We start from the raw sequence: 114,410 nt of genomic DNA on the forward strand, positions 1-114,410 counted from the left end.
CGGTGCTTGAGGGCGCGATCAGCGGGGCGCCCTCCATCTGCGTGTTCTGCTCGGTCATTGCGGTCCTCGTGTCCGAATAGCTGAGAAATTATATAGGAAAAGTGACGGGCGCGGTAAAGGGCATGGAACCTCAATCCAACGAAAGATCGGCGAGCGTCTTCATCTTGTGACTAGCCGTCAAATCAGGCCGGAGGCGAAAATCCGCCGGTATGCCGATCTCCTGTCGCGGCCATATGATGAATTTTATATGCATCTTCCGTGACAAGTTAGAAAGTTCTAGTTATACAACTACAGGGTGTGCGCCTGTTTGGTGCGCGCATGGTGCGATTGCGCGGGAAACACTCGTCCGCTGCAATTCCGAACACGAACTTGGATTGGCTTGGACTGGTGAGAACAATCATCACAATCTCGAACTTGACGTCTATTCTGAGCATTGATCCGGACAGGGACCAGTTTCGGCAGGCCCAGAGAAAGACCGATCGAACCGACCGTCTGCAATGGTCACTGGGGTACGGTTGGTGGATTCTCCCGGGTGCCATGCTTGGGCTGGTCTTCTGGATCGTGATCATCAGGTGGATCGTGGGGTTCCTGTTTCCGAACTAACCGGAACCCCTTGCGGGGTCAGCTGTCCTCGGCCTTGCTGATGCGTTTGACCGGCGCGGGACGCACCTTGGATTCCAGGTGCTCATACAGCTTTTCGGCCACGTTCTTCTTGGTCGCCGTCTCGATCCCCTCAAGCCCGGGGCTGGAGTTGACCTCCAGCACCTTGGGGCCTGCCTCGGACCGCAGCAGGTCCACGCCCGCCAGGTTCAGGCGAAAGGCGCGGGCGGCGCGCAGGGCGGTTTCGCGCTCTTCCTTGGTGATTCGGACTACCGTCGCCTGACCGCCGCGATGCAGGTTCGAGCGGAAATCGCCCTCGGCCCCTGTGCGTTTCATCGCCGCCACCACCTTGCCGCCGACGACGAGACAGCGAATGTCCTCGCCCGCCGCCTCCTTGACGAAATCCTGCACCAGGAAATTCGCCTTGAGCCCACGGAAGGCGTCGATCACCGATTCCGCCGCCTTCTTGGTCTCGGCAAGGACGACGCCCTTGCCCTGTGTCGATTCCAGCAGCTTGACGATCAGGGGCGCGGTGCCCACCAACCGCATCAGGCTCTGCGTGTCCTTGGGCGAGGCGGCAAAGGCGGTGTTGGGCATGCCGATCTTGTGCCGCGCCATGAGCTGATGCGCATAAAGCTTGTCGCGCGAGGCGGTGATCCCTTCGGAGCCGTTCACGCAGAAAGTGCCGATGGTCTCGAACTGGCGGATCACGGCGGTGCCGTAGGAGGTCACGCTGGCGCCGATGCGCGGGATCACCGCGTCATAACGGGGCAAGCGTTTGCCGTCGTAATGCACCTCGGGTGAAAGCGCGTTGATCGCCATGTAACAGCGCGTCGTGTCGATCACCTCGACGGTATGGCCGCGCTTTTCGCCTTCTTCGACAAGCCGGCGGGTGGAATAATTGTCCTCGCGGCTCAGCACCGCGATCCGCAGCGCCCGGTTCGGCGCCGCCTGGCGGACGCGCGCGGTGGTATAGACGTCGTAGCTGAGCTTTGGCTGCTGGAAACGGTCGGTGGCCACGATGGTGATATGATCCTTGAGCGCCTCTCGGCCCAGCAACATGCGCGACGCCATCGTCGAGCGATCGGTCAGTGTCATCTCGATCCGCCAGCTTTCGTCGCCGACGCGGATGGTGGATGCGATGACATAGCGGGATTCGGATTCGCCGTTCGACGAGGTGACTGTGCGGCGGTCGATGATCCGGGCCGAACAGGGAATCACCAGGTCGTCACGTCCGGGCACGGGGTGCACCGTGAACCGCACCTTGGGCGCCGAGGCCGGGCCGAAGGTCTCGATGTCGAAGGCATGCAGGGCCGAGGTGCGGGCGCCGGTGTCGACCTTGGCGCGCAGGGCGGGCAAACCGAGATCGGGTAACGAGACCCACTCCTCCCAGCCAAAACGGATCATTCCGGGCAGTGGTTCAAGGCTGTCGTCCATGCGGCCCTCCCTTCAGAGCCATTACAGCCCTAGCAAGGCCCGCGCCTTACAGCAAGGCGCGGGCTGAGTGCGCGCAAGGACCCTGTCCCGGGCGCTGGTTGTGCAAAAATGCACATGCACGCCGGTTTGATCGGTGTATCGTTCGATGGTTCGAGGGCTATATTGCATTTTACCAGACAGGAGGACCCGAGATGAGCTGGAACCCCGCGCTTGATCCGCAATGTCCCACCGGCGATGCCGTGGACAGCATCGATACCGTCATCATCCCCCGTGCCCGCGATCTGGGCGGGTTCGAGGTGCGCCGTGCCTTGCCGGCGCCGCGTCGGCAGATGGTGGGGCCCTTCATCTTCTTCGACCAGATGGGTCCGGCAGAGTTCCTGCCGACCCGTGGATTGGATGTGCGCCCGCACCCCCATATCGGGCTGGCGACGATCAGTTACCTCTACCGGGGTCGGATGCATCACCGTGACTCTCTGGGTACGGACAAGTGGATCGAGCCGGGTGCCGTGAACTGGATGGTGGCAGGGCAGGGGATCACCCACTCGGAACGCACGGATGATGCCACCCAGGCCGAGCCGATGCCCTTTTTCGGAATCCAGACATGGGTCGCCCTGCCCAAGGACCAGGAGGACAGCGCGCCGGACTTCATCCATGCGCCGGCAGACGCGCTGCCCGTTCTGGACGGCGAGGGAAAGCAGGTGCGCCTGATCCTTGGAAACGCCTGGGGGGAACGCGCGCCGGTGCGGACCCCGTCAGAGATGTTCTATGCCGATGCGGTACTGCAGCCGGGGGCCTCTCTGCCGCTGCCCGATGAACATGAGGACCTGGGTGTCTATGTCGTCGAGGGTGCCATCGAGGTTGCCGGAACGCGCTACGAGGCGGGCCAGATGATGGTGTTTCGGCCCGGCGACCGCGTGTCTCTCCGGGCAGGGGGCGCCGGTGCCAGGCTCATGCTGCTGGGCGGTGCCACCCTGGAGGGGAGCCGATACATCTGGTGGAACTTCGTCGCCTCCTCGAAAGAGCGCATCGAAGAGGCGAAAGAGGCTTGGCGGCGCGGCGATTGGGAGCATGGCCGCTTTCAGTTGCCGCCGGGGGATGACGGCGAGTTCATTCCCTTGCCGGACTAGGGGCGGTCAGTGCGGCGCAACCATCAGGGTGAAAGAAAATGCGGCGTCGAAAAAATCTATTGTGGAGTCAACTTCTGAGGTCTGCACGCTGAACGCACCAGTAAGGGCACTTTCTTGCCTCCCGTGTTAACCAATGGGATTCCCGATGCCCCACTTGCAGCTGATTCCGACAGATGTGACCCCCGGACCGGGCGACTTCCGGCGGATGGTCGAGGAAACACGCAACGCGACAGAGGCGGTTGCCGTTCCCGAAATCCTGAAGACGGTGGCGGAACTCGTGGAGCATGCGGCCTACGTCATGACCCGCGACGGAGACGGCGCTCCCGTGACGCGCATGTTGCTGCTGGCTGCCGAGATCGAAGAGATCTCGGCGCGTCTTTCCGCGGGTGACTGACCGGCTCAGCCGGCCGAGGCGGTCTGGACGAAATTCCGGCTCTGCCAGAGCGGCCAGCCCATCATCTGGCTCATCGTCCCCAGCTTGATGCCACGCGCCGTCAGCCCGTCCAGGGTCCGCGGCATGGCGCGCACCGTGCCGTGCTGGATGTCGTGGGTCAGGATGATGGCGCCGGGACGCGAGTGCGACAGAATCCGACTGGCCACCACGCTGGCGCCGGGCCGGCGCCAGTCCTGCGGATCCACGGACCACAGGATCGTCGGCAGCTTGCGCGTGTTGTGCAGCATCACACGCTGGCGCTGGGTAAATGCGCCGTAGGGCGGGCGGAAGGTGACCGGCGGGCGGCCCGTCACCTTGAAGATCGCGTCCGAGGTCCGGTCGATCTGGCTGAGGACGCCCGCGTTCGAATAGCCCGCCAGGTTGGGGTGTGACCAGCTGTGGTTGCCGATCTCATGCCCCTCGTCTGCAATGCGCTTGACAATATCCGGCCATGTCACCACTCTTCGACCTATAAGGTAAAACGTGGCACGCAGACCACGGGCTTTGAGGATATCAAGAAGCAGTGGGGTCAGGGTCGGATGCGGCCCGTCATCGAACGTCATTGCAACAACTGGTGAGGATGTGTTCACGGCTGTGACCGTGACCGGGTCCGTTTTTGTCACGTCCGCTGGCAAGGCGATGTCGGGGGCCGCCCAGAGTGAATCGGGGCGCAGAAGGGCAACAGCAGCAGTGCCGGCGGACAGGAATGTCCGGCGAGAAAATTCAGACATGATACGACCTTGGCTAGGCTTGGGGCGTGCAGACCATACGAGAAAAGCCGGGCGATCGGTGGAATCGCAAGGTGAATTGACATTTGCGTGAAATACGGCCGCCAACCCGTGACCAATGCGCCACTTTAGATTCTCCGGGCTGGATGAAAAAATGCGCGAATTCGGGGGTCGAAACCGCTTGACGGGGCAGGGGGCTACGCATAGAAGGCCTCTCACGCCACGGCCAAGCGGTCACGGCGGCAGTCAAGCGGTTGTAGCTCAGTTGGTTAGAGTACCGGCCTGTCACGCCGGGGGTCGCGGGTTCGAGCCCCGTCAACCGCGCCAACACTGCCCCGAAACGCAACGGCCCGACGCGAAAGCGCGGTTGTAGCTCAGTTGGTTAGAGTACCGGCCTGTCACGCCGGGGGTCGCGGGTTCGAGCCCCGTCAACCGCGCCACTTCTTCCTCACCGGTGGAAGCATTTGGCGCCAGCGCCTCTTCTTAAAAAAAAATCTGGATGCGGTGGCGGAACCAACCGCGCCTTGGCGTGTTTCCTTCTCAGACAACGATATACGACCGGTTAACCGCGTAGGGAATTCCTGACTATCCCGTTCACGGTTTTCGAGGCAAAAAGACAAGGTGCCAAACAAAAGGCGCCCCGGTTGGGACGCCTGTAAGAGTGAACCAGAGACTGAAGAGGGGGGAGAAGAAAACTCAGCTGCCCCAGGAACGGACCGGACCGCAGTCCATGTGCACGAAGTTCGACCGGGTGTACCGGCCCACGCCGCCTGCATTACAGGCCTTGGCCGCCCGATACATCTGGCTGACAGAGCGCGACGCGAGCCGAAGGTCCGCTGCCTGACCGACCAGATGGCGCGAGTTCTTGGCCACGCCGGAAGAGCGTGCCCGCAACATCGCGTTCGTTTCCGGGCTGCGGTAGCCTGAAATCAGCATGTAAGGCTCAGACACATCCAGCAGGTTGTGCGAAGCGGCCATGATGTCGATCGTTCGTGTGTCGATCGACTTGATCTGGTTGTTGCGCCAATCGCGCATGAAATAATTGATCTCCTTGATCGCGTCGGCGAGGTAGTCGCCTTCGATCCAGTAGATCATGTCTACCCGTTCGCCCGTGCGACCGGAATACATCCGGATGCGCCGGACATCGCCTGCGCCGCGCAAGAAGCCTGCTGCGTTGGAGTAAGTCGGCGCCGCTGCGACGGCTGTCGCTGCGAACGCGCCAAGAAGTGCCCGGCGGGTGAAGCCGCCGCAAGTCGTCTCTGTCATGATGACCGCCTGTCCCGTGGTCGCCGTGTTACCTGATTCTGGGCGCATCGTTGTGCGCCGCCTGCCATCTATCCCCAGATGCCAAGAGCTATATGACACGAATCGTATGGCGCAAAAAGGGCGATTTGTGATGATTTGTAATGATCAAGGGGTAATTGGCGGGATTCTGCCCACAGCGGGCCAACTGTGGCGCGAATGCGCGGGTCTGCCTCTTTTCGGTCACAGCCTAGCTGCCCTGCCCTTTGGTCGACAACTTGGCAAAAATGTGAATAGACAGGCCTATGACCCTGTCGGCATTGTGTTTTCGGGGATCGCTGGTCGATGAAGGATTTGAGCATGAACAAGAGAGAAACCCGGGCCGTGTTCCAGGCGGCCCTCGCGGCAGGGGCCCTTTGGTTGGGAACTGGGCTGCCGGCTTTGGCCGAGGATGGGCTCACGCTCAAGGTGACGGCCTTCAAGCAGGCCGTGGCCGAGAACGTTGCCGACGATGACAGTATTGCCGCCTTCTACCGGGCACGGGATTTCGCCCCGATCTGGACCGGTGCCGGCGAGGGCGACCGCGCCCGCCGCCTGGCCTTGATGGAGGCGTTTTCGCTGGCGGATGACCACGGGCTGCCCGCCGGACGCTATGACCCCGACCGACTGTTGCGGCGGATGAGCCAGGCTACCGACGGCCGCTCGCGCGGGATGCTGGAAATCGAGCTGACCCGCACCTTCATCCAATTCGCCAACGACCTTCAGTCCGGCATCCTGGAACCGGGCAATGTCGTTGATGGGATCAAGCGCGAAGCGCCGCGCCGCGATCCGGAAATGCTGCTGACCCGGCTGACCCGGGAAGATCCGACCGCCGTCTTCCTGAGCCTGGTGCCCAACAGCCCCGAATATACGCGCCTGATGCGGGCCAAGCTGCGGCTGGAACACAAGATCCGCAACGGCGGCTGGGGTCAGACCGTTCCCGCCGGCAGCCTGCGCCCCGGCAACAGCGGAAACGCCGTGGTTGCGCTGCGCAATCGTCTGACTGCGATGGGCTACCTGTCGCCCTCGCTCAGCATGACCTATGACGCCGAGATGGAAGCCGCTGTCCGCGAGTTCCAGGAGGATCACGCCATCGAGGTCGACGGCGTCGCAGGTGGCAGCACCATGCGCGCCATCAACGTCTCGCCCGAGGAACGGCTTCAGTCGATCATGGTCTCGATGGAGCGTGAACGCTGGCTGAACCTGCCCGAGGGGCGTGGCAAGCGTCATATTCTCGTCAACCTGACGGATTTCCACGCCCAGATCATCGACGACGACAAGCTGACATTTGAAACGCGCTCGGTCATTGGTGCGCAGGGGCATGACCGCCGCACGCCCGAGTTCTCGGACGTGATGGAACTGCTGGTTATCAACCCCTATTGGTTCATTCCCCAATCGATCATTCGCGGCGAATACCTGCCGGCGATCCGGGCCAATCCCTATGCGGCAGGCCACCTGGAGATCGTCGACTATCGCGGGCGCCAGGTCAGCCGGGAAACCGCCTCGGCCTATGCGAATTCGGGCAATTTCCCCTTCACCATGCGCCAGCCCCCGGGGCCGAGCAATGCGCTGGGGTCGGTCAAGTTCCTGTTCCCGAACAAGTACAACATCTACCTGCACGACACCCCGTCGCAGCACCTGTTCAGACGCGAGGTCCGTACCTTCAGCCACGGCTGCATCCGCCTGGATGACCCGCATGAGTTCGCCTACGAGATCCTGAGCCGCCAGGTCGACGATCCCGTGTCCTACTTCAAGCGGATCCATGCCTCGGGTGAAAACACGCGCATTCCGCTGGAAACGCCGATCCCGGTGCACCTGATTTACCGCACCGCCTTTACCAAGGCGAAGGGCCAGATGAACTATCGCAACGACGTCTACGGGCGTGACGCGATGCTTTGGCGGGCGCTGACCAACGAAGGGGTGGCCCTGCGCGCGGGTCGCAGCTAAACCTCTCCCGGACCGCGCCCTGCAACGTCCGGAGACACCATGCCTTTCACCATCGAAGACCTCGCAATCGCCCTCGGCATGACTGCCGAGGGCGATTTGTCTCTGACCGTCTCCGGGCTGGCGGAGCCTGCGGACGCGGGGCCGGAGCAACTGGCGATGGCGGCCAGGCCCGAGTTCGTCGAGGCCCTGGGCCGGGGGCAGGCCCGCGCCGCGCTGCTGGCGGCGGGCACGGACTGGCAGGCGCTGGGGCTGCAGGCGGCACTGCTGTCGGATCGCCCGCGTTTTGCCATGTCGGGGCTGACCGGCATGATGGACCGGGGGCCGGGTTACGCGCCGGGCCTCCATCCGCAATCGGTGATCGACCCGACCGCCGAGCTGGGTGAGGGCGTGTCGGTGGGGCCATTTGCGGTGATCGAGGCCGGCGCCCGGATCGGCGCCGGTTCGGTGGTCGGTCCACAGTGTTATGTCGGGCGCAACGCGCGCATCGGCGCGGGGGCGCTGCTGCATGCCGGGGGCCGGATCATGTCGGAGGTGGTCATCGGCGACCGTTTCATCGCCCAGCCTGGCGCGATTATCGGGGGCGACGGGTTCTCCTTTGTCACGCCGGAACGCTCGGGCGTCGAAAAGGCGCGCGCCTCGCTGGGCGGCGAAGGCACGGATAGTGCTCAGTCCTGGGCACGGATCGCCAGCGTGGGTGCGGTGACAATCGGCGACGATGTCGAGGTCGGCGCCGGGTCGACCATCGACAAGGGGACGATCCGCGACACTCGCGTCGGCAACGGCACCAAGATCGACAACCTCGTGCAGATTGGCCACAACGTCGTGATCGGACGCGACTGCCTGCTTTGCGCGAATGTCGGCATCGCCGGGTCGACCGTGGTGGGAGACAACGTGGTGCTGGGCGGCAAGGTCGGGGTCTCGGACAACCTGCGCATCGGGGATCGCGCGATCCTGGGGGGCGCCACGGTGGTCCTGTCGAATGTACCGGCCGGGCGCGTCATGTTGGGCTATCCGGCGATGAAAATGGACACCCATGTCGAGGCCTACAAGGGCCTGCGCCGCCTGCCGCGTCTGTTCCGAGACGTCGCAGAGCTCAAGAAAGCAGTTTCAAAGCTGATGGGAAATGACTAAGTGTCCGGCAATTCTGGACAAGCGCGGGGCTGAGGTCATGGACGTCAAGGAACAGGTCATTCAGATCATCGCGGAGCAGGCGATGCTCGATGTCTCGGACGTTGCGATGGAAAGCACGCCCGAAGAACTGGGGATCGACTCTCTCGGGCTGGTGGAATCGATCTTCGCGATCGAGGAGCAGTTCGACATTTCGGTACCCTTCAATGCCAACGACCCATCGGAATCGGATTTCGACATCTCCTCGGTGGCGAAGATCGTCGAGGGGATCGAGAAACTGATCGCCGAGCAGAAGTCGTGAAGCGTGTCGTCATCACCGGGGCGGGAACGATCAACGCCCTGGGCCAGGATGTCCCCGCGACGCTGGAGGCGATGCGCGAGGGGCGCTGTGGCATCGGCGAGCTGGAGTTCCGCGACGTGGAGCGCCTGGCCATCCGCATTGGCGGACAGGTCAAGGGGTTCGAGCCCGAGACCGTGTTCAACCGCCAGCAGCTTGCGCTCTATGACCGTTTCACCCAATTTACCCTGTTAGCTGCCCGCCAGGCGGTGGCGCAGGCAGGGCTGGAATTCGTGGGCGACCTGGCCAACACCTCCGGCGTGGTGCTGGGCACCTCCGGCGGCGGGCTGAGCACGCAGGATGACAATTACCGCGCGGTTTACGAAGAGGGAAAGAACCGGGTTCACCCCTTCGTCGTGCCCAAGCTGATGAACAACGCGGCCACCAGCCACGTCAGCATGGAGTTCAACGTCAAGGGACCGAGTTTCACCGTCGCCACCGCCTGCGCCAGTTCCAACCACGCGATGGGACAGGCGTTCCAGATGATCCGCACGGGCATGTGCACGGCGATGATCACCGGCGGTTCCGAGTCGATGTTGTGTTTCGGCGGGGTGAAGGCCTGGGAAGGTCTGCGCGTCATGTCCAAGGACGCCTGCCGCCCCTTCAGTGCCACCCGTAACGGTATGGTGCAGGGCGAGGGCGCCGGCGTGTTCGTCTTCGAGGAATACGAACACGCGAAGGCCCGCGGCGCCGAGATCTTGGGCGAGGTGCTGGGCTTTGCCATGACCTCGGATGCGGCGGATATCGTCATGCCATCGAAGCATGGCGCGGCGCGGGCGATTTCAGGCGCGCTGCGCGATGCGCGGGTCAGCAGGGAACGGGTCAGCTACATCAACGCGCATGGCACCGGGACAGCGGCCAACGACAAGACCGAATGCGCCGCAGTGGCCGATGTCTTTGGCACCCATGCGGACAACCTCATGATCTCTTCCACCAAGTCGATGCACGGCCACCTGATCGGCGGCACCGGGGCGGTCGAATTGCTGGCCTGTCTCATGGCGCTGAAGGACGGGGTGATCGCGCCGACCATCGGCTACGAGGAGGCTGACCCGGAATGCGCGCTGGACGTGGTGCCGAACGTGGCGCGCGAGGCCGAGGTGGACGTGGTGCTGTCGAATGCCTTTGCCTTTGGCGGGCTGAACGCGGTGCTGGTGCTGGGGCGCGCCTGACAGGGGCGTGAACCAAAGGTGTGCCTTGCGGCGCGCAGGGTGTCTCGGCGCCGGCCTTCGGCCGGACACCTCGGGCCGGGGGCGCTGCCCCCGCACCCCCGGGAGTATTTCTGCCAAAAAGAAGCCCTGAGCGGGGGAAAGGCCGTCGCGGGGCCGGAGCCCATTGACGAATGGCGTGGGCGGGATTAGCGCTGCGCGCATGGCTCCTCCTCCCTTGCTTCAGCTCACCTCTGTCTCTCTCACCTTTGGCGGCGATCCCGTCTTTGACGACCTGTCGCTGACCGTCCACCAGGGTGATCGCGTGGCGCTTGTCGGGCGCAACGGCTCTGGCAAGTCGACGCTGATGAAGGTCATGGCCGGGCTTGTGGAACCGGATCGGGGTGAGCGCGTGGTGCCGGCAGGGATTTCCGTGGCCTACATGGAGCAGGACCCGGACTTGTCGGGCTATGCCACGCTGGGCGAGTTCGCTGCCTCGCAACTGGCGGCTTCCGAGATGTACCGGGTTGAACGCGCGTCCGAGGGCCTGAAATTCGATCCCGACCGTCCAGTCGAGACGGCCTCTGGCGGTGAGCGGCGCCGCGCCGCGCTGGCCAAGCTGATGGCCGAGGCGCCGGACCTGATGCTCTTGGACGAGCCGACCAACCACCTGGACATCGAGGCGATTTCCTGGCTCGAGGACGAGTTGAAGACGACGCGCAAGGGTTTTGTCCTGATCTCGCACGACCGTCGGTTCCTGAGCGAATTGACCCGCGCGACGCTTTGGATCGACCGGGGGCAGGTGGCGCGGCAGGAACGCGGTTTCGAGGCCTTCGAGGCCTGGCGCGACAAGGCCTGGGAAGAAGAGGACCAGCAGCGCCACAAGCTGGACCGCAAGATCAAGGCCGAGGCCCGCTGGGCCGTCGAGGGCATCAGTGCCCGGCGCAAGCGCAACCAGGGCCGGTTGCGGGCGCTGCAGGACATGCGCAAGGAACGCGCTTCGCAGATCCGCCGGCAGGGCGCGGCGGCGATGGAGATGGCCTCTGGTCCGAAATCGGGCAAGAAGGTCATCGAGGCGCAGGGGATCACCCATGCTTTCGACGACAAGCAGATCGTGCGCAAATTCGACCTGACGGTGCAGCGCGGCGACCGAGTCGCCTTTGTCGGACCGAACGGCGTGGGCAAGACGACGCTGATCAAGATCCTGACCGGTGAGATCACCCCCGACGCGGGCAGCGTGAAGCTGGGCACCAACCTTGTCCCGGCGATCTTTGACCAGAGCCGGGCGCAGCTGGACCCCGAGGCCTCGCTCTGGGACAGCCTGACCAATGACCGCGACATGCGGGTGTCCGGCCAGTCCGACCAGGTCATGGTGCGGGGACAGCCGAAACACGTCGTCGGCTATCTCAAGGAATTTCTCTTTGACGAACGGCAGGTGCGGGCACCGGTGCGGTCGCTTTCCGGGGGCGAGAAGGCGCGGCTCTTGCTGGCGAAATTGCTGGCGCGTGAATCGAACCTGCTGGTGCTGGACGAGCCGACCAACGATCTGGATGTCGAGACGCTGGACCTGTTGCAGGAACTGCTGGACGATTACGACGGCACCGTGATGCTGATCAGTCACGACCGGGATTTCCTGGACCGGGTCGCCACCACGACCGTCGCGATGGAAGGGGGCGGGCGCGCCACCGTCTATGCCGGGGGATGGTCGGATTACCAGTCCCAGAAGCGCGAGCAGGCCGGGCCTGCGAAAAAGGCAAAGCCTGCGGCCAAGGCCGGGACTGCGCCGAAGCCTGCTGCGGCGACGCCGGCAAAGCCGGTGCTCAGCTTTACCGAGAAGCACCGGCTGGAAGCGCTGCCGGGGGAGATCGACCGTCTGGGCGCGGAGATCGCCAAGCTGGAAGAATTCCTGGCCCAGCCCGATCTGTTCACGAAGGAACCTCTCAAGTTCCAGAAGGCCACCGATGCGCTGGTGGAGCGTCAGGAGGCGCTGAGCGCGGCCGAGGAGGAATGGCTTGACCTGATGGAAAAGGCCGAGGAGGCCTGACGGCGCTCAGCGCATACCGAGCAGGCGGGCGGCCACGCTCAGTTCCACCACGGTCATCAGGATGCGGGCGACGTGATGCAGGCTGACCAGCGCCGGGTTGGCGGCAAGGCTGAGCGCGACGATGGACATTTCCGCCACGCCGCCGGGGGAGAAACTGATCAAGAGGTGCAGCCATTCGATGCCGGTGATCTGCCAGAGCAGGGCGGACAGGACTCCCCCAAGCACCAGCATGTAGGCCACCGAGACCAGTGCCAGCCAGGCGCAGCGACGCAGGAGCGCCATGTTCACGCCCTTGAACCGCATTCCCAGGCTGACGCCGATCACCAGTTGCGCACTGGCGATCAGCCAGATCGGCAGGTGCAGGTCCAGCACCCCGGTCACCGTGGCCAGGGCCGCGAGGATCATCGGACCGCTCAACTGGGCGGCGGGCAGGCGGATGAGGCGGGCAAGGTACAACCCCAGCCCCGCCGCCAGCGCGATCGTCACCAGTGCCAGCGGCGTCACCCGGGATTGCCCCATCGCGGATTGCAGCCCCGCCGCGCTGCCCACCGGCGCCCCCATCCAGAGCGAGAGCCCCAACGGCAGGAGCGTGATCACCACGATGATGCGCAGGAATTGCTGGGCGGTCAGGATGCGGATGTCCGCGCCCGCGCCTTCACCCATGACGATGCTTTCCATCAACCCGCCCGGCGTGCCCGAGTAGAAGGCCGTGGCGCGGTCATATCCGCCAAGGCTGCGAAAGATCGCCATGTTTCCGAAATGGGCCAGCACCACGAAAAGGACCAGCCCGGCCATCGTCCAGGGCAGTTTGCCCGCCAGGGCCACCAGTTCCGCCGTGACCTGGGTGCCAATCATCACCCCGATCAGGGCAACGAATCCGGTCCGGAAGGGCATCGGGAAACTGTAGTCTGCGAGGATGGGCGGCGCCCAGAGCAGGATGACAAGGGCCGAGGCAAAAAGCCCGCCCAGCATCCAGGGCATGGGAAGGTGCACCAGGCTGGCAAGGCCCCCGCCAAGCGCGCCGAAACACAACATGAGGGCTGTCTGCCAGACCAGGCGGAAAGAAGGCACTTGTGACATGTCGGTTTGAATAGGCTGGTCCCGGGAAAGGTTCAATGCGGACCGGATTTCCTTTGGCGACAGAAGGCTCTAACTCTGCCCACATGTCCAGCCCCGTCTTCATAGGTTCGCGCATCTACCGCGGCTCGGTCTATGGCCCACGTCATCCGCTGTCGATCCAGCGGGTGCCGGCAGTGACCGATCTGGCGCGGGCGCTTGGCTGGGTGCCGGACAATCGTTATCGCACCTCGCCCCGCGCCAAGCCGGTGGCGCTGACAGGGTTTCACACGCCCGCCTATATCAATGCGTTGCAGGCCGCCGAGGCCGCGCAGCAGGTCAGTGACGAGGTGCGGGCACGTCATGGGCTGGGCACCCTGTCGAACCCGGTGTTCCCCGAGATGTTCCGCAGGCCCGCGACGGCGGTGGGCGGCGGGCTGCTGGCGGCGGAACTGGTCCGTGATGGCGGGATCGTGCACAACCCCGGCGGGGGACAGCATCACGGGTTGCCCGATGCCGCGGCGGGTTTCTGTTTCCTGAACGAGCCTGTTCTGACCATCCGCCGCTTGCTGGACATGGGGCTGCAGCGGGTGGCCTATGTCGACATCGACGCGCATCATTGCGACGGGGTCGCACTGGCCTTTGAGGGCAGCGAGCGGGTGCGCATGATCTCGATCCACGAAGCGCGGCGCTGGCCCTTTACCGGCGCGCTGGAGGACAGGGTCGGCGGTTCTGCCTTCAACCTGCCGGTGGCGCGCGGGTTCAACGACACGGAATTCAAGATGGTGCTGGAGGAGATGATCCTGCCGGCGGTCGAGGCATTCCGGCCCGAGGCGATCTTTCTGCAATGCGGGGCGGATGCTCTGGCCGAAGACCCATTGGCGCGGCTGAGCCTGTCCAATCGCAGTCATGTTACGACGGTCCGGGCGCTGCGCCCGCTGGCGCCGCGGATGATCGTCTCGGGCGGGGGCGGCTACAATCCCTGGACGGTGGCGCGTTGCTGGACGGCGGTCTGGGGCGAGATTGCCGGAAAGCAGGTCCCGGAGCGCCTGCCGCAAGAGGCTGAGGCCGTGCTGCGGGCGCTTGCCTGGCACCGCAAGGGGCAGCCGGAGGAGGCGCTGTTCACGACGCTTTTGGACAGCCCGCGCGAGGGCGCGATCTCTGGCGACGTCAGGGCTGACGTGGCCCGATTGCAGGCGCGGCTGGCGCCGGCCCTGTGACAGGTACACGATGAGGAGGATTGGAGCGGGTGAAGGGAATCGAACCCTCGTATGCAGCTTGGGAAGCTGCCGTTCTACCATTGAACTACACCCGCAGCGACGGATTGGATACCGCAGGACCCGAGGCGGTTCAAGATCAAACCGATCACACTCGGGATGGTTCCGTGCGGGCGGCATTTCCTCTAGACCCTTCGGCAAGAACAAAGATCCCGGGAGGACCGAACCATGACACTTGCATTGCCCCAGACAGGCACCTTTGTCGGCCGCGCCTGGCGGCCGGATCGCAACGGCCCCGCGCTGATCGCGCGGCGCGGCGCCGAGGCGGTGGACATCACCTGCCGCGAGGTGCCCACGATGCAGGCGCTGCTGGACCTGGACGACCCGGTGAGCTTTGCGCAGAACGCGCCCGGCGACAGCCTTGGCACACTCGAGGCGCTGGCGGAGGCATCCACCGAAGATCCGCAGGGGCCATACTTGCAGGCGCCCTGTGATCTGCAACCGGTCAAGGCTTGCGGCGTCACCTTTGTCTCGTCGATGCTGGAACGGGTGATCGAGGAACAGGCCAAGGGCGATCCGGCCCGGGCGCTGGCGATCCGCGAACGCTGTACCGCCATCCTCGGCGAAAGCCTGCGCGCGGTGGAACCGGGATCGGACAAGGCCGGGCAGCTCAAGGAGGTGCTGATCGCCGATGGCGTCTGGTCGCAATACCTGGAGGTGGGGATCGGCCCCTATGCCGAGGTCTTTTCCAAGGCCCAGCCCATGTCCGCCGTGGGCTTTGGCGCCAGTGTCGGGCTGCATCCCGTATCGACATGGAACAACCCCGAACCCGAGATCGTGCTGGCCTGCGACGGGCAGGGCCGTATCCGGGGCGCGACGCTGGGCAATGACGTCAACCTGCGGGACGTCGAGGGGCGGTCCGCGCTGCTGTTGGGCAAGGCCAAGGACAACAACGCCTCCTGCGCCGTGGGGCCGATGCTGCGGCTGTTTGATGACAGCTATGGGCTGAATGACGTGAGGCGGGCGGAACTGACGCTGACCGTGACCGGCACCGACGGGTTTGTCCTGAACGGACGCAGCAGCATGTCCGAGATCAGCCGCGATCCCGAGGACCTGGTGGCGCAGACCTGCGGCGCGCATCACCAGTATCCGGACGGGTTTTTCCTGATGCTGGGCACGCTCTTTGCCCCGACCGAGGATCGTGACATTCCCGGCGAAGGGTTTACGCACAAGCTGGGCGACGTGGTCGAGATTTCCGAGCCGCAGCTGGGCAGCCTGCAGAACACCGTGCGGCTTTCCACCGAATGCGCGCCCTGGACCTTTGGTACCTCGGCTCTGATGCGCAACCTCGCGGGGCGCGGCCTGTTGTAAGGGGGCTTTGCCCCCTCTGCGCCAAGGCGCATTCACCCCCAGGGTATTTGGACCAAGAAGAAGCACGAAGCGTGGCGTTCCGTGTTTCCCTGGGCCAAGAATGCCCATAGGGGGGAGCCGCGCGCGGTGTGGGCCAGGGCAGGCTCCGCTCCGTCGTGCCTATCCGCGCCGCCGCCTGCGGCGTCCGCCGCCGTCCTCGCCGCCGGTGTTGAAGCTGACCTGCGGGAGGGTGACGATCTTGTGCAATTCCGGGAAGGCGTCGGTGGCGTGCGGGATCGCGTTGGCGTTGACGAAATGCTCCTGGAACTTGGGCTCGATCGCGGTTTCCACCTTGGTGATCTCGCGCACCACGCGCTCGATCTCGCGCCGGGCGGCAAGGTTGCACAGCGCGATGCGCGCGCCGGTCCCGGCGGCATTGCCCGCGCTGGTCACCTTGTCCAGCGGCACATCCGGGATCATGCCCAGCACCATCGCGTGTCGGGGCGAGATATGCGCGCCGAAGGCCCCCGCCAGCACCACGCGGTCCACCTTGTCGACGCCGCGCGTGTCCATCAACAGGCGCGCGCCGGCATAAAGCGCGGATTTGGCCAGCTGGATGGCGCGAATGTCGCCCTGGGTGACGGTGATGCGCGGCCCGCCCTCGGCGGTGGCGTCATGGATCAGGTAGCTGTGGGTTCGGCCCTCGGGGAAACAGCGATCCGTACCGGTCTGGGCTGGCCCGCCGATCAGGCCCGAGGGGTCGAGCAGGCCGGCAGTGCGTAGTTCCGCCACCGCCTCGATGATGCCCGATCCGCAGATGCCGGTGATTCCGGTCGCGGCAGTTTCCTCCCAGAAGCCCTCTTCGTTCGACCACTTGTCACAGCCGATGACGCGGAAACGGGGCTCCTTGGTTTCGGGGTCGATGCGGATGGCCTCGATGGCACCGGGGGCTGCACGCTGCCCGGAACTGATCTGCGCGCCCTCGAAGGCGGGGCCGGTGGGCGAGGAACAGGCCAGCACGCGGGTCTTGTCGCCAAGCAGGATCTCGGCGTTGGTGCCGACGTCCACGACCAGGACCAGGTCTTCGGATTTGCCCGGTTCCTCTGACAGGGCGACGGCGGCGGCATCGGCGCCGACATGGCCCGCGATGCAGGGCAGGACGTAGACCTGCGCCGAGGCGGGCAGCGAGGCCAGGTCGAGGTCGCGCGCCGTCAGGGTCAGGGAATTGGATGTGGCGAGCGCAAAGGGCGCCTGTCCCAGTTCGACAGGGTCGATCCCCAGCAGCAGGTGATGCATCACCGGGTTGCAGACGAACACGGTCTCCAGGATCAGCGAGGGCGCAATCCCGGCCTCCTTGGCGATCTCCACCGCCAGCGTGTCGATGGCCTCGCGCACGGCGCGGGTCATCTCGGCATCGCCGCCGGGGTTCATCATCGCGTAGGACACCCGGCTCATCAGGTCTTCGCCAAAGCGGATCTGCGGGTTCATGATGCCGGAGGAGGCGACGACCTCGCCGGTGTCGAGGTTGGTCAGATGCGCCGCGATGGTGGTGGAGCCGAGGTCGATGGCCAGGCCGTAGATCCCGGCCTCGTGCAGGCCGGGCCAGGCGGCGATCAGGCGCGGCGTGGCCTCGGCCGAGGACTTGTGCAGGGCCACGGTGATCTTCCAGTCGCCCTTGCGCAGGATCGGCTGCAACTGACCCAGAAGAGAGAATTCCGCCGTGATCTCGGGGATGTCCCATTGCGCCCTGAGCGCACGGGCAAGGCGTTCCAGGTCGCCCGTGGGTTCGTGCATGTCGGGTTCTTCGACCTCGACGTAGAAGATCCGCGTGGCCGGGTCCATCTCGATCACGCGGGCGGTGGCGGCCTTGCGCACCACCTGGCGGTGCACCTGGCTTTCGGCGGGCACGTCGATCACCACGTCGCGCTGTACCGTGGCCTGGCAGCCAAGACGGCGCCCGGGTTTCAGCCCGCGTTTCTGGTCATAGCGTTCCTCGACCTTGTTCCATTCGGACAGGGCGTCCTGGGCGACATGCACCCCGTGTTTCGGGAAATCGCCGTAGGACGGCGTGATCTGGCATTTCGAACAGATGCCGCGTCCGCCGCAGACGGAATCGAGGTCGACGCCCAGCTGGCGGGCGGCGGTCAGGACGGGGGTGCCGACGGGAAAGCGGCCGCGCTTTCCGGACGGAGTGAAGACGACAAGCGGATCTTTGGTCATGAAGCGAACCTCCGGGTTGGGCGGACCATAGCGGCTGCACTGGCGAGGGAAAGACGCAAGGCGTCAGGATCAGGGCGGAAAACGGCACGGCGCGCCGGGCTGCGACCCGGTGCGGCACATGTCGGCGGGTCGGGGGTCAGCCCTGTTCCAGCCAGCGCAGGATTTCGCCCCGGTTGCCGTCGAGATCGGGCGCCGGGGCGCGCGACTTGGGGTCCGGCGCGTCGGTCATCTTGATCGGGTTTCCGGCGGCCTTGTAGGCCTGTCGCCCATTCTTGTCGAGCACGTCCACCACCATGTTCCGGGCCAGGATCTGAGGGTCCTTCAACACCTGTCCGACGTCCTGGATCGGCCCCGTGGGGATGCCTGCCGCGGTCAGCCGAGAGATCCAGTAGGCGCGGGTGTTCTCCAGCGTCACCGCTTCGATCAGGCGCTTCAACAGGCGGGCGTTGTCGCAGCGCGCCGGGTTGGTGGCAAAGCGCGGATCGTCCGAGATCGGCAGATCCAGTGCGATACAGAGTTTCTCGAACAGGCGGTCATTGCCGGCGGCGATCACGAACAGCCCGTCCGAGGCGTGGAAGGTCTCGAAGGGCGTGATCGAGGGATGCCGCGCGCCGGAGGGTCCCGGCGCCTTGCCGGTCACCGTGGTCAGCGCCACCGCGTGTTCCAGGATGGCCAGCTGGCTGTCCAGCATGGCGACGTCGATCTTGCGCCCCAGTCCGGACCGGTCGCGGTCCAGCAGCGCGGCAAGGATGCCCTGCGACAGGAACATGCCCGCCACGATGTCCCCGATCGAGGCGCCCACGCGCACCGGGTCGCGGTCCTTTTCGCCGGTGATCGACATCACGCCGCCGCGCGCCTGCACCACCATGTCATAGGCCGGGCGCCGTGCGTCCGGGCCGGTATGCCCGAAACCCGACACCGCGCCATAGACCAGCCGGGGAAAGGCGGCGTGCAGATCGTCCCAGCCATAGCCCAGACGTTCCATAACCCCGGGGCGGAAATTCTCGACGATGACGTCGGCCCGGGCCAGCAGGCGTTCGAAGATCAGCCTGTCCTCGTCGGCCTTGAGGTTGAGTGCGATGCTTTTCTTGCCGTGGTTGATGGCGGCGAAATAAGCTGATTTCCCGTCCTTGAACGGTGGAAAGGCACGGGTGTCGTCACCGCCTTTCGGGGTTTCGACCTTGATCACCTGTGCCCCCATGTCCGCCAGGGTCATCGTGCAGAAAGGGCCGGCAAGGACATGTGTCAGGTCAAGAATGACGTATCCGGCAAGTGGGGCGGTCATGGGCGGGTCCTGTTCTGGGTCGGGTGCTCTGCACCACACAAGCGCGACAAGGCGTTGACGGCAAGGCCTGTGATCGGCGCTGCGCGATCCTTTGCGGGGGCGCGGCGGATTTGATGCGGATTTCAGCCTAGGGTCGTGGCAGCCCGGCGTGAAAGACGAAGCCCAGCAGGTTCATCAGCAATTGCGCGGCCAGGATCGAGGTGCTGCCGGTCGGATCGTAGTCCGGGGCGACCTCGACAAGGTCAATGCCGACGACAGGGTGAGTGCGGACCGCCTGTTGCAGGATTTCCATCACCTCGTAGTAGAGGAATCCGCCGTGGCTGGGGGTGCCCGTGCCCGGCGCGATCGAGGGGCAGAAGGCGTCGATGTCGATGGTGATGTAGATCGGCACGCCTTCGGGCAGACGGGCGGCGGTGGCCTCGGGACCCAATTTGCGCACCTGCCGGACCGACAGGATGTCGGACCCACGCGTGCGGGCGTCCTCGTAGCCCTCGCGCGCAGTGGACGAGACGTTGCGGATACCCAACTGGGTCAGCCCGGTGACCCAGGGTTTTTCCGCCGCGCGCCGCATCGGATTGCCGTGCCCCCGCGTGACGCCATGCCGTTCGTCGACGAAATCCAGGTGCGCGTCGATCTGCAGGACATGGAAGGGCGCGCGTCCCTCGTAGGCCTCGATGCAGGGGATATTGATCGAATGGTCGCCGCCGATGGTGACGGGCAGGGCGCCCGCCGCCAGGGCGGCCTCGACGCCGCGGCGGATATTGGCGTGGCTGGTTACGGTGTCGGTGTGGACGATGTCGGCATCGCCCATGTCGACCAGCCGCACACCGTCCAGGTAGGTCACGTCGTCCTCGTGGTCATAGGCGCCCGCGTGGCCGAAGCTGAACAGGGTCGAGGCCTCTCGCACGCCGCGCGGGCCGAACCGTGCCCCGGCGCGCCATTGTGTGCCCGCGTCGAAAGGGGCGCCAAGGATTGCCGCATCGGCCTGCAGGCTGGACCAGTCGGGCTGGTAGGGGGCCCTGGCAAAGGTGCAGATGCCGGTGAACGGAAGGTTCAGCCGACCGGATTCGTAACCGTGACTCATGAGGCTCTCCTTGATTGGCGCCAGCCTAGTCGGAGGGGCGCGCGCAACAAGGGGCATTGCGCGTCGAGGGTCGAATAATCGTTAAGGTTGAAAAGTTCCTCTTGAGTACACGTTGCAATGCCTTACCCTGCGTAATGTGGATACAATCTTTGATTGCACTGGAGGGACTGAAATGAACTTGTTGAACAAGAGTCGGTCGTTGTTGGCCTTGGCGCTGGCAGGGCTGCCGCTGACGGCCCTGGCGCAGGACTATGGCGTCGACATGCCTGCGGAACCCGCGCCGGGTGTCCGCTTTCCGACGCCCGAGGCCGAGATCGACGCCTGGATCCGGGCGGAGCCGCAAAACAGTGACGCGATCCATGCCCACGCCTGGGGGATCTGGGCCGGACTGACGAAACCTGTCGAGGGGGAGGGCGCCTATGCCCGGCTGACCTATCAGACCTGGCTGACCAAGGCGGATGTGATCGACGTCTTCACCGGCGAGTCACCTGTAGATCAGTTCCGGCTGGGCGAATCGAACCAGATGTTCAAGCACGGGCTGGTGGACGGTTTCCTGGCCAACGCCGCGCAGGAAAAGAAGGACGGGACCGAGCCGGTGAAAAATGCCGCGGGGATCATTGTCAATACAGATGTGTTGGAAAACGTGGCCTACAGCCCGCCCTCGGCGCAATACCTGCTGGACACCGGCACGGGCAAGCCCGAGGTGCTGGACCGGCTGCTGGAACAGGGGGACAAGGTGCGCTTTCCCGATGCGGCGGTGAACGTCAAGCCGGTCTACAAGCTGATCACCGATGATCGCATCACCGAGTGGACCGGCGAGGATGGCCAGACCCGCAGGCTGTACGCCTTCACCGCCTGGCCCGGAGAGCCGGACCTGGCCAACTGGACCCCTGACATGAAGCAGGGCGGCTATCCAGAGACGCTCTGGCAGCAATGCGTCTATGTCGATCTCGACCTCGAGGGGCCGACGACCTCGACCGGGGTCGACGTGAACTGCAAGAGCCCGTCCGAGGGGAACATCTATTCCGTCGATGATTTTATCGCCGTGGACCTGAAAAAAGAGGATGCAGCCTTCGTCAACAAGTCGACGGGGGACAGCAGCGACCTGACCGACGGAGAGACCTCTATCGCCCTGCTGGTGGCCATGCATGTCACCTCTCGCGAGACGACGCAATGGACATGGCAGACCTTCTGGTGGGAGGCGGATGCCGCCCGGCCCAACACGCCCTCCAGCGCAGCGGTGGCATCGGCCCGGCCCGGTACGTTGACCACACAGGCGGCGCATTACGCGATGGCGCCGGCCTATTCGATGCTGGTGCCGGCCCAGCCGCTAGTCGGCGGCAAAAACGTCGGCGCGCTGGTGACGGCCTTCAATCCCTACCTGGAGGCCGGTTTCGGCACGCCGGTCATCGGGATCACCGAGACGGTGCAGATCCCGGACGGCGCGGGTGGCTGGACCACGACGACGACCGACATGGGGATCCAGACCAACTGCATGACCTGCCACGGCCTTGCGGCCTGGGGCGGACGTGGCACGGGCTATGCCGCGAATTTCTATGTCCCCCGCGACTACTGGGTGTTCGACACGGCGCTGGACGTGGATTTCGCCTGGTCGGTGCAGGCCATCGGCGAGGCGGTCGAGAAGGCGGAAAAGAAAAAGGCCGACGCGGCGTCGGAGTGATCGGGGCCTGATGACTGTCATGGATCGTTGCAGGCGCCCCTTTGGGCGCCTGTTTCGCGTTCCGGGGACAGAATCGGCGATTGCCCCGCCGGCCCGCCTGTCGCATTCTGCGACCGTCAGGTGCCCCGTGAGGGGAGAATCGGGAAGCCGGTGCAAGACCGGCGCGGGCCCGCCGCTGTAAGGGGGATGGAGCGGACAGATGCCACTGGGCGCAGCCCCGGGAAGGCGTCCGCCCCGGCAGACCCCAAGCCAGAAGACCGGCCTGACGGCATCGACCGGCGCCTTGGACAGCGTGCGGTCATTGTCATTTTGCGGAGCCGAAGAATGCCCGATTCCCCAGTTGCGCCCGAAAAAGCGCGTAAGTTTGCCGCCTGCGAGCGTCAGGCGCTCTATGATGTCATCAACGCGCGCCGGGACGTGCGCAACGAATTCCTGCCCGATCCGATCTGCCCTGCGATGCTGCGCCGCGTGCTGGAGGCCGCCCACGCGGCACCTTCGGTTGGCTTCATGCAGCCCTGGAACTTTCTCCTGATCCGCGATCCGGCCCGTCGGCGCGCGGTTCACGCCGCCTTCAAACAGGCCAATGCCGAGGCCGAGGCCATGTTCGATAGCGCGAAACGCAGCCAATATGCCGCGCTGAAACTCGAAGGCATCCTGAAGGCGCCACTGAACATCGCCGTGACCTGTGACCGGACACGCGGGGGCAAGGTGGTGCTGGGGCGCACGCACAACCGCGACATGGATCTGTATTCCACGGTTTGCGCGGTGCAGAACCTCTGGCTGGCGGCGCGGGCCGAGGGACTGGGCGTCGGCTGGGTCAGCATCTTTCGACAAGAGGACCTGCGGGCGCTGCTGGATTTGCCTGACCATGTCGAGGTCGTCGCCTATCTTTGCGTCGGTCATATCGAAGAATCCTTTGCCCAGCCGGAACTGCAGGCGCGGGGCTGGCGCCGTCGTCTGGATCTGGATGACTTGATCATGGAAGACCGGTGGCCGGGCACGCATGGGGCAGGGGGGTGAGACGCGGTGCCGCGCGCTCTTTCCTTTCCCCGCTGCCCGTGCGATAGGGACGCGCCAACCGATCCCTCCCAAGGAGTGCCCCAATGGAGATTCGCGAGGCCCTGACCTTCGATGACGTCCTGCTTGTTCCCGCGGCCTCGAGCGTGTTGCCGTCGACGGCAGACACACGGACGCAAGTGACCAAGTCGATTGCGTTGAACATCCCCCTTCTGAGTTCCGCGATGGACACCGTCACCGAAAGCCGGATGGCGATCACGATGGCGCAGGCCGGCGGCATCGGGGTGATCCACAAGAACCTCGGGATCGAGGAGCAGGCGCGCGAAGTGCGGCGGGTCAAGCGGTTCGAGAGCGGCATCGTCTACAACCCCGTCACCCTGCGCCCGGATCAGACCCTGGGCGACGCGCGGATGCTGACCGAGCGCTACGGCTTCACCGGGTTCCCGGTGATCGACGAGGCGCATCGCGTCGTCGGCATCGTGACCAACCGCGACATGCGCTTTGCCGAGAATGACGGCACGCCGGTCCACGCGATGATGACCCGTGACAACCTGGCGATCCTGACCGAACCGGCGGACCGCGAGGAAGCCATCAACCTGATGAAGGCGCGGCGGATCGAAAAGCTGCTGGTGACCGACAAGGACGGCAAGCTGACCGGGCTTCTGACCCTGAAGGACACGGAAAAGGCGGTGTTGAACCCCACCGCCTGCAAGGACGGCCTTGGCCGCCTGCGGGTCGCCGCGGCGACCGGCGTGGGCGATTCCGGCTATGAACGCTCACAGGCGCTGGTGGATGCGCAGGTCGACATCATCGTGGTCGACACGGCGCATGGCCATTCCGCCGGCGTTCTGGAGGCGGTCGAGCGGGCCAAGCTGTTGTCGAACGAGGTGCAGGTGATCGCGGGCAACGTCGCGACGGCGGATGCCGCGCGCGCCCTGATCGACGCGGGCGCGGATGCGGTCAAGGTGGGGATCGGACCGGGGTCGATCTGCACGACGCGGATGGTGGCCGGTGTTGGCGTGCCCCAGCTGACCGCGATCATGGAATGCGCGGCGGCGGCAGGCGACGTGCCGGTGATCGCCGATGGCGGCATCAAGTTCTCGGGCGATTTCGCCAAGGCAATCGCGGCGGGCGCCTCCTGCGCGATGGTCGGCTCCATGATCGCCGGAACGGATGAAAGCCCGGGCGAGGTGATCCTCTACCAGGGCCGGTCGTTCAAGGCTTATCGCGGCATGGGCAGCCTGGGCGCGATGGCGCGCGGCTCTGCCGACCGCTATTTCCAAAAGGACGCCGCCAGCGACAAGCTGGTCCCCGAGGGGATCGAGGGGCAGGTGCCCTACAAGGGCCCGGCGGGCGTGGTGCTGCACCAGCTGGTCGGCGGGTTGCGCGCGGCGATGGGCTATACCGGCTGTGCCACGGTCGAAGAGATGCGCCGCAACTGCACCTTCGTGAAGATCACCGGGGCGGGGCTGAAGGAAAGCCACGTCCACGACGTGCAGATCACCCGCGAAAGCCCGAACTACCGGATCGGGTGAGCGCCGCGCCGGGCTTTGCCCGGCAAACTCTCCAATGGAGAGTTCGAGGCGCGAATGGGTAGAGGCCCGGCGCGGAAGGCGCGCCGGGAACGGGTCTCGTCAAACCCGTGTCGCTGGGCTAGGCAGGGTCGATTGTCCCCGTTGGAGAACAGCCCATGACCCCCGCCGCCCGAGTTCAGGCCGCCATAGAATTGCTGGACCGGATCGCCGCCGGGCAAGCGGCGGAACAGGCCCTGACCAGCTGGGGACGTGCCGCGCGCTATGCCGGGTCAAAGGACCGGGCGGCGGTACGTGACCTTGTCTTCGACGCGCTGCGCTGCTGGCGGTCGACCGCGGCCCTGGGCGGCGGCGAAACCGGGCGGGCGCGCTTGTTGGGGCTGCTCCGTCTCAGGGAAGAAGATCCCGACACCATCTTTACGGGGCTGGGCCACGCACCGGCCCCGCTTGGTGCAGATGAACAGGCTGCCGGTCAGGCGCCGGAGGGGGCGGCGGCGCTGGACTTGCCGGACTGGCTGGCCGCCCGTTTTCGGGACAGTCTCGGGTCCGCGGCCGAGGCGACAGCGCTGGCCCTCCGCTCCCGGGCCGAGGTCTTTCTCCGTGTCAATCTGTTACGGGCGACGCCTGACACGGCACTCGCACGTCTGGCCGAGGATGGGGTCCTGGCGGAACCGCATGACCTCTCGGCCACTGCATTGCGGGTGACGGGGGGCGCCCGCGGGATCATGCGAAGCAGCACCTATCTCGACGGCCTTGTCGAACTGCAGGATGCCGCCAGCCAGGCGGTGGTCGACCTGCTGCCGCTGGAACCCGGTATGCGGGTGCTGGATTATTGCGCCGGGGGCGGCGGCAAGGCGCTGGCGATGGCGGCGCCGATGCGGGGCGGGCCGGTCGTGGCCCACGATGCTGCGCCGAAACGCATGGTCGATCTGCCGGCGCGGGCGGCCCGGGCCGGCGCGGATGTTCGCATCACCGCCACGCCCGAGGGGGATTTCGACCTTGTCCTTTGTGACGTGCCCTGTTCGGGCAGCGGGGCCTGGCGGCGGGCGCCCGAGGGCAAGTGGCGCCTGACGGAGGCGCGGCTTGCGGACCTCTGCACGATCCAGTCCGAAATCCTTGATCAAGCGGCCGGTTTCGTCGTCGAGGGTGGTGTGCTGGCCTATGCGACCTGTTCGGTGCTGGCCGAGGAAAACGCCGCGCAAGTCAGCGCCTTCCTGGACCGCAGATCTGGCTGGGCGGTCGAGGTGCAGCGGCAATTCCTTCCTGAATCGGGTGGAGACGGGTTCTTTGCCGCGGTTCTTCGGCGGACCGATACCTGAAAGACACAACTTTGACGCGAGCCTGGACGACAGTTAACGTCCCCTTAACGGTCTAGGCTGGCATTATGACAGAAAGCGAATCGTGATCCCGGGGGGCAAGGTGGAAGCTGCGATCGACATCGCGCAGAAACGACAGAACGGCATGACGCCCATCATCGGTGCAGCTGCACTGGTTGTATTGGCGACGCTTTCGCTGTTGATTTCCCAGGTGGCCACGGTGCGTTCGGTCCAGGTTGTGGCGCTGGCGGCCACAGGGGCGTTCGGGTGTCTCGCGGTGGTTTGGCTGCTGGTCGACCGGGTTTCCGGCGGGAGGCGAAAACGGCGGCTGGCCCTGCTTGCGGATTTCATCGAGACCGAACCGGCCTTCTGTTTCCTCACCGATGCCGAAGGCGCGGTCCTGACAAGCAACCGCACCGCGCGCGAACGCTTTGCCAGCGACGGGATCATCCAGCTGTCCACCATGCTGCGCGACGTCTTTGCCAGTTCCGAAGGGATCATCTACCGGTTGCAGCAGAAGGCGCTGACCGAGGGCGCGGCGGTCGAGGATGTCACCAGCCATTCCGAAGGGTACAGGATCTACGTCCGCGCCTTCCGGCCCGACATGATGTTGTGGCGGCTGGAGAATGAATCGCAACGTGCGGGCGGGCGGACACGGGCCGATCTCGCGGTAATCTCGCTGGGGCGCAACGGCGCGGTGCTCTACATGAACCCGGTTGCGCGTGACCTGGTCGGCCAGCGGGTCAAGCGCCTGGATGACATCTTTGCAGACCTGCCATTGCGCCCCGACGGGGTACATTGTCTCAAGGGTGCCCATGCCGGGCAAAGCGTGCTGGTCCATAGTGCCGACATTGGCGGCGGGCGGCAGGAACTGGTTCTGTCCCCCATCGCCGAGGATTCGGGGCGCCAGGACCTGATGGGCAGTTTCGATGGCCTGCCGGTGCCGCTGCTCAAGGTCGCGCCGGACGGGCGTGTCCTGCGGGCCAACCCCGAGGCCCGTCGCCTGCTGAACCTCGGCCAGGGCGATCCCGGTCACCTCGCCGAGCACATGGAGGGGTTGGGCCGCGCGATCAAGGACTGGCTGCAGGAGGCTGCCGATGGCCGTGGCCTGCACCGGTCCGAGTTCCTGCGCCTGACGCGCGCCGACCGCGAGGTCTTTGTACAGGTCACGCTGAACCGCGTGATCGAGGATGGCGAGACGGCGCTGATCGCCGTTCTCAACGACGCGACCGAGCTCAAGACGCTCGAGGCGCAATTCGTTCAGAGCCAGAAGATGCAGGCCATCGGCCAGCTTGCGGGCGGTGTCGCGCATGACTTCAACAACCTTCTGACGGCGATCTCGGGGCATTGCGACCTGTTGTTGCTGCGCCATGACCAGGGGGATCCGGATTACGGCGACCTGGTCCAGATCAACCAGAACGCCAACCGGGCGGCGGCGCTTGTCGGGCAGCTTCTGGCCTTTTCGCGCAAGCAGACCATGCAGCCCGAGGTCATGGACCTGCGCGACACGCTCTCCGATCTTGCGCATCTGCTGAACCGGCTGGTGGGCGAAAAGGTGCGGTTGACGCTGAAACACGATCCCGTCCTGCCGACGGTGCGCGGCGACCGCCGACAGCTGGAACAGGTGATGATGAACCTGGTGGTCAACGCCCGCGACGCCATGCCCGAGGGGGGCGAGATCGTGGTCGAGACGGAGCGCCGCGAACTGACGGAATCGATGACCCGCGACCGCGCGGTGGTGGCGCCCGGGCTTTATGTTTCCGTCCGGGTGACGGATGAGGGCATGGGCATCCCGCAGGACAAGTTGCAGAAGGTCTTTGAGCCCTTCTTCACCACCAAGCGCACGGGCGAGGGGACGGGGCTTGGTCTGTCCACTGTCTATGGCATCGTCAAGCAGACCGGCGGTTTCATCTTTGTCGACAGCGTGGTCGGGCAGGGCACCTGCTTCACTCTGCTGTTCCCGGCTTTTGAGGCGCCCCGCCAAGAGGCCGTGGCCATCGAGCAGAAGACCGAGCGGAAGCTGCCCGAGCAAGGGTCCGGCGTTGTTCTTCTGGTCGAGGACGAGGCCCCGGTCCGTGCCTTCGCGGCCCGCGCGCTACGCCTGCGCGGCTACACGGTGATCGAGGCGGAAACCGCCGAGGATGCGCTCAAGACGCTGGATGACGACGAACTGGCCGTGGACATCTTCGTCACCGACGTCGTGATGCCGGGGATGGACGGGCCGACCTGGGTGCGCAAGGCGCGGGAACGGCGTCCGGATACGCGGGTGGTCTTTGTTTCGGGTTACGCCGAGGACGCCTTTGGCGAAGGCAGCGAGGAGATCCCCAACTCCGTTTTCCTGCCCAAGCCCTTCTCGCTGTCGGACCTGACCGAGACGGTGCACCAGCAGCTCAACTGACGAAGCTGACCTAGGTCGCGCTTTCCCACGTTTCGAAATCCGCGGCACACTTGCGCCGCAACTTGGCGTCAATCTCCGGAGACAGAGACAGGTCGCGCCGGGGCGAGACGTTTTCGCGCGGAAGGTCGATATTCGTGCCCAGCCGCTCTTCTAGGAAGGCCAACAACCCGGCCTGGTTCTCGTAGCGGAAGAGGTGGTTGACCGAGACACCGTTGGGCCGCGGCTCGACGAACTTGGCCTGGCTGCCGACATTGGCGAAGGGGGGGCGATCACCCCGCGCATAAGCATCGCAGAACTGGTCAAAGCTGAGCCCCCGCGTCGAGGTCGGCTTGCCGTTCAGGAAATCACGCTGCCGGTACCTGTACCAGGATCCCAGCCAGTCCACCGGTTCACGGATCACCGCCAGAAGCTCCATCTCGCCGCCGACCTTCTCGAACATCGGGCGGAAGAAACGGTTGTATCGATAGACCGGCGCATGTTTCAACTCGGGCGGGTCCGAGACCGCCATCGACGCCAGGGGCGCCAGCGCCCGCGCATAGGCAGAGGTGCCGGTCTTTGGGACCGCCAGCATGACAAGGCGCGCTTTCCAGAACACGAGCATTCAATTTGTTCCCGTTTCGGTAACCTTGCCTTAACCCTCACGCGCCAAGCTGGAAAGAGAAAGAATTCACTTGAATTGTTCACGGTTTGATCCCATAGGTTTGGGAACAAGAGGTGAACGAAAGCAGCGATTGCCGCGCTCGCCGGCATATGGAATAAGGATCGAAACGCATGGCAACGGCAGATCTTCTGAGCATGGACAACAAGCGTAAGGCCGAGAAACAGAAGGCCCTGGACAGCGCACTCGCCCAGATCGAACGACAGTTCGGCAAGGGCTCGATCATGAAACTGGGTGGCGACAATCCGATCAAGGATATCGAGGCCACCTCGACCGGCTCGCTGGGGCTGGATATCGCCTTGGGAATCGGCGGGCTGCCCAAGGGCCGGATCATCGAGATCTACGGCCCCGAAAGTTCGGGCAAGACGACGCTGACGCTGCACTGCGTGGCCGAGGAACAGAAAAAAGGCGGCGTCTGCGCCTTTGTCGACGCCGAACACGCTCTGGACCCGCAATATGCCAAGAAGCTGGGCGTCGACCTGGACGAGCTGCTGATCTCGCAGCCCGACACCGGCGAACAGGCGCTGGAAATCACCGATACGCTGGTGCGCTCGGGCGCGGTCAGCATGGTGGTGGTCGACTCGGTCGCCGCCCTGACCCCGAAATCGGAACTTGAAGGCGACATGGGCGACTCGAATGTCGGCGTGCAGGCCCGCCTGATGAGCCAGGCGATGCGCAAGCTGACCGGCTCGATCAGCCGGTCCAACTGCATGGTGATCTTCATCAACCAGATCCGGATGAAGATCGGCGTCATGTTCGGGTCGCCCGAAACGACCACGGGCGGCAACGCGCTGAAATTCTACTCGTCCGTACGGCTCGACATCCGCCGTATCGGCTCGATCAAGGATCGTGACGAGGTCGTGGGCAACCAGACCCGCGTCAAGGTGGTCAAGAACAAGGTCGCACCGCCGTTCAAGCAGGTCGAATTCGACATCATGTATGGCGAAGGCATCTCGAAGATGGGCGAACTGCTGGATCTTGGCGTCAAGGCCGGCGTTGTCGACAAGTCGGGGTCGTGGTTCAGCTACGGCGACGAAAGGATCGGGCAGGGGCGCGAGAACGCCAAGACCTACCTACGGGAAAACCCGCGCGTCGCGCTGGAGATCGAGGACAAGATCCGCGCCGCGCACGGTCTGGATTTCGATATGCCCGAGAGCGATCCGGAACTGACCGAGGACTGATCCGGCGACAGGACGGATAGGCCAGGGGCGCTCTTCGGGGCGCCCCTTTTGGTGTCGGGTGCAACGGCGACAGGCGACTGTGGACACTTGCGGATGGCGCCGCTACATCTGCGCCGATCACTCGCCCGCAAAGAGGCCCGCAATGGCAAGCCTGAACGACATCCGCTCGACCTTTCTGAATTATTTCGAAAAGCAGGGACATGAGGTTGTGGCCTCCAGCCCGCTGGTGCCGCGCAACGACCCGACGCTGATGTTCGTCAACTCGGGCATGGTGCAGTTCAAGAACCTCTTCACCGGGGTGGAAAAGCGCGACTACAACCGCGCCACCACCTCGCAGAAATGCGTGCGTGCGGGCGGTAAGCACAATGACCTCGACAACGTCGGGTATACCGCGCGTCACCATACCTTTTTCGAGATGCTGGGAAATTTCTCCTTCGGCGACTATTTCAAGCCCGAGGCCATCCCCTTTGCCTGGGAGTTGGTGACCAAGGAATTCGGCATCGACCCCAAGCGACTGCTGACCACCGTCTATCATACCGATGACGAGGCTTTCGAGATCTGGAAGAAGGTCGGCGTTCCCGAGGACCGGATCATCCGGATCGATACATCGGACAACTTCTGGCAGATGGGACCGACCGGCCCTTGCGGCCCCTGCACAGAGATCTTCTACGACCACGGCGACCACATCTGGGGCGGCCCTCCGGGATCGCCCGAGGAAGACGGGGACCGTTTCATCGAGATCTGGAACGTCGTCTTCATGCAGAACGAGCAGTTCGAGGACGGCTCGATGAAGGCGCTCGACATGCAGTCGATCGACACCGGCATGGGGCTGGAACGGATCGGTGCGCTGTTGCAGGGCAAGCACGACAACTATGACACCGACCTGATGCGCAGCCTGATCGAGGCCAGCGCCGATGCGACCAGCGCCGACCCGGACGGGCCGGGCAAGATGCATCACCGGGTGATCGCCGACCATCTGCGCTCGACCTCTTTCCTGATCGCGGATGGGGTGATGCCCTCGAATGACGGCCGCGGCTACGTGCTGCGCCGGATCATGCGCCGCGCCATGCGCCATGCGCACCTTTTGGGTGCGCAAGATCCGCTGATGTACCGGCTGGTTCCGGCCCTGGTGCGCCAGATGGGGCAGGCCTATCCGGAACTGACCCGCGCACAGGCCCTGATTGAGGAAACGCTGAAAAGCGAGGAAACGCGCTTCAAGGCGACGCTGGATCGCGGGCTGAAACTGCTCGACGATGAGCTTGCCGGGCTCGACGGCGACGCGCCGCTGCCCGGGGCCGCGGCCTTCAAGCTCTATGACACCTACGGTTTTCCGCTGGACCTGACGCAGGACGCGCTGCGTGAGAAGAACCGCGAAGTGGACGTCGAAGGCTTTGACGCCGCGATGGCCGAACAGAAGGCGCGCGCCCGTGCGGCCTGGAGCGGGTCGGGCGAGGCAGCGGATGCGACCGTCTGGTTCGACATCGCCGACACGCACGGCGCCACCGATTTCCTGGGCTACGACACCGAAACCGCCGAGGGCCAGGTGCTGGCGCTGGTGGTGGACGGCAAGGCGGTTGACGGCCTGACCGAGGGGCAAAGCGGCTGGATCGTCCTGAACCAGACACCTTTCTATGGTGAAGCGGGCGGCCAGGTTGGCGATACCGGCTGGCTGCGCCGGCTTGAGAACGAGGACGACTGCGCCACTGTCAGCGACACGCAGAAGATGGCGGGAGGCAAGGTCTATGCCCATCACGTCACCGTGGATCGCGGGACTTTTGCCAAGGGCGACGCACTGCAGCTCGAGGTGGATCACGGGCGCCGCTCGGCGATCCGGGCCAACCACTCGGCCACGCACCTGCTACACGAGGCGCTGCGCGAACGGTTGGGCGATCATGTCGCGCAACGCGGCTCGCTGAACGCGCCGGAGCGCCTGCGGTTTGACTTCAGCCACGGACAGGCGCTGAGCCTGGAGGACCTGCAAAAGGTCGAACGCGACGTGAACGCCTTTATCCGGCAGAACGCGCCGGTGAGCACCCGCATCATGACCCCGGATGACGCGCGTGAAATCGGCGCGCAGGCACTGTTCGGCGAGAAATACGGCGAGGAAGTGCGCGTCGTCTCGATGGGCACGCAGGCGGGTTCTGGCAAGGGCACCGATGGGCAGACCTATTCCATCGAGCTTTGCGGCGGCACCCATGTGCGCCAGACCGGTGACATCGGCCTTTTCGTGACCCTGGGTGACAGCGCGTCCAGCGCGGGTGTGCGGCGGATCGAGGCACTGACCGGTGCGGCTGCCTTTGACTACCTCACGCAGCAGGATCACCGCCTGGCCGAGGTGGCGGGCGTTCTGAAGGCCAGCGCCGTTGATGTGCCGGGCCGGGTGAAGGCCCTTCTGGAAGATCGCAAGAAGCTGGAGTCCGAGGTGGCGCAGCTGCGCCGCGAGCTGGCGATGGCCGGTGGTGCGGGTCAGGGCGCGGGCTCGGAAGCGCGTGAAATCAACGGTGTCCAGTTCGTTGCTCAGGTGCTGAGCGGGGTGACGGGCAAGGACCTGCCGCCGCTGATCGACGAACACAAATCGCGCATCGGATCCGGCGCCGTGCTGTTGATCGCCGATGCGGGCGGAAAGGCGGCGGTGGCGGCTGGTGTCACCGATGACCTGAAAGGCACGCTGTCGGCGGTTGACATCGTCAAGGCGGCGGTGGCCGAACTGGGAGGCAAGGGCGGCGGTGGCCGTCCCGACATGGCCCAGGGCGGCGGTGCCAGCGCAGACAACGCCGAGGCAGCCATCAAGGCCGCCGAAGCCGTGATCGGAGGAAATTGAGATGCCCGCACTCTGGATTGCCCATGTCACCGTGAGTGACGCCGAGGCCTATGGGAAATACGCCGAACTGGCCGGACCGGCCATTGCCGCGCATGGTGGAACCTTCATCGCCCGGGGCGGCCGTTTCGTGCAGCTCGAAGGCAAGGAACGCCCGCGCAACGTGGTGGCCAGGTTCCCCTCGGTCGAGGCGGCGGTGGATTGCTACCACTCCGACGCCTACCAGGAGGCCCTGAACCACGCGCGCGGTGCCTCCGAGCGCGAGTTGCTGGTGGTCGAGACCAGCGAGTGACACCGCTTGCAGAGCTGCGTCGGTCCTTCGCGGGGCCGGGGCGGCTCGACTGGATTGGGCTGCGGCCCGCGCGCAAAGCGGTTTTGGTTCCGGTGGAACGGGCCCGGATTACAACCGACGGGCTGGACGGGGATCATGGCCGGCCCGGCAAGCGGGCCGTGACCTTGCTGCAGGCGGAACATCTGCCGGTCATTGCCGCCCTTGCGGGACGGAAGGACCTGCCGCCCGATCTGCTGCGGCGCAACCTTGTCATTTCCGGTATCAACCTGAGCGCGCTGAGGGAATTCGGATTGCGGATCGGCACGGTCCGACTGGCGGTCGAGGTGCCATGTGCACCGTGTTCCCGGATGGAGCAGGTTCTTGGTCCCGGGGGCTATTCGGCGCTGCGCGGGCATGGTGGCTGGTGTTGTTCGGTTCTGGAACCCGGAGAGATCAGCCTGGGCGACCCGGTCAGCCCTGATTTCTGACGCATATTCCCGATCTCTTCCGTATATAGGCGCCTTTTCGCCCGCGGTTCGGGCGGCTTGAGCGGCCTCCTGCCGTAGTCCGGCACCCGCCATTGGGAAGATGAGTGATTCGTGCGACATTCCGTCCAACCCCTTGTCGGAGGGGCAAAAATTTTCGATTCCGGTAATTGTTCCCGTATTGGAAAAATATCAGCCCGGTCCTGCAGGCTGGACCGTTGCAAAACTATGGCACCCCAACCACAGAATCTCTGAATTGGGCAGAAAATTGTGGTGTTTGCCCTTTTTTGCCACGCCAAGTCAGGAATTCCTGTCGCGCGGGCGCGATTTTCTTGGCTAGAGTTTGGATACCTTCAATTTCTTGGGAGAAAGTTCATGAAAAAAGTTCTTGCTGGCGCACTTCTCGCAGCCGCTTTCGCAGCCCCTGCGATGGCTTGGGAAGGCAAGGTCGTGGCCTGCTACGACAAGGTCTGGGTTCCGGCCAAATATGGCTACAAGCAGCATCTGATCATGGCCGCCCACACCGAGTGGGAATACAAGAACGGCCAGATGGTCAAGGTTCACTACCCGGCCGTCTACAAGGAGTCCAAGCACCTGGTGAAGGCGGGCTACTACGTGGCGAAGAAGGCTTCCTGCAAGTAATTAGCTGCAGGCAAATGTTACGGAAAGGCGCGGGGACTGCCACCCCGCGCCTTTTTCGATTTTACAGGGGCCGATATTCCCCTGTTTTTCAGCCTGTTGTCCGACGCTCTTGATGCGGAATCCGAGGTGGCCCCACCGCCAAGGGCGGCGGGGCCAAGGCAGGTTCAGGCGCCGCGCGCGGCGCGCTTGCGTTCGTGCGGGTCCAGATGGCGCTTGCGCAGCCGGATCGCGTTGGGCGTGACCTCGACCAACTCGTCGTCGTTGATATAGGCAATCGCCTCTTCCAGGCTCAGCGTGATCGGAGTGGTCAGGCGCACGGCCTCGTCGGTGCCGGAGGCCCGCACGTTGGTCAGCTTCTTGCCCTTGAGCGGGTTCACTTCGAGGTCGTTTTCACGGGAATGCTCGCCGATGATCATGCCGGTGTAGACCGGGGCCTGGGCGCCGATCATCATCTTGCCGCGCTCTTCGAGGTTCCACAGCGCGTAGGCCACCGCTTCGCCGTTTTCCATCGAGATCAGAACACCCGCGCGGCGGCCCGGGATCGGTCCCTTATGCGGGGCCCAGCCGTGGAAGACGCGGTTCAGGACGCCCGTGCCGCGCGTGTCGGTCAGGAACTCGCCGTGATAGCCGATCAGCCCGCGCGAGGGGACATGCGCGATGATCCGGGTCTTTCCGGCGCCGGCGGGCTTCATCTCGACCAGTTCACCCTTGCGGGCGCCGGTCAGTTTCTCGATCACCGCGCCGGTGTATTCGTCGTCGACGTCGATGGTGGCCTCTTCGACCGGTTCCATCGTCACGCCGTCTTCCTCGCGCATGATGACCTGCGGGCGCGAGATCGACAGTTCAAAGCCTTCGCGGCGCATGTTCTCGATCAGGACGCCCATCTGCAGTTCGCCGCGGCCGGAGACCTCGAAGGCTTCGCCGCCGGGCGTGTCCTTGATGCGGATCGCGACGTTGGTTTCCGCTTCCTTGTGCAGGCGCTCGCGGATGACACGGGACTGCACTTTCTTGCCGTCACGGCCAGCCAGCGGGCTGTCGTTGATGCCGAAGGTCACGGTGATGGTCGGCGGGTCGATCGGCTGCGCCTCGAGCGGTTCGTCCACGGCCAGGGCACAGATCGTATCGGCCACGGTGGTCTTGGTCATCCCCGCGATGGAGACGATGTCGCCGGCCTCGGCCTCTTCGATGTCCTGCTGTTGCAGACCACGGAAGGCTTGGATCTTGGTGACCCGGAACTGTTCGATCTTCTGACCGATGCGGCTGATCGACTGGACCGTCTGGCCAACCTTCAGCTTGCCGGATTCGACGCGGCCCGTCAGCATCCGGCCAACAAAGGGGTCGGAGCCCAGCGTCACGGCCAGCATGGTGAAGTCGTCGTCGCGCTTCTTGATCTGCTTGGGTTCCGGAACGTGGTTCACGATCAGGTTGAACAGCGCGTCCAGATTCTTGCGCGGGCCATCAAGCTCGGCGTCGCACCAGCCCGACCGGCCAGAGGCGTAGAGATGCGGAAAGTCCAGTTGGTCCTCGTCGGCATCAAGGGCAGAGAAGAGGTCGAAGACCTCGTCCAGGGCACGGTCCGGTTCCGCGTCCGGCTTGTCGACCTTGTTCAGCACCACGATGGGCCGCAGGCCCAGGGCCAGCGCCTTGGAGGTCACGAACTTGGTTTGCGGCATCGGGCCTTCGGCGGCATCGACCAACAGCACCACGCCATCGACCATCGACAGGATGCGTTCCACCTCGGCGCCGAAATCGGCGTGGCCGGGGGTGTCGACGATGTTGATCCGCGTGCCTTTCCACTCGACGCTGGTGGCCTTGGCAAGGATGGTGATTCCGCGTTCGCGTTCCAGGTCGTTCGAATCCATCGCCCGTTCGGCGACGGCCTGGTTGGCGCGGAAGGCGCCGGATTGTTTCAGCAGTTCGTCCACCAGCGTCGTCTTGCCGTGGTCAACGTGAGCAATGATCGCGACGTTGCGCAAATCCATGAGACGGTTCCTTTGTCCGGAGTTGGCGCGGGACTAGCCGGGTAGGGACAAAAAGACCAGTGCCGATTTGCCGCAAGCCCATTGCAAGGGTGTCACGGATCACACCTGCGAGACTGCCGCAGGGAACCGGCGGAGGTTTGCCGGGCTGCTGGTGAAACTCAGCGGGCTTTGGCCGGTGACGCTGGGGCAGGGCGCGCAACAGGGAACAACCGGGCCTCCGACCCGTTGAATGTACATCACGGGCCGTTACTTGCGGCTCAGCATGACGCGCTGTGCACTCGCAGCGTCAGGGAACCAGAAAAGGAGACAGTCATGAAATCGAGCATCTTTGCAGTGATCGCAGCGACCGCATCGCTTGGCGCCGCGCCCGTGCTGGCCGGCAGCATTGACCGCACGCCGGTCGAGGTCGAACCGGCGGCGCCCGTCGTGCCCGCAGCTCCCGTCGGCGTGGACTGGACCGGTCCCTACGTGGGCTTCAGCTTTGGCAACATGAATGCCCAGGGCGGCGGCACATCCGACAACGGTGGCGTCTACGGCGTCTATGGCGGTTACGACTATGACTTCGGCGATTATGTCGTCGGTGGTGAATTCGAATACCAGGATGGCAACGGTTTCAGCCTCGGCGGCGTCGACGTGGACAACGTGATGCGGCTCAAGGGCCGGGTCGGTGCCGACTTTGGCCGGACGCTGGTCTACGGGACCGCGGGCGTGGCGCGCATCGACAGCTCGCTGGGTGACGCAACCGGGCCGGTCGGCGGTGTCGGCCTCGACTACAAGGTGACCGACCGTTTCTCGATCGGTGGCGAGGCGCTGGCGCATAGCTTTGACGACGTCGGCGGTTCCGGCGCGGACGTGGACGCGCAGACCTACTCGCTGCGGGCAACCTTCCGCTTCTGATCGTCCCCCTCATGTGAGCGGAAGGCGCGGGCCCCCCGGAGTGATCTCCGGGGGGCTTTTTCGTTCAACCGTGCCTAGTGAGGCGAGGTATTGGAGAAGAGGTGGATGACGAGGATACCCGCAAGGATCATTCCCATTCCGAGGATCGCGGGCAGGTCCAGTTTCTGGCCAAAGACGGCCAGGCCGATCACGGCGATGAAAACGATGCCCAGCCCCGACCAGATTGCATAGGCAATGCCCACGGGAAAATACTTCAGCGCAATTCCAAGGAGGTAGAAGGCCGCGGCATAAGCCACAATGGTGATGGCCGTCGGCACCACGCGCGTGAACTGCTGGCTGGCCTGCAGGGCCGTGGTTCCGATGGTTTCGGCCAGCACGGCGAAGGCAAGAAAGACATAGGGCATGGCGGTCTCCGGAAATGCGCAGGCAAAGGGCTAGCGCGGGCGCGCCGCGGGCACAAGCCGCGGCAGGCCCCGGCCTTGCGTCCCGTTCAGGCGGGCAGGTGAATCGGGAACCGCGCGCGGATCGCCTTGTCCGTGGCGGGATCGAAACGGGCCGGGCTGCGCGTGGCCAGGATCTCCTGCTTGCGCGCCGTGGCCTTGGCCACCAGGTCCGGTTTGTCCATCTCTTCCCATTGGCGGGGCGAGGTGCGGTCGCCCAAGCGGGGATAAAGATGGTCGCGGTGCATCCTGTCCAGGGTTTCCGGCGTGCCCAGGTAGTGGCCCGGTCCCCCCATGCAGACGGCGCGCATCTGGTCCAGGGCCAGGGTCATGTCGTCGACCTCGATTCCGCGCACGCAGCGCAGCGCCTGGCCGATCAGGTCATCGCCGAGGATCAGGCTTTCATGGCAGAACCCCAGCAGCGAGGCATGCATCCCCGCCGCCTCGTAGACCATGTTCGCCCCGGCTACCCCGGCCAGCACGTTGGAACACATCTGTTCCCAGCCCGCCTGCATGTCCGGCAGCTTGGAGTCCGCGGCCCCGCCTGCCGTCCCCCCGGGCAGGCCGTAATGAGCGTGCATCTGGGCACAGCCCGCGCTGAGCAGCGCCTGTTCGCCCGATCCCAGGCACATGGCCCCGGTCCGCAAGTCCAGCCCGAAGGGCCAGGTGCCAAAGATCGCCGGGTGGCCCGGTGCGATGGCGTTGACGTAGACAAGCCCCGCCAGGCATTCCGCCACCGATTGCACGATCGCCCCCGCGATGGTCGAAGGGGCGGTGGCCCCGGACATGCCCGCCGACAGCAACAGCACGGGCATGCCGCCCCGGATGCAGGCCTCCATCGTCTCGCAGCTTTCCGAGGCGAATTTCATCGGCGGCACGACAAAACAGTTCGAATTCGACACGAAAGGTCGGGCGCGCCAGGCGGCCTCGCCCCCGGCGATCATGTGCAGCAGGTCCAGCGCGTCCGGCACGTTGGCGGGGTCCGAGAAGGAAGTGCCCACCTGCTTGGTTGTCCCGGAGCAGCAGGCGTAGAGCGTGTTCAGATCCAATTCCAGATTGTCCGTGAGGTCACGGGCGACCATCGGGCGCTGGAGAAAGTGGATATTGTCCAGCTGGTGCGCTATCCGCGCCGCGTCGTGCAGATCCTGCAGGGTGCTTTCGCGGTAGGTTTGGCCGTCGATCTCGACCAGGTGCACCGCCGCCCCGGCGGTGCCGTAGTGGACACGCTGGCCCGAAAGGTCGAGGTCAAACCGGGGGTCGCGGGCGGGCAGGGTGATGTCGCGCGCGGCCTTGGCCAGCATGTCCTCGACCAGCGCGGGCGGAAAGCGCAGGCGCCCGTCCTCGCCCAGCCGCGCGCCTGCGCCGGTCAGGATCTCGACCCCGGAGGCAGGCGCCCCGGACAGGCCGATCTCGTCCAGGGCAACCAGCGCGCTGGCATGGATGCGCGCCACCTCGGCCTCTGTGAGCGGACGGTAGTGTCCGCCGATGAGTCCGGGGCGGACCGGGCGCTGGTCTTCGGAAAGGGCGGTGGCGCGGGCGGCGACGCGGGCGGCTCGGCCGCCACCACGGCGGGAAAGAGGGGCTGTCATCTGTGGTGTCTCCGAAGGAAAGGGGCAGGGATCAGGGGGCCGATTGCCAGCCCGGACGTCCCCGTGCCGCGCGCCCGCGGCGCGCCCCGATCTGGCGCAGGATCAAAGAGATAGCCGCATCATGCATCTTCATGCAAAGCAGCCTGTCTTTGCGGTGCGGTCCTGTCTGCGCGGAAAGCGACGCCATGTCGCTTTTGACATGACAACCAAAATAGTTTCAATTTTACAGTCGGTTAAGTGCCCGTAAACCGGGGACTGCATAGTGTGCCGTCATCCTGAACTTACACCGGAGACTCATGGATGAAACGTGCACTGCTACTGTCCGCCGCGCTGTTCGCGGCGGCGCCTGCCGCCTTTGCGGCCGAACCTCAAGAGGCCATGCAGGCCTATGTCGACAGTGAAATCATGGCCTGGGCCCATGACACCGCGATCGTCGAGGCGATCGAGGCCCAGAATGCCCTGACCGGCGGCTATGACGCGACGCGGATCAGCCAGCTGGACGCAACCTGGCGGGCCGAGGTGGGGACAGGGTCCGACCTGGTCGATGGTGTCCTGATGAACGCGGCCGCGGATTTCCTCCGCGCGCGGATCGAAGCCAGCGGCGGGATGATCACCGAGGTGATCGTGATGGACGCAAAGGGGCTGAACGTGGCCGCCTCGGGCGCGACCTCGGACTATTGGCAGGGGGATGAGGCCAAGTACCAGGAAACCTATCCCAAGGGGGCGGGCGCCGTGCATTTCGGCGAGGTCGAATTCGACGAATCCAGCCAAAGCTACCAGGCACAGATCTCGATCACGATCACGGACCCCGACACGGGCAGGCCGATCGGCGCCATGACCGTCGGGGTCGATGCCGAAGTGCTGCTGTAAGGCCTCGGCGCAAAACCCCAACTTCAGGCAAGGGACAAGAACATGACACAGGACGGCGGCAAGACGAGGTCAGGGGCGGGCCTGCACTCGGTATTCATCAGGTGCGCGGGCATCATGGCTGTGACCACGATCGTGGTGGCGGGCGTGCTGTCGGTACAATCCCTGCGGCTGGTCGACGACCTCGCCGTCAAGGGCGTGGTCGACCAGGCCGCGCGGACGGTCGAACTCAGCGCAAGCGCGCTGAGCAAGCCGATCCGGTTCAAGGCCTTGCCGAAGGTGGAAGAAGAAGTCTCGGCCGCGATGACCGCGGCCGGGGCCAACGGGCGCGCGACGCTGGTGTTGGACGCCGAGGGCGAGCGCCTGGCCGTCGCCGGCGAGGACGCGGCGCTGCTGGACAGTGTCGCAGGCCTGGCGGCCAAGGCGCTGGCCGAGGGTACGCGGATCAGCACCGACGGGGGGCTCTTGGTGGCGGAACCCGTCCTGGCCGGGCCCGAAGGACCGGTGATCGGCGTGCTTGCGATGGCCTGGAACGCCGATTCGGCCCATGCCGCCGTGCGCTCCGAGAAGATGGGCATCCTGCTGACGGCTGCGGCGGTCTTCATCGTGCTGCTGGGGGCGACGCTGCTTTTGCTGCAGCGCAGCCTTGGACGTCCGCTGCGTGAGGTGACAGAGGCGGTAAAACGGATTTCCGACGGGGATTATGACACCGAGATCGGGATGAGCGGCCGTCGCGATGAATTCGGCAGCATCGCCGCCCATATGCAGGACATGACACAGGCCCTCAGCACCGCGCGCGACGCCGAGGAAGAGCGTGCCCGCGACATGGAGCGCCAGGTCGAGATGGTGACCCATCTGGGCAAGGCTCTGGACGTTCTGGCGGACGGCGTGCTCAACCGTGAGATCGTGGCCGAGTTCCCCGAGGAATATGCCGCGCTCCGGACCAACTACAACCGCGCCATCGCCAGCCTGCGCCGCGTGGTCGACGAGGTTTCGGCCAGCGCGGGCAGCCTGCTGGACAATGCCAACCAGATCGCCTCTGCCTCGGACGATCTGTCCCGACGGACAGAGACGCAGGCTGCCACGCTGGAGGAATCGGCGGCGGCCTTGGAGGAACTGCTGAGCAGCGTCAGTGCCGCAGCGGAAAACGCCCGAAGCGCCGACGACCAGGTGCGTCAGACCCGCGAGATCGCGGAACGTAACGGCGAGGTTATGCGCTCTGCCATCGAGGCGATGAGCGTGATCGAGAAGTCCTCGGAGCAGATCGGGGAAATCACCAGCGTCATCGACGACATCGCCTTCCAGACCAACCTTCTGGCCCTGAACGCCGGGGTCGAGGCGGCGCGCGCGGGCGAAAGCGGCAAGGGTTTTGCCGTTGTGGCGACAGAGGTGCGCGGCCTGGCGCAGCGCAGCGCGGCGGCGGCCCAGCAGATCAAGGAGCTGATCACCGGTGCGGGCGAACAGGTGGCCAGCGGTGTCAGGCTGGTCGAAGAGGCGGGCGGCGCGCTGGACGACGTGCTGACCCGCGTCGCCGAAGTGTCGGACATGATGACCGGCATCGCCAGCAGCGCCGGGGAACAGGCCCAGGGCCTGCAGGAGATCAATGTCGGGATCTCCAACCTCGACCGGGTCACCCAGCAGAACGCGGCGATGGTGGAGGAATCCACTGCCTCGGCGCATATGATGCGCACCGATGCCGGCGCGCTCAGCGAAACCGTCGGCCGTTTCGTCACCGGCTCCGATACCCGGTCACCGGGCGCCACACGGCCGGAGGCCGCAGGCGGGCGAACACGGGCCGCCTGACACGTCGAACATCGCGGGGCGGGCTGTCATGTCACGACGCCAAATGCGGCAAACGCAATCCGCCTCGCTGCAAACGGCCCAAGAAATGTGCAAATGCCGCACTCTGTCACCTGCTTGCGGCAAAGATCGGCGGATTGCGCCCTGTCGGCATCTGCGGGTTTACATCGTCTCCCTGGACGGCTTCTCTGGCTTGAGGACAATCAGACCTTGGGACAGACGGAAACATCATGGCGATCACCGCGAGCATCCGGCATCTTACGCACTACAAGTACGACCGCCCGGTGAACTTGTCACCGCAGATCATCCGGCTTCGACCTGCACCGCACAGCCGGACCCGGGTGATCAGCCATTCGCTGAAGGTCTCTCCCGAGGGGCACTTCGTGAACCACCAGCAAGACATCTATGGCAACTGGCTGGCCCGGTTCGTCTTTCCGGAGCCGGTGACGGAATTCCGGATCGAGGTCGACCTGGTGGCCGACATGACGGTCTACAACCCCTTCGATTTCTTCGTCGACGATGTCGCCCGCGAATGGCCCTTCGAGTACCCAGAGGAAATAGCTCCCGACCTGGCAGTCTATCGCAAGACCGAACCTCTGACGCCCTTGCTGAAGAAATGGGTCGAAAGCGTCCCGCGCAAGAAACAGGTCACCATCGACATGCTGGTGGAATTGAACCGCCAGCTGGAACAAGAGACAGAATACCTGATCCGGATGGAACCCGGTGTGCAGACGCCCGAGGAAACGCTGGAAAAGAAATCCGGCTCCTGCCGCGATACCAGTTGGCTGCTCATCAATATCCTGCGCCACCTGGGCTTTGCCACGCGGTTCGTCTCTGGTTACCTGATCCAGCTGAAACCGGACCTCGAGGCATTGGACGGGCCGTCGGGCACGGATCACGACTTCACCGACCTGCACGCCTGGTGCGAGGTATACCTGCCCGGTGCGGGCTGGGTGGGGCTGGACCCGACAAGTGGATTGCTGACTGGGGAAAGCCACATCCCGCTGGCGGCCACGCCGCATTACAGCAACGCCGCGCCCATCGTGGGCGGCTTCAGCGGCCATAAGGACACCAAGACCGATTTCGACTTCGAAATGGAGGTGCACCGCGTCGCCGAACATCCGCGTATCACCAAGCCTTTCTCGGAAGAAAGCTGGGAGGCGCTGGATGCGCTTGGGCAAAAGGTGGATGCCGAGATCGAAGCGCAGGACATGCGCCTGACGATGGGCGGTGAGCCGACCTTTGTCTCGATCGACGATTTCGAAAGCGCGGAGTGGAACACCGCCGCCGTCGGCCCGCAGAAACGCGCCTTGGCCGACGACCTGATCCGGCGTCTGCGTGATCGGTTCGCCCCCGGTGGTTTCCTGCATTTCGGGCAGGGCAAATGGTATCCGGGCGAAACCCTGCCGCGCTGGACATTCTCTTTGTATTGGCGGCGCGACGGCAAGCTGGTCTGGAAGAACCTCGACCTGGTGGCCAAGGAAACCGCCAGGGGCGCGACCGCCGCGGATGCCGAGGCCTTCATGACCGGCTTCGCCAAGGCGCTGGAGATCGGCACGGAATACGTCCAGCCGGCGTTCGAGGACCCGGCGGTCTGGATCCTGAAAGAGGCGGAACTGCCGGAAAACGTCACGCCCGAGGATTCGCGGCTCAAGGACCCCGAGGCACGCGCCCGCATCGCCCGTGTCTTTGAGCGTGGGCTGGACAAGCCGGCCGGTTTCATCCTGCCGATCCAGCGCTGGCAGTCGCGCGCCTTTGGCCGGGGCTGGCGATCGGAACGCTGGCGGACGCGCCGCGGCCACCTGTTCCTGATCCCGGGCGACAGCCCCGTGGGGTTCCGCCTGCCTCTGGGCACGCTGCCCTTTGTCGGCCCGTCGGCCTATCCCTATGTCTATCCGGCGGACCCGACCGTCCCGGTCGAGGATCTGCCCGATTTCCACGAGATGGACGACAAGCGCCAGGCGCTGTTCGAGGAACTGCGCAAGATTGCTCAGGAAGAGCGGGACACGCTGCCACGGACGACACCTGGCCGCGAACAGCCTGTGTCGCGCCTGCGGGCCGGCGAGCCAGCCGAGGTGCAGCGCGAACAGGCGGTCACGCCCGAGGGCGGCGTTGTCCGGACCGCCATCGCGGTCGAGCCGCGCGATGGCAAGCTGTGCATCTTCATGCCGCCGGTCGAGATGCTGGAGGACTACCTCGAGCTGATCTCGACCGCCGAGCAGACCGCCGAGGCCCTTGGCCTGCCGCTGCATATCGAGGGGTATACGCCGCCGCATGACTCGCGTCTGAACGTCATCAAGGTGGCGCCGGACCCGGGCGTGATCGAGGTCAACGTGCACCCCGCCTCCAGCTGGAAGGACTGCGTCGACATCACCAGCGCCGTCTACGAGGAGGCGCGCAACAGCCGCCTGGGCGCTGACAAGTTCATGATCGACGGCAAGCACACGGGCACGGGCGGCGGCAACCACGTCGTCGTCGGCGGCGCCACCACGATGGATTCGCCGTTCCTGCGGCGGCCTGACCTGTTGCGCTCGCTGATTCTCTACATGCAGCGGCACCCCTCGCTCAGCTACCTGTTCTCGGGCACCTTCATCGGCCCGACCAGCCAGGCGCCCCGTATCGATGAGGCGCGGCATGATACGCTCTACGAGCTGGAAATCGCGCTGAGCCAGATCCCCGATCCCTCGGAAGGGGAGCCACCCCAGCCCTGGCTGGTGGACCGGCTGTTGCGCAATATCCTGATCGACGTGACCGGGAACACCCACCGGGCCGAGATCTGCATCGACAAGCTCTATTCCCCGGACGGGCCGACCGGGCGGCTGGGGCTGGTAGAGTTCCGCGGCTTCGAGATGCCGCCGGATGCCCGGATGAGCCTGGCGCAACAGGTGCTCTTGCGCGCGCTTCTGGTGCGGCTGTGGAAATCGCCGGTCAAGGGCAAGCCGGTGCGCTGGGGCACCACGCTACATGATCGCTTCATGCTGCCGGAATTCGTCTGGCAGGATTTCCTGGACGTGCTGCGCGACCTCAAGGAACACGGCTTTGACCTGCGCCCCGAATGGTACGAGGCGCAGCGGGAGTTCCGCTTTCCCTTTGCCGGGGAAATCGAGGTCGAGGATGTCCACCTGGAGGTGCGGCAGGCGCTGGAGCCCTGGCACGTCCTTGGTGAGCGCGGCGCCATCGGCGGCACCGTCCGCTATACCGACAGTTCGGTGGAGCGGATGCAGGTGCAGCTGACCGCGCTGGACCCAAGCCGCTATGTCGTCTGCTGCAACCAGCGGCAGGTTCCGATGCACGGGACCGGCACCAGCGGGCGCAAGGTGGGCGGCGTGCGGTTCAAGGCCTGGCAACCGGCCGAGGCGCTGCACCCGGTCTTGCCGGTCAATGCGCCGCTGGTCTTCGACATCTTCGACACCTGGTCGGGCCGGGCGATCGGCGGCTGCACCTATCATGTGGCGCATCCCGGCGGGCGCAGCTATGATACCTTCCCGGTCAACACGAACGAGGCCGATGCCCGCCGCCTGGCGCGTTTCCAGAAATGGGGGCATACGCCCGGAACCTATTGGCCGGCGACTGAAAACCCGCACCCGGAGTTCCCGATGACCCTGGACCTGCGGCGCGCGCCCTGGATCTGACATGGGCGAAACCGGCGCCGTTACGCCGGCGCGCAAGGCGCCACTGGACCATTATCTGCCACCCAAGGGGGTGGCAGATGAGCTTTTGCGCCCTGATGGCACGCTGCGCCCGGTCTGGAAGCCGATGATCGACCACCTGGCCGGACGCAATCCGGACCAGGTGAACCAGGACTTTGCCCGCGGCGATCTCTATCTGCAGGATGCGGGCGTCTACTATCGCCAGTACACGGGCGACGAATCCGCCCTCCGGGACTGGCCGCTGAGCCATATCCCCGTCATCATCGGCGAGACCGAGTGGAGCAAGCTGGCCGAAGGCATCGCCCAGCGGGCGGAACTTCTGGAACGCACGATGGCCGATCTCTATGGCCCGGCGACGCTGGTCAAGCGGGGCATCCTGCCGCCCCAGCTGGTCGCGCGCAACCCGGAATGGTTGCGCCCTATGGTGGGGATCAAGCCGCGCTCTGACCACTACCTGCATTTCCTGGCCTTCGAAATCGGACGCTCTCCGGATGGCAGCTGGCTGGTGCTGGGGGACCGCACGCAGGCGCCCTCGGGGGCGGGGTTCGCGCTGGAAAACCGGATGGCGACGCTGCGGGTTTTCAACGATCTCTACCAGGAGACGAATGTTCACCGGCTCGCCGCCTTCTTTCGCACCTTCCGTGACAGGCTGACCCAGCTGCGCGGCCCCGAGCAGGGGCAGGTGGCGATCCTGACGCCGGGGCAAAACACCGACACCTATTTCGAACACGCCTATATCGCGCGCTACCTGGGCTTCCTGTTGCTGGAGTCCGAGGACCTGGTCAGCGTCGACGGCAAGCTGATGGTGCGCACGATCAGCGGGCTGGAACCCGTCAGTGTGCTCTGGCGGCGGCTGGACTCGCGTTTTGCCGATCCGCTGGAACTGGACGAAAGCTCTGCCCTGGGCACGCCGGGCATGGTGGGCACGCTGCGGTCTGGCGCGGTGACGATGCTCAATTGCCTGGGCTCGGGCGTGCTGGAGGCGCGGGCGCTGATGGCCTTCATGCCGCGCATCTCCGAGGCGCTGATGGGCGAGCGGCTGAAACTGCCCAACATCGCCACTTGGTGGTGCGGACAGGCCAGCGAGCGTGCCTATGTGGGCGAAAACCTGGAACGCATGATGATCGGCCCTGCGCTCTCGACGCAGCTGCCGTTCGAGATCGACAGTTCCACCGCGCTTGGCGGGCGGTTCCGTGACAATGCGCGTGGCCCGGTGCGCGACTGGCTGGACAAGAATGGCGGCGCGCTGGTGGGGCAACAGGCCGTGACGCTGTCGACCACCCCTGCGATGATCGACGGCAAGTTGATGCCACGGCCGATGGTGGTGCGCGTCTTTGCCGCCCGCACAAAGGACGGCTGGACGGTGATGCCCGGCGGCTATGCCCGCATCGGCCGGACAGAGGACCCAACGGCGCTGGCGATGCAAAGCGGCGGTTCGGTGGCGGACGTCTGGGTGGTCAGCGACGCGCCCGTGTCCACCGAGACGCTGTCGGGTCAGCAGCCGGGGCCGTTCATCCGGCGGATGCCCGGCCGGTTGCCCGCGCGCGCGGCGGACAACCTGTTCTGGCTGGGCCGCTACGTCGAACGGGCCGATTTCACCGCGCGGACCCTGCGCGCGTATCACCTGCGGCTCGAGGACAACGGCGGCACGCCGATGCCCGTCTTCGACCAGCTTGGTCGCTATCTAGAGGGGCGTGGGCTGTACCTCGCGGAACCCTTGCCGGATCTCTTTCTGAACCTGTTGGAACGGGCGCGCGGCTGTGCCAGCAAAGTGCGCGACCGGTTCTCTGATGACGGCTGGTACGCGCTGGACGAGCTGGAAGGGGCGGCGCGTGACCTCGCGGGGGCGGTCGACCATGGCGATGCGACGGGCCGTGCACTGAGCCAGCTCCTGCGCAAGCTGGCGGGCTTTGCCGGGCTGGTCAACGACAACATGTTCCGCTTTTCCGGCTGGCGCTTCATGTCGATGGGGCGGGCACTGGAACGCGGTGTCCAGATCTCGGACCTGCTGGCGGTCTTTTCCGCCAGCGGTGCGGCGCAGGGCAGCCTGGATGCGGCGCTGGAAATCGGTGACAGCGTCATGACCCACCGCCGCCGCTACTCGGTCGAGACGAACCGGAACACGGTGGTTGACCTGCTGGCGCTGGACCCGGAAAACCCGCGCTCGGTGATCTACCAGGCCGGGGTCTTGCTGGATCAACAGGCGAAACTGCCCCGGCCGGGCAAGTCCAGCCAGCTGACAGAGGTCGGGCGCCGCATCCTGCGGGTGCACACCGATCTGTCCGTCGCCACACCCGAGGTGCTGGACAGCGCCGCGCTGGCGAAACTGGCCGATGATCTGCAGGCGGTGTCGGATGCGATCCACACCCAGTACATGGGGTAGGGGATGCTTTACGACGTGACGCTTTCGGTTCGCTACGCCTATGCACTCTCCGCGGCGGCGGCACGGATGCACCTGCGGATGATGCCCGGCAACGGGCCGGCGCAACGCCTTGTGTCGGGGCTGTTGCAGGCCGATCCGGCGCCGGCCTTTCGCCGTGACCGGGTGGATTTCTTTGGCAACGCGCTGACCGAGATGGCCTATGACGCGCCGCTGGACACGGTCGATTTCCGGTTCACCGGCCGCATCCGGCGGGACGACCTGCCCAAGGAACTGGACCTGTCCTGTGCCCTGGCGGACATGCGGCGCGAACTGGCCGAGGTGCCCTCGCTGGCGCCTGACGCACCGCATCATTTCCTGGGCGCCTCGGACCGGGTGGTGCCGGTGCCCTCTATCACCGCGTTTTCGCGCGGCATCACGCGGCTGGACCAGCCGGTGCTGACCGTGGTGGAGGCGATTTCGCGGGCCCTGCACGAAGAGATCACCTTTGACCCGACGGCAACCGATGTGACCACCGACCCGGCCACGGCCTTTGCCAACCGGCGCGGTGTCTGCCAGGACATCAGTCACATCATGATCGCCGCGCTGCGCGGGATCGGCATTCCGGCGGGCTATGTCTCGGGCTTCCTGCGGACCGAACCGCCCGAAGGCCAGCCCCGCCTGGCGGGGGCGGATGCGATGCACGCCTGGGTCCGGGCCTGGTGCGGCAACGAGGTCGGCTGGATCGAGATCGACCCGACCAACGACATGCGCGTCGGCGCCGACCATATCAGCGTGGCCATCGGGCGGGATTATGCGGATGTGGCGCCGGTCAAGGGATCGCTGCGCAGCTCGGGGTTTCACAGCACCCGCCACAGTGTCGATGTGATCCCGGTTGAGGAGCGGACCCCGGTCGAGGCGGTCGGGCGCAGCAGTACCGACTAGGCCGCGCCCGGAGGCGGTTCAGACCACGGGGCTGTCTCCGTAGGTGACGACATCCTGGCTGCCGTCGTCCCAGATCGTCACCCGCTCGACCAGCGCGCCGCTGGCGTCGTAGGTCTCTGTCGCGCTGGTCCAGGTATAGGCATCCTGTGTATCGGTCAGGACCGAGCTGCTGCGGACACCGTCGGCATAGTCGATCTCGTGCACGCGGCCGTCGTCGTAGGTGTTCGTCTGGCTGTCGAGCTGGCCTTCGGCATCCCAGGTGCGCGCGATCGAGGACCAGACGAAGTCATCCGCGCCATCGGTCAGGAGGTGCGAGACCATGCGCCCGCCGTCAAAGCCGATCTCGACCTGGCGCCCGTCGTCGTATGTCATCTGCCGCGCGGTACGGGCGCCCGTGGCGGTGTCGTAGAAATCGCTGTAGCTGGCCCAGCTTGCGACGTCGCCGGCATCCGTCATGTGGATCGCCGAGCGCGCGCCCTCGGTGTAGACGATCTGCTGGACGCGACCATCGTCATAGGTGTTGGTCTGGTCGGTCAGTACGCCGGCGCCGTCGTAGACCCGTTCGATGGTGTGCCAGCCATAGACGTCGCCGCCATCCGTCACCAGGGAACTGGTGCGCGCGCCGTCCGCGTCGAAATGGGTCTCGACCAGCTTGCCGCCGTCCCAGGTGATGCCATTGTAGATCCGCGCCCCGCTGGCGTCGTAGCCATCGGTGTAGCTGTCCCAGGCATAGACGTCGGCGCTGTCGGTCATGGTCGAGGAGGTGCGCAGCCCATCCGAGTAGAAGATCTCCAGCACCCGGCCGTTGTCATAGGTGTTGGTCTGTTTCGCCCATTGGCCGGTCGCCGTGAAATCGCGGGCGATCGATTCCCATTCGTGGGTGTCGTCGACGTCGATCTCCAGCGTCGCGGCGGTCAGGTTGCTGCCGGTCTGGTATAGCCGGACAAGGGTTGTCGTGCCGTTGTCCTGCACGGTCCCGAAGGCGCCGTCGGTAAAGCTGAGGGTCTCGACCCCCAAAAGCGTGTCCGTGCCATCGTCGCCGCCATCGGTCAGGTCGATGTCGGTCACGGTCAGCGCGCCGTTCCAGGCCAGGGCAAATCCTTCGGAGGCGCCTTCAAAGACCACCACGTCCTCGCCCGCGCCGCCGTCGATGGTGTCGTCGCCTTCGCCACCCTTGATGGTATCCGCGCCGGCGCCGCTCTGGATGTCGTTCGAGGCGGCGTTGCCGGTGATATGGTCGTCGCCGCTGCCGGTGATGGCGTTCTCGATCACCGCGCCGCGGGCGATGGCAAAGTTGCCCGCGTAGCCGTCGATGTCCGACCAGCTTTCGGGCTCCAGGCTGAGGCGCTGGTCATGACCGCGCGAGCCGAGGTCGATCACGTCGATGCCGGAACTGTCGAAGATCGCCACCGCCCGGCCCGGCGCCAGGTCCATCCCGGTTGCGGTCAGGTTGGTGTTGTCCCCGTAGACCGTGTTGCCCGTGTGGACGTTGTCAGGGGTGCCGTAAAGGTTCTGGATCGCGAGGATGTCGGCCATCTGCGGCGTCGCCAGGTACATGCCCGACGCGTCGACGTTCGGGTTTTCCCACTGGGCAAAGTAGGACATGATCGACATCTGCCAGCTGTCGTTGGCGTAATGCGCGTCGGTCCCGAAGTCTGCGGCGCCGTTGTAGTTGCCGCCGTGCCCCAGCCCAAGCGCGTGGCCGATCTCGTGGATGTAGGTCTGGTAATAGTAGTCGCCGTAGCCTTGCCAACTGGGGTGCACATTGACGAAAGACTGGTCGATCTCGTTCCAGGACGTGTAGACGTAGGAATAGGCGTAGGCGCCGCTTTCGGTGTCGTCGAAGGTGATGTCGGCGGTCCCAGAGGTCAGGGTGAACTGAATCCCCGAAACCGCGGTCCATGCCTCCAGCGCGGCAAGGGCAGCCGTCTGGCCGGCAGCGTCCAGCGCGTCGATGTTGACGGTGATCTCTCCGCCGGCCTGCACGTCGAAGGCCCGCCAGTCACCACCGCCGTTCTGCCAGTAGCCATGCGTCAGTTGATAGGCCACCTGGTCCAGGGTGAAAACCGGCAGGGCGGCCTCCGTTGTCCCGCCGCCGCCGCCGGAAGGCGCCGCCGTCGGCCCGGTCAGGCCGTGACCGTCGTAGATTTCGATGGAAGGGTCGAGGCTTTGGCAGAGAAAGCACATGGGTCAGGTCCTGTCTGTCAGGTGCTGTGGGGCAATGGGCAGCGGTCGAGAAGGGCTTGGGCAAAGACGTCCAGCAGGGCGCCGGTGATGGCGGCATCGCTGACCGAGAATTCCAGCCTGGGACCGGCACGAAAGGCCCCGTCGACGCTCTCGAACAACAGCTGTGCCCGAAGAACCGATCGGCCATGCACGGTGATCCGTGCCCGGGGACAGGGCACGCCCCGTTCCGCCGCGTGGTGCCGCAACCGTTCACGCAAAAGGCCGGCGAGCTGCGTTTCGCCGGAAGACGTGATGGGACGGGAAGACGATGATTGACGCGCTCCGGCGGGGGCCGGGGGCAGGGCATGGAGGTGCCTTGGGCGGGCGTTCATTGCGGTCTTCCTGTGGCGGTCTAAGGGGCAGCGGACCAGGAGCAGATCGGTCACGGATCGACTTTGGACCGGGGAATTTGAGGTCCGAAGGGCTGGAAAATGTTAATATCGCGTCATTGGTGCGCGTTAAGAAACCGTAAACATTTGCGGCGCGCACTGTTTCCCGAAGCGGCGCTACAGGTCGTCACGGCCTTTCGAAAACTCTACTTAAAATTGTATCATGAAGCGTCCGTCGATGTCATCCACCTGCTTGCAGGAACGGGGGCCATGTGCCCAAATCCCGCCCATCGGAAGGAGCGGTGGCGTGCTTGAATTCTCGCATCAGCCGGCCCTTGTGGCCGCCTCGCTGGCGGTGGCGCTGATGGCCGGGTTCAGCGGGCTTTCCCTGACGCGGGGGCCTCGACCTTGCCGCTGGCCCGGCACAAGCTCGTGGTGGCAATCGCTGCGGTGGCGCTGGCCGCGGCGCTGGTGCTGTCGGTTGCGGCGATCTGGATCGCCTATGGCGAGCGTTCGCGGGGCAGCATCCTGCTGGGGGCGCTGGTCTTTGGCCTCTCGGTCTTCGCGGTGCATTTCATCGCGATGGCGGGCACCGGGTTCATCGGTCTGGACGGGGGCGACACCGCCGGGCCCGCCTTGTCGGACGAGGCCCTGGCGATGGGCGTGGTGCTCAGTTCCTTCGTGATTTGTGGCGCATTCCTGCTGAGCAGCGTGACCTTCTTTGCCGTGCGGGCGGAACAGGCCGCCGAGACCGAAGAGCCGGTGAGGGGCACGGCGCCGGGACGCGTGCCTGTTCCCTATGAGAAAGAGGGGCGCACTGAGTTCGTCGACGCCGGCACCATCGCGGCGGTGCGGGCCGAGGGACATTGCACGGTCCTCTACTCCGGCGCGGAGCGGCTGTTCTGCCCCTGGTCGATTTCCGGGGCGGCCAAGCGGCTGGCACCGGCGGGGCTGATCCGGGCACATCGCAGCTACCTGGTCAGTCCTGCGCTGGTGACGGTGTTACGCCGCACCAAGGATACCGGCGTCTGTCATTTCGACGGGGTCGAGGCCCTGGGCAAGGTGCCGGTCAGCCGGTCGCGCCTGGCCGAGGTCCGCCGCGTGCTGGGCGTCTGAGGCGCGGACGCCGTGACGGCGCTGGTGCCGACCTGTCGGTCGTCACCTCGCCCCGCCCACCGTCCCCGGCCGCAAGCATTGCTCTATTCGTGCAGCCATGTCGCATTTCGTGCGCGAATGCCTGTCTTTTATGGCTCTGCCGTTGGTTCCGGCGTGGTCAGGGGGAACCGTCCCAGCAGCGGCGCAAGATCGCGGGGAGGGCGTTCACAGATGATACCGGCGGGATTCGACTATCACAGACCAAGGGACCTCGGCGCAGCCATAGGGCTGTTGCAGGAACACGGGGCGAGGCGCGGGTTATCGCGGGCGGCCACAGCCTTGTGCCGATGATGAAGCTGCGCATGGCGGTGCTGTCGCACCTGGTGAACCTGCGCGACATCCCGGATCTGCAGGGAATCGAGATCGGCGCCGACAGCGTGTCGCTGGGGGCGATGGTCACCCAGCACGAACTGATCGCGCATGCGGGTCTTGGGGAAGCCGTCCCCCTGCTGCGCGAGGCGGCGTTGCAGATCGCCGACTCGCAGGTGCGCTACCTGGGAACACTGGGGGGCAATGTCGCCAACGGCGATCCGGACAACGACATGCCGGGGCTGATGCAATGCCTCGACGCGACCTACCAGGTGACAGGGCCGGACGACCTACGCCAGATCCAAGCGCGGGATTTCTACGAGAGCGCCTATTTCACCGCCCGGGCGGATGACGAGATCCTGACCCGTCTCATGGTCCCGATCCCTGCGGCGGGCACGGGCTATGCCTATGAAAAGCAGAAACGCAAGATCGGCGATTATGCCTCCGCGGCGGCGGCGGTGCTGGTCGGCAAGGGTTTTGCCTCGATTGCCATGACCAACCTGGCCGATGTGCCGGTGTGGTCGGCAGAGGCGGGCGTGGCGCTGGCGGCCGGAGACAGGGAGGGGGCCGTCAGCGCCGCGCTCGCAGCCATTGACCCGCAGGAGGACATGCGCGGTCCGGTGGAGTTCAAGAGACATGTGGCGGGCGTCGTGCCGCGCCGGGCCATCGACCGCGCTCTGTCGCGGGTTGCGGGCTGAGGGGGAGACTGATGAGCAAGATGCACGTCAAGCTGACGGTGAACGGCGCGGCGGTCGAGGGTTTGGCCGAGCCGCGCACGCTGTTGATCCACTGCCTGCGCGAGAACCTCGGCGTGACCGGCCCGCACGTGGGCTGCGAGACCTCGCATTGCGGGGCCTGCACGGTCGACATGGACGGGCGGTCGGTGAAATCCTGCACGGTCTTCGTGGCACAGGCGCAGGGCGCGGATGTGACCACGGTCGAGGGGCTGGTGAACGCCGACGGATCGCTGTCTGTGCTGCAAGAGATGTTCCGCGAACACTACGGGCTGCAATGCGGGTTCTGCACGTCGGGGACGATCACCCGCGCGCACCGCTTCCTGCAGGAGAACCCGATACCCACCGAGGAACAGGTGCGGTTCGGCATGGCCGGGAACCTCTGCCGATGCACCGGCTACCAGAACATCGTCAAGGCGATCCTCGCGGCCGCCGAGATGATGAATGCTCAGGACAAGCCCTCAAGTACCGAAGGGGTAGGGCAACAAAAGGTGGAGACCGCGGAATGATGGACGACGTACAAAGCCCCGAGGAACGCTCGGCCGGCCTCAAGGGCATGGGTTGCTCGCGCAAGCGGGTGGAGGATGTTCGGTTCACCCAGGGCAAGGGAACTATGTCGACGACATCAAGCTGAACGGGATGCTGTTCGGCGATTTCGTCCGTTCGCCCTATGCGCACGCGAAGGTGGTCTCGATCAACACCAAGGAGGCGCTGAAGGTGCCCGGGGTTCTGGCAGTCCTGACGGCAAAGGACCTCGAACCGCTGGGCCTGCACTGGATGCCGACGCTGGCGGGTGACAAGCAGATGGTCCTGGCGGACGGCAAGGTGCTGTTCCAGGGGCAGGAGGTGGCCTGTGTCGTCGCGACCGGCCGCTACGCCGCCGCCGACGGCGTCGAGGCGGTCGAGGTCGAGTACGAGGAACTGCCCGTTGTCACCGATCCCTTCGAGGCGCTGAAATCGGACGTGGTCCTGCGAGAGGACCTCGCGGGCCAGACCGAGGGGGCGCATGGCCCCCGGAAACACCATAACCACATCTTCACCTGGGAGCAGGGGGACAAGGACGCGACCGAACAGGTGCTGGCGGAGGCCGACGTGGTGGCCGAGGAGATGATCTATTACCACCGCACCCATCCCTGTCCGCTGGAGACCTGCGGCTGCGCGGCCTCGATGGACAAGCTGACGCTTTACGGCACGTTCCATGCGCCGCACGCGATCCGCACCGTCGTCTCGCTGATCTCGGGCATCGCCGAACACGATATCCGGGTGATCTCTCCGGACATCGGCGGGGGATTTGGCAACAAGCTGGGGGCCTATTCGGGCTAGCTCTGCTCTGTCGTGGCCTCGATTGTGACCGGTAAGCCGGTGAAATGGGTCGAGGGCCGGATGGACAATCCCATGTCCACCGCCTTTGCCCGGGACTACTGGATGCAGGGCAAGATCGCCGCCACGAAGGATGGCCAGATCACCGGGCTTTGGTGCCACACGACGGCGGATCACGGCGGTTTTGACGCCTGTGCCGATCCGACGAAGTTCCCGGCGGGGTTCATGAACATCTGCACCGGGTCCCATGATATTCCCACCGCCCACCTGTCGGTCGACGGTGTCAATACCAACAAGGCACTGGGCGGCGTGGCCTATCGCTGTTCCTTCCGCGTGACCCAGGCGGCCTATTTCATCGAGTGCATGATCGAGGTGTTGGCGATCAAGCTGAACATGGACGCGACCGAACTGCGCAGGATCAACTTCATCCGCAAGGACCAGTTCCCCTACCAGAGTGCGCTTGGCTGGAAATGTGACAGCGGCGACTATCACACCGCCTGGGACAAGGCGCTGGCGGCGGTGGGGTATGACGATCTGCGCAAGGAACAGGCGCAAAGGCTGGAGGATTTCAGGGCCGGCAAGACACGCAAGCTGATGGGCATTGGCCTGACCCATTTCACCGAGATCGTCGGCGCAGGGCCGGTGAAGAACTGCGATATCCTTGGTCTCGGCATGTTCGACAGTTGCGAGATCCGCATCCACCCGACAGGCAGCGCCATCGCGCGGTTGGGCACGATCAGCCAGGGGCAGGGGCACGCGACGACCTTTGCCCAGATCATCGCGTCGGAAATCGGCCTGCCGGCGGATGACATCACGCTGGAAGAGGGGGACACGGATACCGCGCCTTACGGGCTTGGCACCTATGGCTCGCGCTCGACACCTGTCGCAGGGGCGGCAACGGCGATGGCCGCGCGCAAGATCCGCGCAAAGGCCCAGATGATCGCCGCCTACCTGCTGAAGGTGCATGACGGCGACGTGGAATGGGACGTGGATCGTTTCGTGGTCAAGGGCGACGAGAGTCGCTTCAAGACAGCTAAGGAGATCGCCTTCGCCAGCTACAATCAGGCGATTCCAGGGCTGGAACCGGGGCTAGAGGCGGTCAGCTACTACGATCCGCCCAACATGACCTATCCCTTCGGCGCCGATATCTGCGTGATGGAGATCGACGTGGACACCGGAGAACACGAGGTGCGCCAGTTCTACGCGCTGGACGGCTGCGGCACGCGCATCAACCCGATGATCATCGAGGGGCAGGTACATGGCGGCGCGACCGAGGGCTATGCCATCGCGATGGGACAGGAGATCGCCTACGACGACATGGGCAACCACAAGACCGCGACCTTGATGGATTTCTTCTTGCCGACGACGTGGGGGACCCCGACCTACCAGGCCGATCACACGGTCACGCCCTCGCCGCATCATCCGATCGGGGACAAGGGCGCCGGCGAAAGCCCCAACGTGGGGTCTGTGCCCTGTTTCTCGAAGGCCGTTCACGATGCTTTTCGGCCCTTTGGCCTGACGCAAAGCCACATGCCGGACGATCACTGGCGGGTGTGGAAGATCGCGCGGGACCTTGGGCTGCACCGGTGAGCGAGGGGGCGGGGCACCCGGCAAACATCCTTTCCGGGTGGCGAGCGCCCCGCAGTTTGGCCGTGGAGGCGATACGGGATGACACCTGAAGACAGGCTTGAAGAGCTGGGATTGACGCTGCCCGCGCCGGTCAAGCTGCCGGAAGGGCTGCACCTGCAGGGCCGCCGGGAACATTCCCACGCGCTGGTGATCGACGATCAGCACCCGCGCCGGGGCGCCAAGTTCCGACCTTTCCACGTCAAATCGCTATAGCAATAATTCATGCCCTCCTCGCCTTTCGAATTGGCCGTTTGCCGACAAAGAGAGCAGACTGTGCACCACAAGCGGAGGAGGAACAGACGGCATGAGCGGGAACAAGACGGCGCTGGTGATTTCGGCCCATGCGGCGGATTTCGTCTGGCGATGTGGCGGCGCGATCGCCCTGCATGCAGAGATGGGATACGAGGTGACTGTGGCCTGCCTGTCCTTCGGGGAAAGGGGCGAAAGCGCGCGGCTCTGGAAGGAAGGCAAGAGCCTGCAGGAGGTCAAGGACATCCGCCGGGGCGAGGCCGAGGCGGCGGCCGAGGCGCTGGGGGCGCATGACCTGGTTTGCTACGATCTTGGCGATTATCCCCTGCACCTCGAGCGGGAGGACAAGTTCGCGCTGGTGGACCTGATCCGCAAGGTTCAGCCGAACTTCATGATGAGCCACTCGCAGTACGACCCCTACAACACCGACCATATGTACATGACCCAGATCGCGCTGGAGGCCCGCATGGTGGCGCAGGCATGGGGGCACAATCCGGGCGAAAAGGTACTGGGCGCGCCGCAGCTTTACCTCTTCGAACCGCACCAGACCGAGCAGATGGGATGGAAGCCGGATGTCTTCCTCGACATCACGCCGGTCTGGGAGAAGAAGCGCGCGGCTATGGAAGCCATGCAGGGCCAGGTCCACCTCTGGGACTATTACACCCGCGTCGCACAGCAACGTGCCAACCATTTCAAGCGCAACTCGGGCGGCCAGTCCGGCGGGCGCGACTGCCAGTATGCGGAAGGTTTCCAGTCGATCTTTCCCCGCACCGTGGATGAGCTGTGAGGGCGGTCATGACAGAGCCAACCAATCCCAACTTCGACATCGCGCACCTTGGCCATGTCGAGATCTATACCGACAGGTTCGACGAGAGCCTGGATTTCTTCACGCGGGTCTTCGGGCTGAAGCTTTCGGGGCGCGAGGGGGATAGCGCCTATCTGCGCGCCTGGGACGATTACGAGTTCCACTCGATGAAACTCACCGCGCATGAGACGACCGGCGTGGGCCATGTTGCCTATCGCTGTTCCTCGCCCGAGGCGCTGGCGCGCCGGGTCGCGGCCGTCGAGGCCTCTGATTACAAGGTGCTGGGCTGGACAGAGGGCGACATGGGCCACGGGCCGTCTTTCCGGTTCGAGGATCCCTTCGGCCATGTCTTTGAGCTCTACTGGGAGACGGTGAAATATCAGGCCCCGCCCGAGGATGCCTCGGCGCTCAAGAACCTCTCCAGCCGGTTTCACGCGCAGGGGATCTCGCCCCGGCGGATCGACCATGTGAACCTTCTGGGTGAGGACGTGTCCGAGTTCCGCCGCTTTGTCGAAACCTGCCTCGGCCACCGGGTGACGGAACTGATCCAGCTGGACAACGGGCGGATGGGCGGTTGCTGGTTCACCTGCAATAACAAGACCTACGATCTTGTCTGTTCCGAGGAACGGGGCGGCGGGCAGAAGCGTCTGCATCATGTGACTTACGCCACCGACCAGCGTGAGGACATCTTGCGCGCCGCCGACATCTACCTAGAAAATGGCGTCCACATCGAGACCGGTCCCCACAAACACGCGATCCAGGGGTCCTTCTTCCTCTATGCTTGGGAACCGGCGGGCAACCGGATCGAACTGGCCAATGCCGGCGCGCGGCTGATGCTGGCCCCCGACTGGGAGCCGGTGGTCTGGACCGAGGCGGACCGCAAGAAGGGCCAGGCCTGGGGGCTGAAGACCATCGAGAGCTTCCACACGCATGGCACGCCGCCTGTCGAACGGTAGGTCGGGGCTGCGCCCCGTTTGGGGTATTTTGACCAAGAAGAAACAGGGAGGCGCGCATCATGGGTGTCGTTGTGCAGAATGTCGAGCGGTGTGAGCCGGAGCTGATCGCGCGGTTGGGGGCGGCGGGGGTCGCCACGGTACACGAGGCGATGGGGCGGCGCGGACTGATGTCCTCTGCCATGCGGCCCATTCAGCAGGACATGGGGCTCGCCGGGTCGGCGGTGACGATCAGCGCGCCGCCGGGCGACAACTGGATGGTGCACGTGGCGATCGAGCAGTTGCGGGACGGCGATATTCTGGTGCTGGCCCCGACCGCGCCCTGCGACATGGGGTATTTCGGTGACCTCCTGGCGACAAGCGCGATGGCACGGGGGTGCCGGGCGCTGGTGATCGACGCGGGCGTGCGGGACACGCGCGACCTGCGTCAGATGGGCTTTCACGTCTGGTCCACGGCGGTTTCGGCCCAGGGCACGGTCAAGGAGACTCCGGGCAGCGTGAACGTGCCGGTGATCTGCGCGGGCGCGCTGGTCAATCCGGGCGACGTGGTGGTGGCCGACGACGACGGCGTCTGCGTCGTGCCGCGCGCCGAGGCGGCGGCGGTGATGCAGAAGGCACAGGCGCGGCTGGACGCGGAAGAGGCCAAGCGGCAGCGGCTGGCCGCGGGTGAGTTGGGGCTGGACATCTACGACATGCGCGGACGGCTGGCCGACAAGGGGCTGAAATATGTCTGAGGGCCTGCCGGTCATGTGGATGCGCGGCGGCACGTCGAAGGGCGGGTATTTCCTGGCCTCGGATCTGCCCCGGGCCGAAGCGGCGCGGGACGCGGTGTTGCTGGGGATCATGGGCTCTCCCGATCCGCGCCAGATCGACGGCATGGGCGGGGGTGATCCGCTGACCTCGAAGGTGGCGGTGGTTCGGCCCTCGGAACGCGAGGGGGTCGACGTGGATTACCTCTTCCTGCAGGTCTTCGTGGATCGGGCGCTGGTCACGGATGCGCAGAACTGCGGCAATATCCTGGCGGGTGTCGGACCTTTCGCCATCGAGCGCGGGCTGGTGCCGGTGCGGGGCGCGGAAACCCCGGTGACGATCTGGATGGAGAACACGGGCCAGGTGGCGGTGGCGCGGGTGGCGACGCCGGGCGGGCGTGTCGCCTATGCGGGGGATGCACGCATCGACGGGGTTCCGGGGCGGGCGGCGCCGGTGCCGATCGCCTTTCGCGATACCGCCGGGTCCAGTTGCGGGGCGCTCTTTCCCAGCGGACAGGTGGTGGATGTCATCGACGGTGTCGAGGTGACGCTGATCGACAACGGCATGCCCTGTGTCATGCTGCGGGCCTCGGACCTGGGGATCGCGGGCGACGAGGCGCCGGAGGTGCTGGAGGCGGATGAGACCCTGCGCGCACGGCTGGAGGCGATCCGCCTGGCCGCGGGACCGATCATGAACCTCGGCGACGTGACGGAGAAATCCGTGCCCAAGATGACGCTGGTCAGCGCGCCGCGCGCGGGCGGTGCGATCGCGACGCGGACCTTCATCCCGCATCGCTGTCACAAGGCGATCGGGGTGCTGGGGGCGGTCAGCGTGGCCACTGCCTGCCTGACCGTGGGGGCCGTGGGCCATGACCTTGCCGTCTTGCCACGGGGCAATCCCAAGCCGTTGTCAGTGGAACACCCAACCGGCGAGATGACCGTGGTCGGGCACCTTGAGGGTGGCGAGGTGACGCGCGCCGAGGTGCTGCGCACCGCACGCAAGCTGATGGATGGCATTGTCTTTCCCAAGGAGGTCGAGGCATGAGCGAGATGACACCAGGCTATCTGCCGTTTCACCCGTCGCCGAGAAAGCCGGACTATCACCCGCCCGAGGGGGCCGTGGACGCGCATTGTCATGTCTTTGGCCCCGGCGCGGTGTTTCCCTACGCGCCAGAGCGGAAATACACGCCCTGCGATGCGCCTAAGGAAAAGCTGTTCGAGCTGCGCGATTTCCTGGGGTTCGCGCGCAACGTGATCGTGCAGGCCAGCTGTCATGGCAAGGACAACGCGGCGCTTGTCGACGCGCTGGAGGCATCGGACGGTCTGGCGCGGGGTATCGCCATCGTGGGCGCCGACGTCGATGACGCGGAATTGCAGGCGCTGCACGCGGCCGGTGTGCGCGGCGTGCGGTTCAACTTCGTCAAGCGGCTGGTCGACGCGACACCACACGAGGTCTTTGAACGGATCGCCGCCAAGGTCGCGCGGCTGGGCTGGCATATCGTCGTCTATTTCGAGGGGCAGGACCTGGCAGAGGTGGCGCCGCTGGTGCGGCGCCTGCCGGGGATCGTCGTTGTCGATCACATGGGGCGGCCCGATGTCACCGAGGGCGTCGAAGGCGTGGGCTTTCGCGCCTTCATGGAGTTCCTTGCCGAGGATACGCGGTACTGGGTCAAGGTCTCCTGTCCCGAACGGCTGACCGTTGCGGGGCCTCCCTATGACGATGTGGTGCCCTTTGCCCGGGCGCTGGTCGAGAGGTTCCCGGACCGGGTGCTCTGGGGCACCGACTGGCCGCATCCCAACATGAAAAGCCATGTGCCCGACGACGGGGCGCTGGTCGACGTGATCCCGCGGATCGCGGTCACGGCAGACTTGCGGCAGCGCTTGCTGGTGGACAACCCGATGCGGCTTTACTGGCCGGAAGAGGCATGAGGCCCGCAACGGGCATCCGGGCGCCCCTGGTGGCGGTGCTGGCGACGACGATGGTCGTGGCCTGCATTCTGTGGAACATCGAGGCGCCCACACGGCTGGGCGTGGCGGTTCTGACGCAACAGTACATGGCGCTGCAACTGGGGCTGGCGCTGACCATCGCCTACCTGAATTTCGACCTGCGCGGACAGGAAAAGGATCGCACGGGCTGGATCGACGGCGGGATCGCCCTGACTGCCTTTGGCGTGCTGATGTACGCCGCCTGGGATTTCGTCTGGCTGCTGCGGGAACAGCCCTACCGGCCCTGGCAAATCACGCTGGTCGGAACCGTCGTCGTGATCGCGGTGATGGAAGGCGTGCGGCGCCGCGCGGGCTGGATGCTGTTCGGGATCGTCGGTGTTTTCCTGGTCTACGCCCTGTTCGCGGACAAGGTGCCCGGGCGGCTCATCGGCAAGGAGCTTTCGCCGGTGCGGCTGGTGCAATACGTGGGTTTCGATCCGAACGCGGTGTTTTCCACGCCGCTTGCGGTGGGGACGATCATCGTGCTGCTGTTTGTCTTTTTCGGCAAGCTGCTGTTCGCCGCCGGGGGCGGGGCCTTTTTCACCGATCTGGCGATGGCGGCCACGGGCCGGTCGCGCGGGGGCAGTGCCAAGATTTCGGTCGTGGGCTCGGCGCTCTTCGGCTCGATCTCCGGGTCTGCGGTGTCCAACGTCGTGACGACCGGGGTCGTGACCATCCCGCTGATGCAACGCGGCGGCTATACCAAACGCGACGCCGGCGCGATCGAGGCGGTGGCCTCGACCGGTGGACAGCTGACGCCGCCGATCATGGGCGCGGCGGCCTTCCTGATGGCCGAGTTCCTGGACATTTCCTATTTCACCGTGGCTGGCGCTGCCCTGTTGCCCGCGGCGCTGTATTACTTCAGCGTCTTCCTGCAGGTGGACCTGATTGCCGGACGGGATCGGATTGCGCCCTCGGACGTGGACGGGCTGACCGTGCGGCAGGTCCTGCGCGAGGGCTGGCATTTCGTCATTCCCTTTGGTGTGCTGCTGGGTGCCTTGTTCTGGTGGCGGATGGACCCGGCGGATTCCGCGCTGCTTTCGGCACTGGCCATCGTTGTCGTCAGTTTCCTGCGCAGCTATCGCGGCCAGCGTTTGACGCTGAAGACGCTTGGGAAGACATTCGTCGAGACCGGAACCGGCATGGTGGACCTGATCCTGGTCGTGGCGGCGGCGGGGTTTGTCATCGGCATCCTGAACATCACCGGTCTGGGCTTTGCGTTGACCCTGGTGCTGGTGGATGCGGTGGGGGCGAATGTCGTGCTGCTGCTGGGCATCTCGGCGGTGATCTGCATCGTGCTGGGCATGGGGATGCCGACCTCCGGTGTCTATGTCCTGCTGGCGGCGCTGGTGGCGCCCTCGCTGGTCGAGGCGGGGATCGACCAGATCGCGGCGCATCTGTTCATTCTCTACTTCGGCATGATGTCGATGATCACGCCGCCCGTGGCATTGGCGGCCTTTGCCGCCGCGACGATCACCAGGGACGATCCGCTTGGCACCGGGCTGGCGGCGATGCGGGTGGGCTGGGCGGCCTTCATCCTGCCCTTTGTCTTTGTCGCCACGCCCGAGATCCTGATGCAGGGCGGCTGGGCCGGGATCGCGCTGAACCTGGGGCTTGCGCTGATCGGGGTTGGCGCGGTGACGGCCGGGATCGTTGGGTTCTGGGGCAATCGCCTGTCGATGGTCCTGCGGCTGGGACTGGTGGCGCTGGGGATCGTGACCCTGCCGCTGGGGTTCCTGCCCGGGGCGGCGGCCTGGCACATTCCGGCGGCATTGGCGGTGGTCGTGCTGGCCGTGGTTCTGAGACTGCGCGCCCGCGCAGGTGAAAAAACAAATCAAGGGAGGAGAACGACATGACATGTCTCAAGGGAACGATCCTGGGCGGCGCGCTTGCGCTGACGCTTGGCGTCGGGGCGGCGACGGCACAGGTGGTGACGGTGGCCAGCGGTGCACAGGGATCGCTGGCCTACAACACCGGGCAGGCGGTGGCCAAGGTGGCGAACGAGGCGGGGATCATCGCCCGGACCCAGCCGCTGGTGGGCTACCTGCCACTGATCAACTCGGGCGAGGTGGACTTCGGGTTCTCGAACGGGGTCGAGGCGGAATATGCCTATACCGGCACCGGAAACTATGACCGCGCCCATCCCAACATGCGGCTGGTGGGCACGATGTTCCCGCTGACCACCTCGATCATGGCGCCCTGCGACCTGGGCCTGACCTCTGTCGCGGACCTCAAGGAACAGGCCGGGGACCTGCGCATCGCGTCGGAATATACCTCGTCCACCATCATCCCCTTCTACATCGCCGGTGGCCTTGCCAATGCGGGCCTCGGCTATGACGATTTCCAGCAGGTGCCGGTGGCCAGTTTCGTGGCCGGCATCAACGCCCTGGGCGATGAACTGGTCGATGTGGCATTGGTCAGCCTGAACTCGGGCGCCGGTCAACAGGCGGCGGTCAAGCTGCAGGACCGTGGCGGGCTCTGCTACATCTCGCTGGACAACTCCGAGGCGGGGCAGGCGGCCTTCAAGGAATTCCTACCGGCGGGCAACATCGTGACCCTGCCGCAGAACGACAAGATCAACGGGCTGCAGGACTACGGCGCCAACCTGATGGCGATCCCGTGGGTGCTGCTGACCAACGGCGATGTGGACGATGACCTTGTCTACGAGATGACCAAGGCCGTGGTCGAGGGCAAGGAGGCGCTCAAGGCCAGCTTTGGCGCCTTTGCCCGCGCGGATGCCGCGACGATGGCCCCGGCCTCGAAGGTGCCCTACCACCCCGGCGCACTGAAATATTTTGAAGAAGCCGGGATCGCGGTCGGTCAATGACAGGGGCGGCGCGCGGGCCGGTTCCGCGCGCCGATCATACAGGAAAGGGACGGGCATGATGACCCAGGTGACGGCCGGGGACGGCCATGTGCTGGACTGCTGGCTGGCTGAGGCCGAGGGCCAAAGAAAGGGCGGGATCGTGGTCCTGCAAGAGATCTTTGGCGTGACGGACCAGCTGAAGGCAGTTGCGGCGCGCTACGCGGCGCAGGGCTATGACGTGGCGGTGCCCGCGCTCTTCGACCGCCAGGCAAAGGGCATGGTGATCCCCTTTTCCGAGGCGCCCCGGGGGCGGGACCTGATGCTGGCCTCGGACCCGGAGCAGGTGATGATGGACGTCGAGGCGAGCATTGCGATGCTGGCAGCGCGCGGTGGCAAGGTGGCGGTGATCGGCTTTTGCTGGGGCGGCGGGCTGGCATTGCGCGCGGCGCAGGTCTTGCCCGTGGCCTGTGCGGTGTCCTTTTACGGAACACGGCTGGATTCCTACCAGACCGCCCCGCTGGTGGCGCCGGTGCAGGGGCACTGGGGAACCGAGGACAGCCATGTTCCGCCCGAGATGCTGGAGGCGGCACGGGCCTACTGGCCGGGGATGGAGGTCTTTACCTACGAGCACGCCGGCCATGCCTTTGCCAACGAGGCGCGGCCTGCCGATCATGTCCCCGAGGCCGCCGAGCTGGCCCATGACAGAACAGCGGAGTTCATTGCGCGCCATGTCTGAACGTATCGCTTTCGTCGGGCTTGGAGAGGCGGCCACGGCCTTTGTCGAAGGCTGGGGAGCCGGGCGGGCGGCGTCGGTCCGGGCCTATGACATCAAGTCGGCCTCCGCCGACACCGCGCCGGAGATCGCCGACCGGGCCGCACGATTGGGTGTGATCGCCTGCGCCAGCGCCGCCGAGGCGCTGGACGGGGCGGACCTGGTCTTTTGCACCGTGACCGCCGACCAGGCCGTTGCGGCGGCAGAATCCTATGCGCCTGACCTGCCGAATGGTGCGCTCTGGTGCGACCTGAACAGCTGTGCGCCGGCCTCCAAGGCGCGCGCCTCCGAGGCCGTGATCGCTGCGGGCGGGCGCTATCTGGACGTGGCGGTCATGGCGCCGGTCTATCCCAAACGCAACATGGTGCCCTGCCTGCTGGCCGGGCCGGAAGCACAGGAGGTCGCACCGCTGTTGCAGGCCCTGCCGATGAACGTGAAGGTGGCGGGGGACACGGTCGGCCGGGCCTCGTCGATCAAGCTGGTGCGCTCGATCATGGTCAAGGGGATGGAGGCGCTGACGGCGGAATGCGTGCTGGCGGCTGTGGCCGCAGGGGTCGAGGACGAGGTCTTTCCCTCGTTGAAGGAGGGCCATCCCAAGATCGACGTGCCCAGCCGTGCCGCCTACAACTTTGAACGCAGCCTTGTGCATGGCGTGCGGCGCGGGGCGGAAATGGACGAGGCGGCACGCATGTTGTCGGACATGGGCCTGGACGGGGGCATGTCCGCCGCTGCGGCGAACTGGCAGCGTGCACTGGCCACCACCGGGCTGGAACTGCCCGAGGGCGACGTGCCGGATCACCTGTGGTTCGCGCGCGAATACCTGAAACGCTTGCAAAAGGGGTAGGCGCGGGCCGCGGCGGCCCGCACCCCGTATGTGTCAGCCGAAGCTCTGCGTCATACCGCGCCCGACAAGGTTGATGTCATCGGGATTGATGAGATCGTTGCCCGTCCAGCCGGAGAGGTCGTATTCTCCCATGCACTGCGCGACAAAGCCTTGCAGATTGGCCAGGTCGCCCGTGGCAGTGGCGGTCAGCAGGGTTTCGATGCGGATGTTCTCGTAGTTGCCGGCATAGTTGCGCTCATAGAGTTCGTGCCGTCCGCCGAATTCCGTCCCGATCGCGTCCCAGAGCAGTTTCAGCAGCTTGACCCGGTCGATGGCGGCATAGCCGTTCGACCCGCGCACAAAACGGTCCAGATAGGGGCGGATCGCGTCGCTTTCGAAATCGGCCGCCGAAGAGGGCAGGTAGATCAGGCCGGAGGCCACATGCCGTTCGATCAGCTCCTTGATGCGGCCATAGGCCATCGGCGCAAAGACCCGGTAGGCGAGGCCCACGTTGGTGTTGGGCAGGTTGAACCCGTCCGTGCCCTCCCATGGGATCGGCGATTTCACCATCGCGTCGCTGAGGCCGTGGAACAGGTTGCGCCAGGCCAGGACCTCGCCCACTGCCGTCTGCACGCCGCGGAAATCCTTGGAACCCGTCGCCTCGACCGCCATCGAGAACAGCCCGGCGATGAAGTCCAGCTTGACCGACAGCCGGGTCAGACCGTGCAGCGTAAAGCGCGGGACAAAGCCCGAGGCCGGGAAGAAGCTGTTGATCTTGTCCGTGTCGCCGTAGACGAAGACGTTCTCCCAGGGCACCAGCACCTTGTCGAAGACGAGGATCGAGTCGTTTTCGTCCATCCGCGAGGACAGCGGGTAGTCGAAGGGCGAGCCGGTGGCGGCGGCGTTGAACTCGTAGGACGACCGGGCGATCAGCTTGACGCCTTCGGCATCCATCGGCGCGGTGAAGATCAGGGCGAATTCCTTGTCCTTCACCGGGATGCCGTAATGCGCGATGAAGTTGTAGTGCGTCAGCGCCGAACCTGTCGCCACCACCTTGGCGCCCGAGACCACCAGGCCCGCGTCGGTTTCCTTTTCGACATGCATGAAGACGTCGCGCACCTCTTCGATGGCGCGGTCACGGTCGATGGGCGGGTTGACGATGGCGTGGTTCCAGTAGTCCAGGCGGTTCTGCGTCTTGTGATACCAGTTCAGCGCGTTCTGGGCGTATTCTCCGTAAAAGCCGGAGTTCGCCCCCAGCGTCCCCAGGAAGGCGGCCTTGTAGTCCGGCGACCGGCCCATCCAGCCGTATGAGACCTTCTGCAACTCGGCGATGGCGTCGCGGCTCTTGATCAGGTCGCCACTGGTCTTGGACCCCAGGAAGAAGGGGTGCGTGACGTTCTCGGTGCCGTTGTCGGCCTGGACGCCGACCATGTCCCGCTTGGCGTGGAAGGTGTCGTACCAGCGCGCAACCATCCGCGCCGAATTGCGGAAGGCCGGGTGTTCGGTGACGTTCCTGACTCGCTCTCCGTAGATGTAGATTTCGCGGCTGTCCTGGATGCTTTCCAGGAATTCCTGTCCGGTAAAGACCTCTGTTGCGCCTCCGGCGATCGCATCTCTGGGCATGGCGTTTCCTCCTCCAAATGCACCTGATGTGTTCTGTGCAGGGCCGCGCGTCGATCGTGCCCTGCCGCACAGACAGCCTGCGCATCGCGGGGCTGACCGGCTAGGTATCACCGGATACCGGGCCGGGTATCGCCCGCCGGGGGCCGAGGCGGCTAAGGTCGGATCAACGCGAAAAGGGTGCGTGCCGGGGAGGGACGCACAGGAGGAGGAAACCAGGATGTTCGATCTGATCCCGACCACCCAGTGTCACGCCGCGATGCCGTGCCTCGGGGCCAGTGTCGTCACCATCGGCGCCTTCGACGGGGTGCACGCGGGCCATCAACAGCTGATCACGGGCACCGTTCGGCGGGCGCAGGAACTGGGGGTTGCCTCTGTCGTCTGTACCTTCGATCCGCCGCCCAAGGTGTTTTTCGGACGCGCCGCACAGCTTTGCCCGCTGGACGAGAAACTGGCGCGCTTGACTGCGCTGGGGCCGGATCACCTTGTCGTACTGCCCTTTGACGAGGCGCTGCGGGAGCTGTCCCCGGCGGCTTTCATGGATCGGCTGGCCTTGCTCCGCCCGCTGGAGATCCGCGTCGGCGGCGACTTCCGCTTTGGCCGCAAACAGGCCGGAGACGTGACCCTGCTGGCGCAGCGGTTCGACGTAGACCTGCAAATCCCTGTGCGCTGTTCCGGGGGCGAGGTCGTCTCCAGCACCCGCATCCGCGGCCTGCGCGCCGCCGGGGACATGGCCGCTGCCGAGACGCTGTTGCGCCCAATGACGGCGCCGCGGGAGGTGCGGGTATGAGCACGCTTGACCCCCGCCAGTTGCGCGACGCCTGCGGTCTCTTTGGCACCGGCGTCAACGTCATTGCCACGCGACACGCCGGCGGCGATCACGGCATGACGGCCAATGCCTTCATGTCGATCTCGCTGGACCCGCCGCTGATCGCCATATCCATCGGAGAGCGCGCCAGGATCCTGTCGCTGTTGCAAGAGGCCGGGCAGTTCAGCGTCAGCACGCTGGCCGAGGGGCAGGAAAAGCTGGCCTGGCATTTCGCGGGACGTCCCGCCGAGGACCTGGCCAATCCCTTCGAAACCCTGGGTGGCTTGCCGGTGATCCGGGGCGCGCTGGCCCATTACGCCTGTGACATCGCGCAAGAGATCCGGGCCGGCGACCACACGATTTTCCTGGGCCATGTCCGGCACATCACCACCGATCCGGGCGCCCGCCCGCTGATCTTTTACAAGGGGCGTTTCGGCGCCGTCGCCGGGCAGGCCCCGGCACCAGAGCTCTGCGATCCCCTGGCCGAGGCGATCTGGTGAGCAGGGCAAAGAACATCATCACGCAATGGGAGGACCGACATGCGTAACATCACACTCGACAACATCACCGAGGCCGTCACCGGGGCGATGAAACCCGACATCCCCGACCGCAACCGCGAGATCATGACCGCGGCCATCAAGCATTTCCACGCCTTCGCCAAGGAAGTGAACCTGACGCACGGCGAATGGCTGGAAGGCTGCGAATGGATGCGCCGCGCGGGCGAGATTTCCAGTGAGGCCCGCAACGAGTTCATCCTGATCTGCGACATCCTCGGGGTCGAGGTGCTGGTCGACTTGCTGGACAACGCGGTGACCGATGGCGAAAGCGAATCCACCGTCCTGGGGCCATTCTACCGCGAGAACCCGCCGGTCCTGTCCAAGGGCGCCAGCATCGTCCAGAAGGATTTCGACAACCAGAAGACGGTGCGCGTTTCCGGCCGGATCGTCGACGTGGCCGGCAACCCGATCGAGGGCGTGCGGATCGACGTCTGGGAGGACGCGCCGAACGGGCTTTATGAACAGCAGGACCCGGATCAGCCGGATTACAACCTCCGCGGACGTTTCCTGACAGGGGCCGACGGCAGCTATGAATTCGTCGGCCTGCGTCCCGAACCCTATCCGATCCCCTACGACGGTGCGGCGGGTGAGCTGCTGAACTTCATGGGCCACCACCCGATGCGGCCCGGGCACATCCACTTCATGATCTCGAAAGAGGGCTACAAGCCGCTCATCAGCCAGATCTACGACAGCCAGACCGAATACCTCGACAACGATGCGGTGTTCGCGGTCAAGGAAAGCCTGATCGGCGACATGACCCCGGCCCCCGAAGGCGCCGATACCGACCTGGTCATGCAGTTCGATTTCCGCCTGAAACCGGCAGCCGCGGCAGAGGCCGTCGCCGCCGAATGATCCTCCCCACCTCGGGCGCTCTGCGGAGCGCCCGTTTCTTGCCAGTAGAAGGAACCTGACATGGCGCAAACCGCTGCCCAGATCGTCGAGACTCTTGCCGCCGGGCGTGACCTGGCCCGCGAGACGGCGATCCGCGAGATCCGGGCCGACATCCTTGCCCTGCCCAGCATTCGCAAGCACCGTCTGTCCAACACCGAGTTCTCTACCCGGGAATTCGTGCTGGTCCGGGTGCGGCTGGAAAACGGCATCGAGGGCATCGGTGAGGCGGCGGTTCTGGGCGGGCCTCGCTGGGCAGAGGAGTCGGTGGAATCCATCCAGTCGGTGATCCTGCGCTATCTTGCCCCGGCGCTGGAGGGGTGTTCCGCCTCGAATCCCGCCGAGGCGGCGGTCCGCATGGGGCGGGCGGCCTTTCGCAACAATTCCGCCAAGGGGGCGGTGGAAACCGCGATCTTCGACGCGCTCGCCCGCACGCTGGACGTGCCGTTGGCGACACTTTTTGGCGGTGCTCTGCGGTCGCGCGTGCCGGTGCTCTGGGCGCTGGCTTCGGGCGATGCGGACCAGGAGGTGGCCGAGGCACAGGACAAGCTGGACCGCCGCGAACACCGGGACTTCAAGATCAAGCTGGGCTTTGCCAGCCCCGAAGAGGACATGCGCCGCCTGACCCGCCTGCGCGAGGGCGTGCCGGGGATGCGGCGCCTGGTCGTCGACGTGAACCAGGGCTGGACCGAGGCCGCCTGCCGCCGCTACCTGCCGCAACTGCAAGAACTGGGCGTCGACCTGATCGAACAGCCGCTGCCCGGCGATGACTTCGAGGGTATGGCCCGGGTTGCCGCGCACAGTCCGATCCCGCTGATGGTGGACGAGGCCGCCTTTACCCACCGCGAGATTGCCCGCGCAGGCAACATGGGCTGCGGCAGTGTCTATTCGCTGAAACTGGTCAAGAGCGGCGGGTTGCTGGCGCTGGGGCAGGCCGCGCACGTGGCCGAGGCCGCGGGGATGGAACTTTATGGCGGGTGCCTGCTGGAAGGGTCCATCGGGGCGGCGGCACACCTGGCGGTCTTTGCCAGCCTGCCGCGCCTGCACTGGGGCTGCGAACATTTCGGCCCGCGCCTGCATGTGTCGGAGATCGTGCGCGACCCGTTGAAATTCGAGAACTTTGAACTGTGCCTCCCCGAGGGGCCGGGCCTGGGCGTGCATCTGGACGAGGACCGCCTGCGCGAGGCGGTGCGCGCCGCATGATACCTTGTCGGCACGCCCCGCCGGGCCGATGATGTTGGTCCAAGGGGGGAGTGCCGTGGACTTCAAGCGATTGACCTATTTCGTGGCCGTGGCCGAGGAGCTGCATTTCGGCCGCGCCGCCACGCGTCTGGGCATCGCCCAGCCGCCGCTCAGTCGCCAGATTGCCCAACTGGAGGCGGAACTGGGCGTGACGCTGTTCGACCGCTCGCGCAGCGCGATCCGGCGCACCCAGGCCGGCGACGCCCTGCTGACCCGAGCGCGCGACATCCTCGACCGGATGGAACAGGCCGAACGCGAGGTGCGCCGGATCGGCGAGGGCGCGGCAGGACGCTTGCGCATCGCCTTCATCGGCTCGGCCAGTCACGGCGTGCTGCCAGAGCTGATCCGCGAGTTTCGCAACCTCTATCCGGACATCGAACTGGCCCTGTCGGCAATGAACAACGCCGAGCTGAAGACGGCCCTGATCGAACGCCAGATCGACGTGGCCTTTGCGCGCCCGGCACTGGAAGACGACGAGATCCGCTGTTTCCCGATCCACGAGGAACCGCTGATCCTGGCGGTTCCCGAGGAATCCGACCTGGCCCGGCAGGACCGCATCGCGCTGGCGGATCTCAAGCGCGAGACATTCGTGCTGTACCCGCGCCGCCCGCGGCCCAGTTTTGCCGACCACATCATCGAGATCTGCAAGAAGGAAGGGTTCATTCCCGCCTCCGAAGTGTTGGCGCAGGACTACCAGACGGCGGTGTCGCTGGTCTCGGTGGGGGTTGGCATCTCGGTCGTGCCGCGCTCGGTCTCGCAATCGGACCGGCATGGCGTCGTGTTCCGGGTTTACGAGGGGTTCAACCCGGGGACGGCGATTTCCTTTGCCGTGCGCGGCGACAACCAGGGGGTCCATACCCGTAACTTCCAGACCCTGGCGCAGAAATTCGCGCGCAGGGTCCGGAAGGATATGGGCTGATCAGGCGGCGTCGGTCTGTCGGGTTTTCATGCGGGCCAGCGCATCCAGGAAGAAGGGGCGAAAACCCTCGGGATGCTCGCTCATCGGGAAATGGCCCAGCTCTTCCATGACCTCGATCGTGGCGCCGGGGATGGCCTTGGCCGTGCGGCGCGCGTCCTCGGGGGTGCAGGTCAGGTCATAGGCACCGACCAGCAGGTGCACCGGAGTTTGCGCGGTGTCGATCCGGTCGAGACGGTCAATCAGGCTATCGTCGCGGGTGTAGAAACTCAGGTCGCCGCGAAAGACACCGGGGCCGCTCATCATGAACATCCACAGCGTGTTCCAGCGTTCCGTACTCGGGGCATGGGGCGAGATATTCGCCGAGACAAGAGCCGCGCCCATCTGCCCGCCGTGGGCATCGGGCCGGTCGAACCAGTCGATGTCATACCAAGCGGGCTGAAAGTCCGACGCCTCGATGGCGATGAAGCCGCCGAACCTGTCGCCGTGCAATGCCGCCAGTTGCAGCGCGATGCGTCCGCCCATCGAACAGCCGGCAAGGATCGGCCTGTCCAGCTCCAGCGCGTCCATGAGGGCCAGCACCGTGTCGATGTAGGTCTCAGTCGTCAGCAGGTATTCCTCGCGCTCGAACCCCTCAGGCGGCAGGGACTTGCCGTGCCAGGGCATGTCGAAGGCGATCAGGCGGTGAGTCTCGGTCACGGCGGTGTCGTTCATCAGGTGGCGCCATTGCCGCGTGTCGGCGCCTGCGGTGTGCAGGCACAGGACGGGAGTGCCGCTGCCGGCCTCTTCGAAATAGATGCGCTGGGGGCGTCCCGCGACGGTCACGGTGACATAGCGCCCGGTGATGGCCTCGATGCTCATGCTGCCACCTCCGCGCGTCCCAGGGCCAGGAATTCCTTGAAGAAACGGAGGTTCTTGACCAGCATCAGGATATCTCCGTCGATCCGGGCGCGGCCGATCTTGACCAGGCCAAAGATGTCGTGAAAGCCCGCGCGGGGCAGCGGCTCCCAGAAAGCGGCCAATGCCTCTGCGTCGGTGCGGAGGGCAAAGCGCCAGGGGGTCTTGCGGCTGGGTCCGGGAGTGATTGCCGTCAACTGGCCCTTGTCGAAGGTCAGGTAGTATTCCGCCGCGTCCACCTCCAGCAGGACGGTTTCCGAGAAGAGCGCGCCCAGACGCAAGAGGTCTGGCCGCTCGGCCAGCTCCTGTCTCATGTGTTCCAGTTTGTCCTGCATGGTGACCCTCCTCTGGCGTTTGCGTCTATGTCGGACCTTGGCGCCAGCAAGGCAATGCTGGCCGCGGTATGGCGCGATACCAAAGGTCACCCATAGCGCTTTGCCCCGCGTCTTAAACCGCGTTAACCTTTGCCATGCGCGCCGGGTGGATGGACCATCCGCACATTATTTCCGACCGAAGCATTTTCGTTTCCGGTGGCCGCCCGGCGCCCTGATTTAAGAGTTGAAAGGGAATTGAGATCATGGCCATCATCCTGCCGAGCAGCGTGAATTCCACAACCGATGACGCATTGGACGTTGTCACCAGCGCCAACACCATCCTCGTTCGTGATGGCGTCTACCTGGCGGCTTCGGGCACGGGGTATGACGGGATCGACGTGGCCAGCTCGGCCAACGCGCAGACCATCCTGATCGACGGTTACCTGGCGTCGGACAACGCGCAGGGACTGAACCTGAACGGGTCGTCGAACCACGAGATTGGTATCGGCCTCAACGGCCAGATCGTGGGGTTCAACGGCATCTTCGGCACTGGCTCCAGTATCATGATCACCAACGACGGCAGTATCGTCGCTGCCAGTACGGCGGTGGTCCTTTCAGGCGGATCGCAATCGACCGAGCCGGTCATCGTCAACAACGGGTCGATGACCGCCGGTCTGATCGGGATCAACCTGGCCAATGGCGGCCGGGTGACGAACACCGGCTCCATCGCGGCGCATTCGGACGGGGTCGTCGTGGCGAACTACGACGGGACCAATGGCAATTCGGTCCTCATCAACTCGGGCACGATCAATGCCGACGACGACGGCGTGCAGATCTCGGGCGCCAATTTCACCGGCTCGAACACCGGGTCAATCATCGGCCAGAGCCGCGGGATGGAGTTCAATTCCCTGGCCGACAACTCGACCTTCACCAACAACGGCATCGTCGCCGGGGCGCTGGACGGGATCTATGTCCAGAGCGATTGGACCTCGATTTCCAACGGCGTCAACGGTTCTATCGCCGGGGGCAACGGGCTCGAGTTCGCTGTCAACAGTGGCCATGTCGTCAACCGGGGCCTCATCACCGGCGAAGCGGACAGCGGTATCCAGGCTGGCAGTGCATTGGCAATTGCCAACACCGGGTCCATCCTTGGCGAAAGTTATGGCATCTACGCGACCTCGGACAACGGACTCAGCACCGGCCTGGGGCTGCAGCGGGTCGTCAACAGCGGCACCATCACCGGGCGTCTCTACGATGCGGTCTACCTGCGGGGGACGGATGCCAGCCTGGACAATTCCGGGGACATCACGGGCGGCGCGAACGGTGTCCGGATCGAAGGTGCTGATGGCATTGTCGCCAATTCGGGTGACATCCTGGCCCGGGACACGGGTATCCTGCTGGACGGGACCGGGGGCAACGTCACCAATGCGGGCGCGGTCACGACCGAAGGCCAGGGCATCTACCTGGACGGCGGCGGGACGGTCAACAACACCGGCGCGGTCACCGCGTTCTCTTTTGGCGTCTACGTCAGTGGGAGTATCGTCAACGGCCGCATCGACAATTCGGGATCGGTCGTGTCCCGCGCGGCCTCGGGCCTGCTGACCACCTCGAACGAGGGGCTTATCACCAACAGCGGCTCCGTGACGGCCAGCGTCTATGGCATCTATTCCTCGTCCGAGTTTGGCAGCATCCTGAACACGGGCAGCATCACCGGCGATACCATCGGGATTTACCACAACGCCAGTTCGGGCGAATTCCGCATCCAGAACACGGGCGATGTGATCTCGAACGGGTCAGCGGTCCGGGGATCGACCGGGGACGAGTTCGTCAACTCGGGCCTGTTGCAGGGAGAGGTGGGCATAATGGTCCTCTCCAGTTCCAGCACGGCCGGCACCCGAATCCACAACAGCGCCACGGGCGTGATCGACGGCGAGGTCTTTGGCATCATCATTGACGACGGGACAGAGAGTGCGGTGGTGGTCAATCACGGCGCGATCTCGGGAGTGACCGGCGCCGTTCGTTTCGCGACCGGGGTTTCCTACGAGTCCCTGCTGGTCAACTCGGGGTCGATCGTGGGCGATGTCGTGGGCAACCTTGGCGTCGACCGCATTCACAATTCCGGCCTGATCGACGGCGCTCTTGGACTGAATGCGGGGGCGGACCTGGTGGTGAACGGGGGCATCATCACGGAGGTGGACCTTGGCGATGACGCTGACATGCTGCGCAACCTTGGATCGGGCGTGGTCAGCGGGACGGTCGATGCCGGGGCCGGGAATGACACGTTGATCGGGGGCACCGGGAACGACAGTTTCATCGGGGGCACCGGGAACGACCTGCTGGTAGGGCACGGCGGTGACGACACGCTGGACGGCGGCAGTGATGCGGACACGCTGATGGGCGGCGCCGGTGACGACTCTCTGCTCGGCGGATCAGAGGCGGATGTGGTCAATGGCGGCTCGGGCGATGACACGCTGCTGGGTGGCCAGGGGGCTGATGCGCTGGTTGGCCAGGATGGGGCCGACGATCTTGATGGCGGAGAGGGCGCGGATACGCTGGACGGTGGATCGGGCAATGACATCCTCGAAGGCGGGGATGGCAACGACATCCTGCGCGGGCGTGCCGGAGAGGATGAGCTGGCCGGCGGTGCGGGCCGCGATTTCCTGACCGGTGGCGAAGGCGCGGACCAGTTCGTCTTCCGGGCGGCGGTCAATACCGCGCCGGGTGCGACCCGGGATCAGATCCTGGACTTTGAACAGGGTGTCGATCTGATCGTGGTCGCCGGGCTTGCGCCCGGTGTCTTCGAGTTCCGAGGAACCGCCGGTTTCGCCCCCTCAGGGAACCCCGAATTGCGCCTGGTCGAGACGCCCACCGGCTCGACCATCGTGCAGTTCGACATCGACGGCAACGGATCCGTGGATGCCGAGATCCGCGTGGCGAATGTCATCGGTCTCACGGCGGATGACTTCACGCTCTGACCAATCCTGTCCACAGGGCGCTGGGATCAGGCGGCGGCGCGCAAGGACGCCGCCGCCCGGGGTCCGGTCGTCATGGCCGCGCGGCGTGCCCGGGCCTGCAGGCGCTCGATCTCGGCGTCCGCGTCCCAGAGGTCGATGGCCCAGACGTGTCGGATCTCGTCCTCGGTCGGCTTGTGCCAGGGCAGGCAGGCGCGCAGCGAGGCAACGGGCAGCAGGGCGATCAGGATGGACATGCTGACCAGGGTGGCTGCCGCTCCGGCGGCGGCGCCCACGGCCAGGGACCAGCCCCAGCTCATACCCGCCGCGTTCGCACCCAGCGTGATCCCGGCAACGCCGACGACATCCAGCAGAATGACAAAAAGAGCATTCTTCAGCCGCGACTCTTCTTGAAGGATTGGGTCGGTATCCAGAACAACGGTCATCTCTCACCTCATGGTCTTGGGAAAACCGGCATTTTGCCGTGTGAGCGTTCCGCTCGCGCGTGCCGTTCTGGCCACGGATCAGATGTAGCACGCCGCTGTGTCCTGGGGCATCCAGACATCCGGACGGTCGACGGCCGTGAAGGGAGAGGGACCCTATCCGTTCGGATGGGGTTTAGATCAACATGCGCCGGGGATCGGACAGGAGGCGCACCAGGCAGACCATGAACCGCGCCGCATCGGCGCCGTTGATGACGCGGTGGTCATAGCTGAGATCCAGCGGCAGCATCTGCACCGGGCGCGGGTTGTCTCCGTCCCTGGCGGTGGCGGTTTCGATCCGGGTGATCCCTAGGATGGCCAGTTCCGGCGGGTTGACGATGGGGGTGAACCCGATGCCGCCAATGCCGCCGAGCGAGGATATCGTCATCGAGGCGCCCCCCATATCGCCCGGTCCCAGCTTGCGGTCCTGCGCCCGCGCGGCAAGATCCGTGATTTCCGCAGCGATCTGCCACAGGCCCTTGCGATCCGCGTCGCGGATCACCGGCACCATCAACCCCTGCGCCGTGTCCACGGCGATGCCGACATGGACATAATCCTTGAGGATCAGCGTTTTGCCGTCCGGGCTGAGCGAGGCGTTGAAGCGGGGAAACTCCCGCAGGGCGCGGGCCAGCGCCTTGACGTGAAAGGCCAGCGAGGTCAGCTTGACGCCCCGCGCCTGCGACTCTGCCCGCAGGGATTTGCGGAAGGCCTCCAGCGCGCCGATCTCGGCCCGGTCATGGTGCGTGACCTGCGGGATCAGGCTGTTGGCCGCCGCGAGGTTCGCCGCCGCCACCTGGCCCATCCGGCTCATCGGTTCTTCCGCGACGGGGCCGTAGGCGGCGTGGTCCACCTCCCAGTAGGCCCTGTCCCCGGCGGGCGCGGGCGAGGGGCTGTCGCGGTCCAGGTCCTCGCGGGCGATGGTGGTCCGGCCCAGGTCGCGGGCCAGCTTTTCCAGGTCGATCCCCTTTTTCGCGGCAAGTGTCCGCACCGAGGGGGCTGCAATCACGTCGGTCATTCCTGTCCCCTTACCAGCTTGCGGAAATGTACTGGGTTTCCATGAATTCCAGCATGCCCTCGTGCCCGCCTTCGCGGCCGAGTCCCGATTGCTTGGTGCCGCCAAAGGGCGCGGCGGGATCGCTGACCAACCCCCGGTTCAGGCCCACCATCCCGTAGTCCAACCGTTCGCAGACCTGCAGGGCGCGCTTGAAATCCTCGGAAAAGACATAGGCGACGAGGCCGTATTCGGTGTCGTTCGCGCGGCGGATCACCTCGTCCTGATCGGTAAAGGTCTGGATCGCGGCGACGGGGCCGAAGATCTCGTCATGGACGCATTCGGCGGTCTCCGGCACGTTCGACAGGACCGTGGGCGGATAGTAATAGCCGGGGCCGTCGGGCACCGTCCCGCCGCATTCGATCCGCGCGCCCTTGGCGACCGCATCGGCCACGAAGTCCGCCACCTTGTCACGGGTATCGGCATTGACCAGCGGGCCGACATCTACCGAAGGATCGGTGCCGTCGCCCAGTTTCAGCGCGCTCATGGCGGCGGACAGGCGGCGGGTGAACTCCGCCGCGACGGTTTCGTGTACATAGATGCGGTTGGCGGCGGTGCAGGCCTCGCCCAGGTTGCGCATCTTGGCCAGCATCGTGCCTTCGACCGCGACATCCAGGTCCGCGTCGTCGAAGACGATCAGCGGGGCATTGCCGCCCAGTTCCATCGCCGGTTTCAGCACCTGGTCGGCGGCGGAGTGCAAGAGCTTGCGCCCGACGCCTGTGGAGCCGGTAAAGCTGACCACGCGCACGCGCGGATCGTGCAGCATGTGATCGACCAGCGCGCCGGTGCGTTTCGAGGGCAGGACGTTGACCAGCCCGGGCGGCACGCCGGCCTCTTCCAGCAGCGGCATCAGCGCCAGCATGGTCAGGGGCGTTTCCGAGGCGGGCTTGATGATGACGGCGCAACCGGCGGCCAATGCCGGGGCGATCTTGCGCGTGCCCATCGCCGCCGGGTAGTTCCAGGGCGTGACCAGCACCGCCAGTCCTGCGGGCTTGTGCTGGACCATGATCCGGGCGCCGCTGGCGGGCGCATGGGTGATCATCCCGTCGGCGCGCACCGCCTCTTCGGCGAACCAGCGAAAGAACTCGGCGGCATAGGTCGCCTCTCCGATCGCGTCGGTTCGCGCCTTGCCGTTTTCCAGCGTGATCAGCCGGGCGAAATGCTCCAGCCGGCCGGTCATCAGCTCCCAGGCCTTGCGCAGAACCTCGGAGCGCTGGCGCGGTGTGCGCGCGGCCCAGTCCTTCATGGCGGCCTCGGCGGCATCCAGCGCGGCATCCGCATCGGCGATCCCGGCAGAGGCCACCGTGGCCAGCGGTTCCTCGGTTGCGGGGTTGAGCACCTCGAACCGCTCCTGCTCCGCGCCCTCGCGCCATGTGCCGTTGATGTAGAGATTGGTAAATTCCATGAGGGTCTCCATGCGTCAGAGCAGGTGGCGGAGCGGCTGCTCCATCCGGCCCGCGAAACCGGAGAGCAGCGCAATTGCCTGCGGCGCGCTCAGGGCGTCTCCGGTGCATTCCAGTGTGAGGGTGAGACCGCCTGCATTGGCGGTCAGGGTGAGGACCGGGTGGCTTTCGGCCCCAAGGGCGAGCGTGCTGATCCGGCTCTGGCGCAGGTCGCGCAGGGTGAGGTCGGCCGGCGTGTCGGGTTCAACCCTCGTGATACCGCCCAAGGGACCCGCGGGGACATGGTAGGAACGCGCCCTGGCCTCGGTTTCGACACGGATGGTGACGCTGTCCCGGTCAAGACTGGCCGCCACGAGACCTGCCAGCAGGGCCTGGGCGTCGGTCAGGTTGGCTTCTCCGGCGGCCCATTCGGCAAATTCCGTGAACCCCTCATGCGGCAGGTCTGCGGTCAGGTGCCGCGTGGACTGCGCCGGGGCTGCCGCCGTTTCATCGGGTAGGGTGCGCAGCACTTCGATGTCGGCGGCGTGGTAGGGCTGTGGATGGCCCGCCTCAACGAGGCGGTTCAGGTCCAGACCCTGTTCCAGTGCAAGCCGCCGGGCCTTGGGCGAGGCGAGGATGCGCCCGCCGGTTGGCACGGCAGGCGGCCGGGGCGCGGGTCGTTCGGCCACGGGGGCAGGGGGGCGGGGTTCGGCAGAAGGCGCTTTGCCCGCCGCCTCGGCCCGGCCGAGGCGGACCGGGGCGGCGGGTTTCCCGGCAGAGATCACGGCGATGGTTTCGCCCACCGGCGCCTCTTCGCCCGCCTCGGCCAGGATGGCGGCGAGATAGCCATCATGCCCGGCTTCGACCTCGACTGTCGCCTTGTCGGTTTCGACCTCAAAGAGGATGTCCGTTGCCGTGACCGCCGCTCCCGGTTCCTTGTGCCAGGCGACGATCAGGCCGCTGTCCTGAGCCATGCCCAGCGCGGGCATGATCACGCTGGTGCCGTCCGGGACCGCCAGGGTGGCCGACGTGTCCTCGGACGTATCCTCCGGCGCGGCCTCATCAGGGGTGGTGTCGGTCACCTCCTCGGCGCTGTCGCCGATCACGGCGATCACCTTGCCCACCGGGACCTCTTCGCCCGCCTGTGCGCGGACGCGATTCAGAAAGCCGTCGGCCTGCGCTTCGACCTCCATCGTCGCCTTGTCGGTTTCGACCTCGAAAAGGACATCTCCGGTTGCGACGGCCTCGCCCGGTTCCTTGTGCCAGGCGACGATCAGCCCGCTGTCCTGCGCCATGCCCAGCGCGGGCATGATGACGTCATGCGGCATGGATCATCTCCCCCGACATCAGCCGGCGCGCGTTCTCTGCCACGCTCTCGGGCGTAGGTACGGTGATATCCTCGAGCACCGGCGAAAAGGGCACGGGCACGTCCATCGCTCCCATGCGCAGCGCTGGCGCGTCGAGATGGTAAAAGGCCTTTTCATTGATCCGGCTGGCGATTTCCCCGGTGATGCCAAAACTCTGGTGGCCTTCGTCCACCACGATCACGCGGCTGGTCTTTTTCGCGGAGGCCAGCAAGGTCGCCTCGTCGAGCGGCACGATGGTGCGCGGGTCGATGACTTCGGCATCAATGCCCTCGCCGGCCAGGATTTCTGCGGCCTTCTGGCAGACCTGCACCATCGAGGATGTACCGATCAGGGTGATGTCGTGCCCCTCGCGCAGGACATTTGCCTGGCCCAGCGGGATCAGGAACTCCTCTTCGGGGACGGGCGCCTTGTCGTTGTACATCAGCTTGTCTTCGAAGATCACCACCGGGTTGTCGTCGCGGATGGCGCTTTTCATCAGCCCCTTGGCCTCGTAGGCCGAGGACGGCAGCGCCACCTTCAGCCCCGGGATATGGGCAACCAGGGCATGCAGCGATTGCGAGTGCTGGGCGGCGGAACGCCGCGTGGCGCCCAGGTTGGTGCGCAGGACCAGCGGCACCTTCAGTTTGCCACCCGACATGTAATGCGCCTTGGCCGCCTGGTTGCAGAGCTGGTCCATGATCAGGAAGATGAAATCGCCGAACATGAGGTCGACGACAGGCCGCGCACCGGTCAGGGCCGCGCCCACGGCCAGCCCCATGAATCCCGGTTCCGCGATGGGCGTGTCGATCACCCGTTCGGTGCCGAATTCCTCGACCAGACCGCTCAGCACCTTGAAGGGCGTGCCGGCCTCCGCCACGTCCTCGCCGATGATGAAGACGGTCTCGTCGCGGCGCATTTCCTCGGCCAGGGCCTCGTTGACGGCCTGCGACAATGTGATGTTTCGCATCTCTCTTCTCCCTCAGGCGCAGGCGTGTTCGATGTCGGTGAAAACGTGCATGTCCACTTCGGAGACATCGGGGTACTTCGCCGCCAAGGCGTATTCGACGGCGGCAGAGGCATCCTCGGCGATCTCGGCGTTCATCGCCTCTATCTCGTCCTCACTCGCGATGCCCTCGCTGACCAGCCAGGCCCGGAACCGGGTGATCGGGTCGCGGTTCTCGCGCCAGTCCTTTTCCTCGTCCTTGGAGCGATAGTATTCGCGGTTGATGTCGCCGACATGGTGCCCGTGATAGCGATAGGTCATCAGTTCGACGAAGAAGGGGCCTTCGCCCTTGCGGGCCCGCGCGACCAGTTTCTGCGTCAGGTCGTTGACGGCCAGAACGTCCTGACCGTCGACCTGGTGCGCCTCGATGCCAAAGGCCTCGGCCCGCGCGGTGATCGACCCGGCGGCGATCTCGTCGGTGCGGGTGTATTCGGAATAGCCGTTGTTCTCGCAGGCGTAGATCACCGGCAGGTGCCACAGCGCGGCCATGTTCATGACCTCGTAGAGCAGCCCCTGTGCCGTGGCCCCGTCGCCAAAAAAGCAGACTGTCACGTCATCGGACCCCTGGAGTTTCGCGCGCAGGGCCGATCCGGTGGCGATGCCCATCGAGCCGCCGACGATGGCATTGGCGCCCAGGTTGCCGTGGCCCTGGTCCGCGATATGCATCGAGCCGCCCTTGCCCCGGCAATAGCCTTCCTCCTTGCCCAGGAGTTCGCAGAACATCTCCTTGAAATTCGCGCCCTTGGCGACGCAATGGCCGTGACCGCGATGGGTGGAGGTGATGCGGTCGTCATCGGTCAGCGCCTCGCAGATGCCCACGGCGACTGCCTCTTCGCCGGAATACATATGCGTCAGCCCCGGCATCTTGGCGGAAAGGTAAAGCTGGTTTGCGTTGTCCTCGAAGGTGCGGATGCGCACCATCTGGCGGTACATGCGCAGGTAGTCTTCGGTGTTTGTCTTGGTGTCGGCCATGATGTCCTCCGGGGACGGCGGGGTGGCCCCCGCCCTACGCGAACCGGTAGGGCGGGGCGTATTCCGCCGCGCCTCAATAACGGTTGGCGATGGGCAGGTCTTCGGCGGGGAAGAGGCTGATCACCTCGCAGCCGGTCTCGGTCACCACCACTTCCTCCTCGATGCGCGCGGCCGAGTAGCCGTCCGCCGCCGGGCAGTAGGTTTCCAGCGCAAAGACCATGCCGGTCTGGATCTCCATCGGGTGGTCCAGGCTGACCGCGCGGCTGATGATGGGGCGTTCGTGCAGTGCAAGGCCCAGCCCATGTCCGAACTGCAGGCCAAAGGCCGCGTCCTCGTTCGGAAAGCCGAATTCCTCCGCCTTGGGCCAGACTTCGGCCACCTTGTCGGTGCTCACGCCGGGCTTGATCATGGCGATCGAGGCATCGATCCATTCGCGCGCCTTCACGTAGGCGTCGTTCTGTGCGGGCGTGGCGCGGCCGATGTTGAAGGTCCGGTAATAGCAGGTCCGATAACCTTGGTAGCTTTGCAGGATGTCGAAGAAGGCCTGGTCGCCGGGGCGGAAATAGCGATCTGTAAAGTTGTGCGGATGCGGGTTGCAACGCTCGCCCGAGATCGCGTTGATCGCCTCGACGTCGTCGCTGCCCATCTCGTAGAGCATCTTGTTCGACAGGGCGACGATGTCGTTCTCGCGCACGCCGGGTTTCAGCTCTTCGTAGATCATGTGATAGACGCCATCCACCATACTGGCCGCCTGGGTCAGCAGCTGGATCTCGTCCCAGTTCTTGATCTCGCGCGCCGCCAGCATGATCTGCTGGCCGTCGACCACGTGCAGGCCCTCTTCTTGCAGGGCGTGGAACATGGCGGTTTCGGCATAATCGACCCCCACCGGCATGTCGGCCATGCCCGCGTCGCGGATCAGCCCCGCGATCTGTTTGGCGTATTTCCGCATCAGGCCGAATTCCGGCGGGATCGTCCCGCGCATCCCCACGACACCGGCCAGGCAATGATCCGGTTCCAGCCAGTCGGAGAATTTCTTGTGGTGCATCGCGGCAGAGCCGAAGTCCCAGACATAGGGGCTGTCGTCGCCGGTCAGCAGGCAGAAGCGGCACATCTTGTCCCGCTCCCACTCGCCGATCTTGGTGGCGCTGACATAGCGGATGTTGTTCACGTCAAACAGCAGCAGCGTACCCGCGGGCGAGTTCTGGAGCGCCTGCCGCGTGCGGGCCAGCCGGTAGCGGCGCAGGCGGTCGTGATCGATCCGGCGTTCGAAATCGACCGAGGTATGGCCCCAGGCGGGCAGACGGCCCTCCCATTTCCAATTCGGTTCAAGATCCTGCGGGGTCAGCAGGTTCGGCATCAGGGCGCGCGACATGAGGCTCTCCTTCCGGGGGCCGTGGCCGTCCCGGTTATATGATTGAAAATTTCAGGAAATCAGTTGGTTACTGGATGCACCAGCCGCCATCGATATGGATCATCTGGCCGGTCATGTAGTCGCTGTCATCGCTGACCAGGAAAGACGCGGTGCCGGTGATGTCGTCGGGATAGGAGACGCGCTTGATCTGCAGCGCGTCGCGGGCGATGTCCTCGTAGGCCTGGCCGGCCTTCTGCTTGAACCCGATGTCGACCAGGTCCTTGTCCAGCTGTTCCCACAGCGGCGTGACCACGACACCGGGCGCATAGCCGTTCACGGTGATGTTGTGTTCAGACAGGGCCAGCGCCCCGCAATGGGTCAGCGCAAGACAGCCGTATTTCGAGGTGCAATAGACGGTCACGTCCACCAGCGGCTTGCGCGAGGCGATACTGCCCACGTTGATCAGCTTGTAGGGGTGATCCTCCATCGGTCCCTGGGCGATCATCTGGCGGGCGGTTTCCTGCATGCCCAGCCACATCGCCTTGGTGTTGACGTTCATGATCATGTCCCAGTTGTCTTCGTCGATATCCATGAAGAACCGGGGCTTGTTGAGGCCGGCATTGAACAGCCCGACGTTGATCGAGCCAAAAGCCTCGACCGTGGCGGCGACTGCGGCGGCGTTGTCCTCGCGCTTGGTCACGTCCATCCTGACGCCGATGGCCTTGCCGTTCCCGGCCGCGTTGATCTTGGCGGCCATGTCCTGCGCGGCGTCGCCGTCAAGGTCGCCCAGGCAGACGTTGCCGCCCTGGGCGGCAAAGGCCTCGGCATTGGCGGCGCCCATGCCGCGGGCGGCGCCGGTGATCAGGATGTTCTTGCCTTGCAGGCGGTTGGGGTCCATGAGTCTCTCCTCCTCGGATCATGATGTCCCGTGTCATGCGAACAGCGCTTCGGCCCTCTGCTGGGCCCGTTGCAACGCCTCGCGCGGGGGGATCAGCCCGCGCAGCATGTCGTGGAATTCCTCGCCGCAGACCTGGATGATTCCGGTGATCTGGGGCACCGGCGGTCGCGGCCAGAACTGCAGCTCGTCGCGCCAGGACATGGCATCCACCGCCTCGAAGAGGGGCGAGGCGCGGCGCACCTCAGCATCGGCGGCGACGGAATAGCGCGGGTTGGTGCGACTGCCGTTCTGAACGTAAAGCTTCTGCGCCTCGGCGCTGGTGAAGACGCGCAGCGCCTCGGCGGCGGCGGGCAGGCGGTCAGGCGCGATGTTGGCCGGAATGCCCATGACATAGCCACCGACGGGCGCCACGTTGGCCGCGCCCGGTCCGTGGGGATGTGGCAGATAGCCGGTCTGGCCAAAGGCGGGCGAGGACGGGTCCAGCTCGAAGTAGGGGGCCAGCAGGGTATAGCCATAGGCCATCGCGATCTTGCCCGCCGCAAAGGGGCGGACGCGTTCGTACCAGGACATGGACAGGATGTCGGGCGGGGAATAGCGCAGGAGCTCCAGCAGGTATTCCGCCGCCATCAGCCCCTTGTCGGTGTCGATGGTGATCCGGTGCCGGCGCGTGGCCAGGTCTTCGGTGGCGAACCCGCCCGCAACCTCGGGCAAGTCCAGGACCGGCTGGCCGAAATCGGCCAGGGTCATCAGAAAGGTATGCCCCAGCGCGGTGCCACGTGCCGCGTTCCAGGCGATGCCATAGCGGCCCTTTTTCGGGTCGTGCATGTGGCGGGCGGCCTCCAGCAGTTGGTCGGTGCTGGCGGGCGGTTCCAGTCCCGCCTTGGCAAAGAGATCGCGGCGGTAGAACAGCAATTCGGGCGTCGTCTGCGCCGGGACGCCGTAGGGGCGTCCGCCCCAGTGGGTCGCCTTCCATCCGGCAGTGTGGAAATCCGCGGGATCAAGACGCTCGACATCCATTGCATCATCGAGCGGCATCAACACCCCCCTGGAGGCGAATTCACCAACCCAGGGCAGATCCAGCGCGATGATGTCGTAGCGGCTGGTCTTGCGCTCGGCGTTGCGGAGGGCTTCTTCGCGCAGCCGGTCGATGGAAAAGGCGCGTTGGTGAATGTCGCTGCCGATCACCTGTTCGAACTGGCGCTTGAGGTTTTCCATGACCATGAAGGTCGGGTCGCCATGCACCAGCACGCGGATGCCGCCCGCCACCTTCAGCGGTTCGGGCAGGACCTGGATCGGCGGGATCGAGCGGGTCGTCATGTAGGAGCCGCCGAAGTAATAATCGCGGTCCTCCGCCGCGCTCGTGTCGGAGCCGAAATAGGTTTCGGTCAGGCGCCGCACCCGACCCGACAGCCGCGCCCACTGGTCCAGCAGCTTTTCGCTGGGATGCATGGAAAAGCTCTTGCCAGTCTTGGTGCGCGGGCGTTGGTCGATCATTCCGGCGTCGATCATGTCCCTCAGCCGCCGGTTTGCGGTGGCATAGGGCACGTTCGCGGCGGCGATGAGCGAGGTCGGCGTGGTGATCCGTGCCTCGAGGTGGCCCTTGATCAGATGCATCGCCATGCGAAACACCGGGTTGGGCGCGCTGAGCTCGATGGTATCCTCGCGCTCGTTCTCGCATTCCTCGAGATAGGCGAGGACATGCAGCATGTCGCCCGTAGCCAGCTGGGACTGCATCCGGTCTTCGGTATGTCCGTCCATCGCGTTCATCGGTCGCTTCGGGGCCTCTCGTGGATTGCTGCCTGCGCCGGGCGCAGAATTGTTCAAATCGGATGACCTTGACCGGCTCATCTCGACACCTCCGCAAGATGTTCAAATTGCGGGGATAAGCGTACAGCCATTTTGTCCAATCTGGACTTCATAATGTTCAAACTGGATATTTTTGTCGGGGTCCGGAACAGGCAAAAGCCCCACATTCACCTCAGTCATCCGGTGCGCCGGGTGACGATTCCCCTGGGAGGTGGGGAATTGGACAAGAAATGACAATCCGGGAGGAGACCCAGATGAAACTTCGTACCGTTCTCGCCGCGACTGCAGCCACGGTTGCAATTTCCGGGGCCGTGCAGGCCGAGAGCTACAGGATCGGCATCACCCAGAACAACGTCGGTGTGGACAGCTACCAGACCACCTATGAAAAGGCCTTCATCGCCGCGGCCGAGGCCAATCCCAACGTCGAGGTCGTCGTGCTGGACGGGGGCGGCGACGTTGCCCGCCAGATCGCCCAGATGGAAGACCTGATCCAGCAGGCGGTCGATGCGATCATCATCTGGCCGACCAACGGCGAGGCCGTGATCCCCGCGGTGCGCAAGGCGCACAAGGCCGGTATCCCGGTGGTGGTGACCAATTCGAACATCGCGGATGCGGGGTTCGATTTCGTGGCCTCCTTCTCGGGACCGGACAACATCACCCAGGGCGCGCGCTCGGCCGAGATCATGTGCGACAAGTTCAAGGAAATGGGCATCGAGGACGAGGCCCAGATCGTGCACATCACCGGCCAGCCGGGTTACACCACCGCCATCGAACGGGCCAAGGGCTTTGACGATCGTCTGCCAGAGGTCTGCCCGAACGTAACGGTCCTTGAGACGCAGCCCGGCGACTGGAACCGTGAAAAGTCGCAGAAGGTCATGGAGGCCTTCCTGGTCAAGTACGACGACATCGATGGGGTCTATGCCGGGGATGACAACATGGGCGTGGGCGCGCTGAACGCCGCCAAGGCCGCGGGCCGTGACGGCATCATCTTTGTCGGCGCCACCAATTTTGCGGTGGGTTACGAGGCGATGGAACGCGGCGAATACTGGGGCTCGATCTACCAGTCGCCGGTGGATGACGCAGAGGCCGCGCTCAAGACCGCGCTGGACGTGCTGAACGGTGAGGACGTACCCTTCCTCAACTATTTCGACACGCCCAAGATCACCCAGGACAACATGGGCGATTTCACCAAGCCGGTCTTCTGAGACCGACCCGGTCCCGGGCGCGCGAGCGGCGCGCCCGGGCCTGACAGTTGCCTACAGGAATTGGTTGGGAGGTCGACATGGGCCGCGTGTCCGGACGATCCTGCATTGTCACCGGTGCCGCCCAGGGGATTGGCCGCGCCATCGGCGAGGCGCTCCTGGACGAGGGGGCCGACGTTTGTTTCGCCGATATCAACGAAAGCAAGGTGGCCGCCGTGGCCGAGGCCAGCCAGGACAGGGCCACCGCCGGTGGGGGGCGCGTGACCCATGCGCCGGTCGACGTGACCGACCGCGCCACCGTGCAGGCCATGATCGCGCATACGGTCGACGCCTTCGGCAAGCTGGACGTCAAGTTCAACAACGCCGGCGTCAACAAACCGATGAATTTCCTCGACGTGACCGAGGAGAACTGGAATTTCATCATGGGGGTGAACGGGCTGGGATGCCTGATCGGGATGCAGGAGGCGGCCAGGCAATTCATCCGGCAGGGCACTTTCGGCAAGATCGTGAACACCGCCTCGGTCGCCAGCCGCCAGGGGTATGACAACGTCGCGCCCTACTGCGCGTCGAAATGGGGCGTGGTCGCGCTGACGCAATCCGGCGCCCGCGACCTGGCCAAGCATGACATCACCGTCACCGGCTTTGCGCCCGGCGTTGTCGCCACCGAGATGTGGGAACAGGTCGACCGTGACCTGATGGACATCGGCGCGGCCCAGCATCCAGGCCAGGCGATGGAGGAGTTTTCCTCGGTGATCCTGAAAGGCCGCGTCGCCACGCCAGCGGACGTGACCGGAACGACGACGTTCCTCGCCTCGCAGGAGAGCGATTACATGACCGGTCAGATCGTGATGATCGACGGCGGCATGACACTGGTTTGAAGGACGCCCCGGAGGGAGGCGGAACCGTCGCGGGGCGCTAGGTCTCCCTGATGGTCCCGCATTGGGGCAAGAGGGGGGAGCAATGGCTCACATCACCAAGAGAGATCTCGGAGGGCAGATTGCCCGGCAGGGCATTCTCATCGCGTTCGTTCTGTTCATGGTCGGGTTTTCGCTTGCCAATGCGCGCTTTCTCGACCCCGACAACATCATGGGTGTCGTGCGGTCCTCGGCCATCCTGGGCGTCATGGCGCTGGGGGTGACCTTCGTGGTCATCAGCGGCAACCTCGACCTTTCTGTTGGGTCGATGATGTCCTTTTCGACCATCGTGGTGCTGGACCTGCACGACAAGATCGGCCCGACGCTGGCAATCCCGGCGATGTTCGCAATGACACTGTGCCTGGGAGCCTTCATCGGGTTTCTCGTGGGCTACCTGAAACTGAATTCCCTGATCGTCACGCTGGGGATGCTCTCGGCCATCCACGGGCTGACGCTGACCTATTCCGGCGGGCAGAACATGGACATCGCCGACAAGGAAGGCACCTGGTTCAGCGTCTTCGGCCAGGGAGAGATCATCGGCATCCCGGTGCCGATCCTCCTCTTTGCTCTGCTGGCCGCGGTGCTGGGGATCGGGCTGGCCAAGACCCCCTTCGGCCGCAAGGTCTATGCCGTGGGGGGCAACGGAACCGCCGCCACCTTCTCCGGCATTCCCCGTGCCCGGGTCGTCTTTTCCTGCTACCTGGTCTCGGCCTTCTGCGTGGCCACTGCCGGGTTGATCCAGGCCAGCCGCTCGCTGGGGTCGCAGAACACCGTGGGACAGGGGCTGGAACTGGAGGTGCTGGCGGCGGTCATCCTTGGCGGGGCCTCGTTGATGGGCGGGTCAGGGACGATCTTCAAGACGGTGATCGGCGTGCTGATCCTGGGGTTCATCCAGAACGGGCTGCTGCTGGTCGGGTTGCAGTTCTACGTCCAGTACGTCGTGACCTGGGTCATCATCATCCTGGCCGTCTGGCTGGACATCGCGGCCAAGCGCGGCCGCCTCTGGTCACCCATCGCCTGAGGAGGAAAGATCATGCAAGCAGGGACACTCAGCACCTTTCTGAAGCGTGGCGCCATCTGGGGCTTCATCCTTCTGGAACTGGTCTTCTTCACCGTGGCGGGCGAATTCCTGTCACTCAGCGAAAAGGCCTTCATGGATCTCGACAACATGCTGCTGCTGTTCAAGCAGTCGGCGCCGATCGGGATCATCGCGATGGGCATGACGATCATCATGGTCAACGGCAACATCGACCTGTCGGTGGGCGCCACCTACGCGCTCAGCGCCATTGTCCTGCTGGACAGCATGACATGGCCGATCTTCGGCGGCATGGGGGACTGGGCGATCCCGATGGCCTGGCTGGCGGCGCTGGCCACCGGCACGCTGCTGGGTGCGCTGAACGGGCTGATCGTCTGGAAGACCGGGGTCGATGCGTTCATCGTCACCCTGGGGTCGATGCTGGGCTATCGCGGGCTGGTCTTCATGTACAACGGCGAGCAGCCCACCAGCCATTTGAACTGGACGCTCGTGGATTTCGCCGAGGCGCAGTTCCTGGGCATCCACACGGCCACCTGGTTCCTGCTGGCCGTGACGGCGGCGATCTGGTTCCTGATGAACCGCACGGTGCATGGCCGCAACGCCTATGCCATCGGCGACAACCGAGAGGCGGCGGTCAATGCCGGTATCAAGGTGGGGCCGCACATGATGATCAACTTCATGATCATCGGCTTCCTGGCGGCGCTGTCGGCGGTCGTGTTCTATTCCGAAAGCGGTTCGGTCAATCCCAACGACGGTGAGCTCTACGAGCTCTGGGTCATCACGGCCGTGGTTCTTGGCGGCACCAAGCTGACAGGCGGGGCAGGGTCGATCGTGTCCACCTTTGGCGGGGTGCTGGCGATCCAGCTCTTGCGCAAGGGGCTGTCCCATATCGGCGCGGATACCGAGACCGTGAACCTCGTGATCGGCCTGATCCTGATCGCGGTCCTCTTCCTGGACCGGCAGCTGAACCTCAAGGGCAAAGAGGAGTTGAAGACATGAGCGTTGAAACCCCGGCCCTCCGCCTCGAGGGCATCGTCAAGACCTTCCCGGGCGTGCGGGCGCTGGACGGCGTGTCGTTTAGCGTGATGCCCGGCGAGGTACATGCCCTGATGGGCGAGAACGGCGCTGGCAAATCGACCCTGATGAAGGTGCTTGGCGGCATCCTTCAGCCCAACGAGGGGCGCATCTACATCGGTGAAGAACCCGCCGTGATGCGGACGCCGCTGGAGGCCAAGGCCAAGGGCATCGTCTTTATCCACCAGGAACTGAGCCTGGCCGAGGAATTGACCGTGGCCGAGAACATCTACCTGGGGGAACTGCCGCGCAAGCGTTTCGGCCTGGTGGATTGGGCCACGCTGGAGCGCCGGACCAACGACATCCTGTCCAAGCTGAAGGTCACCTTCGACGCGCGGACCCGCGTCGGCGACCTGTCCATCGCCAACCAGCAGATGGTCGAGATCGCCCGCGCCCTGACGGTCGAGGCCAAGGCGGTGATCTTCGACGAACCGACCGCCTCGCTGACCGATGCGGAAAAGGTGGTGCTGTTCGACGTGATCGCCGACCTGCAGTCGCAGGGCGTTGGGATCATCTACATCTCGCACCGCATGGAAGAGATCTTCAAGATCACCGACCGGATCAGCGTTCTGCGCGACGGGCAGTATCGCGGCACGCTGGAAACGGCGCAGACCGACGAGGAAGAGGTCACGCAGTTGATGATCGGGCGCACGCTGGATCTCAGCCGAAATGTCAGCCACCACGCGCTTGGCGACGTCGCGCTGGAGGTGCGTGGCCTGACCTGCGGCGACCTTTATGCGGACGTGAGTTTCGAGGTCCGGCGGGGCGAAGTCCTTGGGTTCTACGGGCTGGTCGGCGCGGGCCGGACCGAAATCGCCGAGACCCTGTTCGGGCTGCGCGATCCCAGTGCCGGGACAATCCTGCTGGACGGCGAGGAAACCGTGATCCGCTCTCCGGTCGATGCCATCGCCAAGGGCATTTCACTGGTGCCCGAGGACCGCAAGGGACAGGGGCTGGTGCTGGGCATGAACTGCCGGGACAACATGACATTGCCGCAGGTCGACGATCTCAAGGCCGGGCCCTTTGTCGCCGAAGGGTCGGAAATCGCGATCTTCGATCAGTACCGGGACAAGCTGGACATCCGGACGCCGGGCTGGAAGCAGACCGTGGGCAACCTGTCCGGAGGCAACCAGCAGAAGATCGTGATCGGCAAATGGCTGTCGATGCATCCAAACGTGCTGATCGTGGATGAACCGACACGGGGGATCGACGTGGGCAGCAAGTCCGAGATCCACAACCTGATCCGCGAACTGGCGGCGCAGGGGTATGCGGTGATCGTCATATCTTCGGAAATGCCCGAGGTGCTGCACGTCAGCGACCGGATCATCGCCATGTACTCGGGTCGGATCATGCGGACCTTCACCTCGGACGAGGTGACGGAAGACAACCTGATCCAGGCGATTTCCGGCATCAGGTCCGAAGGGCAGGTGGCCTGAGGGCCACCCGCTCACAGCCCGCAGGCGGCGCGCTCTTCCTCTGACAGGAGATCGCCAAGTGCCGCTGCCAGCGGGCGCAGATGCGCCCCATAGCGACGCCAGCGGGCAACGGAGGTGCCATAGACCGGTTCGCGGACCTGCGCCACGGAGGCGGTGTTGACCTGCCGCGACGAGGTGGTGTGATCCAGCACATCTGGCGACCAGTCCAGTCCGAGGAAGTCCAGCACCTCCCGCGCCATGCCTTCGGGATCGGCCACCAGCGCCTCGTAGGACACTTCGCGGACGCGATCGGGCAACAAGGCGGCCCAGTGCTTGGCGTTCAGGTCGAATTGACGGTAGGCCTCTGCAAGGTCCGCGAGGTCGGTCGAGACCGGCTGGTTGGTACCGAAGTTCTGGACCCAGTTCGACAGCAGGCAATCCAGCGGGTGCCGCCGCATGAGCAGGAATCTTGCCTCGGGCAGCGCCAGTGCCAACAGGCCGACATAGAGCTGATTTCCCGGCAATTTGTCCGTCACGCGGGAGCGGCGCAGGCCCTCGCGGTGCAGGAAGGCCTGGTATTCCTCACCCAGGCTGGTGAAATCGTCATCCTGCAGGCTGGCGTCCGGTTCGCGTTCCTCCAGCACGGCGCGCAGGCGCGGACTGGACTGGAAAGACCGTTGCGCGGCCAGCATCTCTCCTCCGGCTTGCACCTCCGGGTGGCGGGACAGCATCTGTTCCATCAGCGTGGTGCCGGAGCGGGGCATCCCGCAGACAAAGATCGGGGCGACACCGCGCAGCCCGGCGTTCTTGTGGCGGTCCAGCAGAGCGGGGGACACAAGGCTGCGCATCCGCACCGCACGTTCGGTATGGGGGCGGCTGTCATAAGGGTGGGCCTTGCGGGTCAGGCGGTTGCCCTCGGCGTAATGCGCAAAGGCGGTGCCGTGTTCTCCAAGATCGTCAAATCCCTTGCCCAGGGCGAATTCCAGCGTGGCCCGTGCCTCGTCGGCCAGGCTGTCGGCCTGTTCGGCGAGTTTCAGCAGGTTCGTCCATTCGGGGCTGTCCGCGCGGGTCTTGCGCAGGTGCACCAGCCGCGCCAGGGCAGACAGCGCCATGCCCGGCAGAGCGGCGGCAGTCATCAGCGCATCGGCGGCCTTGTCCATGCGGCCCGAGGCAGCGAGGATATTGCCAAGGTGCAGCCAGGCCTCTCCGGTGCGCGGCCCCAGTTCGATGGCGCGTCTTGCATGGTGCTCGGCGGTTTCGTGGCGCTCACGGCGATAGAGCGCCGCCGCGAGGTTCACATGCACCGCGATGGCGTTGGGATCGACGGCAAGCGCCCGAAACAGCGCATCCACCGAATGCTGGATGTTGCCGGTGCGCAGGTAGGCCTGCGCAAGGTTCAGGTGCAGGTCCAGCACCGAGCCGTCCAGCGCGATGGCGCGTTCCAGGCGGGGGATCGCGCGGGCATAGTCCTTGGCCAGAACAAGCGCCGCACCAAGATTCGCTTGGGCAAGGGCATAGTTCGGCGCCGCTTCGACGGCGGCCTCGAACTGTTCGCGGGCCTCTTCCATGCGGCCAGCCTGGGCCAGCAAGGTCCCCAGGTCGACCAGGGCCACCGCGTCGTCAGGTTGATGTGCAACCACGTCCTGCAACAGTGCCATCCCCGCTTCGGGGTCTCCGGATTGCGCGAGGTTCAGGGCCTTGAGATGGATCAGCCGGGGATGGCCCGGGTATTGCTCCAGCAGCGCGTCCAGTGCCGCGCCGGCCTCGGCAAAGCGCCCGGCGTTCTGGTGTCGGGTGATGCGGGCCAGTTCGGCGTTGACGGCCTCCAGGGCGGCTGCATCGGTGGGCGCTGCGGTCCGGGTCATGGGGCGGTTGGGCTTTCTGTCAGGGGCGGGGCAAGGAAAACGGCCCGGGGAGATCACTCCGCGGGCCGTCGGTCACGTCGTCGCAAGCCGGGCTTGTCCCGGTCGGCTCAGGCAGCGCGGGAGGCCAGGCCAAGCGCCTCGGCGCGCCGGGCCAGGGCATCGCGGATCGCCGGCGGCAAGTGGCGCGCGGCCGAAATGCGCGGCGCGGCCATTTCCGGGATCGCCGGCGCCTCGGCCCGCTCGGTGCCGTTGACAAAGCCTTCGCGGCCGATGAAGTCGACATAGCTTTCCGCCGCACAGCCCTCTGCCAGCAGCAGTTCATGCGTACCGGTTTCGACGTGGAAATAGGTGAAGCCGCCGGAAGGCATCTGCGCTTCGCGCGTGATGCTGCTGCCGTTGATGAGCGCCGAAGCATTCACCAGGTACCCGTCGATGCCGATGGCGTGATCGGGCGACACCAGCAGGTCGCGGGCCGGCACGTTTTCGGCCAGGGCACCGGCGCGGATGCGGATCGGGTTGACCTTGGACGGGTTGGACAGCGTGGTCTCGACCGGCTGTTCGCCCAGCCATTGCACGGTGCTGATCCCGCCGCCGGCGGTCAGCACGCGGTCACCCGCACGCAGATCCTGAACCGCTTTTTCGCCCTCGGGGGTCGCGATCCGCGTGCCTTCGAGGAAACAAAGCAGGTTGGCGGTCAGGTTGTCGATGGTGATCGTGTTGGTGCCGGGGTTGCTGGCGGTGAAGCGGATTTGGGAATAGACCGCCCCGCTGTCCGGAACGGTGATGACCTGACCAGAGGTCGTCGCGTTGGTGACGACATAGTTGCTGCCGGGCAGGAGCGCGTTGCCATTGTTCGGATCGACCGCGACGAAGGTGATGTTCCAGGTCCCGGACAGGTAGGTGCCGATCGTGAACTGGAGCCCGTTGCCCGAGAAATACTGGTTCGGCTCCGTCCCCGCGATGTTCAGCGTAAAGGCACCGCCCGTGGTGAAATCGGAGATGCTCAGCTGCTCGATCGTGTCGGGCGAATAGGCCACGGTTTCCGTGCCCGGGTTCCCAGCCGCCGAACTGAGGACAAAGGTGATCCCTTCCTCGTCGAAGGTGATGCTGGGGGTTGCCCCGTTCGAGTTGACTAACGCGCCGCCGTCATTGAAATCGAATACCGCCATCAGATCCACCTTCTGTTTCGAGCAACAATCTAAAAGAGATTATATGGTCTTCCGCTCGCGTATTCTTATGCGGTTCGGGGGCGCTTGAAAAGCCCCCACAAGGTTGCAAGAACAGGAGAGCATTCGCCTTTGACCCCGGAGCCGCCCCGATATGGACATTGCCACGCTGACGCCTGAGAGTTTCGAGCCGTTGATCGGAGAGCCGGTCACGGTGACAACACCGGAAGGTCCGATGGAACTGCGCATCACGCGGATCGATCCCAAGGGCGATGCCCCCGAGGAGGGGATGCGCGCGCCATTCACGCTGACGCTTGTCGGGCCTGTCACCCCGATCCTGGAACAGGGGGCCTGGCCGATGGCATTGCCCGGTCTCGGAGAGACGGCCCTCTTCCTGTCTCCTTTTGCGCAGGTCGGGGACGAGACCCGCTACGAGATCAACTTCAGCTAGGGTCCGGTCTGCGGGGTCCAGCGCATCTCGAGATGCGCTCCGAGGTCGTCGACGGGAACAAAACCCAACCGGTCATAAAGGACCTGGGCGCGGACATTTCCGTGTTCGACGCTCAGTCTCAGGGGCAGGTCGGCGGTTCGGGCTTCCTGCTGTAGATTGCGCAGGAGGACCCTGCCGATGCCCTGGCCACGGAAGTCGATCAGCAGAGACAGGTCGATGGTGCGGATTTCGTCCGTCCTGCGCAAAACCCGAATCTGCCCGACGGGCCTGTCCTGATGCAGGATGATGTCCCAGTCGTGACCGGGAAAGGCCCGTGCATAGGACTGACCCTGTGCGTCGAACTGCATTTCCAGCATCTGTGTCAGTGCCGCGGGCGGCAAGGGCAGGGCGGCCAGGTCTTCCCTCGTCTCCGCGTAGAGAGCCAGTAGGAACGCCCGGTCCGCGTCGCGGACCGGGCGCAATCGCGGACTTTGCGTGTCCACGTTCAGTTCAGCACAATCTCGATGTCGGCGCCGCCCGAACGGCGCGGCACAGCCGTCATGTAGAGATCGGCGGCGCCCATGCGCGGGTGCCAGACCCGGTGCAGCCCGTCGCCATCGGCTACCAGCGGCGCGCTGTCCGGGCTGTCGAAGACAACCGTCACGCTTTCACGGCGCGGCAGATGTCTTGGGCGGTCCATGCCCGAGCGTCCGGCTTCGACGGCCTTGAGCCGCAACACCAGGTTTCCGTGCTGGGGCGTGGAGATCCGGAACCTGTCACCGACCAGCGGCATCAGTTCCTCGGCGGTGGCGTCGTGCCAGCGTGGCGGGCGCAGCGCGCCGGTGGTCGCTGCCGCCGGTGCGCCGCTCAGCGCCTCGGGTCCGGCGGCCTCTCCGCGTGCAAATGCGGCCCCCGGCAGGGCGGCCAGCCCCGCAAGTGCCGCCTTGCCCGCAAGCACGGCCCGGCGCGACACTGTCAACAGAACACTCATGGCGTTCTCCTTTCTGTTCTGGCGGGCTTAGCTGCGCGAGGGGAAGATGCCCACCAGCGCGATGATGTAGTTGATCGCAAGATAGGGGTTCATGATGTTGAACGGTTGTTGGCCACCGTTGTTCTGTACCGTGACGTTCACGGAGGCCGCATCCATGACGACATCTTCGGACGGGGAGTTGGGCCGGAAGATGTTGGTGCCCGCGGCCAGGATGTTGCCCGACGGATCGGGAACCGATCCGTTGCGGCTCTCGGCCCGCATCTGCGCCGTAGCGGCGTGGTTGTGCGACGGCATGTTCGTTATGTTCAGCGTCCGGGTTTCGGCGCCACCCTTCTGGCCCTCGCGATAGTCGGAAAGCCCGGGGCCGTGACGCGGTCCGATCGGCATCCGGCCGCGGAGGTCGGGCAAGGCGAAGGTCGTGCGGCCATCACCGCCGTAGATCGTGCCCAGGATTGAAAAAAGCGCGCTGTACTGGCTGATGGGCATAAGCTGCCCGTCGCAAAACGCCCAGCCGCGCGGAGCGAAGTTACCCGCGAAAATCGTGACCTGTCCGAGGAATGGGTCTGCCATGAGATATGTCCCTGTTTTTCGATGGTGATTATAATTGGTTGAAACATTAGGGGCTAACGCAACCCTGTGTAAAGCTTTAACACAACTATGCGTTTTGTCACCGGTCCTGGTCACACGTATTGTTTCGCTTGTGGCCCCGATGGTCGCTCGTTCTCGCCTGCGCGATTTGGCAAGTGCCGGCCAGGGCACTGGCGGCCAACCGACGCTTCGCCCCTTGCCCGGGGGCGGGCAAGGGGGAAACGACATGTTCATACGTTCAGGACCTCGGCCGAGCCGCCCGTCTGGTTGGTCTCTATGGCACGGGCGTGTTTCGTGCCGAAACACGGGCCAAGGTCGTCGTCGGGGCGGTTATGCCTTCCCGGTTACTGCTTGACGGCCGACTCTCGCTGCAAAAACGCCTTCAAACCCCAGATGGCGACGCCTGCAAGGACCCCCCAGAATGCGCCGCTGATCCCCAGAAGCGACATGCCGCTGCCAGCGATCAGGAAGGTCAGGGCAGGGGCCTCCAGCTGGTCGGCCCGGGAAAACGCGGCGGTCGTCGCGGCAACAAAGGCGGGTATCAGCGCCAGCCCGGCAACGGCGGTGATGACCTCTGTCGGCGCAAGGCTGGCCATCGCGGTGACACCTGTCGCGGCAAAGGCGAGCGCGACATAGCAGACACCCGAGATAATGGCCGCCCAGTAACGGCCGGACGGGTCGCGCCCGGCGTCCTCTCCGGCCATCATCGAGGCGGTGATCGCCGACATGTTGACAGGGATCGCGCCGAAAGGGGCGATGAGCAGGCTGACGATGCCGGTGCTGCGCAGCAGGAAGGGGCGGTTGACGCCATAGCCGTTCAGCTCGAGCACCGCGAAGCCCGGAATATTCTGCCCCGCCATCGTGATCAGGTAGAGCGGCAAGGCCACAGAGATTGCCGAGAGCGGGGAAAAGCTGGGCGGCACGATATCGAGCACCGGGCCCCAGGTGATCGCAGACGCGTCGGGATGTGCCGACGGGTCGACCCCCAGGAACAGCACCAGGACAAAGGCCGCCACCGCAAGCGGCATCGCGGCCAGGCGATTCCAGGCCAGGCCCACGACCCAGGCCACGACGATTGGCAGGACCAGCAGAGGCAGGTTCCCGAGCGCAAGCGCGGGCGCAAGACAGAGCTTCAGCAGGACCCCCGCCAGCAGCGCGCTTGCAATCGGCTTGGGGATTGCCGCGACGGCGCGCCCCAGGCCGGGGATGACCCCTGTCAGGACGATCAGCACGGCGCAGATGATCAGGGCACCTACCGCCTCGCCGAACCCTCCGGCCAGCATCGCCGTTGCCGCAAGAAAGGCGGCGCCGGGTGTCGACCAGGCAACCGCGGCGGGGGTGCGCGTGACGATGGGCAGCCAGATACTGCAGATCCCCATGCCGATGGTCGCAAAGAACAGGCCGGTCGCGGCCTGGGTCTCCGAGGCGCCCATTGCCGTCAGCCCGGCCAGAACGATCGCAAAGGAGGCGGCGTAGCCGACGAAGGTGGCCAACACCCCCATGTTGAGCGCCGAAAACGAAAAATCCTTGATCATGAAAGGGTCCACTGCTGCCTGACTCGCGCTCCCTACTTGACCGAGGATGGCGCGAACCTCCAGATCAGACATCTTAGGAACGCAGGGCGGTTCACCGCGAAAATCGTCCCCGTGACAGCGACGGCGACCCTGCCGCGCGCAGGGACATGACTGCCGGCCGGTTTCCGCGACGGGGCGGCGAAGGTTCTGGACAGTGATGGTTTTCCATGTCACGAGTTGCGGCGATGGTGCTGCGTTCGGGTCAACCCCGGAGCGGCTGAAAAGGGAACACGGTGCGAGAGACCTCTCTCAATTCCGTGACTGCCCCCGCAACTGTAAGCGGTGAGCAACCCGTCAATCCACTGGATCGACTGCGATCCGGGAAGGGACGGCGCGCTTTGATCCGCGAGTCAGGAGACCTGCCATCAATTGATCGCAACCAATCGGGCGGCGGGCCCGAGGAGGACAAGATGACAGTTCCACAGTGCCCGGTCCCGTGCGCTTGCCTGTTTCCTCTTAACGAGGGTTGGGCATGGACGCATATGTATTCCTGATTTCAGCGAGTTACGTCAGCGCCACCCGGTTCCGCAAGCTGGCCGATGCTCTGGTTCAGGAAGCCCCGTGCCATGCGGTCGCCCTGCGTCTCGAAGGCGAGGGGCAGAGCCTCTGGCGGGTGCTGGACGCCCTGGCCGCCGAGGGCGCCAGCCGGATTCAGCTGCGGCCCATCGGCTTGCCGTTTTCACAAAGCCTGGAACGGTGGCTGCCCGGGGCGGCGGCAAGCTGGTTGCACAAGCGCGGCGAAGCGGCGCCCGAGCTGTTTTTTGCGCGCCCGGCAGAGGAAGACGCCGGGTTGGTGCGGAATGCCGCGCGGGCGCGGGTCCCGGCATCGCGCATCGCCCCTTTGCCGGACGGCGAGTTGGGCAAGGGCTGGGATGCGCCGCCGGAGTTTCGCCATCACCTGCTGGTCTGTGCCGGTCCGCGTTGCCACCTCAAGGACGCGCCTCATCTGGCCGATGTTCTCAAGGCCGAACTGCGCCGGGCGGGCGTCAGCGCCGACTGCCTCGTGACGACGACCGGTTGCCTGTTTCCCTGCAACGCCGGCCCGGTGATCGTGCACTACCCCGAAGGCCATTGGTACCGGGTGACCGACGTGGCCGATGTTCGCGCGGTCGTCACCAAGGCGATCGGCGCCGGCGCACTCCCCCGACATCTTTTGATTCACAGGACCGGAGACACCCATGAACCCGTTTAATCTCAGTTTCGTCCTTGCAATGGCCGCCGGAGCGGCTGTGGCGGACCCGGTGACTGTCGAAAGCTGCGGCGCGCCCTTTACCTATGACGCGCCTCCCAGCCGCGCGATCACGCTCAACCAGCAGGCCACCGAGGTCATGCTGGCGCTTGGCCTGCAGGATCGGATGGTCGGAACCGCCTACATGGACGACGCCATCCCCGAGCAATGGCGAGCGGCCTATGACAGCGTGCCCGTGCTGGCAGAGAAATACCCCGCCGCCGAGGTCGTCCTTGCGCAAGAGCCTGACTTCCTGTTCGCGGGATTCGGGTCCGCCTTTTCCGAGGACAACCTGGGTGCCGCGCAAAGGTGGCATGACCTTGGGGTGGGCACCTACCTGGCCGATGCCTCCTGCAAGGATGCGCATCCGAAGGACGTTCCCCTGACACAGGCCCCGATCCTGCGCGACATCGAGGTGATCGGTGACATCTTTGGCGTGGCGGACCGTGCCGACGCGCTGATCGCCGAAACCCGGGCGCGCATCGACGCGGTTCAGAATGACCCGGCGGGCGGTGGCCGGACCGCGTTCATCTATGACAGCGGGACGGGTACGCCCTATTCTGTCGGCTGTTGCGGCGGCCCGGCGCTGCTGGCCCGTACCGCCGGCCTGCACAGCATCAGTTCCGAGGTTCAGGGCACCTGGATCGACCTTTCGTGGGAACGCGTCGTCGCCGCCGATCCCGAGGTGATCCTGCTGATCGAGGCGGATTGGTCCACCGCTGCGGACAAACGGGCCTACCTGGAAAACGATCCGGTACTGGCAGAGCTGTCGGCGGTCAGGAACGGTCGCTACGTGGTCGTGCCCTTCTCGGAGACCCTGCTTGGCATGCGCTTCGCCGATGGGGCCGAGCGTGTGAATGCGCAGCTCAAGGCATTGGACTAAGTGCCCGCCCGGTTTCCGATCCTGTTGGTCGCGACCCTTGGGGGGCTGCTGTTCGTGGCCCTGGCCGGTGTCCTTTGGGGCACGGCCCAGATCTCCTGGGCCGACCGGTTTGCCATCCTGATGCGGGATGAGACCGCCCCGCGCGGACTGTCCCTGATCGTCTGGCAGTGGCGCATACCGCGCGTCCTGGCGGTGGGGCTGATCGGGGCCGGGCTGGCCCTGGCAGGGGCGTTGATGCAGACGGCCCTGCGCAATCCGATGGCGGACCCCTACCTGATGGGGCTGTCGTCGGGCGCCTCGGCCGCTGCGGTGGCGGCGATCATCTGGCTGCCCACGGGCATGACCGACCGGCTTGGCGTGCCGCTCATCGCCTTTCTCGGGGCGGCGCTGGCCTTTGTCATGACCATTGGCCTGTCGCAGAGACGCGGCAGGATGCCCGACCCTCTGGTGGTGATCCTTGCAGGTGTCGCCGTGTCGCTGATGTTCCAGTCGCTGACGGCCTTCTTTCTCTACGTCGGGGATCCGCACGCCACCCGCAACGCGATGGGCTGGCTGATGGGGACGGCGGCGGGCACGCAATGGCATGAGGTGCCGATGCTGGGCCTGAGTCTTGTCGTGGTTGGGGCGGTCGCCCTGCGCAACGCAAACGCGCTGGACGCGACCCTGCTGGGCGAGGAACGGGCGCAGGCGCTTGGGTTTCGCATCGGCCGAATTCGCCTGCTGATCTTCGTGGCGACGGTGCTCTTGACCGGGCTGGCGGTGTCGGTGGCGGGGATCGTCGGCTTTGTCGGTTTGATCGTGCCGCATATGGCGCGGCTGCTGACCGGTGCCCGGCACCGGGTTCTGCTGCCCCTGACGATGGCCCTTGGTGCGGTGGTCCTGATCACCGTCGATCTGCTGTGCCGGTTGCTTCTGGCGCCCGAGGAACTGCCGCTTGGGGTGTTGCTGGCGCTGTTCGCGGCGCCGCCCTTCATCCTCATCCTGCGGGGGATCCGTCATGCTGCATGACCCTGTTTGCCGGGATGCCGCCCTTTGCATCCGGAACCTTAGTGTCTTTGTCGACGGCAGGGGCGTTGTGCAGGACGCATCCCTGAGCGTGCCCAAAGGGGAAATCCACGGCTTGCTGGGACCGAACGGCGCCGGCAAGACAACGCTCTTGCGCACGCTCTACCGGGCCACGCGGCCGGCTTCGGGGCGGATTGAGGCCTTTGGCAGGGAGATGGACAGCCATAGCCACGGGGAATGGGCACAGGTGCTGGGCGCCCTGGTGCAAAGCGCGGGGTTGCTGGCGGGATTGACGCCCCGGGACATCGTGGAAATCGGGCTCGAGGCGAAAGGCCTGGGACGGGGCGAGGTCCGGAGGCGCCTCGACGAGGCTCTGGGGATTGTCGGCTTGACCGACAAGGCGGATCAATCCGCCGAGCGGCTGTCCGGCGGAGAGCTGCAGCGCTGCTACTTTGCCCAGCTCCTGGCCTGCGATCCGCAGGTCTACGTGCTGGACGAACCGACCAATCACCTGGACCTGCACTATCAGCTGGTGCTGCTGGACGAGGTCCGGCGCCGGGGGCGGACCGTGCTGATGTGTCTGCATGACCTGACGCTTGCGATGCGCTATTGCCACAAGGTCTACCTGATGCAGTCCGGCAGGATCGTGGCCAGCGGAGCGCCTGCGACCCTGTTGAGCCGCGACATGCTCATGACCCACTACAGGGTGGATGCCCAGTTTCGCGGCGCGTCGCTGGACGTCACCGGGCCGGTCTGACCCTCCTGCGGGACAAGAGGGCGGGCAAGCCCGTCCACGGTATCTTGCCTTTCCCGGCCCTTGTCCGCAATCACGACAGTCGCGTGACCTGCACCAGGGCAGAATGGGCGCTGCAACCCTGTCCAAGGCGGGAGGTGCCCACATCCAGCGTCAAGACGTTGGGGTTGCCGTCAGGGTCGATGTTGCCGCCCGGGTCCCCGAACCAAGCCCCTGTCGGCAGGGCAACGACCCCCGGATTGATGTCGCTTGATACAGACGCCCGGGCGCGGCACGCGCCGCGTGCGTTGAAGACCCGCAGCAGATCGCCCGTGGTGATCTCGCGTGCCGCGGCATCGTCCGGATGGATAACCAGTGTTTCGGGGCGGGCACCCTCGACATCGGCAAGCGCGGCTTCAAGCTGGCTGTGAAGCTTGTCCCCCGGTTGGGGCGAAACCAGGTGCAGGGGTGCCGCCGCACTGGCGGTGCCCAGCCATTCCGTTGGCGGCAGCCAAACCGGGTGACCGGGACAATCGTCGTATCTGAAACTGTCGATTGTTGCCGAGAAAATCTCGATCCGGCCAGACGGAGTGCCAAGGCGGAACGCATCGGGATCTTCGCGGAACGGGGCAAAGAACGTGCGGTTCGGTCCCTCGGCCTTGATTGGCAGCTTTATCCAGTTTCTCTCTCGCAGCCCGTCCAGATCTGGCACGTCGATACCAACATTCGCCGCCGCGTCCCGGTACTCGGCATAGAGCTTTGCGATCCAGTCATCGGCGCTGCGGCCTTCGGTGAACTGGTGGCCCACGCCGCAGCGCTCTGCAAGCCCGCTGAATATGTCGTAATCGTCGCGCGCCTGGCCCACGGGCGGGATCAGCCGTGGCATGTGGAACAGGTAGTCGTCCATGTTGGTGCGGCCGATGTCCTCGCGTTCGTAGGGTGTGGTGGCGGGAAAGACGATGTCGGCGCGTTTGGCGGTCGCCGTCCACCAGGGTTCGTTCACGATGATTGTCTCGGGCCGCTGCCAGGCCTCGTGCAGGGCGTTGAGATCCTGGTGGTGATGGTAGGGATTGCCTCCCGCCCAGTAGACCAGGCGGATGTCGGGATAGGTCTTGCGTTGCCCGTTGAAATCATAGGGGCGTCCGGGATTGCGAAGCATGTCGCCGATGCGCGCCACCGGAATCGTGTCCTCGACCGGGTTCGACAGTTGCGGGAAGGTCATGCCGCGCAGCCCAAGGAGCGACTTGCCAACGCCGCCAATCGCCCCATAGCCATAGCCCACGCCACCGCCCGGCAGGCCGATCTGGCCCAGCATTGCGGCCAGGACAACCGACATCCAGTAGGGCTGTTCGCCATGTTCGGCGCGCTGCAGCGACCATGCCACTGTGATCAGCGTCCGGGTCGAGGCCATGCGCCGCGCGAGCGCGCGGATCTCGTCGGCGCCCACGCCGCACAGGGGCGCCGCCCAGTCCGGGGTCTTGGGCACACCGTCCGTATTGCCCACCAGGTAGGGCCGGAACCGTTCGTAACCGACCGTATGGCTGGCCAGGAAGGCACGATCGACAAGCCCCTCTTCCTCGAGCACATGGGCCAACGCCAGCATCAGCGCGGTGTCCGATCCGGGCCTGACGGGCAGCCATTCGCAGCCTTCGGGCGCATCGGTGCGTTGCGGTCCTATGTTGATGCAGCGCGTGCCCCTGGTCGCCAACCGATCGAACCAGCCGGCGGTCTCGTGCTCGGTGATGCCGCCCATGCTGACTTGCGAATTCTTCGGGTTGATCCCGCCGAACATCACCAGGGTCTCGGTGTTGTCGTGGATCGTCTGCCATCCGTCCTGATGCTCATAGAGCAACTGCAGGAAATTCACGCCCAGCACATGCGGCATGATGGATTGCGCACATCCGGTCGAGTAGCTGCCAAAGGAGGCGACATACCCGCCGATGCAATTCAGGAACCTGTGCACCTGGCTTTGGGCGTGGTGAAAGCGTCCGGCCGATCCCCAACCGTAGGAGCCACCGAAAATCGACTCGTTGCCGTGTTGGTGGCGGACGCGGTCGATCTCTGCTGCCGCGATGTCCAGCGCTTCATCCCAGGGGAGTTCGACAAACTCCTGCGCGCCCCGTCCACCGCGTTCCCGCGCCTCCAGCCAGCCACGCCGGATCGAGGGGCGGGCGACGCGGGTCTTGTGATGGACCGCGGCCGGGAGGCTGTCGGGGATCCGCGAGGGATGCGGATCCTGGGAGAACGGCCGGGTCGCAACGATCCGGTCGCCTTCCACGTCGACCTCGAAGGCACCCCAATGGCTGGAGGTTACCTTTGTCGATGGCGCGGTTTTGTCGGCCATTTGCCTTCTCCATATTGGTGCCGGGTCCTCGACCGCCCGGAAAGTACAGACTGATACGGGCGAAGATTCCCGGCATCCTGCCACATTCACGGGGCCGCCTGTACCCGCTCCGGAATGCCTTTGGCGAGACCGGCGGGCGCAAAAGGGTCACCTATCCTCCATGACCGCCGGCAATTCGCGGCGCAGAAAGTCGGTGAGGGCGTCGACCTGGGGCGGGTTGCCCCGGCGTTCGTGCATCAGCAGGCTAATCTCGGGCAGTCCGGCGACCCAGTCCGGCAAGAGACGGCACAACCGACCCGCCGCGACATCCTCGGCGCAGACATAGGCGGGCAGGGCCACCACCCCCAGCCCCGCCGCGGCGGCCTCCTTCAGGCTGACCATGTCATCGCTGCGCATCCGCGCCGCGAAGGGAACAGAGGCACTGCTGCCGCCAGGCCCCTGTAGCGACCAGCTGCTGCCCCCGGGCCGCCAGCCAAGCGCCAGACCGGGCTGGCCTTCGAGGTCCATCGGCGATGCCCCGTCTCCGAGCTGCTGCGCAAGGCCCGGGGAGCCGAACAGGTGCCAGGGGACGTCCGCGATGCGCCGTTGGATCAACCCGGAGTCCGGCAGCAACCTGACATGTCCCCGAATGGCCAGGTCGATGCCATCGCCGATCATGTCCGCAAAGTCGTTCGAGGCCTGTAGCCGCAGGACGACACGCGGGTTCTCGTCAAGGAAACGCGGCAGGATGCGGCTAAGCGCGAATTGCGCGACGCCAACCGAACAGGACAGGGTGACGGTGCCCTCCAACGCATCCTTGTCCTTGCGGACCGCTGCCTCGGCGGCGAGCATGCATTCCAGCGCCATCCTGGCATGACGATAGTAGGCCTCGCCCGCCTCCGTCAGGGACATCTGCCGCGAGTCCCGGTTCAGAAGCCGCGTGCCCAGCGTTTCTTCGAGGTTTTTGACCTGCCGGCTGATCCGCGACTTGGGAATGCCCAAGGTCCGCGCCGCTGCCGAGAACCCCTGTTTCTCAACGACTTGTACCAGGTAGTAGGCTTGATTGAGGTCCATCATCCGGCCTTTTCGATCACGGCTTTCGTTCCAAATACAGAACGAAGGGTTCCAAGATCAACGGATTTTCGGACATTCGTTCCGAAAGTAGGTTCATGTTCAGCAAAGGAGGCGAATATGACCCTGCAACACAGACTTCAAACCCAAGATCCGGGCAGCGCAATCATCGCGGTCCAGCACGGGGAGAAGATGACCCGGGGCGAGGGCTTCGAGGCGCTCAGCTTCATCCACCGCCAGCTTGACGGTCTGATGGACCCGCTGATCATGGTCGATCACTTCACCATGACCGCACCGACCTTCGCGCCCCATGCCCATGCCGGGCTCTCCGCGGTCAGCGTGCTCTTCGAGGACAGCACCGGCAGCTTTCGCAACCGGGATTCGCTGGGCAACGACATCGACCTGGCCCCGGGCGATCTCTACTGGCTGAAGGCCGCCCGCGGTGCCGTACACGACGAGGCGCCCACGCCGGGCTCGCGTACCCACGCCCTGCAGATCTTCGTCAACCTGCCGTCGGCGCAGAAGCTGGACGCACCCGATGCGCGCCATGTCGCCGCCACGGAAATGCCGGTGATCGAAGGCCCCGGCCATCGGGTGCGGGTGATGACCGGCCAAAGCAACGGCGTGGTCGGGGCCACCCCGCCCGCCTTGCCCTTCACCATTCTCGATATCGCCCTGCGGGCGGGCGGCAGTTTCACCCATCGCGCCGATCCCGGCGAGGCCGCCTGGCTGCATGTCGTCAATGGCGAGGTCGAGGCGGAGCTTGACGGGGTCCGCCACCGGCTGAGCAGCGACACGGCGCTGGCCATCCACGGCGCCGAGGAGATCCACTTGCTCAGCGGCGAAGGCGGACAGGCCGTGTTGCTTGGCGGAACACCCCTGCGCGAACCCTTTGTGCAAAAGGGTCCGTTCGCGATGCGCGATGCCGATCAGCTGGCACAGGTGATCGCCGCCCACGAGGCCGGTGAACTGGGCTCCATCGACTGAACCGCAGCGGCCTGCGGAATCAAAAACACCACACAACACCCTTAGAGAAAAGGAAAATGTAATGACTTATGCCAATCCCGAACCGATGACACAGGACAACACGGCCCTCGTTCTGGTGGATCACCAGGTCGGCCTGATGACCGGCGTCCGCGACTACTCGGTCGCCGAGCTCAAGCACAACGTCGTCGGGCTGGCCAAGGCTGCCAAGGCCCTGGGCCTGCCGATTGTTACCACCACGACCTCTGCGGAGATGCTTTGGGGCCCGGCCTTCCCCGAGCTGGTCGTCGCACTGCCGGGCCATGAGTTCATCGACCGCACCTCGGTCAATGCCTGGGATGATCCGCGCGTGGCCGCGGCGATCGAGGCGACCGGGCGGCAGAACCTCATCTTTGCCGGCGTCTCGCTGGAGGTCTGCGCGGCTTTCCCGGCGATGACAGCGCAGCGCAAGGGCTACAACGCCTATGTCGCAATGGATGCCTCGGGGACGTTCAGCCAGACCAAGCGCGAGACCGGGCTGCTGCGCCTGTCGCAGGCCGGCGTGGTCGTCGCCGACGGGGCAAGCCTGATGGTCGAAATCCTCGCCGACAATGCCCGTCCGGTTGCAGCCGAGGTCTACGGCGCGCTCGACATGGACTGGGCAATGCTGGTCGGCCAGGTGCGCAGCAGTGTCGTGTCCACCGACAAGGCCGCCTGACCCCTGCCAAGGCCGTTGGCCGTTCCCGGCAGGCCGTCCGGGGCGGCACCCTCCCGCGCGGAAATGCCGGGCGGGCGCCGCTTCGACATGAGAAAATCAACGCAATACTCTGACATAGAAGGAAAACCATCCATGAAAATCATCGCATTTGGTGCCAGCACCAGCAAGAAATCCATCAACAAGGCCCTGGCGCAGTTCACCGCAACACTGGTCCCGGGGGCTGAGATCGAGGTCCTGGACCTGCGGGACTACGATCTGCCGATCTTCAATACGGATCTCGAGCAGGAAATCGGTCTGCCCCCGGCGGCGCGGGCGTTCTTCGACAAGATCGGGTCCGCCGAGGGGGTCATCGTCTCATTTGCGGAACACAACGGATCCTATTCCGCCGCCTACAAGAACCTCTTCGACTGGGCGAGCCGCATCGATCAGAAAGTGTACCAGAACAAGCCGGCGGTTTTCCTGTCGACCTCGCCGGGTCCCGGTGGTGCGGGCAGTGTGCTGGCGTCCGCAAAAGGGTCTGCCGGGTTCTTCGGGGCAGACCTGCGCGCAGCCGTTTCCGTGCCCAGTTTTCATGACGTCTTTGATGCCGCGACCGGGCACATCACCGAGAAGGACGCCCTGAAAGACCTGACCGCCGCAGCCGAGGCGCTGGCCCTGCAGGAGGTCGCTTGAAATGATGTATCGTCAGCGCCTTCAACGCCTTTCAGGCTCTCTGGTCATGTCGACCTTCATGTCCGCCGCGCTATCGGGCGTGTTCAGCCTGCTGGAATTCGGACTTTCGATCCAGTGGCTGCAGGTTTGGGGGCAAAGCATCCTGATCGCCTTGCCGATCGCGTTCTCGCTGGACATGGTGTTCGGAGACAAGCTGCGCTTTCTGTCGAGCAAACTGGCGGATAAGGCAGCAAGCGTTTGGCCGTGACGCATGAAAGCCGGAAGGGGCAGGCAACCCTTCCGGCCTGGCGTTCCGGAGTCCTGGGGGCCGCGCGCCTCTCCACCCAAGGCGGTCGTCGCTCCTGTATGGGGCATGGGACTGGCCGCGCTGCGGCCGGAAAAGTTCAGGCGGGCTGCAGGACCACAGATACCAGGGTTGCCTTTCCGGTGAGATGTGTCTCCGCCGGAATGTCCCTCACAAGGGTCATCGCGCTGATCGAGGTGCTTGGGGACGTGGCAATTGCACAGTCACCGGCCACACAGAATATCGCGCTTGGGGAGCTTCCCGTCCTGGCGCGGCCGTTCAGCCGCATGACCGAGACCTGCGCCGCAAGACGCGCAGGGTCGAAGAACAGGTTCAGATAGCGGACAGGGCCGTTCACCAAACGCCCTTCGATGTGTCGGTCTCCGTCGATGCGGCTCGGGACGAGGGGCGCAATCTCGCGCCAAATGTCCGTGCCAGCTTCCGTGATCCTGGTGCCTTGGCCTTCGATCACGGTGCTGATCCTCACGAGGCCGGGAAAGACCGAATACGGGCCATCGCGTTCGACGATGGCCGTACTCAGACGCCAGAGCAGGCCGCCGTCGCGGGTTTCCGCGCAAATCTCGGAGGTGGTGCCGCCTCCGTTGCGCCATGCCATTTCGGTCCAGTGGTCGGGACCGATGAGCTGTAGAGCCTGGCTCATGTGGCGGGCCCGAAACTCTCGTCGTAGAACCGGAGCCAGTTCCCACCGATGACACCAGAGATGTTCTCGTCCGAAAAACCGACGCGGCGCAGGCCCGTCTCGAGGTTGGCAAAGTCGCGATTGTCCCGGAACCACTCCGGTTGCGGCGGGAAGCCGGCGGCAGAAGCAGATCCTTCGCCATAGTCCATTTCGCGGGTCCAGCGACCCACGCGCATCCATTCCACCACGCTGTCCGGTTGATCCTGGCACAGGTCGCTGCCAATCCCGATGTGTTCAGGACCCATGAGGTCCGCGGTGCGCGCCACCATTTCGCAGAAATCGTCGAGCGTGCAGTCGCTGCCACCCTTCAGGTGATGGGGATAGAGCGAAAAGCCCAGCATGCCGCCACTTTGCGCCAGCGCCCGCAGCACATCGTCGGACTTGTTGCGCTTGGCGGGATGCCATGCCGAGGGGTTGGCATGGGTGATCGCGATGGGGCGGTCCGAAATCTCGATCGCTTCGAGCGTCGAACGGTCGGCGGAATGCGACATGTCCACCACCAGTCCGGTCCGGTTCATTTCCTTGATGACCTGCCGGCCCATCCGGGTGATGCCGGGGTCGTCAGCCTCGTAACAGCCCGTCGCCAGCAGTGATTGGTTGTTGTAGCTGAGCTGCATGAAGCGCACGCCCAGGTCGTGCAGGATCTCGACCAGGCCGATGTCGGCCTCGATGGGGGCAGGGGTCTGAAGGCCAAGGAAAATCGCCGTGCGCCCCGTTTCCCGGGCCCGACGCACGTCATCCCCGGTGCGTCCCTTGAAAATCAGGTCGCTGTGACGCTGAAAGCGCAGGTTCCAGTCCGCGATGTTCGCGGCGGTGGCGCGGAAATCCTCGTGGTAGGCAATGGTGACATGCACTGCGTCCAGGCCGCCTTCGCGCATCTGGTCAAAGATTTTCGGAGACCAATTGGCGTATTGGAGGCAGTCGATCCGGTAAGTCTGGGGCATGGAACTCTCTAGTCTGCAAAGGTCATGCAACTATGGCGCGCCAGAGTGACTTCAGTCACACTCAATTATCTGAACCCAACTTAAGAATCGTTGAATCTCTATGGCCATCAAGATCGAAATGCTTCGCTGTTTTGTCGCCGTCGCCGAGCATGGCAACCTGAATGATGCCGCGAACCGGTTGGGGCGTACGCCCTCGGCGGTGTCCATGTCGCTCAAGCAACTGACGGACCATCTGGGGGCGCCGCTGTTCGAAAGCGACCGCAAGAACCGTCTCACGACGCTGGGGCAGCTGGTCCTGACCGAGGCCCGTGCGGGGACGGCGCAATTCGACCGCTGCATCGATTCCATCGTGCAGATGACGCAGGCCCGCAGCGGTATCGTAAGGGTCGGCGCGGTTCCCTCGGTGACGACGGCGATCCTGCCGGACGTGGTGCAAACCTTCGTTCATGACCGCCCGGACGTGGTGATCCAGGTGCGGGACATGGATTCCGGCACGGTCCAGCGCGAGGTCGAGTTGGGGCGCATCGACATTGGCATAGGATCCTGCCGGGGGCCGACAGGTGCGCTGAGGCGGGTCGTCCTGTTCTCGGAACCCTTCGGAGTGATCTGCGCGGTCGATCATCCGCTTGCGGCCGCGAAGGCACCGCTGTCCTGGGAAGAATTGGCCAAGGTGCCTGTCATCTCGAACGCATCCGGCGACGTGATCGAAAACGCGGCCTTCCGTGCCATCGACGAGGCGGCAAACCTGCGCATCCGCAACACGGCCTCCGTTCTGGGAATGGTCAGGGCAGGGGTTGGCGTGACGGTCCTGCCGCGTCTCGCGATCGAGGGGCTGGGGCCGGGACTGGTTTTTGTCGCGCTGGCCGATCCGACAGCCCGCCGCCACGTCGAGATCATGACCCGCGCCCAGTCTGAAATGGTCCCGGTCGCCAGTGCCTTCGAGAAGGCAGTGATCGAGGGGATCGAGCGCGCCAAGCGCGAAGATCGGATCATTCCCAGCTGACTTCAGAAATCCTGAAGTTGAGGACATAAGTTTTTAATTGATTGAAGCGACGCCTCCGCGTCTCCTGTGTCCAATACCTTCGGCCGCACGGGCGATCCCGTGCTTGTGATGATGGAGACCAAAATGACCGACACACTCACCCGCCGCAGATTGCTTGCCACGGCTGCCGCCGCGCTGCCTCTTGCCGCGATGCCGCGGCTGGCGGCTGCCCAGGCGCCGGATTTCCTGACCATCGGCGGCGGCCCTTCGGGCGGCGTCTTTGGCATCGTCGGAACCGGCGTGGCCGACATCCTGTCCCGTGTTTTCCCCTCGTCGATCATCGATGTCCAGCCCGGCGGCTCCGGCCCGAACCTCCTGCGGGTGCGGGATGGCAAGGCGGATCTTGGCATCACCTCGGCCAACAATGCCCTGGACGCATGGGAAGGCCGCGACCCGGCCACTCCGGACCGTCCGGTGCAGAACGCGCGCGGCCTGATGAACATCATGCAAAGTGCCATCCAGATCTGGGTGGATGCCGACAGCGACATTCGCTCGCTCGACGATCTGCGCGGCAAGCAGGTCAGCGCCGGTCAGCCGGGGCAGACCTCGTGGCTTGCCTTTGAAAACCTGTTGGCCGCAGCCGGCATGACCACCGACGACATTGAGGCTGACGGCGGCAAGCTGCACCCGCTCAGCTGGAGCGAGTCGCACGAGGCGCTGCGCAACGGCCAGCTGGACGCGGTCATGTGGCTGTCGCTCTGGCCGCATCCGACGGTGATGCAGAACGAAACCGTGCGCAAGATGCGGGCGCTGTCCTTCGACTCGGCGGTTCTGGACAAGTTCATGGCAGACAGCGGCGCCGGGTTCGAGCGCGTGACCCTGCCCACAGGACTGTTCGAAGGGCAGGATGTGCCGGCCGAGACGGTGGGCACCAACACGATCCTTTTCGCCTCGGCGGACATGCCGGACGACACGGCCTATGCCATCGTCAAGCAGCTTTGGGAAAACCTCGATGATTTCAAGGCGGTGCACTCGCTTCTTGGCAATATCTCCAAGGAAACGGTGGGCCGCGGCATGATCATCCCGCTGCATCCCGGCGCCAAGGCCTATTTCGAAGAGATGGGCATCCCTTACTCTGAATCGTCGCTGGGAGCCTGACACATGACGGAGGTCGCGGCAGGTCCGGATCAGGGGAAAGGCTACAGGAACGGTGCGATCACCGTCCTGGCCCTGGTCATGATTGCATTTCACCTTGCCGCGGCCTCGCCGTTCTGGCTGGCGCCGAACCTGGTGTTGCGGGCCGCTCATGCCTTGATGGCGGTCATCGTGATCCTCTTGCTGATGCCCGCCGCCCGACACCGGGCGGGGGTCTTTGTGGATGTGGTCCTGGGGGGCTTGGCGGTGGTCTCGCTCGGCTACGCTGTCCTGTTCGAACCGTCGATCGTGGTCCGACCTCCCTGGACACAGGACGCCACGCCGGTCGAAGTGTTCGTGGCGCTCAGCGCCCTGGTCGTCGTGCTGGAAGCGACGCGGCGCGCGCTTGGCATGGCCATCGTCTGGCTTTGCCTGATCTTCATCGCCTATGCCTTCGTCGGCCCGGACCTGAGGTTCGTGAGCTGGCTGCGTCCGCTGGCGCATGGCGGCGTCGGGTTGAGCGAATTCGTCGACCAGATGTACTTCAGCTTCGAGGGCATCTTCGGCACGGCCCTTGGCGTGTCGGCGGAATATATCTTTCTTTTCGTGATGTTCGGCGCCGTTCTTCAGGTCGCGGGGGGCGGTGATTTCTTCATCACCATCACGCGTGCCATGACCGGGCAGACGCGGGGTGGACCGGCCAAGATCGCCGTCGTGGCCAGCGGCCTCATGGGCATGATGTCCGGCAGTTCCGTGGCCAACGTGGCCACGACAGGTTCGCTGACCATCCCGATGATGCTCAAGCTGGGCTACCCTCGGCGGTTCGCTGGCGCGGTCGAGGCCATCGCCTCCACCGGGGGCCAGATCACGCCGCCGATCATGGGGGCCGCCGCCTTTCTCATGGCCGCGATCCTGGGCATTCCCTATCTCGAGGTGGTTGCCGCCGCGCTGTTGCCTGCGGTGCTGTTCTACGTTGCCTTGCTGCTGGCCGTGCACCTGGCCTCTCTCAAGCTGGACCTGAAGCCGCTGGCCAAGGCCGAGGCAGGGTCGACCCGCCGCGTGCTGGCCTCCGGCTGGACCTTCCTGATCCCGGTCGTCTTGTTGGTCACCCTGATGTTGCAGGGCTATTCGCCGGGATACAGCGCCTTTTTCGGGGTCCTGGCGGCGATTGTCGTGCCCTATTTGCGGCCCTCCACCTTTATCGGCTGGCGTCAGTTGGTCGCCGGTGTCCGCCTGGGGGTCGAAGGCGCGGCCGTGGTCGCCGTCGCCTGCGCCTCGGCCGGGATCATCGTCGGGATCGTCCAGATCTCGGGGCTTGGGTTCAAGTTCAGCTCGGTGGTGACAGGGTTTGCCGGCGGGTCGCTGGATGTGGCGCTGGTTCTGGCGATGATCGCGGCCTTCATCTTTGGCATGGGGATGCCGACGACAGCGGCCTATATCGTTCAGGCCACGCTGGTTGCGCCCGCTCTGACGAAACTGGGGGCCGATCCGCTGGCCGCGCATATGTTCGTCTTCTACTACGCCGTGCTTGGCCAGATCACGCCACCGCTGGCCGTGGCCGCCTATGCCGCGGCGCCGATAGCCGGTGAAAAGGCCAGCCGGGTCGGCTGGACGGCCTTCCTGATCGGCCTGCCGATCTACATCGTGCCGTTCATGTTCGTTTCGAACACCGTGCTCCTGACCCCCGAGGGGTCGCTGGATCTGATCTACACCCTGGGCCGCTCTGTCCTGGCGGTCGGCGCCCTCTCGGCGGTCGTGATCGGCTGGCTGTTCGGCGCGCGGCTGTCGCTCGTCGGGCGGGCAGGGCTGGTCGGCACGGCAATCCTGATGGTGCACCCGGGCGGATGGACATCACTCACGGGGCTAGTCCTGCTGGCCGGGGTCTATGGCCTCCAGCGTCGCAGCCTGCACATGAAAGAAAGCCTTTCCCAATGAGTCAAAACGTCGTTCTGCCTGACCCAATCGGGACCGAATACCAATACGTCATGGCCGCACGGCACGGTCGTGTCATCCTGCTGGCCAGCCAGATCCCGAAGACCGATCCCAGGACGATCCATGCTGCGGGCCGGTGCGGAGAAGCGATCGACATGGAGACCGCCTGCGAAAGTGCGCGGCTCGCGGCCGGGCAGGTTCTGGCCTGGCTTGCAAAGGAGCGCCGACCCGACGAGGAGGTCGACCGCGTGTTGCGCTTGCAGGTTTATGTTGCCGTCGGGGATGACGGTTTCGACATCTCCACCGTG

97 protein-coding genes, 3 tRNA genes, 2 pseudogenes and 2 riboswitches (2 of these 104 cut by a window edge) are annotated in these 114,410 nt (G+C 65.2%); of the genes and pseudogenes, 65 read left to right on the forward strand and 37 right to left on the reverse strand.

Features of this window, described 5'->3' with window-relative positions:
- Nucleotides 1-58, reverse strand: the start of a protein-coding gene (locus BLQ71_RS05040; RefSeq protein WP_043145204.1) for an SUF system Fe-S cluster assembly protein. Its footprint begins 305 nt before the window's first position; only the first 58 of its 363 coding nucleotides appear in the window; it begins with the start codon at nt 56-58; the stop codon falls past the left edge of the window.
- Between the two features lie 563 nt (nt 59-621).
- Entirely contained in the window at nt 622-2,037 is a 1,416-nt protein-coding gene (rimK, locus tag BLQ71_RS05050; protein WP_043145202.1) for a 30S ribosomal protein S6--L-glutamate ligase, read from the reverse strand.
- 191 nt (nt 2,038-2,228) lie between these two features.
- Here rimK and BLQ71_RS05055 point away from each other — a divergent pair, with 191 nt between their 5' ends.
- Both BLQ71_RS05055 and BLQ71_RS05060 read left to right on the forward strand, forming a co-directional pair.
- Nucleotides 2,229-3,164 (forward strand): pirin family protein, encoded by a 936-nt coding sequence (locus tag BLQ71_RS05055; protein ID WP_074620924.1) that lies wholly within the window; start codon nt 2,229-2,231, stop codon nt 3,162-3,164.
- A 145-nt stretch (nt 3,165-3,309) separates the two neighbouring features.
- Nucleotides 3,310-3,558, forward strand: coding sequence for a hypothetical protein (locus tag BLQ71_RS05060; RefSeq protein WP_133066116.1), 249 nt, complete (start codon nt 3,310-3,312; stop codon nt 3,556-3,558).
- A 5-nt stretch (nt 3,559-3,563) separates the two neighbouring features.
- Here the strand turns inward: BLQ71_RS05060 and BLQ71_RS05065 are convergent, their stop codons facing one another.
- Nucleotides 3,564-4,328: a polysaccharide deacetylase family protein gene (locus BLQ71_RS05065; protein WP_074620926.1), complete on the reverse strand. Its 765-nt coding sequence runs from the start codon at nt 4,326-4,328 to the stop codon at nt 3,564-3,566.
- A 247-nt stretch (nt 4,329-4,575) separates the two neighbouring features.
- Here BLQ71_RS05065 and BLQ71_RS05070 point away from each other — a divergent pair.
- Nucleotides 4,576-4,652, forward strand: a tRNA-Asp gene (locus tag BLQ71_RS05070).
- Nucleotides 4,653-4,688: 36 nt separating this feature from the next.
- Nucleotides 4,689-4,765, forward strand: a tRNA-Asp gene (locus tag BLQ71_RS05075).
- 256 nt (nt 4,766-5,021) lie between these two features.
- Here BLQ71_RS05075 and mepK read toward each other — a convergent pair.
- Nucleotides 5,022-5,591 (reverse strand): peptidoglycan L,D-endopeptidase MepK, encoded by a 570-nt coding sequence (gene mepK, locus BLQ71_RS05080; RefSeq protein ID WP_069211643.1) that lies wholly within the window; start codon nt 5,589-5,591, stop codon nt 5,022-5,024.
- Between the two features lie 336 nt (nt 5,592-5,927).
- On the opposite strand from mepK, the gene BLQ71_RS05085 reads away from it, so the two are divergent.
- From BLQ71_RS05085 to BLQ71_RS05105, 5 genes are all read left to right on the forward strand, one after another.
- On the forward strand, nt 5,928-7,553 hold the full coding sequence (locus tag BLQ71_RS05085; protein WP_074620927.1) for a L,D-transpeptidase family protein: 1,626 nt from the start codon (nt 5,928-5,930) through the stop codon (nt 7,551-7,553).
- A 39-nt stretch (nt 7,554-7,592) separates the two neighbouring features.
- Entirely contained in the window at nt 7,593-8,684 is a 1,092-nt protein-coding gene (lpxD, locus tag BLQ71_RS05090; protein ID WP_074620928.1) for a UDP-3-O-(3-hydroxymyristoyl)glucosamine N-acyltransferase, read from the forward strand.
- Nucleotides 8,685-8,721: 37 nt separating this feature from the next.
- Complete coding sequence (locus BLQ71_RS05095; RefSeq protein ID WP_043145190.1) at nt 8,722-8,982, forward strand: acyl carrier protein; 261 nt, start codon at nt 8,722-8,724, stop codon at nt 8,980-8,982.
- Nucleotides 8,979-10,187 (forward strand): beta-ketoacyl-[acyl-carrier-protein] synthase family protein, encoded by a 1,209-nt coding sequence (locus tag BLQ71_RS05100; RefSeq protein WP_043145187.1) that lies wholly within the window; start codon nt 8,979-8,981, stop codon nt 10,185-10,187. Before BLQ71_RS05095 ends, BLQ71_RS05100 begins: the two co-directional genes overlap by 4 nt.
- Nucleotides 10,188-10,386: 199 nt before the next feature.
- The gene (locus tag BLQ71_RS05105) at nt 10,387-12,207 is read left to right on the forward strand and encodes an ABC-F family ATP-binding cassette domain-containing protein (protein WP_074620929.1); all 1,821 of its coding nucleotides are present in this window, start codon (nt 10,387-10,389) and stop codon (nt 12,205-12,207) included.
- Between the two features lie 6 nt (nt 12,208-12,213).
- Here BLQ71_RS05105 and BLQ71_RS05110 read toward each other — a convergent pair whose 3' ends face one another.
- Nucleotides 12,214-13,242, reverse strand: a complete 1,029-nt coding sequence (locus BLQ71_RS05110; RefSeq protein WP_254780697.1) for an AbrB family transcriptional regulator — start codon at nt 13,240-13,242, stop codon at nt 12,214-12,216.
- A 128-nt stretch (nt 13,243-13,370) separates the two neighbouring features.
- Here BLQ71_RS05110 and BLQ71_RS05115 point away from each other — a divergent pair, with 128 nt between their 5' ends.
- Nucleotides 13,371-14,483 (forward strand): acetoin utilization protein AcuC, encoded by a 1,113-nt coding sequence (locus tag BLQ71_RS05115; RefSeq protein ID WP_074620930.1) that lies wholly within the window; start codon nt 13,371-13,373, stop codon nt 14,481-14,483.
- Nucleotides 14,484-14,504: 21 nt separating this feature from the next.
- Here BLQ71_RS05115 and BLQ71_RS05120 read toward each other — a convergent pair.
- Nucleotides 14,505-14,578 (reverse strand) — tRNA-Gly (locus BLQ71_RS05120).
- A 130-nt stretch (nt 14,579-14,708) separates the two neighbouring features.
- On the opposite strand from BLQ71_RS05120, the gene BLQ71_RS05125 reads away from it, so the two are divergent.
- Nucleotides 14,709-15,851 carry a fumarylacetoacetate hydrolase family protein gene (locus BLQ71_RS05125; RefSeq protein WP_074620931.1) on the forward strand — a complete coding sequence of 381 codons (1,143 nt, stop codon included), beginning with the start codon at nt 14,709-14,711 and terminating at the stop codon, nt 15,849-15,851.
- A gap of 159 nt (nt 15,852-16,010) precedes the next feature.
- Here BLQ71_RS05125 and BLQ71_RS05130 read toward each other — a convergent pair whose 3' ends face one another.
- From BLQ71_RS05130 to BLQ71_RS05140, 3 genes are all read right to left on the reverse strand, one after another.
- The gene (locus BLQ71_RS05130) at nt 16,011-18,050 is read right to left on the reverse strand and encodes an ASKHA domain-containing protein (RefSeq protein ID WP_074620932.1); all 2,040 of its coding nucleotides are present in this window, start codon (nt 18,048-18,050) and stop codon (nt 16,011-16,013) included.
- A 136-nt stretch (nt 18,051-18,186) separates the two neighbouring features.
- Nucleotides 18,187-19,335, reverse strand: coding sequence for a CaiB/BaiF CoA transferase family protein (locus BLQ71_RS05135; protein WP_074620933.1), 1,149 nt, complete (start codon nt 19,333-19,335; stop codon nt 18,187-18,189).
- 127 nt (nt 19,336-19,462) lie between these two features.
- Complete coding sequence (locus BLQ71_RS05140) at nt 19,463-20,419, reverse strand: agmatinase (protein WP_074620934.1); 957 nt, start codon at nt 20,417-20,419, stop codon at nt 19,463-19,465.
- 172 nt (nt 20,420-20,591) lie between these two features.
- On the opposite strand from BLQ71_RS05140, the gene BLQ71_RS05145 reads away from it, so the two are divergent.
- The 5 genes from BLQ71_RS05145 to BLQ71_RS05165 all read left to right on the forward strand — a co-directional run bounded on the left by BLQ71_RS05145 (nt 20,592) and on the right by BLQ71_RS05165 (nt 28,363).
- Nucleotides 20,592-22,100, forward strand: coding sequence for a hypothetical protein (locus tag BLQ71_RS05145; RefSeq protein ID WP_133066115.1), 1,509 nt, complete (start codon nt 20,592-20,594; stop codon nt 22,098-22,100).
- Between the two features lie 101 nt (nt 22,101-22,201).
- Nucleotides 22,202-22,380, forward strand: a riboswitch (cobalamin riboswitch).
- A gap of 44 nt (nt 22,381-22,424) precedes the next feature.
- Nucleotides 22,425-23,120 carry a 5,6-dimethylbenzimidazole synthase gene (bluB, locus tag BLQ71_RS05150; RefSeq protein WP_074620936.1) on the forward strand — a complete coding sequence of 232 codons (696 nt, stop codon included), beginning with the start codon at nt 22,425-22,427 and terminating at the stop codon, nt 23,118-23,120.
- Between the two features lie 83 nt (nt 23,121-23,203).
- Nucleotides 23,204-24,652 carry an IMP dehydrogenase gene (gene guaB / locus BLQ71_RS05155; protein WP_043145171.1) on the forward strand — a complete coding sequence of 483 codons (1,449 nt, stop codon included), beginning with the start codon at nt 23,204-23,206 and terminating at the stop codon, nt 24,650-24,652.
- Nucleotides 24,653-24,807: 155 nt separating this feature from the next.
- A complete protein-coding gene (locus tag BLQ71_RS05160; protein WP_074620937.1) occupies nt 24,808-25,968 on the forward strand; it encodes an RsmB/NOP family class I SAM-dependent RNA methyltransferase in 1,161 nt (386 codons plus the stop codon).
- A 142-nt stretch (nt 25,969-26,110) separates the two neighbouring features.
- The gene (locus tag BLQ71_RS05165; protein ID WP_082024736.1) at nt 26,111-28,363 is read left to right on the forward strand and encodes an ATP-binding protein; all 2,253 of its coding nucleotides are present in this window, start codon (nt 26,111-26,113) and stop codon (nt 28,361-28,363) included.
- Nucleotides 28,364-28,373: 10 nt separating this feature from the next.
- Here BLQ71_RS05165 and BLQ71_RS05170 read toward each other — a convergent pair whose 3' ends face one another.
- A complete protein-coding gene (locus BLQ71_RS05170) occupies nt 28,374-28,964 on the reverse strand; it encodes a gamma-glutamyl kinase (RefSeq protein WP_074620938.1) in 591 nt (196 codons plus the stop codon).
- Between the two features lie 170 nt (nt 28,965-29,134).
- Between BLQ71_RS05170 and recA the strand changes: the two genes are divergently transcribed.
- From recA to BLQ71_RS05195, 5 genes are all read left to right on the forward strand, one after another.
- Nucleotides 29,135-30,202, forward strand: a complete 1,068-nt coding sequence (gene recA / locus BLQ71_RS05175) for a recombinase RecA (protein ID WP_043145166.1) — start codon at nt 29,135-29,137, stop codon at nt 30,200-30,202.
- Between the two features lie 142 nt (nt 30,203-30,344).
- The gene (alaS, locus tag BLQ71_RS05180; protein WP_074620939.1) at nt 30,345-33,023 is read left to right on the forward strand and encodes an alanine--tRNA ligase; all 2,679 of its coding nucleotides are present in this window, start codon (nt 30,345-30,347) and stop codon (nt 33,021-33,023) included.
- Nucleotide 33,024: 1 nt separating this feature from the next.
- Nucleotides 33,025-33,312, forward strand: coding sequence for a DUF1330 domain-containing protein (locus BLQ71_RS05185; RefSeq protein WP_074620940.1), 288 nt, complete (start codon nt 33,025-33,027; stop codon nt 33,310-33,312).
- Nucleotides 33,309-33,779 carry an MOSC domain-containing protein gene (locus BLQ71_RS05190; protein ID WP_074620941.1) on the forward strand — a complete coding sequence of 157 codons (471 nt, stop codon included), beginning with the start codon at nt 33,309-33,311 and terminating at the stop codon, nt 33,777-33,779. Before BLQ71_RS05185 ends, BLQ71_RS05190 begins: the two co-directional genes overlap by 4 nt.
- 372 nt (nt 33,780-34,151) lie before the next feature.
- Nucleotides 34,152-34,418, forward strand: a complete 267-nt coding sequence (locus tag BLQ71_RS05195; protein ID WP_043145159.1) for a hypothetical protein — start codon at nt 34,152-34,154, stop codon at nt 34,416-34,418.
- 164 nt (nt 34,419-34,582) lie between these two features.
- Here the strand turns inward: BLQ71_RS05195 and typA are convergent, their stop codons facing one another.
- The gene (gene typA, locus BLQ71_RS05200) at nt 34,583-36,400 is read right to left on the reverse strand and encodes a translational GTPase TypA (protein WP_043145154.1); all 1,818 of its coding nucleotides are present in this window, start codon (nt 36,398-36,400) and stop codon (nt 34,583-34,585) included.
- Between the two features lie 312 nt (nt 36,401-36,712).
- Between typA and BLQ71_RS05205 the strand changes: the two genes are divergently transcribed.
- The gene (locus BLQ71_RS05205; RefSeq protein WP_043145151.1) at nt 36,713-37,297 is read left to right on the forward strand and encodes an outer membrane protein; all 585 of its coding nucleotides are present in this window, start codon (nt 36,713-36,715) and stop codon (nt 37,295-37,297) included.
- A gap of 74 nt (nt 37,298-37,371) precedes the next feature.
- Here BLQ71_RS05205 and BLQ71_RS05210 read toward each other — a convergent pair whose 3' ends face one another.
- Entirely contained in the window at nt 37,372-37,701 is a 330-nt protein-coding gene (locus tag BLQ71_RS05210; protein ID WP_043145149.1) for an SMR family transporter, read from the reverse strand.
- 86 nt (nt 37,702-37,787) lie between these two features.
- The gene (locus tag BLQ71_RS05215; protein ID WP_074620942.1) at nt 37,788-39,326 is read right to left on the reverse strand and encodes a trimethylamine methyltransferase family protein; all 1,539 of its coding nucleotides are present in this window, start codon (nt 39,324-39,326) and stop codon (nt 37,788-37,790) included.
- A gap of 300 nt (nt 39,327-39,626) precedes the next feature.
- Here BLQ71_RS05215 and BLQ71_RS05220 point away from each other — a divergent pair, with 300 nt between their 5' ends.
- The 5 genes from BLQ71_RS05220 (at nt 39,627) to BLQ71_RS05240 (ending at nt 48,947) form a co-directional block, all read left to right on the forward strand.
- On the forward strand, nt 39,627-40,196 hold the full coding sequence (locus BLQ71_RS05220; RefSeq protein ID WP_074620943.1) for a hypothetical protein: 570 nt from the start codon (nt 39,627-39,629) through the stop codon (nt 40,194-40,196).
- Between the two features lie 114 nt (nt 40,197-40,310).
- Nucleotides 40,311-41,996: a methyl-accepting chemotaxis protein gene (locus BLQ71_RS05225; RefSeq protein ID WP_133066113.1), complete on the forward strand. Its 1,686-nt coding sequence runs from the start codon at nt 40,311-40,313 to the stop codon at nt 41,994-41,996.
- Nucleotides 41,997-42,223: 227 nt separating this feature from the next.
- Nucleotides 42,224-45,625, forward strand: a complete 3,402-nt coding sequence (locus BLQ71_RS05230) for a transglutaminase family protein (RefSeq protein WP_074620944.1) — start codon at nt 42,224-42,226, stop codon at nt 45,623-45,625.
- Nucleotide 45,626: 1 nt separating this feature from the next.
- Complete coding sequence (locus BLQ71_RS05235) at nt 45,627-48,026, forward strand: circularly permuted type 2 ATP-grasp protein (protein WP_074620945.1); 2,400 nt, start codon at nt 45,627-45,629, stop codon at nt 48,024-48,026.
- 3 nt (nt 48,027-48,029) lie between these two features.
- Complete coding sequence (locus BLQ71_RS05240) at nt 48,030-48,947, forward strand: transglutaminase family protein (RefSeq protein WP_074620946.1); 918 nt, start codon at nt 48,030-48,032, stop codon at nt 48,945-48,947.
- 18 nt (nt 48,948-48,965) lie between these two features.
- Here the strand turns inward: BLQ71_RS05240 and BLQ71_RS05245 are convergent, their stop codons facing one another.
- Both BLQ71_RS05245 and BLQ71_RS25920 read right to left on the reverse strand, forming a co-directional pair.
- Entirely contained in the window at nt 48,966-51,134 is a 2,169-nt protein-coding gene (locus tag BLQ71_RS05245) for a M10 family metallopeptidase C-terminal domain-containing protein (RefSeq protein ID WP_074620947.1), read from the reverse strand.
- A gap of 17 nt (nt 51,135-51,151) precedes the next feature.
- The gene (locus BLQ71_RS25920) at nt 51,152-51,352 is read right to left on the reverse strand and encodes a hypothetical protein (RefSeq protein WP_133065649.1); all 201 of its coding nucleotides are present in this window, start codon (nt 51,350-51,352) and stop codon (nt 51,152-51,154) included.
- Nucleotides 51,353-51,910: 558 nt separating this feature from the next.
- Here BLQ71_RS25920 and BLQ71_RS05255 point away from each other — a divergent pair.
- The 14 genes and pseudogenes from BLQ71_RS05255 to BLQ71_RS05315 all read left to right on the forward strand — a co-directional run bounded on the left by BLQ71_RS05255 (nt 51,911) and on the right by BLQ71_RS05315 (nt 65,813).
- Nucleotides 51,911-52,618: a LytTR family transcriptional regulator DNA-binding domain-containing protein gene (locus BLQ71_RS05255; RefSeq protein ID WP_232784775.1), complete on the forward strand. Its 708-nt coding sequence runs from the start codon at nt 51,911-51,913 to the stop codon at nt 52,616-52,618.
- Nucleotides 52,619-52,828: 210 nt separating this feature from the next.
- Nucleotides 52,829-53,664 (forward strand): annotated as a pseudogene (locus BLQ71_RS05260) (FAD binding domain-containing protein).
- A gap of 11 nt (nt 53,665-53,675) precedes the next feature.
- Nucleotides 53,676-54,209 carry a (2Fe-2S)-binding protein gene (locus BLQ71_RS05265; protein ID WP_083342154.1) on the forward strand — a complete coding sequence of 178 codons (534 nt, stop codon included), beginning with the start codon at nt 53,676-53,678 and terminating at the stop codon, nt 54,207-54,209.
- A pseudogene (locus tag BLQ71_RS05270) lies at nt 54,209-56,610 on the forward strand (aerobic carbon-monoxide dehydrogenase large subunit). The gene BLQ71_RS05265 and the pseudogene BLQ71_RS05270 overlap by 1 nt, the downstream one beginning before the upstream one ends.
- A gap of 78 nt (nt 56,611-56,688) precedes the next feature.
- Nucleotides 56,689-56,862, forward strand: a complete 174-nt coding sequence (locus tag BLQ71_RS26320; protein ID WP_157923276.1) for a hypothetical protein — start codon at nt 56,689-56,691, stop codon at nt 56,860-56,862.
- Nucleotides 56,863-56,953: 91 nt separating this feature from the next.
- On the forward strand, nt 56,954-57,685 hold the full coding sequence (locus tag BLQ71_RS05275) for a PIG-L deacetylase family protein (RefSeq protein ID WP_043145135.1): 732 nt from the start codon (nt 56,954-56,956) through the stop codon (nt 57,683-57,685).
- A gap of 8 nt (nt 57,686-57,693) precedes the next feature.
- Nucleotides 57,694-58,659 (forward strand): VOC family protein, encoded by a 966-nt coding sequence (locus BLQ71_RS05280; protein WP_069211672.1) that lies wholly within the window; start codon nt 57,694-57,696, stop codon nt 58,657-58,659.
- Nucleotides 58,660-58,718: 59 nt separating this feature from the next.
- Nucleotides 58,719-59,390, forward strand: coding sequence for a 4-carboxy-4-hydroxy-2-oxoadipate aldolase/oxaloacetate decarboxylase (locus BLQ71_RS05285; RefSeq protein WP_175459222.1), 672 nt, complete (start codon nt 58,719-58,721; stop codon nt 59,388-59,390).
- Entirely contained in the window at nt 59,383-60,450 is a 1,068-nt protein-coding gene (locus BLQ71_RS05290) for a 4-oxalomesaconate tautomerase (protein ID WP_074620951.1), read from the forward strand. Before BLQ71_RS05285 ends, BLQ71_RS05290 begins: the two co-directional genes overlap by 8 nt.
- Entirely contained in the window at nt 60,447-61,334 is an 888-nt protein-coding gene (locus BLQ71_RS05295; protein ID WP_229754801.1) for an amidohydrolase family protein, read from the forward strand. The genes BLQ71_RS05290 and BLQ71_RS05295 overlap by 4 nt, the downstream gene beginning before the upstream one ends.
- A complete protein-coding gene (locus BLQ71_RS05300) occupies nt 61,331-63,247 on the forward strand; it encodes a TRAP transporter permease (RefSeq protein WP_074620952.1) in 1,917 nt (638 codons plus the stop codon). Before BLQ71_RS05295 ends, BLQ71_RS05300 begins: the two co-directional genes overlap by 4 nt.
- On the forward strand, nt 63,244-64,218 hold the full coding sequence (locus BLQ71_RS05305; protein WP_074620953.1) for a TAXI family TRAP transporter solute-binding subunit: 975 nt from the start codon (nt 63,244-63,246) through the stop codon (nt 64,216-64,218). The genes BLQ71_RS05300 and BLQ71_RS05305 overlap by 4 nt, the downstream gene beginning before the upstream one ends.
- 55 nt (nt 64,219-64,273) lie before the next feature.
- The gene (locus BLQ71_RS05310; protein WP_074620954.1) at nt 64,274-64,933 is read left to right on the forward strand and encodes a dienelactone hydrolase family protein; all 660 of its coding nucleotides are present in this window, start codon (nt 64,274-64,276) and stop codon (nt 64,931-64,933) included.
- Nucleotides 64,926-65,813 carry an NAD(P)-dependent oxidoreductase gene (locus BLQ71_RS05315; RefSeq protein ID WP_074620955.1) on the forward strand — a complete coding sequence of 296 codons (888 nt, stop codon included), beginning with the start codon at nt 64,926-64,928 and terminating at the stop codon, nt 65,811-65,813. The genes BLQ71_RS05310 and BLQ71_RS05315 overlap by 8 nt, the downstream gene beginning before the upstream one ends.
- A 33-nt stretch (nt 65,814-65,846) precedes the next feature.
- Here the strand turns inward: BLQ71_RS05315 and BLQ71_RS05320 are convergent, their stop codons facing one another.
- Nucleotides 65,847-67,415, reverse strand: a complete 1,569-nt coding sequence (locus BLQ71_RS05320) for a 4-hydroxyphenylacetate 3-hydroxylase N-terminal domain-containing protein (protein ID WP_074620956.1) — start codon at nt 67,413-67,415, stop codon at nt 65,847-65,849.
- Between the two features lie 217 nt (nt 67,416-67,632).
- On the opposite strand from BLQ71_RS05320, the gene BLQ71_RS05325 reads away from it, so the two are divergent.
- The 5 genes from BLQ71_RS05325 to BLQ71_RS05345 are packed head-to-tail and all read left to right on the forward strand — an operon-like array spanning nt 67,633 to nt 71,826.
- The gene (locus BLQ71_RS05325; protein WP_074620957.1) at nt 67,633-68,202 is read left to right on the forward strand and encodes an FAD synthetase family protein; all 570 of its coding nucleotides are present in this window, start codon (nt 67,633-67,635) and stop codon (nt 68,200-68,202) included.
- Nucleotides 68,199-68,720, forward strand: a complete 522-nt coding sequence (locus BLQ71_RS05330; RefSeq protein WP_074620958.1) for a flavin reductase family protein — start codon at nt 68,199-68,201, stop codon at nt 68,718-68,720. Before BLQ71_RS05325 ends, BLQ71_RS05330 begins: the two co-directional genes overlap by 4 nt.
- A gap of 39 nt (nt 68,721-68,759) precedes the next feature.
- Nucleotides 68,760-69,629 carry a dioxygenase family protein gene (locus BLQ71_RS05335; protein ID WP_074620959.1) on the forward strand — a complete coding sequence of 290 codons (870 nt, stop codon included), beginning with the start codon at nt 68,760-68,762 and terminating at the stop codon, nt 69,627-69,629.
- A 60-nt stretch (nt 69,630-69,689) separates the two neighbouring features.
- Nucleotides 69,690-70,868, forward strand: coding sequence for a muconate/chloromuconate family cycloisomerase (locus BLQ71_RS05340; RefSeq protein ID WP_074620960.1), 1,179 nt, complete (start codon nt 69,690-69,692; stop codon nt 70,866-70,868).
- A 55-nt stretch (nt 70,869-70,923) separates the two neighbouring features.
- Entirely contained in the window at nt 70,924-71,826 is a 903-nt protein-coding gene (locus BLQ71_RS05345; protein WP_069211684.1) for a LysR family transcriptional regulator, read from the forward strand.
- Here BLQ71_RS05345 and BLQ71_RS05350 read toward each other — a convergent pair whose 3' ends face one another.
- Both BLQ71_RS05350 and BLQ71_RS05355 read right to left on the reverse strand, forming a co-directional pair.
- Nucleotides 71,827-72,684 (reverse strand): alpha/beta fold hydrolase, encoded by an 858-nt coding sequence (locus tag BLQ71_RS05350; protein WP_074620961.1) that lies wholly within the window; start codon nt 72,682-72,684, stop codon nt 71,827-71,829.
- Nucleotides 72,681-73,055: a hypothetical protein gene (locus tag BLQ71_RS05355; protein ID WP_069211686.1), complete on the reverse strand. Its 375-nt coding sequence runs from the start codon at nt 73,053-73,055 to the stop codon at nt 72,681-72,683. The genes BLQ71_RS05350 and BLQ71_RS05355 overlap by 4 nt, the downstream gene beginning before the upstream one ends.
- A gap of 242 nt (nt 73,056-73,297) precedes the next feature.
- Here BLQ71_RS05355 and BLQ71_RS05360 point away from each other — a divergent pair, with 242 nt between their 5' ends.
- Nucleotides 73,298-76,009, forward strand: a complete 2,712-nt coding sequence (locus BLQ71_RS05360; RefSeq protein ID WP_074620962.1) for a calcium-binding protein — start codon at nt 73,298-73,300, stop codon at nt 76,007-76,009.
- Between the two features lie 26 nt (nt 76,010-76,035).
- On the opposite strand, the gene BLQ71_RS05365 is transcribed toward BLQ71_RS05360, so the two are convergent.
- The 9 genes from BLQ71_RS05365 to BLQ71_RS05400 all read right to left on the reverse strand — a co-directional run bounded on the left by BLQ71_RS05365 (nt 76,036) and on the right by BLQ71_RS05400 (nt 86,237).
- A complete protein-coding gene (locus tag BLQ71_RS05365; protein WP_074620963.1) occupies nt 76,036-76,431 on the reverse strand; it encodes a hypothetical protein in 396 nt (131 codons plus the stop codon).
- A 172-nt stretch (nt 76,432-76,603) separates the two neighbouring features.
- Complete coding sequence (locus BLQ71_RS05370; protein WP_074620964.1) at nt 76,604-77,482, reverse strand: 2-oxo acid dehydrogenase subunit E2; 879 nt, start codon at nt 77,480-77,482, stop codon at nt 76,604-76,606.
- A 10-nt stretch (nt 77,483-77,492) separates the two neighbouring features.
- Nucleotides 77,493-78,923 carry an NAD-dependent succinate-semialdehyde dehydrogenase gene (locus BLQ71_RS05375; protein ID WP_074621015.1) on the reverse strand — a complete coding sequence of 477 codons (1,431 nt, stop codon included), beginning with the start codon at nt 78,921-78,923 and terminating at the stop codon, nt 77,493-77,495.
- Between the two features lie 15 nt (nt 78,924-78,938).
- A complete protein-coding gene (locus tag BLQ71_RS05380) occupies nt 78,939-80,228 on the reverse strand; it encodes a biotin/lipoyl-containing protein (RefSeq protein ID WP_074620965.1) in 1,290 nt (429 codons plus the stop codon).
- Nucleotides 80,218-81,213 (reverse strand): alpha-ketoacid dehydrogenase subunit beta, encoded by a 996-nt coding sequence (locus BLQ71_RS26555; protein ID WP_088702291.1) that lies wholly within the window; start codon nt 81,211-81,213, stop codon nt 80,218-80,220. The genes BLQ71_RS05380 and BLQ71_RS26555 overlap by 11 nt, the downstream gene beginning before the upstream one ends.
- Nucleotides 81,214-81,225: 12 nt before the next feature.
- Nucleotides 81,226-82,221, reverse strand: coding sequence for a thiamine pyrophosphate-dependent dehydrogenase E1 component subunit alpha (locus BLQ71_RS26560; RefSeq protein ID WP_088702290.1), 996 nt, complete (start codon nt 82,219-82,221; stop codon nt 81,226-81,228).
- A gap of 73 nt (nt 82,222-82,294) precedes the next feature.
- Nucleotides 82,295-83,593, reverse strand: a complete 1,299-nt coding sequence (locus BLQ71_RS05390; RefSeq protein ID WP_043145113.1) for a M24 family metallopeptidase — start codon at nt 83,591-83,593, stop codon at nt 82,295-82,297.
- 67 nt (nt 83,594-83,660) lie between these two features.
- The gene (locus tag BLQ71_RS05395) at nt 83,661-84,470 is read right to left on the reverse strand and encodes an SDR family NAD(P)-dependent oxidoreductase (RefSeq protein WP_069210680.1); all 810 of its coding nucleotides are present in this window, start codon (nt 84,468-84,470) and stop codon (nt 83,661-83,663) included.
- Nucleotides 84,471-84,503: 33 nt separating this feature from the next.
- Nucleotides 84,504-86,237 (reverse strand): ABC transporter substrate-binding protein, encoded by a 1,734-nt coding sequence (locus BLQ71_RS05400; RefSeq protein ID WP_074620966.1) that lies wholly within the window; start codon nt 86,235-86,237, stop codon nt 84,504-84,506.
- Nucleotides 86,238-86,530: 293 nt separating this feature from the next.
- On the opposite strand from BLQ71_RS05400, the gene BLQ71_RS05405 reads away from it, so the two are divergent.
- From BLQ71_RS05405 to BLQ71_RS05425, 5 genes are all read left to right on the forward strand, one after another.
- The gene (locus BLQ71_RS05405; RefSeq protein ID WP_043145336.1) at nt 86,531-87,481 is read left to right on the forward strand and encodes a sugar ABC transporter substrate-binding protein; all 951 of its coding nucleotides are present in this window, start codon (nt 86,531-86,533) and stop codon (nt 87,479-87,481) included.
- Between the two features lie 77 nt (nt 87,482-87,558).
- Nucleotides 87,559-88,356: an SDR family NAD(P)-dependent oxidoreductase gene (locus BLQ71_RS05410; protein WP_069210678.1), complete on the forward strand. Its 798-nt coding sequence runs from the start codon at nt 87,559-87,561 to the stop codon at nt 88,354-88,356.
- A gap of 82 nt (nt 88,357-88,438) precedes the next feature.
- On the forward strand, nt 88,439-89,413 hold the full coding sequence (locus tag BLQ71_RS05415) for an ABC transporter permease (RefSeq protein ID WP_074620967.1): 975 nt from the start codon (nt 88,439-88,441) through the stop codon (nt 89,411-89,413).
- A 12-nt stretch (nt 89,414-89,425) separates the two neighbouring features.
- Entirely contained in the window at nt 89,426-90,427 is a 1,002-nt protein-coding gene (locus BLQ71_RS05420; RefSeq protein ID WP_074620968.1) for an ABC transporter permease, read from the forward strand.
- Nucleotides 90,424-91,938 (forward strand): sugar ABC transporter ATP-binding protein, encoded by a 1,515-nt coding sequence (locus BLQ71_RS05425; RefSeq protein WP_074620969.1) that lies wholly within the window; start codon nt 90,424-90,426, stop codon nt 91,936-91,938. Before BLQ71_RS05420 ends, BLQ71_RS05425 begins: the two co-directional genes overlap by 4 nt.
- A gap of 11 nt (nt 91,939-91,949) precedes the next feature.
- On the opposite strand, the gene BLQ71_RS05430 is transcribed toward BLQ71_RS05425, so the two are convergent.
- Together BLQ71_RS05430 and BLQ71_RS05435 are read right to left on the reverse strand one after the other, a co-directional pair.
- Complete coding sequence (locus tag BLQ71_RS05430; protein WP_074620970.1) at nt 91,950-93,782, reverse strand: tetratricopeptide repeat-containing sulfotransferase family protein; 1,833 nt, start codon at nt 93,780-93,782, stop codon at nt 91,950-91,952.
- Nucleotides 93,783-93,889: 107 nt separating this feature from the next.
- Nucleotides 93,890-94,951, reverse strand: coding sequence for a Hint domain-containing protein (locus BLQ71_RS05435; RefSeq protein WP_069210675.1), 1,062 nt, complete (start codon nt 94,949-94,951; stop codon nt 93,890-93,892).
- Nucleotides 94,952-95,102: 151 nt separating this feature from the next.
- Between BLQ71_RS05435 and BLQ71_RS05440 the strand changes: the two genes are divergently transcribed.
- Nucleotides 95,103-95,399 carry a DUF6916 family protein gene (locus tag BLQ71_RS05440; protein ID WP_074620971.1) on the forward strand — a complete coding sequence of 99 codons (297 nt, stop codon included), beginning with the start codon at nt 95,103-95,105 and terminating at the stop codon, nt 95,397-95,399.
- Here BLQ71_RS05440 and BLQ71_RS05445 read toward each other — a convergent pair.
- The 4 genes from BLQ71_RS05445 to BLQ71_RS05460 all read right to left on the reverse strand — a co-directional run bounded on the left by BLQ71_RS05445 (nt 95,396) and on the right by BLQ71_RS05460 (nt 98,492).
- On the reverse strand, nt 95,396-95,881 hold the full coding sequence (locus BLQ71_RS05445; RefSeq protein WP_074620972.1) for a GNAT family N-acetyltransferase: 486 nt from the start codon (nt 95,879-95,881) through the stop codon (nt 95,396-95,398). The genes BLQ71_RS05440 and BLQ71_RS05445 overlap by 4 nt on opposite strands.
- A 2-nt stretch (nt 95,882-95,883) precedes the next feature.
- Nucleotides 95,884-96,369, reverse strand: a complete 486-nt coding sequence (locus tag BLQ71_RS05450; RefSeq protein ID WP_074620973.1) for a DUF6916 family protein — start codon at nt 96,367-96,369, stop codon at nt 95,884-95,886.
- A gap of 27 nt (nt 96,370-96,396) precedes the next feature.
- On the reverse strand, nt 96,397-96,939 hold the full coding sequence (locus BLQ71_RS05455; protein ID WP_069210671.1) for a phage tail protein: 543 nt from the start codon (nt 96,937-96,939) through the stop codon (nt 96,397-96,399).
- 362 nt (nt 96,940-97,301) lie between these two features.
- A complete protein-coding gene (locus BLQ71_RS05460; protein WP_074620974.1) occupies nt 97,302-98,492 on the reverse strand; it encodes a benzoate/H(+) symporter BenE family transporter in 1,191 nt (396 codons plus the stop codon).
- Nucleotides 98,493-98,700: 208 nt separating this feature from the next.
- Nucleotides 98,701-98,912, forward strand: a riboswitch (cobalamin riboswitch).
- 91 nt (nt 98,913-99,003) lie between these two features.
- Here BLQ71_RS05460 and BLQ71_RS05465 point away from each other — a divergent pair.
- The 4 genes from BLQ71_RS05465 (at nt 99,004) to BLQ71_RS05480 (ending at nt 102,404) form a co-directional block, all read left to right on the forward strand.
- A complete protein-coding gene (locus BLQ71_RS05465; protein ID WP_074620975.1) occupies nt 99,004-99,723 on the forward strand; it encodes a (2Fe-2S) ferredoxin domain-containing protein in 720 nt (239 codons plus the stop codon).
- Nucleotides 99,710-100,642, forward strand: coding sequence for an ABC transporter substrate-binding protein (locus tag BLQ71_RS05470; protein WP_074620976.1), 933 nt, complete (start codon nt 99,710-99,712; stop codon nt 100,640-100,642). Before BLQ71_RS05465 ends, BLQ71_RS05470 begins: the two co-directional genes overlap by 14 nt.
- Complete coding sequence (locus BLQ71_RS05475; protein WP_229754800.1) at nt 100,643-101,650, forward strand: FecCD family ABC transporter permease; 1,008 nt, start codon at nt 100,643-100,645, stop codon at nt 101,648-101,650.
- 67 nt (nt 101,651-101,717) lie between these two features.
- The gene (locus BLQ71_RS05480) at nt 101,718-102,404 is read left to right on the forward strand and encodes an ABC transporter ATP-binding protein (RefSeq protein WP_229754799.1); all 687 of its coding nucleotides are present in this window, start codon (nt 101,718-101,720) and stop codon (nt 102,402-102,404) included.
- A 70-nt stretch (nt 102,405-102,474) separates the two neighbouring features.
- On the opposite strand, the gene BLQ71_RS05485 is transcribed toward BLQ71_RS05480, so the two are convergent.
- Both BLQ71_RS05485 and BLQ71_RS05490 read right to left on the reverse strand, forming a co-directional pair.
- The gene (locus BLQ71_RS05485; RefSeq protein WP_074620978.1) at nt 102,475-104,724 is read right to left on the reverse strand and encodes a molybdopterin-dependent oxidoreductase; all 2,250 of its coding nucleotides are present in this window, start codon (nt 104,722-104,724) and stop codon (nt 102,475-102,477) included.
- A 147-nt stretch (nt 104,725-104,871) separates the two neighbouring features.
- On the reverse strand, nt 104,872-105,780 hold the full coding sequence (locus tag BLQ71_RS05490; RefSeq protein ID WP_074620979.1) for a LysR substrate-binding domain-containing protein: 909 nt from the start codon (nt 105,778-105,780) through the stop codon (nt 104,872-104,874).
- Nucleotides 105,781-105,966: 186 nt separating this feature from the next.
- Here BLQ71_RS05490 and BLQ71_RS05495 point away from each other — a divergent pair, with 186 nt between their 5' ends.
- From BLQ71_RS05495 to BLQ71_RS05510, 4 genes are all read left to right on the forward strand, one after another.
- Nucleotides 105,967-106,761, forward strand: coding sequence for a pirin family protein (locus BLQ71_RS05495; RefSeq protein ID WP_083342161.1), 795 nt, complete (start codon nt 105,967-105,969; stop codon nt 106,759-106,761).
- 61 nt (nt 106,762-106,822) lie between these two features.
- Nucleotides 106,823-107,455: an isochorismatase family protein gene (locus BLQ71_RS05500; RefSeq protein ID WP_043145079.1), complete on the forward strand. Its 633-nt coding sequence runs from the start codon at nt 106,823-106,825 to the stop codon at nt 107,453-107,455.
- A gap of 132 nt (nt 107,456-107,587) precedes the next feature.
- Entirely contained in the window at nt 107,588-108,127 is a 540-nt protein-coding gene (locus BLQ71_RS05505) for an NADPH-dependent FMN reductase (protein ID WP_043145077.1), read from the forward strand.
- A gap of 4 nt (nt 108,128-108,131) precedes the next feature.
- Nucleotides 108,132-108,374 carry a DUF2798 domain-containing protein gene (locus BLQ71_RS05510; RefSeq protein ID WP_496559531.1) on the forward strand — a complete coding sequence of 81 codons (243 nt, stop codon included), beginning with the start codon at nt 108,132-108,134 and terminating at the stop codon, nt 108,372-108,374.
- A 136-nt stretch (nt 108,375-108,510) separates the two neighbouring features.
- On the opposite strand, the gene BLQ71_RS05515 is transcribed toward BLQ71_RS05510, so the two are convergent.
- Nucleotides 108,511-109,071: a HutD/Ves family protein gene (locus BLQ71_RS05515; protein ID WP_074620982.1), complete on the reverse strand. Its 561-nt coding sequence runs from the start codon at nt 109,069-109,071 to the stop codon at nt 108,511-108,513.
- Nucleotides 109,068-110,054: a membrane dipeptidase gene (locus BLQ71_RS05520; RefSeq protein WP_074620983.1), complete on the reverse strand. Its 987-nt coding sequence runs from the start codon at nt 110,052-110,054 to the stop codon at nt 109,068-109,070. The genes BLQ71_RS05515 and BLQ71_RS05520 overlap by 4 nt, the downstream gene beginning before the upstream one ends.
- A gap of 100 nt (nt 110,055-110,154) precedes the next feature.
- On the opposite strand from BLQ71_RS05520, the gene BLQ71_RS05525 reads away from it, so the two are divergent.
- From BLQ71_RS05525 to BLQ71_RS05540, 4 genes are all read left to right on the forward strand, one after another.
- Nucleotides 110,155-111,057, forward strand: coding sequence for a LysR family transcriptional regulator (locus BLQ71_RS05525; protein WP_069210659.1), 903 nt, complete (start codon nt 110,155-110,157; stop codon nt 111,055-111,057).
- Nucleotides 111,058-111,180: 123 nt separating this feature from the next.
- Nucleotides 111,181-112,194 (forward strand): TAXI family TRAP transporter solute-binding subunit, encoded by a 1,014-nt coding sequence (locus BLQ71_RS05530; RefSeq protein WP_157923274.1) that lies wholly within the window; start codon nt 111,181-111,183, stop codon nt 112,192-112,194.
- 3 nt (nt 112,195-112,197) lie between these two features.
- Nucleotides 112,198-114,105 carry a TRAP transporter permease gene (locus BLQ71_RS05535; protein WP_069210658.1) on the forward strand — a complete coding sequence of 636 codons (1,908 nt, stop codon included), beginning with the start codon at nt 112,198-112,200 and terminating at the stop codon, nt 114,103-114,105.
- Nucleotides 114,102-114,410 carry the 5' portion of a RidA family protein gene (locus BLQ71_RS05540; protein ID WP_074620985.1) on the forward strand. The gene runs 165 nt beyond the window's last position, so 309 of the gene's 474 nt are visible here — the first part of the coding sequence; the start codon lies at nt 114,102-114,104; the stop codon falls past the right edge of the window. The genes BLQ71_RS05535 and BLQ71_RS05540 overlap by 4 nt, the downstream gene beginning before the upstream one ends.

This window comes from Antarctobacter albus, from assembly GCF_900101505.1.
Taxonomy (GTDB): Bacteria; Pseudomonadota; Alphaproteobacteria; order Rhodobacterales; family Rhodobacteraceae; genus Antarctobacter; species Antarctobacter albus.

Bases quoted from the DNA above. Each gene is read 5' to 3' on its own strand.
- rimK (WP_043145202.1), bottom strand. From the start codon at position 2,037: ATGGACGACAGCCTTGAACCACTGCCCGGAATGATCCGTTTTGGCTGG.
- BLQ71_RS05055 (WP_074620924.1), top strand. From the start codon at position 2,229: ATGAGCTGGAACCCCGCGCTTGATCCGCAATGTCCCACCGGCGATGCC.
- BLQ71_RS05060 (WP_133066116.1), top strand. From the start codon at position 3,310: ATGCCCCACTTGCAGCTGATTCCGACAGATGTGACCCCCGGACCGGGC.
- BLQ71_RS05065 (WP_074620926.1), bottom strand. From the start codon at position 4,328: ATGTCTGAATTTTCTCGCCGGACATTCCTGTCCGCCGGCACTGCTGCT.
- mepK (WP_069211643.1), bottom strand. From the start codon at position 5,591: ATGACAGAGACGACTTGCGGCGGCTTCACCCGCCGGGCACTTCTTGGC.
- BLQ71_RS05085 (WP_074620927.1), top strand. From the start codon at position 5,928: ATGAACAAGAGAGAAACCCGGGCCGTGTTCCAGGCGGCCCTCGCGGCA.
- lpxD (WP_074620928.1), top strand. From the start codon at position 7,593: ATGCCTTTCACCATCGAAGACCTCGCAATCGCCCTCGGCATGACTGCC.
- BLQ71_RS05095 (WP_043145190.1), top strand. From the start codon at position 8,722: ATGGACGTCAAGGAACAGGTCATTCAGATCATCGCGGAGCAGGCGATG.
- BLQ71_RS05105 (WP_074620929.1), top strand. From the start codon at position 10,387: ATGGCTCCTCCTCCCTTGCTTCAGCTCACCTCTGTCTCTCTCACCTTT.
- BLQ71_RS05110 (WP_254780697.1), bottom strand. From the start codon at position 13,242: ATGTTGTGTTTCGGCGCGCTTGGCGGGGGCCTTGCCAGCCTGGTGCAC.
- BLQ71_RS05115 (WP_074620930.1), top strand. From the start codon at position 13,371: ATGTCCAGCCCCGTCTTCATAGGTTCGCGCATCTACCGCGGCTCGGTC.
- BLQ71_RS05125 (WP_074620931.1), top strand. From the start codon at position 14,709: ATGACACTTGCATTGCCCCAGACAGGCACCTTTGTCGGCCGCGCCTGG.
- BLQ71_RS05130 (WP_074620932.1), bottom strand. From the start codon at position 18,050: ATGACCAAAGATCCGCTTGTCGTCTTCACTCCGTCCGGAAAGCGCGGC.
- BLQ71_RS05135 (WP_074620933.1), bottom strand. From the start codon at position 19,335: ATGACCGCCCCACTTGCCGGATACGTCATTCTTGACCTGACACATGTC.
- BLQ71_RS05140 (WP_074620934.1), bottom strand. From the start codon at position 20,419: ATGAGTCACGGTTACGAATCCGGTCGGCTGAACCTTCCGTTCACCGGC.
- BLQ71_RS05145 (WP_133066115.1), top strand. From the start codon at position 20,592: ATGAACTTGTTGAACAAGAGTCGGTCGTTGTTGGCCTTGGCGCTGGCA.
- bluB (WP_074620936.1), top strand. From the start codon at position 22,425: ATGCCCGATTCCCCAGTTGCGCCCGAAAAAGCGCGTAAGTTTGCCGCC.
- guaB (WP_043145171.1), top strand. From the start codon at position 23,204: ATGGAGATTCGCGAGGCCCTGACCTTCGATGACGTCCTGCTTGTTCCC.
- BLQ71_RS05160 (WP_074620937.1), top strand. From the start codon at position 24,808: ATGACCCCCGCCGCCCGAGTTCAGGCCGCCATAGAATTGCTGGACCGG.
- BLQ71_RS05165 (WP_082024736.1), top strand. From the start codon at position 26,111: ATGACGCCCATCATCGGTGCAGCTGCACTGGTTGTATTGGCGACGCTT.
- BLQ71_RS05170 (WP_074620938.1), bottom strand. From the start codon at position 28,964: ATGCTCGTGTTCTGGAAAGCGCGCCTTGTCATGCTGGCGGTCCCAAAG.
- recA (WP_043145166.1), top strand. From the start codon at position 29,135: ATGGCAACGGCAGATCTTCTGAGCATGGACAACAAGCGTAAGGCCGAG.
- alaS (WP_074620939.1), top strand. From the start codon at position 30,345: ATGGCAAGCCTGAACGACATCCGCTCGACCTTTCTGAATTATTTCGAA.
- BLQ71_RS05185 (WP_074620940.1), top strand. From the start codon at position 33,025: ATGCCCGCACTCTGGATTGCCCATGTCACCGTGAGTGACGCCGAGGCC.
- BLQ71_RS05195 (WP_043145159.1), top strand. From the start codon at position 34,152: ATGAAAAAAGTTCTTGCTGGCGCACTTCTCGCAGCCGCTTTCGCAGCC.
- typA (WP_043145154.1), bottom strand. From the start codon at position 36,400: ATGGATTTGCGCAACGTCGCGATCATTGCTCACGTTGACCACGGCAAG.
- BLQ71_RS05205 (WP_043145151.1), top strand. From the start codon at position 36,713: ATGAAATCGAGCATCTTTGCAGTGATCGCAGCGACCGCATCGCTTGGC.
- BLQ71_RS05210 (WP_043145149.1), bottom strand. From the start codon at position 37,701: ATGCCCTATGTCTTTCTTGCCTTCGCCGTGCTGGCCGAAACCATCGGA.
- BLQ71_RS05215 (WP_074620942.1), bottom strand. From the start codon at position 39,326: ATGACAGCCCCTCTTTCCCGCCGTGGTGGCGGCCGAGCCGCCCGCGTC.
- BLQ71_RS05220 (WP_074620943.1), top strand. From the start codon at position 39,627: ATGAAACGTGCACTGCTACTGTCCGCCGCGCTGTTCGCGGCGGCGCCT.
- BLQ71_RS05225 (WP_133066113.1), top strand. From the start codon at position 40,311: ATGGCTGTGACCACGATCGTGGTGGCGGGCGTGCTGTCGGTACAATCC.
- BLQ71_RS05230 (WP_074620944.1), top strand. From the start codon at position 42,224: ATGGCGATCACCGCGAGCATCCGGCATCTTACGCACTACAAGTACGAC.
- BLQ71_RS05235 (WP_074620945.1), top strand. From the start codon at position 45,627: ATGGGCGAAACCGGCGCCGTTACGCCGGCGCGCAAGGCGCCACTGGAC.
- BLQ71_RS05240 (WP_074620946.1), top strand. From the start codon at position 48,030: ATGCTTTACGACGTGACGCTTTCGGTTCGCTACGCCTATGCACTCTCC.
- BLQ71_RS05245 (WP_074620947.1), bottom strand. From the start codon at position 51,134: ATGTGCTTTCTCTGCCAAAGCCTCGACCCTTCCATCGAAATCTACGAC.
- BLQ71_RS05265 (WP_083342154.1), top strand. From the start codon at position 53,676: ATGAGCAAGATGCACGTCAAGCTGACGGTGAACGGCGCGGCGGTCGAG.
- BLQ71_RS26320 (WP_157923276.1), top strand. From the start codon at position 56,689: ATGACACCTGAAGACAGGCTTGAAGAGCTGGGATTGACGCTGCCCGCG.
- BLQ71_RS05275 (WP_043145135.1), top strand. From the start codon at position 56,954: ATGAGCGGGAACAAGACGGCGCTGGTGATTTCGGCCCATGCGGCGGAT.
- BLQ71_RS05280 (WP_069211672.1), top strand. From the start codon at position 57,694: ATGACAGAGCCAACCAATCCCAACTTCGACATCGCGCACCTTGGCCAT.
- BLQ71_RS05285 (WP_175459222.1), top strand. From the start codon at position 58,719: ATGGGTGTCGTTGTGCAGAATGTCGAGCGGTGTGAGCCGGAGCTGATC.
- BLQ71_RS05290 (WP_074620951.1), top strand. From the start codon at position 59,383: ATGTCTGAGGGCCTGCCGGTCATGTGGATGCGCGGCGGCACGTCGAAG.
- BLQ71_RS05295 (WP_229754801.1), top strand. From the start codon at position 60,447: ATGAGCGAGATGACACCAGGCTATCTGCCGTTTCACCCGTCGCCGAGA.
- BLQ71_RS05300 (WP_074620952.1), top strand. From the start codon at position 61,331: ATGAGGCCCGCAACGGGCATCCGGGCGCCCCTGGTGGCGGTGCTGGCG.
- BLQ71_RS05305 (WP_074620953.1), top strand. From the start codon at position 63,244: ATGACATGTCTCAAGGGAACGATCCTGGGCGGCGCGCTTGCGCTGACG.
- BLQ71_RS05310 (WP_074620954.1), top strand. From the start codon at position 64,274: ATGATGACCCAGGTGACGGCCGGGGACGGCCATGTGCTGGACTGCTGG.
- BLQ71_RS05315 (WP_074620955.1), top strand. From the start codon at position 64,926: ATGTCTGAACGTATCGCTTTCGTCGGGCTTGGAGAGGCGGCCACGGCC.
- BLQ71_RS05320 (WP_074620956.1), bottom strand. From the start codon at position 67,415: ATGCCCAGAGATGCGATCGCCGGAGGCGCAACAGAGGTCTTTACCGGA.
- BLQ71_RS05325 (WP_074620957.1), top strand. From the start codon at position 67,633: ATGTTCGATCTGATCCCGACCACCCAGTGTCACGCCGCGATGCCGTGC.
- BLQ71_RS05330 (WP_074620958.1), top strand. From the start codon at position 68,199: ATGAGCACGCTTGACCCCCGCCAGTTGCGCGACGCCTGCGGTCTCTTT.
- BLQ71_RS05335 (WP_074620959.1), top strand. From the start codon at position 68,760: ATGCGTAACATCACACTCGACAACATCACCGAGGCCGTCACCGGGGCG.
- BLQ71_RS05340 (WP_074620960.1), top strand. From the start codon at position 69,690: ATGGCGCAAACCGCTGCCCAGATCGTCGAGACTCTTGCCGCCGGGCGT.
- BLQ71_RS05350 (WP_074620961.1), bottom strand. From the start codon at position 72,684: ATGAGCATCGAGGCCATCACCGGGCGCTATGTCACCGTGACCGTCGCG.
- BLQ71_RS05355 (WP_069211686.1), bottom strand. From the start codon at position 73,055: ATGCAGGACAAACTGGAACACATGAGACAGGAGCTGGCCGAGCGGCCA.
- BLQ71_RS05360 (WP_074620962.1), top strand. From the start codon at position 73,298: ATGGCCATCATCCTGCCGAGCAGCGTGAATTCCACAACCGATGACGCA.
- BLQ71_RS05365 (WP_074620963.1), bottom strand. From the start codon at position 76,431: ATGACCGTTGTTCTGGATACCGACCCAATCCTTCAAGAAGAGTCGCGG.
- BLQ71_RS05370 (WP_074620964.1), bottom strand. From the start codon at position 77,482: ATGACCGACGTGATTGCAGCCCCCTCGGTGCGGACACTTGCCGCGAAA.
- BLQ71_RS05375 (WP_074621015.1), bottom strand. From the start codon at position 78,923: ATGGAATTTACCAATCTCTACATCAACGGCACATGGCGCGAGGGCGCG.
- BLQ71_RS05380 (WP_074620965.1), bottom strand. From the start codon at position 80,228: ATGCCGCATGACGTCATCATGCCCGCGCTGGGCATGGCGCAGGACAGC.
- BLQ71_RS26555 (WP_088702291.1), bottom strand. From the start codon at position 81,213: ATGCGAAACATCACATTGTCGCAGGCCGTCAACGAGGCCCTGGCCGAG.
- BLQ71_RS26560 (WP_088702290.1), bottom strand. From the start codon at position 82,221: ATGGCCGACACCAAGACAAACACCGAAGACTACCTGCGCATGTACCGC.
- BLQ71_RS05390 (WP_043145113.1), bottom strand. From the start codon at position 83,593: ATGTCGCGCGCCCTGATGCCGAACCTGCTGACCCCGCAGGATCTTGAA.
- BLQ71_RS05395 (WP_069210680.1), bottom strand. From the start codon at position 84,470: ATGGACCCCAACCGCCTGCAAGGCAAGAACATCCTGATCACCGGCGCC.
- BLQ71_RS05400 (WP_074620966.1), bottom strand. From the start codon at position 86,237: ATGAACGCGATGGACGGACATACCGAAGACCGGATGCAGTCCCAGCTG.
- BLQ71_RS05405 (WP_043145336.1), top strand. From the start codon at position 86,531: ATGAAACTTCGTACCGTTCTCGCCGCGACTGCAGCCACGGTTGCAATT.
- BLQ71_RS05410 (WP_069210678.1), top strand. From the start codon at position 87,559: ATGGGCCGCGTGTCCGGACGATCCTGCATTGTCACCGGTGCCGCCCAG.
- BLQ71_RS05415 (WP_074620967.1), top strand. From the start codon at position 88,439: ATGGCTCACATCACCAAGAGAGATCTCGGAGGGCAGATTGCCCGGCAG.
- BLQ71_RS05420 (WP_074620968.1), top strand. From the start codon at position 89,426: ATGCAAGCAGGGACACTCAGCACCTTTCTGAAGCGTGGCGCCATCTGG.
- BLQ71_RS05425 (WP_074620969.1), top strand. From the start codon at position 90,424: ATGAGCGTTGAAACCCCGGCCCTCCGCCTCGAGGGCATCGTCAAGACC.
- BLQ71_RS05430 (WP_074620970.1), bottom strand. From the start codon at position 93,782: ATGACCCGGACCGCAGCGCCCACCGATGCAGCCGCCCTGGAGGCCGTC.
- BLQ71_RS05435 (WP_069210675.1), bottom strand. From the start codon at position 94,951: ATGGCGGTATTCGATTTCAATGACGGCGGCGCGTTAGTCAACTCGAAC.
- BLQ71_RS05440 (WP_074620971.1), top strand. From the start codon at position 95,103: ATGGACATTGCCACGCTGACGCCTGAGAGTTTCGAGCCGTTGATCGGA.
- BLQ71_RS05450 (WP_074620973.1), bottom strand. From the start codon at position 96,369: ATGAGTGTTCTGTTGACAGTGTCGCGCCGGGCCGTGCTTGCGGGCAAG.
- BLQ71_RS05455 (WP_069210671.1), bottom strand. From the start codon at position 96,939: ATGGCAGACCCATTCCTCGGACAGGTCACGATTTTCGCGGGTAACTTC.
- BLQ71_RS05460 (WP_074620974.1), bottom strand. From the start codon at position 98,492: ATGATCAAGGATTTTTCGTTTTCGGCGCTCAACATGGGGGTGTTGGCC.
- BLQ71_RS05465 (WP_074620975.1), top strand. From the start codon at position 99,004: ATGGACGCATATGTATTCCTGATTTCAGCGAGTTACGTCAGCGCCACC.
- BLQ71_RS05470 (WP_074620976.1), top strand. From the start codon at position 99,710: ATGAACCCGTTTAATCTCAGTTTCGTCCTTGCAATGGCCGCCGGAGCG.
- BLQ71_RS05485 (WP_074620978.1), bottom strand. From the start codon at position 104,724: ATGGCCGACAAAACCGCGCCATCGACAAAGGTAACCTCCAGCCATTGG.
- BLQ71_RS05490 (WP_074620979.1), bottom strand. From the start codon at position 105,780: ATGATGGACCTCAATCAAGCCTACTACCTGGTACAAGTCGTTGAGAAA.
- BLQ71_RS05495 (WP_083342161.1), top strand. From the start codon at position 105,967: ATGACCCGGGGCGAGGGCTTCGAGGCGCTCAGCTTCATCCACCGCCAG.
- BLQ71_RS05500 (WP_043145079.1), top strand. From the start codon at position 106,823: ATGACTTATGCCAATCCCGAACCGATGACACAGGACAACACGGCCCTC.
- BLQ71_RS05505 (WP_043145077.1), top strand. From the start codon at position 107,588: ATGAAAATCATCGCATTTGGTGCCAGCACCAGCAAGAAATCCATCAAC.
- BLQ71_RS05510 (WP_496559531.1), top strand. From the start codon at position 108,132: ATGTATCGTCAGCGCCTTCAACGCCTTTCAGGCTCTCTGGTCATGTCG.
- BLQ71_RS05515 (WP_074620982.1), bottom strand. From the start codon at position 109,071: ATGAGCCAGGCTCTACAGCTCATCGGTCCCGACCACTGGACCGAAATG.
- BLQ71_RS05520 (WP_074620983.1), bottom strand. From the start codon at position 110,054: ATGCCCCAGACTTACCGGATCGACTGCCTCCAATACGCCAATTGGTCT.
- BLQ71_RS05525 (WP_069210659.1), top strand. From the start codon at position 110,155: ATGGCCATCAAGATCGAAATGCTTCGCTGTTTTGTCGCCGTCGCCGAG.
- BLQ71_RS05530 (WP_157923274.1), top strand. From the start codon at position 111,181: ATGACCGACACACTCACCCGCCGCAGATTGCTTGCCACGGCTGCCGCC.
- BLQ71_RS05535 (WP_069210658.1), top strand. From the start codon at position 112,198: ATGACGGAGGTCGCGGCAGGTCCGGATCAGGGGAAAGGCTACAGGAAC.